At 67.5% G+C, this 113,639-nt stretch carries 107 protein-coding genes and 2 pseudogenes (2 of these 109 cut by a window edge); 54 read left to right on the top strand and 55 right to left on the bottom strand.

The window, feature by feature from the left end:
* The 6 genes in view from M3M54_RS11270 to drmC are tightly spaced (at most 37 nt apart) and all read left to right on the top strand, a layout consistent with a single transcriptional unit that may run on beyond the window.
* On the top strand, positions 1-289 hold the 3' end of the coding sequence (locus tag M3M54_RS11270) for an Eco57I restriction-modification methylase domain-containing protein (RefSeq protein ID WP_249019144.1). Its footprint begins 3,755 nt before the window's first position; only the last 289 of its 4,044 coding nucleotides appear in the window; its start codon lies beyond the left edge, outside the window; the stop codon is at positions 287-289.
* Between the two features lie 31 nt (positions 290-320).
* Positions 321-1,685 (top strand): AAA family ATPase, encoded by a 1,365-nt coding sequence (locus tag M3M54_RS11265; RefSeq protein WP_249019143.1) that lies wholly within the window; start codon positions 321-323, stop codon positions 1,683-1,685.
* Complete coding sequence (locus M3M54_RS11260; protein WP_249019142.1) at positions 1,682-2,317, top strand: DUF4276 family protein; 636 nt, start codon at positions 1,682-1,684, stop codon at positions 2,315-2,317. The genes M3M54_RS11265 and M3M54_RS11260 overlap by 4 nt, the downstream gene beginning before the upstream one ends.
* 37 nt (positions 2,318-2,354) lie before the next feature.
* A complete protein-coding gene (drmA, locus tag M3M54_RS11255) occupies positions 2,355-5,963 on the top strand; it encodes a DISARM system helicase DrmA (RefSeq protein ID WP_249019141.1) in 3,609 nt (1,202 codons plus the stop codon).
* Entirely contained in the window at positions 5,960-7,807 is a 1,848-nt protein-coding gene (gene drmB, locus M3M54_RS11250; protein ID WP_249019140.1) for a DUF1998 domain-containing protein, read from the top strand. Before drmA ends, drmB begins: the two co-directional genes overlap by 4 nt.
* Complete coding sequence (gene drmC, locus M3M54_RS11245) at positions 7,804-8,550, top strand: DISARM system phospholipase D-like protein DrmC (RefSeq protein ID WP_249019139.1); 747 nt, start codon at positions 7,804-7,806, stop codon at positions 8,548-8,550. Before drmB ends, drmC begins: the two co-directional genes overlap by 4 nt.
* Before the next feature lie 37 nt (positions 8,551-8,587).
* On the opposite strand, the gene M3M54_RS11240 is transcribed toward drmC, so the two are convergent.
* From M3M54_RS11240 to M3M54_RS11180, 14 genes and pseudogenes are all read right to left on the bottom strand, one after another.
* On the bottom strand, positions 8,588-9,070 hold the full coding sequence (locus tag M3M54_RS11240) for a hypothetical protein (protein ID WP_249019138.1): 483 nt from the start codon (positions 9,068-9,070) through the stop codon (positions 8,588-8,590).
* 304 nt (positions 9,071-9,374) lie between these two features.
* Positions 9,375-10,868: a PucR family transcriptional regulator gene (locus M3M54_RS11235; protein ID WP_249019137.1), complete on the bottom strand. Its 1,494-nt coding sequence runs from the start codon at positions 10,866-10,868 to the stop codon at positions 9,375-9,377.
* A 260-nt stretch (positions 10,869-11,128) separates the two neighbouring features.
* Positions 11,129-12,607, bottom strand: coding sequence for an aldehyde dehydrogenase (locus M3M54_RS11230; RefSeq protein WP_256465771.1), 1,479 nt, complete (start codon positions 12,605-12,607; stop codon positions 11,129-11,131).
* 2 nt (positions 12,608-12,609) lie between these two features.
* The gene (locus M3M54_RS11225) at positions 12,610-14,202 is read right to left on the bottom strand and encodes an FAD-binding oxidoreductase (protein ID WP_249019136.1); all 1,593 of its coding nucleotides are present in this window, start codon (positions 14,200-14,202) and stop codon (positions 12,610-12,612) included.
* A gap of 14 nt (positions 14,203-14,216) precedes the next feature.
* The gene (locus tag M3M54_RS11220) at positions 14,217-15,803 is read right to left on the bottom strand and encodes an APC family permease (RefSeq protein WP_249019135.1); all 1,587 of its coding nucleotides are present in this window, start codon (positions 15,801-15,803) and stop codon (positions 14,217-14,219) included.
* 609 nt (positions 15,804-16,412) lie between these two features.
* Positions 16,413-17,294 carry a hypothetical protein gene (locus M3M54_RS11215; RefSeq protein WP_249019134.1) on the bottom strand — a complete coding sequence of 294 codons (882 nt, stop codon included), beginning with the start codon at positions 17,292-17,294 and terminating at the stop codon, positions 16,413-16,415.
* A gap of 903 nt (positions 17,295-18,197) precedes the next feature.
* A pseudogene (locus tag M3M54_RS16985) lies at positions 18,198-18,953 on the bottom strand (lecithin retinol acyltransferase family protein).
* Positions 18,954-19,366: 413 nt separating this feature from the next.
* Complete coding sequence (locus M3M54_RS11210; protein WP_249019133.1) at positions 19,367-20,110, bottom strand: 2-oxo acid dehydrogenase subunit E2; 744 nt, start codon at positions 20,108-20,110, stop codon at positions 19,367-19,369.
* Positions 20,111-20,143: 33 nt separating this feature from the next.
* Positions 20,144-20,404, bottom strand: coding sequence for a biotin/lipoyl-containing protein (locus M3M54_RS11205; protein ID WP_249019132.1), 261 nt, complete (start codon positions 20,402-20,404; stop codon positions 20,144-20,146).
* A gap of 26 nt (positions 20,405-20,430) precedes the next feature.
* Complete coding sequence (locus tag M3M54_RS11200; RefSeq protein ID WP_249019131.1) at positions 20,431-22,416, bottom strand: thiamine pyrophosphate-dependent enzyme; 1,986 nt, start codon at positions 22,414-22,416, stop codon at positions 20,431-20,433.
* Positions 22,417-22,517: 101 nt separating this feature from the next.
* Entirely contained in the window at positions 22,518-23,417 is a 900-nt protein-coding gene (locus tag M3M54_RS11195; RefSeq protein WP_249019130.1) for a class II fructose-bisphosphate aldolase, read from the bottom strand.
* Positions 23,418-23,440: 23 nt separating this feature from the next.
* On the bottom strand, positions 23,441-25,132 hold the full coding sequence (locus tag M3M54_RS11190) for a glycerol-3-phosphate dehydrogenase/oxidase (protein WP_256465770.1): 1,692 nt from the start codon (positions 25,130-25,132) through the stop codon (positions 23,441-23,443).
* A gap of 19 nt (positions 25,133-25,151) precedes the next feature.
* Entirely contained in the window at positions 25,152-26,732 is a 1,581-nt protein-coding gene (locus M3M54_RS11185; protein ID WP_249019128.1) for an FGGY-family carbohydrate kinase, read from the bottom strand.
* A gap of 22 nt (positions 26,733-26,754) precedes the next feature.
* Entirely contained in the window at positions 26,755-27,522 is a 768-nt protein-coding gene (locus M3M54_RS11180) for an SDR family oxidoreductase (protein ID WP_249019127.1), read from the bottom strand.
* 208 nt (positions 27,523-27,730) lie between these two features.
* Here M3M54_RS11180 and M3M54_RS11175 point away from each other — a divergent pair, with 208 nt between their 5' ends.
* The 11 genes and pseudogenes from M3M54_RS11175 to M3M54_RS11130 all read left to right on the top strand — a co-directional run bounded on the left by M3M54_RS11175 (position 27,731) and on the right by M3M54_RS11130 (position 37,399).
* Positions 27,731-28,708, top strand: coding sequence for a sugar-binding transcriptional regulator (locus M3M54_RS11175; RefSeq protein WP_249019126.1), 978 nt, complete (start codon positions 27,731-27,733; stop codon positions 28,706-28,708).
* 732 nt (positions 28,709-29,440) lie between these two features.
* Positions 29,441-30,418 (top strand): substrate-binding domain-containing protein, encoded by a 978-nt coding sequence (locus M3M54_RS11170; RefSeq protein ID WP_249019125.1) that lies wholly within the window; start codon positions 29,441-29,443, stop codon positions 30,416-30,418.
* Positions 30,415-32,013 carry an ATP-binding cassette domain-containing protein gene (locus M3M54_RS11165; RefSeq protein ID WP_371878580.1) on the top strand — a complete coding sequence of 533 codons (1,599 nt, stop codon included), beginning with the start codon at positions 30,415-30,417 and terminating at the stop codon, positions 32,011-32,013. The genes M3M54_RS11170 and M3M54_RS11165 overlap by 4 nt, the downstream gene beginning before the upstream one ends.
* 10 nt (positions 32,014-32,023) lie before the next feature.
* A complete protein-coding gene (locus M3M54_RS11160; RefSeq protein ID WP_249019123.1) occupies positions 32,024-33,172 on the top strand; it encodes an ABC transporter permease in 1,149 nt (382 codons plus the stop codon).
* A gap of 561 nt (positions 33,173-33,733) precedes the next feature.
* The gene (locus M3M54_RS11155) at positions 33,734-34,837 is read left to right on the top strand and encodes a site-specific integrase (RefSeq protein WP_249019122.1); all 1,104 of its coding nucleotides are present in this window, start codon (positions 33,734-33,736) and stop codon (positions 34,835-34,837) included.
* A gap of 44 nt (positions 34,838-34,881) precedes the next feature.
* On the top strand, positions 34,882-35,121 hold the full coding sequence (locus M3M54_RS11150; protein ID WP_249019121.1) for a hypothetical protein: 240 nt from the start codon (positions 34,882-34,884) through the stop codon (positions 35,119-35,121).
* Position 35,122: 1 nt separating this feature from the next.
* Positions 35,123-35,356: a hypothetical protein gene (locus M3M54_RS11145; protein ID WP_249019120.1), complete on the top strand. Its 234-nt coding sequence runs from the start codon at positions 35,123-35,125 to the stop codon at positions 35,354-35,356.
* A gap of 230 nt (positions 35,357-35,586) precedes the next feature.
* Entirely contained in the window at positions 35,587-35,967 is a 381-nt protein-coding gene (locus M3M54_RS11140) for a hypothetical protein (protein ID WP_249019119.1), read from the top strand.
* A 290-nt stretch (positions 35,968-36,257) separates the two neighbouring features.
* Positions 36,258-36,482 (top strand): annotated as a pseudogene (locus tag M3M54_RS16980) (YdeI/OmpD-associated family protein); the annotation flags it as partial.
* Between the two features lie 96 nt (positions 36,483-36,578).
* Positions 36,579-36,731, top strand: coding sequence for a hypothetical protein (locus tag M3M54_RS11135; RefSeq protein ID WP_249019118.1), 153 nt, complete (start codon positions 36,579-36,581; stop codon positions 36,729-36,731).
* 98 nt (positions 36,732-36,829) lie between these two features.
* Complete coding sequence (locus M3M54_RS11130) at positions 36,830-37,399, top strand: helix-turn-helix domain-containing protein (protein ID WP_249019117.1); 570 nt, start codon at positions 36,830-36,832, stop codon at positions 37,397-37,399.
* A gap of 646 nt (positions 37,400-38,045) precedes the next feature.
* Here M3M54_RS11130 and M3M54_RS11125 read toward each other — a convergent pair.
* Positions 38,046-38,927 (bottom strand): alpha/beta fold hydrolase, encoded by an 882-nt coding sequence (locus M3M54_RS11125; protein WP_249019116.1) that lies wholly within the window; start codon positions 38,925-38,927, stop codon positions 38,046-38,048.
* Between the two features lie 108 nt (positions 38,928-39,035).
* Between M3M54_RS11125 and M3M54_RS11120 the strand changes: the two genes are divergently transcribed.
* Complete coding sequence (locus M3M54_RS11120) at positions 39,036-39,509, top strand: MarR family winged helix-turn-helix transcriptional regulator (RefSeq protein ID WP_249019115.1); 474 nt, start codon at positions 39,036-39,038, stop codon at positions 39,507-39,509.
* A 474-nt stretch (positions 39,510-39,983) separates the two neighbouring features.
* Here M3M54_RS11120 and M3M54_RS11115 read toward each other — a convergent pair whose 3' ends face one another.
* Positions 39,984-40,664: an alpha/beta fold hydrolase gene (locus tag M3M54_RS11115; protein ID WP_249019114.1), complete on the bottom strand. Its 681-nt coding sequence runs from the start codon at positions 40,662-40,664 to the stop codon at positions 39,984-39,986.
* Between M3M54_RS11115 and M3M54_RS11110 the strand changes: the two genes are divergently transcribed.
* Positions 40,663-41,082 (top strand): transposase, encoded by a 420-nt coding sequence (locus M3M54_RS11110; protein WP_249019113.1) that lies wholly within the window; start codon positions 40,663-40,665, stop codon positions 41,080-41,082. The two genes, M3M54_RS11115 and M3M54_RS11110, sit on opposite strands and share 2 nt — an antisense overlap.
* A gap of 265 nt (positions 41,083-41,347) precedes the next feature.
* On the opposite strand, the gene M3M54_RS11105 is transcribed toward M3M54_RS11110, so the two are convergent.
* Positions 41,348-41,545, bottom strand: a complete 198-nt coding sequence (locus M3M54_RS11105) for a hypothetical protein (RefSeq protein WP_249019112.1) — start codon at positions 41,543-41,545, stop codon at positions 41,348-41,350.
* Positions 41,546-41,605: 60 nt separating this feature from the next.
* Between M3M54_RS11105 and M3M54_RS11100 the strand changes: the two genes are divergently transcribed.
* Positions 41,606-41,953 (top strand): helix-turn-helix domain-containing protein, encoded by a 348-nt coding sequence (locus M3M54_RS11100; RefSeq protein ID WP_371878579.1) that lies wholly within the window; start codon positions 41,606-41,608, stop codon positions 41,951-41,953.
* Between the two features lie 10 nt (positions 41,954-41,963).
* Positions 41,964-42,479, top strand: coding sequence for a nucleotidyltransferase (locus M3M54_RS11095; RefSeq protein WP_249019111.1), 516 nt, complete (start codon positions 41,964-41,966; stop codon positions 42,477-42,479).
* Positions 42,480-42,588: 109 nt separating this feature from the next.
* Here the strand turns inward: M3M54_RS11095 and M3M54_RS11090 are convergent, their stop codons facing one another.
* The 3 genes from M3M54_RS11090 to M3M54_RS11080 form a co-directional block, all read right to left on the bottom strand.
* A complete protein-coding gene (locus tag M3M54_RS11090; protein ID WP_249019110.1) occupies positions 42,589-42,981 on the bottom strand; it encodes a PIN domain-containing protein in 393 nt (130 codons plus the stop codon).
* Entirely contained in the window at positions 42,978-43,199 is a 222-nt protein-coding gene (locus M3M54_RS11085; RefSeq protein WP_249019109.1) for an AbrB/MazE/SpoVT family DNA-binding domain-containing protein, read from the bottom strand. The genes M3M54_RS11090 and M3M54_RS11085 overlap by 4 nt, the downstream gene beginning before the upstream one ends.
* Positions 43,200-43,629: 430 nt before the next feature.
* Positions 43,630-44,865 carry an IS4 family transposase gene (locus M3M54_RS11080; protein WP_249019107.1) on the bottom strand — a complete coding sequence of 412 codons (1,236 nt, stop codon included), beginning with the start codon at positions 44,863-44,865 and terminating at the stop codon, positions 43,630-43,632.
* A 285-nt stretch (positions 44,866-45,150) separates the two neighbouring features.
* Here M3M54_RS11080 and M3M54_RS11075 point away from each other — a divergent pair, with 285 nt between their 5' ends.
* The 9 genes from M3M54_RS11075 to M3M54_RS11035 all read left to right on the top strand — a co-directional run bounded on the left by M3M54_RS11075 (position 45,151) and on the right by M3M54_RS11035 (position 55,285).
* A complete protein-coding gene (locus M3M54_RS11075; protein WP_249019108.1) occupies positions 45,151-46,923 on the top strand; it encodes an IS1634 family transposase in 1,773 nt (590 codons plus the stop codon).
* 66 nt (positions 46,924-46,989) lie between these two features.
* Positions 46,990-48,225 (top strand): IS4 family transposase, encoded by a 1,236-nt coding sequence (locus tag M3M54_RS11070; RefSeq protein WP_249019107.1) that lies wholly within the window; start codon positions 46,990-46,992, stop codon positions 48,223-48,225.
* Positions 48,226-48,835: 610 nt separating this feature from the next.
* Positions 48,836-49,198, top strand: coding sequence for a helix-turn-helix domain-containing protein (locus M3M54_RS11065; RefSeq protein ID WP_249019106.1), 363 nt, complete (start codon positions 48,836-48,838; stop codon positions 49,196-49,198).
* Positions 49,195-50,505, top strand: coding sequence for a type II toxin-antitoxin system HipA family toxin (locus M3M54_RS11060; RefSeq protein WP_249019105.1), 1,311 nt, complete (start codon positions 49,195-49,197; stop codon positions 50,503-50,505). Before M3M54_RS11065 ends, M3M54_RS11060 begins: the two co-directional genes overlap by 4 nt.
* A gap of 385 nt (positions 50,506-50,890) precedes the next feature.
* Positions 50,891-51,331, top strand: a complete 441-nt coding sequence (locus tag M3M54_RS11055) for a thiol-disulfide oxidoreductase DCC family protein (RefSeq protein ID WP_249019104.1) — start codon at positions 50,891-50,893, stop codon at positions 51,329-51,331.
* Positions 51,332-51,754: 423 nt separating this feature from the next.
* Positions 51,755-52,288 carry a hypothetical protein gene (locus tag M3M54_RS11050; protein WP_249019103.1) on the top strand — a complete coding sequence of 178 codons (534 nt, stop codon included), beginning with the start codon at positions 51,755-51,757 and terminating at the stop codon, positions 52,286-52,288.
* Entirely contained in the window at positions 52,285-53,343 is a 1,059-nt protein-coding gene (locus M3M54_RS11045) for a PspC domain-containing protein (RefSeq protein ID WP_249019102.1), read from the top strand. The genes M3M54_RS11050 and M3M54_RS11045 overlap by 4 nt, the downstream gene beginning before the upstream one ends.
* Positions 53,340-54,635 (top strand): sensor histidine kinase, encoded by a 1,296-nt coding sequence (locus M3M54_RS11040; RefSeq protein ID WP_249019101.1) that lies wholly within the window; start codon positions 53,340-53,342, stop codon positions 54,633-54,635. Before M3M54_RS11045 ends, M3M54_RS11040 begins: the two co-directional genes overlap by 4 nt.
* A complete protein-coding gene (locus M3M54_RS11035; protein WP_249019100.1) occupies positions 54,632-55,285 on the top strand; it encodes a response regulator transcription factor in 654 nt (217 codons plus the stop codon). The genes M3M54_RS11040 and M3M54_RS11035 overlap by 4 nt, the downstream gene beginning before the upstream one ends.
* A gap of 65 nt (positions 55,286-55,350) precedes the next feature.
* Here M3M54_RS11035 and M3M54_RS11030 read toward each other — a convergent pair whose 3' ends face one another.
* The 6 genes from M3M54_RS11030 to M3M54_RS11005 form a co-directional block, all read right to left on the bottom strand.
* Positions 55,351-56,349, bottom strand: a complete 999-nt coding sequence (locus M3M54_RS11030) for a hypothetical protein (protein WP_249019099.1) — start codon at positions 56,347-56,349, stop codon at positions 55,351-55,353.
* Positions 56,349-57,062 (bottom strand): cytochrome b N-terminal domain-containing protein, encoded by a 714-nt coding sequence (locus M3M54_RS11025; RefSeq protein ID WP_249019098.1) that lies wholly within the window; start codon positions 57,060-57,062, stop codon positions 56,349-56,351. The genes M3M54_RS11030 and M3M54_RS11025 overlap by 1 nt, the downstream gene beginning before the upstream one ends.
* The gene (locus M3M54_RS11020; protein WP_249019097.1) at positions 57,059-57,232 is read right to left on the bottom strand and encodes a hypothetical protein; all 174 of its coding nucleotides are present in this window, start codon (positions 57,230-57,232) and stop codon (positions 57,059-57,061) included. The genes M3M54_RS11025 and M3M54_RS11020 overlap by 4 nt, the downstream gene beginning before the upstream one ends.
* Before the next feature lie 114 nt (positions 57,233-57,346).
* Positions 57,347-57,766 carry a rhodanese-like domain-containing protein gene (locus M3M54_RS11015; protein WP_249019096.1) on the bottom strand — a complete coding sequence of 140 codons (420 nt, stop codon included), beginning with the start codon at positions 57,764-57,766 and terminating at the stop codon, positions 57,347-57,349.
* A gap of 91 nt (positions 57,767-57,857) precedes the next feature.
* Positions 57,858-59,030, bottom strand: a complete 1,173-nt coding sequence (locus tag M3M54_RS11010) for an FAD-dependent oxidoreductase (protein WP_249019095.1) — start codon at positions 59,028-59,030, stop codon at positions 57,858-57,860.
* A gap of 74 nt (positions 59,031-59,104) precedes the next feature.
* The gene (locus M3M54_RS11005) at positions 59,105-59,335 is read right to left on the bottom strand and encodes a hypothetical protein (protein WP_249019094.1); all 231 of its coding nucleotides are present in this window, start codon (positions 59,333-59,335) and stop codon (positions 59,105-59,107) included.
* 187 nt (positions 59,336-59,522) lie between these two features.
* On the opposite strand from M3M54_RS11005, the gene M3M54_RS11000 reads away from it, so the two are divergent.
* The 9 genes from M3M54_RS11000 to M3M54_RS10960 all read left to right on the top strand — a co-directional run bounded on the left by M3M54_RS11000 (position 59,523) and on the right by M3M54_RS10960 (position 76,020).
* Complete coding sequence (locus tag M3M54_RS11000; RefSeq protein ID WP_249019093.1) at positions 59,523-62,006, top strand: EAL domain-containing protein; 2,484 nt, start codon at positions 59,523-59,525, stop codon at positions 62,004-62,006.
* Between the two features lie 55 nt (positions 62,007-62,061).
* Complete coding sequence (locus M3M54_RS10995; RefSeq protein WP_249019092.1) at positions 62,062-64,605, top strand: protease pro-enzyme activation domain-containing protein; 2,544 nt, start codon at positions 62,062-62,064, stop codon at positions 64,603-64,605.
* A 34-nt stretch (positions 64,606-64,639) separates the two neighbouring features.
* Positions 64,640-65,902 (top strand): peptidase T, encoded by a 1,263-nt coding sequence (gene pepT / locus M3M54_RS10990; protein WP_249019091.1) that lies wholly within the window; start codon positions 64,640-64,642, stop codon positions 65,900-65,902.
* Complete coding sequence (gene wecB / locus M3M54_RS10985; RefSeq protein WP_249021771.1) at positions 65,899-66,981, top strand: non-hydrolyzing UDP-N-acetylglucosamine 2-epimerase; 1,083 nt, start codon at positions 65,899-65,901, stop codon at positions 66,979-66,981. The genes pepT and wecB overlap by 4 nt, the downstream gene beginning before the upstream one ends.
* 425 nt (positions 66,982-67,406) lie before the next feature.
* Complete coding sequence (locus tag M3M54_RS10980) at positions 67,407-68,411, top strand: Gfo/Idh/MocA family protein (protein WP_249019090.1); 1,005 nt, start codon at positions 67,407-67,409, stop codon at positions 68,409-68,411.
* Positions 68,404-69,162, top strand: a complete 759-nt coding sequence (locus M3M54_RS10975) for an N-acetyltransferase (protein ID WP_249019089.1) — start codon at positions 68,404-68,406, stop codon at positions 69,160-69,162. Before M3M54_RS10980 ends, M3M54_RS10975 begins: the two co-directional genes overlap by 8 nt.
* 24 nt (positions 69,163-69,186) lie before the next feature.
* Positions 69,187-69,819, top strand: coding sequence for a transcriptional regulator (locus M3M54_RS10970; RefSeq protein ID WP_249019088.1), 633 nt, complete (start codon positions 69,187-69,189; stop codon positions 69,817-69,819).
* Between the two features lie 231 nt (positions 69,820-70,050).
* The gene (locus M3M54_RS10965) at positions 70,051-71,400 is read left to right on the top strand and encodes a transposase (protein WP_249019087.1); all 1,350 of its coding nucleotides are present in this window, start codon (positions 70,051-70,053) and stop codon (positions 71,398-71,400) included.
* Between the two features lie 162 nt (positions 71,401-71,562).
* Positions 71,563-76,020, top strand: a complete 4,458-nt coding sequence (locus M3M54_RS10960; RefSeq protein WP_249019086.1) for a glycoside hydrolase family 15 protein — start codon at positions 71,563-71,565, stop codon at positions 76,018-76,020.
* Positions 76,021-76,022: 2 nt separating this feature from the next.
* On the opposite strand, the gene M3M54_RS10955 is transcribed toward M3M54_RS10960, so the two are convergent.
* From M3M54_RS10955 to rpsF, 7 genes are all read right to left on the bottom strand, one after another.
* On the bottom strand, positions 76,023-77,342 hold the full coding sequence (locus M3M54_RS10955; protein ID WP_249019085.1) for an adenylosuccinate synthase: 1,320 nt from the start codon (positions 77,340-77,342) through the stop codon (positions 76,023-76,025).
* Between the two features lie 30 nt (positions 77,343-77,372).
* Positions 77,373-78,053, bottom strand: a complete 681-nt coding sequence (locus M3M54_RS10950) for an ATP-binding protein (RefSeq protein WP_249019084.1) — start codon at positions 78,051-78,053, stop codon at positions 77,373-77,375.
* Between the two features lie 7 nt (positions 78,054-78,060).
* Complete coding sequence (dnaB, locus tag M3M54_RS10945) at positions 78,061-79,422, bottom strand: replicative DNA helicase (protein WP_249019083.1); 1,362 nt, start codon at positions 79,420-79,422, stop codon at positions 78,061-78,063.
* A 191-nt stretch (positions 79,423-79,613) separates the two neighbouring features.
* On the bottom strand, positions 79,614-80,063 hold the full coding sequence (gene rplI, locus M3M54_RS10940) for a 50S ribosomal protein L9 (RefSeq protein ID WP_249019082.1): 450 nt from the start codon (positions 80,061-80,063) through the stop codon (positions 79,614-79,616).
* 36 nt (positions 80,064-80,099) lie between these two features.
* On the bottom strand, positions 80,100-80,420 hold the full coding sequence (gene rpsR, locus M3M54_RS10935; protein ID WP_249019081.1) for a 30S ribosomal protein S18: 321 nt from the start codon (positions 80,418-80,420) through the stop codon (positions 80,100-80,102).
* Positions 80,421-80,466: 46 nt separating this feature from the next.
* The gene (locus M3M54_RS10930; RefSeq protein WP_249019080.1) at positions 80,467-80,934 is read right to left on the bottom strand and encodes a single-stranded DNA-binding protein; all 468 of its coding nucleotides are present in this window, start codon (positions 80,932-80,934) and stop codon (positions 80,467-80,469) included.
* A gap of 220 nt (positions 80,935-81,154) precedes the next feature.
* Complete coding sequence (rpsF, locus tag M3M54_RS10925) at positions 81,155-81,535, bottom strand: 30S ribosomal protein S6 (RefSeq protein ID WP_249019079.1); 381 nt, start codon at positions 81,533-81,535, stop codon at positions 81,155-81,157.
* Positions 81,536-81,781: 246 nt separating this feature from the next.
* Here rpsF and M3M54_RS10920 point away from each other — a divergent pair, with 246 nt between their 5' ends.
* Positions 81,782-82,942, top strand: a complete 1,161-nt coding sequence (locus tag M3M54_RS10920; protein ID WP_249019078.1) for an ABC transporter substrate-binding protein — start codon at positions 81,782-81,784, stop codon at positions 82,940-82,942.
* A gap of 57 nt (positions 82,943-82,999) precedes the next feature.
* Here the strand turns inward: M3M54_RS10920 and M3M54_RS10915 are convergent, their stop codons facing one another.
* From M3M54_RS10915 to M3M54_RS10895, 5 genes are read right to left on the bottom strand one after another with little or no spacing between them, the layout of a single operon-like run.
* Positions 83,000-83,692, bottom strand: coding sequence for an ABC transporter ATP-binding protein (locus M3M54_RS10915; RefSeq protein WP_249019077.1), 693 nt, complete (start codon positions 83,690-83,692; stop codon positions 83,000-83,002).
* 9 nt (positions 83,693-83,701) lie between these two features.
* The gene (locus M3M54_RS10910) at positions 83,702-84,472 is read right to left on the bottom strand and encodes an ABC transporter ATP-binding protein (protein WP_249019076.1); all 771 of its coding nucleotides are present in this window, start codon (positions 84,470-84,472) and stop codon (positions 83,702-83,704) included.
* The gene (locus M3M54_RS10905) at positions 84,469-85,383 is read right to left on the bottom strand and encodes a branched-chain amino acid ABC transporter permease (RefSeq protein WP_249019075.1); all 915 of its coding nucleotides are present in this window, start codon (positions 85,381-85,383) and stop codon (positions 84,469-84,471) included. Before M3M54_RS10905 ends, M3M54_RS10910 begins: the two co-directional genes overlap by 4 nt.
* The gene (locus M3M54_RS10900; protein WP_249019074.1) at positions 85,380-86,255 is read right to left on the bottom strand and encodes a branched-chain amino acid ABC transporter permease; all 876 of its coding nucleotides are present in this window, start codon (positions 86,253-86,255) and stop codon (positions 85,380-85,382) included. The genes M3M54_RS10905 and M3M54_RS10900 overlap by 4 nt, the downstream gene beginning before the upstream one ends.
* A gap of 40 nt (positions 86,256-86,295) precedes the next feature.
* Entirely contained in the window at positions 86,296-86,988 is a 693-nt protein-coding gene (locus M3M54_RS10895; protein WP_249019073.1) for a GntR family transcriptional regulator, read from the bottom strand.
* A 156-nt stretch (positions 86,989-87,144) separates the two neighbouring features.
* On the opposite strand from M3M54_RS10895, the gene M3M54_RS10890 reads away from it, so the two are divergent.
* The 6 genes from M3M54_RS10890 to M3M54_RS10865 all read left to right on the top strand — a co-directional run bounded on the left by M3M54_RS10890 (position 87,145) and on the right by M3M54_RS10865 (position 92,842).
* Positions 87,145-88,422 carry an ABC transporter substrate-binding protein gene (locus tag M3M54_RS10890; protein WP_249019072.1) on the top strand — a complete coding sequence of 426 codons (1,278 nt, stop codon included), beginning with the start codon at positions 87,145-87,147 and terminating at the stop codon, positions 88,420-88,422.
* A 27-nt stretch (positions 88,423-88,449) separates the two neighbouring features.
* Positions 88,450-89,325 (top strand): branched-chain amino acid ABC transporter permease, encoded by an 876-nt coding sequence (locus tag M3M54_RS10885; RefSeq protein ID WP_249019071.1) that lies wholly within the window; start codon positions 88,450-88,452, stop codon positions 89,323-89,325.
* Positions 89,318-90,310, top strand: coding sequence for a branched-chain amino acid ABC transporter permease (locus M3M54_RS10880; RefSeq protein ID WP_249019070.1), 993 nt, complete (start codon positions 89,318-89,320; stop codon positions 90,308-90,310). The genes M3M54_RS10885 and M3M54_RS10880 overlap by 8 nt, the downstream gene beginning before the upstream one ends.
* Entirely contained in the window at positions 90,300-91,043 is a 744-nt protein-coding gene (locus tag M3M54_RS10875) for an ABC transporter ATP-binding protein (RefSeq protein ID WP_249019069.1), read from the top strand. Before M3M54_RS10880 ends, M3M54_RS10875 begins: the two co-directional genes overlap by 11 nt.
* Positions 91,036-91,794, top strand: coding sequence for an ABC transporter ATP-binding protein (locus M3M54_RS10870; RefSeq protein ID WP_249019068.1), 759 nt, complete (start codon positions 91,036-91,038; stop codon positions 91,792-91,794). The genes M3M54_RS10875 and M3M54_RS10870 overlap by 8 nt, the downstream gene beginning before the upstream one ends.
* 91 nt (positions 91,795-91,885) lie before the next feature.
* Positions 91,886-92,842: a fatty acid desaturase gene (locus M3M54_RS10865; protein ID WP_249019067.1), complete on the top strand. Its 957-nt coding sequence runs from the start codon at positions 91,886-91,888 to the stop codon at positions 92,840-92,842.
* Positions 92,843-92,875: 33 nt separating this feature from the next.
* On the opposite strand, the gene M3M54_RS10860 is transcribed toward M3M54_RS10865, so the two are convergent.
* Together M3M54_RS10860 and M3M54_RS10855 are read right to left on the bottom strand one after the other, a co-directional pair.
* A complete protein-coding gene (locus tag M3M54_RS10860; RefSeq protein WP_249019066.1) occupies positions 92,876-94,333 on the bottom strand; it encodes a trehalose-6-phosphate synthase in 1,458 nt (485 codons plus the stop codon).
* 8 nt (positions 94,334-94,341) lie between these two features.
* Positions 94,342-95,292, bottom strand: a complete 951-nt coding sequence (locus M3M54_RS10855) for an inositol monophosphatase family protein (RefSeq protein WP_249019065.1) — start codon at positions 95,290-95,292, stop codon at positions 94,342-94,344.
* A gap of 70 nt (positions 95,293-95,362) precedes the next feature.
* On the opposite strand from M3M54_RS10855, the gene M3M54_RS10850 reads away from it, so the two are divergent.
* On the top strand, positions 95,363-95,845 hold the full coding sequence (locus M3M54_RS10850) for a cupin domain-containing protein (protein WP_249019064.1): 483 nt from the start codon (positions 95,363-95,365) through the stop codon (positions 95,843-95,845).
* Here the strand turns inward: M3M54_RS10850 and M3M54_RS10845 are convergent.
* A complete protein-coding gene (locus tag M3M54_RS10845; protein WP_249019063.1) occupies positions 95,815-96,741 on the bottom strand; it encodes a transketolase family protein in 927 nt (308 codons plus the stop codon). The genes M3M54_RS10850 and M3M54_RS10845 overlap by 31 nt on opposite strands.
* Complete coding sequence (locus M3M54_RS10840; protein WP_249019062.1) at positions 96,738-97,451, bottom strand: thiamine pyrophosphate-dependent enzyme; 714 nt, start codon at positions 97,449-97,451, stop codon at positions 96,738-96,740. The genes M3M54_RS10845 and M3M54_RS10840 overlap by 4 nt, the downstream gene beginning before the upstream one ends.
* Positions 97,452-97,504: 53 nt before the next feature.
* On the opposite strand from M3M54_RS10840, the gene soxR reads away from it, so the two are divergent.
* From soxR to M3M54_RS10825, 3 genes are all read left to right on the top strand, one after another.
* Positions 97,505-97,978: a redox-sensitive transcriptional activator SoxR gene (gene soxR / locus M3M54_RS10835; RefSeq protein WP_249019061.1), complete on the top strand. Its 474-nt coding sequence runs from the start codon at positions 97,505-97,507 to the stop codon at positions 97,976-97,978.
* Positions 97,979-98,041: 63 nt separating this feature from the next.
* Entirely contained in the window at positions 98,042-99,835 is a 1,794-nt protein-coding gene (locus M3M54_RS10830) for a hypothetical protein (protein ID WP_249019060.1), read from the top strand.
* A gap of 91 nt (positions 99,836-99,926) precedes the next feature.
* Complete coding sequence (locus tag M3M54_RS10825) at positions 99,927-100,094, top strand: flagellar biosynthesis anti-sigma factor FlgM (protein WP_249019059.1); 168 nt, start codon at positions 99,927-99,929, stop codon at positions 100,092-100,094.
* Here M3M54_RS10825 and thiL read toward each other — a convergent pair.
* The 5 genes from thiL to M3M54_RS10800 all read right to left on the bottom strand — a co-directional run bounded on the left by thiL (position 100,076) and on the right by M3M54_RS10800 (position 104,349).
* The gene (gene thiL / locus M3M54_RS10820) at positions 100,076-101,083 is read right to left on the bottom strand and encodes a thiamine-phosphate kinase (RefSeq protein WP_249019058.1); all 1,008 of its coding nucleotides are present in this window, start codon (positions 101,081-101,083) and stop codon (positions 100,076-100,078) included. The two genes, M3M54_RS10825 and thiL, sit on opposite strands and share 19 nt — an antisense overlap.
* Positions 101,084-101,117: 34 nt before the next feature.
* Positions 101,118-101,339 carry a translation initiation factor IF-1 gene (gene infA / locus M3M54_RS10815; protein ID WP_249019057.1) on the bottom strand — a complete coding sequence of 74 codons (222 nt, stop codon included), beginning with the start codon at positions 101,337-101,339 and terminating at the stop codon, positions 101,118-101,120.
* A 17-nt stretch (positions 101,340-101,356) separates the two neighbouring features.
* Positions 101,357-103,561, bottom strand: coding sequence for a transglycosylase domain-containing protein (locus M3M54_RS10810; protein ID WP_249019056.1), 2,205 nt, complete (start codon positions 103,559-103,561; stop codon positions 101,357-101,359).
* Between the two features lie 138 nt (positions 103,562-103,699).
* Positions 103,700-104,101, bottom strand: coding sequence for a PIN domain-containing protein (locus tag M3M54_RS10805; protein ID WP_249019055.1), 402 nt, complete (start codon positions 104,099-104,101; stop codon positions 103,700-103,702).
* Positions 104,098-104,349 (bottom strand): type II toxin-antitoxin system Phd/YefM family antitoxin, encoded by a 252-nt coding sequence (locus tag M3M54_RS10800; protein ID WP_249019054.1) that lies wholly within the window; start codon positions 104,347-104,349, stop codon positions 104,098-104,100. Before M3M54_RS10800 ends, M3M54_RS10805 begins: the two co-directional genes overlap by 4 nt.
* Between M3M54_RS10800 and M3M54_RS16975 the strand changes: the two genes are divergently transcribed.
* Complete coding sequence (locus M3M54_RS16975; RefSeq protein WP_371878664.1) at positions 104,348-104,962, top strand: GFA family protein; 615 nt, start codon at positions 104,348-104,350, stop codon at positions 104,960-104,962. The genes M3M54_RS10800 and M3M54_RS16975 overlap by 2 nt on opposite strands.
* A gap of 26 nt (positions 104,963-104,988) precedes the next feature.
* Here M3M54_RS16975 and M3M54_RS10795 read toward each other — a convergent pair whose 3' ends face one another.
* From M3M54_RS10795 to M3M54_RS16970, 5 genes are all read right to left on the bottom strand, one after another.
* On the bottom strand, positions 104,989-106,338 hold the full coding sequence (locus tag M3M54_RS10795) for a DUF2786 domain-containing protein (protein ID WP_249019053.1): 1,350 nt from the start codon (positions 106,336-106,338) through the stop codon (positions 104,989-104,991).
* Between the two features lie 70 nt (positions 106,339-106,408).
* Positions 106,409-107,716, bottom strand: coding sequence for a hypothetical protein (locus M3M54_RS10790; protein WP_249019052.1), 1,308 nt, complete (start codon positions 107,714-107,716; stop codon positions 106,409-106,411).
* A gap of 136 nt (positions 107,717-107,852) precedes the next feature.
* Entirely contained in the window at positions 107,853-108,200 is a 348-nt protein-coding gene (locus M3M54_RS10785; protein ID WP_249019051.1) for a GntR family transcriptional regulator, read from the bottom strand.
* Between the two features lie 21 nt (positions 108,201-108,221).
* Entirely contained in the window at positions 108,222-108,635 is a 414-nt protein-coding gene (locus tag M3M54_RS10780) for a hypothetical protein (protein ID WP_249019050.1), read from the bottom strand.
* Positions 108,632-108,925, bottom strand: a complete 294-nt coding sequence (locus M3M54_RS16970) for a hypothetical protein (RefSeq protein WP_371878578.1) — start codon at positions 108,923-108,925, stop codon at positions 108,632-108,634. Before M3M54_RS16970 ends, M3M54_RS10780 begins: the two co-directional genes overlap by 4 nt.
* 141 nt (positions 108,926-109,066) lie before the next feature.
* On the opposite strand from M3M54_RS16970, the gene M3M54_RS16965 reads away from it, so the two are divergent.
* Positions 109,067-109,270: a type II toxin-antitoxin system VapB family antitoxin gene (locus M3M54_RS16965; protein ID WP_371878577.1), complete on the top strand. Its 204-nt coding sequence runs from the start codon at positions 109,067-109,069 to the stop codon at positions 109,268-109,270.
* Between the two features lie 667 nt (positions 109,271-109,937).
* Here M3M54_RS16965 and M3M54_RS10770 read toward each other — a convergent pair.
* Both M3M54_RS10770 and M3M54_RS10765 read right to left on the bottom strand, forming a co-directional pair.
* Entirely contained in the window at positions 109,938-110,294 is a 357-nt protein-coding gene (locus M3M54_RS10770) for a type II toxin-antitoxin system PemK/MazF family toxin (protein WP_249019048.1), read from the bottom strand.
* Positions 110,287-110,511: a hypothetical protein gene (locus M3M54_RS10765; RefSeq protein WP_249019047.1), complete on the bottom strand. Its 225-nt coding sequence runs from the start codon at positions 110,509-110,511 to the stop codon at positions 110,287-110,289. Before M3M54_RS10765 ends, M3M54_RS10770 begins: the two co-directional genes overlap by 8 nt.
* 86 nt (positions 110,512-110,597) lie before the next feature.
* On the opposite strand from M3M54_RS10765, the gene M3M54_RS10760 reads away from it, so the two are divergent.
* Positions 110,598-111,833 (top strand): mannosyltransferase family protein, encoded by a 1,236-nt coding sequence (locus tag M3M54_RS10760; RefSeq protein ID WP_249019046.1) that lies wholly within the window; start codon positions 110,598-110,600, stop codon positions 111,831-111,833.
* Positions 111,830-112,594 (top strand): HAD family hydrolase, encoded by a 765-nt coding sequence (locus M3M54_RS10755; RefSeq protein ID WP_249019045.1) that lies wholly within the window; start codon positions 111,830-111,832, stop codon positions 112,592-112,594. The genes M3M54_RS10760 and M3M54_RS10755 overlap by 4 nt, the downstream gene beginning before the upstream one ends.
* Here the strand turns inward: M3M54_RS10755 and M3M54_RS10750 are convergent.
* On the bottom strand, positions 112,552-113,639 hold the 3' portion of the coding sequence (locus M3M54_RS10750; RefSeq protein ID WP_249019044.1) for a hypothetical protein. 187 nt of this gene lie beyond the right edge of the window; only the last 1,088 of its 1,275 coding nucleotides appear in the window; its start codon lies off the right edge, out of view; it ends in the stop codon at positions 112,552-112,554. The genes M3M54_RS10755 and M3M54_RS10750 overlap by 43 nt on opposite strands.

The following is a 113,639-nucleotide window of genomic DNA, read 5'->3' as shown; positions in this document are numbered from 1 at the left end:
CGCCGACGACATCGTGCGCCTGCGCGAGCTGCACGTTCAGCTTGACCGCGCCGTCCGCGACGCCTACGGCTGGAGTGACCTGGAGCTCGGCCACGGCTTCCACGAGACCAGGTTCGGCGTCCGCTACACGTTCGCGCCGGCGCCCCGCCAGGAGCTGCTTGACCGGTTGCTTGAGCTAAACCACGAGCGCTACGCCGAGGAGGTCCGGCGCGGGCTACACGCCAAGACAAAGCCGAAGCCCCGCGCGCGGGTGGCTCCCGCTGGGACGCTGTCGCTGCTCGATGATTGAGCGTCGCTTGCCGGGAGTACCGTTTTAGATCGTGCTGACCAGGATCGAGATCGACGGTTTCAAGACCTTTCGCGACTTCGCGCTTGACCTGCAGCCCTTCAACGTGATCGCCGGCACCAACGCCAGCGGCAAGTCCAACCTGCTCGACGCGATCCAGCTGCTCTCGAGGCTCGCGGATACTGATCTGCGGTCGGCCGTGGGTGGCCTGCGCGGCGAGCCGGGCGAGCTCTTTCACCGCGCCCCGTCGGGGTCCGTGGACGAGCGGATGCGGCTTGCCGTTGAGGTTCTGATCGAGCCTGACATCCGCGACCCCTGGGGGGTTGAGCGGGAGCTCATCCAAACCCGGCTGCGCTACGAGCTCGTGCTCGAGCGCCGGCGCACCGGTGGCTTTGAGCGGCTCTTCGTGGTGTACGAGGCGGCGCTGCGGATCGGTGCCGGTGATGACGCATGGGCCAAGCCGTTCAAGCGGATTGGGGCCGAAGCGATCACCTCCCGGCTTGGGTACGGTCGGCGCACCGACCTGCTGGTGACGCGCGCTGACAGCGGCGCGCCGCAGTTCTACATCAGCCAGGACGGTGTTCAGGGCCGCACGCGACCGGCCGCCGCGGCCGAGCGCACGGTGCTCTCGACCATGACCTCGGCCGAGTTCCCGCATCTCTTCGCGCTGCGCGCGGAGCTGCTCTCCTGGCGCTTTTTGCAGCTCGACCCAGCCAGCCTTCGCAGCCCTGCCGACCGCCACGCTCCCACACAGCTCGAGCCCAGTGGCGCCAACCTTGCCGCCGTGCTCGCGCGCCTGAAGGCCGCCACCGCGCAGCCGGACGACCCGGAGGGCGTGCTGACCGACATCTCCGCCGAGCTCTCAAGCCTCGTTCCTGGAGTGCTCGGCGTCCGCGTGCGCGAAGAGGAGGCAGAGAACCAATGGCAGATCGTCATCGCCACCAGGGATGCCGGCGAGTACTCAAGTCGCGTTGCCTCCGACGGTACGCTGCGCGTGCTCGCGCTGCTGACCGCGCTAAGTGACCCCGAGTTTGGTGGCCTGGTCTGCTTCGAGGAGCCCGAGAACGGTGTTCACCCCGCCCGCCTGGGCCCGCTGATCGAGCACCTCCGTGCGCTGGTCGACGTGTCGGCAACGGGCACCGAGGGCCGGCTGCCGCTGCTGCAGCTGATCCTCACCACCCACTCTCCCGTTGTCGTCAACGCGCTGCAGTCCGAGCGTGAGGGCATCTTCTTTGAGTCGGCCACGAGGATCGACGGCGCGGCCGGCACGGTCGACGTCGTCACCCATGCACGCCCGGTGCTTCGCTCCTACCAGCAGACACTGGACCCCGATGACATCGGCCGTTTCGCCAGCCATGGCGAGGTCGAGCAGTATCTGGCCACAGCGAGCGTCCGGTGACAGCAGCCTGGCTCGGTTTGGCGCTCTACGCCGAAGGGCCGACCGACCACCGCTTCCTGGACAGGCTGCTGCCGCGGGCCGTCTCGCACCTGCTGACGGGTGCCCGCTACATGGTTGAGGTCAGCGAGGTGCAACGGTTGCCGGTGGACCGCTCCCTGCCAGCGCGCGCCGAGCGCATCGCCACCGGTGCGCAACGGCTGCAGAGTGCCTTTCACATCCTGTTCGTGCACGCCGACGGTGGCGCCGATCCCGCCGCCGCACGCTCAAACAACGTCGCTCCCGGACTCCAGCGCGTACGCGAGCACCTGGGCGACGCCGGCCGCCGCGGTGTCGCCGTGGTGCCGGTCCGCGAGCTTGAAACCTGGGTGCTCGCCGACGGCGCGAGCCTCGCCAGCGTGCTGGGAACGACCCGCACGGCCACCGAGCTCGGGGTGCCCACGACCGCCGGTGAGCTCGAGGGGCTGCTCGATCCAAAGGCTGTGTTCGCCGCCGCGGTTAGAGCCGCGCGCCCCGGTCGTCGCCACCGCCGCCGGCCCGATCCGACATCGTTCCTTGAGCCGTTGGGCGCCCAGGCGAGGATCGCCGAGCTGCGCCGCCTGCCGGCGTTTGCCACGCTGCTCAAGGATCTGTAGGTTGCATTGGGCGAGCTTGGCTTCAGCGCTGCCGCCGATGCCTGAGCCGCTTTTGACCAGGGGCGCGCGAGAGCTGCGCTCCGAGCTTGAGCAGCTGATCCGTGAGGACCTGATCGGCCCCGCTGCCGGGCCGCAGGAGGAGCTTGACGAGGCGCCGGTCGACCGTTACCTGCTTGGCCTGCTCGCGCCCCGGTTCCGGCCCGGTTCCTCGCCGCCGGCACCGCCGGCCGGCGGCGAGGATGACCCCGACGGCGATCCGTTCGCGGCCGAGCTGCTGCCCGAGGATGACCTCGCCGACGGCGGTTCCACGGCCGATGAGGGGGAGGAGGGGCGTGCCGAGGACCGCCCGCCCGCGGTGGAGCAGCTGGTGCCCTCCTCCTTCGGCCTGACCTTTGCCGTCGACGCCGGCTGTGAGAAGGTCATCGCCGAGGCTTCCTGGGGCACCTACGAGCGGCAGTTGAGCGCCGAGGCGCTCGCCGGCGACGGCCGATCGGCACGACGCTGGCGCCGGCGCAGCTGCGGCGGCCAGGTGGACGTGCCGCTGAGCGGGGCCGGGCCGATCGAGCCGCTGGTCCCTGACCCGTCGGCGCCCGAGGTCGTGATCCGCGGTGTCGTCCGCCGACGTGGCGGTGAGCTGCTGGTCTCCCTGTTTCTGGTAAACGGACAGCAGAGCGCCACGGGACGCTCAGACAGCCAATGGCTCTGCCAAGCGTCACTGACCGTCGCGGGCCCGGGCGGGGAGGCGGTGTTCGTGCGCCGCTCGCTGCCCGCAGCAGAGCTTGCGCCCGAGGTCGACCGCGAGGAGCTCGCGGGCCTGGAGATGCTGTTTCGTGACCGCGTCGAGCTCGCGGTCGGCCACGGGGTGGGGGTGCGCGTGAGCGAGGCACCCGGCCGGCCGGGTCGCGCTGTCAGGATCGCGACCGAGCCGATGCCCGGCGAGGAGGTCCCGCGCACCGACGCACCGACACCACAGGACTTCACCGACGAAGCTATCCGCGTGCCGTTCACCGCCGCGCAGGCGGCGCTCGACATGAAGACGATCGCCGAGACCGACGACGCGCAGCTGCCCTTGCTGCTTGGGCCGTTGGCTGACGCCTACGCGGCCTGGATCGACTTGCAGGAGCGTCGCATCGACGATCCCGGCCAGGGCCTTGACTCCTTCCGCGACACCGCGCGCGACCACATCGCCGTAGCCCGCGCAGCGCTTGCCAGGATCCGCGCCGGCATCGAGGCGCTTGCCGATCCCGATGTGGCCGCCGCGTTTCGCTTCGCCAACCATGCGATGTGGCAGCAGCGTGTGCACACGCTCGCCGCGGAGGCGCGTCGCGGCAACCAGGCGCTGAAGCTACATGCCGCGGTCACCGCCGCCGACGTGCCCTCAAACCGCTCCTGGCGCCCGTTCCAGCTCGCCTTCGTGCTGCTCTCGCTGCCTTCGCTGGCTGACCCGTTGCACGCCGACCGCAGCGGCGCTGACGCCCTCGTCGAGCTGCTGTTCTTCCCGACCGGCGGCGGCAAGACCGAGGCCTACCTCGGTCTGACCGCCTTCGCGCTCGCGATCCGCCGGTTGCAGGGTGTCGTCGCCGGCCGCGACGGCTCACACGGTGTGGCGGTGCTGATGCGCTACACGCTGCGTCTGCTCACCCTCCAGCAGTTCCAGCGCGCGGCGGCGCTGCTCTGTGCCTGCGAGCTGCGCCGCCGCGCGCTCTACAGCCGTGGCGAGAGCGCTGAGCAACGGCGCTGGGGCAAGACACCGATGCGCATAGGTCTCTGGGTCGGGCAGGCGTCGACCCCCAACAGCACCGAGGATGCCGAACGGTGGGTCAGACAGGCCCGCCAGCGCGGCGGTGGCGTGCGCGGCTCCTCACCGCTGCAGCTGACCCGCTGTCCCTGGTGTGGCTCGGCGCTTGAGGGTGGCCGTGACGTCGAGGTTGACTCGCGGCGCGGCCGCACCCTGATCAGCTGCTCTGACATCGGCGGTGAGTGCGCCTTCACGCCACGCGCGAGCCCCGGTGAGGGGCTGCCGGTGGTGGTCGTCGACGAGGAGGTCTATCGGCTGCTGCCCGCGCTTGTGATCGCCACCGTCGACAAGCTCGCCCGCATGCCCTGGGAGGGCCGGGTTCAGGCACTGTTCGGGCAGGTGCGACGGCGCTGCGAGCGCCACGGCTACCTGAGTGCCGGTGAGGAGCACCCGGGCTCGCACCCCAGGCAGGGCCCGCTGCCCAGCGCCGCGGTGCTCGACTGCGAGCCGCTGCGCCCACCGGACCTCATCATCCAGGACGAGCTGCATCTCATCTCAGGGCCGCTCGGGAGTCTCGTCGGGCTCTATGAGACGGCTGTTGATGAGCTCTGCTGCTGGCCGCTTGACGGGCAGCAGGTGCGTCCCAAGGTGATCGCCTCGACCGCAACGATCCGCCGCGCCGGGGACCAGGTAGCGCGCCTGTTTGACCGCCATCTCGCGGTCTTCCCGCCGCCCGGCCTGGACGCGCGCGACTCGTTATTTGCGCTTCAGCGCGACCAGCCCAGCGACCGCGACGAGCGTCCGGGGCGTCTTTATCTCGGTGTCTGCGCCCCCGGTCGGCGCTTCAAGCAGGTTCTCATCCGCACCTATGTCGCGCAGCTGCGCGCCGCCTGGACGGTGCTCGGGCGCCAGCCCGGCAGCGAGGCCGACGCCTACATGACGCTGGTTGGTTACTTCAACTCGCTGCGTGAGCTCGGTGGCATGCGCCGCCTGGTTGAGGATGACATTCAGAGCCGGATGTTCGGCGACCGCGGCGGCGAGGGCCGTGGGCGTCTGATCGTTGAGGAGCTCACCTCCCGTAAGACCGCCTCCGACATCCCGGACGTGCTCGACCGGCTGGGGCTCGAGCGTCCCTCGCAGCAGGCGCGTAAGGAGCGCCGGGACGGTGAGCTGTACTCGATCGATGTGTTGCTCGCGACCAACATGATCTCTGTCGGTGTCGATGTTCCCCGCCTCGGCGCCATGGTTGTCGCCGGCCAGCCGAAGTCAACCAGCGAGTACATCCAGGCCACCAGCCGTGTCGGCCGCCGTCACCCCGGGCTTGTCCTGACCGTCTACAACTGGGCGCGCCCCCGCGATCTTTCCCACTACGAGACCTTCGCTCACTACCACCGCACGCTGTATCGCCAGGTCGAGGCGTTCTCGGTCACGCCGTTTGCGCCACGCGCGCTCGACCGTGGGCTGACCGGCGTGCTCGCCTCGCTGCTGCGGCTGGGTGGCCCGGACTGGAACGCCAACGCCGGCGCTGCGGCCGTCGACCCCGCCGCCGCTCGCGCTCGCGCGGTCAAGGCGGCGATCCGCCGTCGTGCCGAACGTCAGCTTGCCGCCAACGGCGCCGCCGCGCTTGCCGAGCGTCTGGATGTTCTGCTGGACGCCTGGCGCGCCGAGGCGTCGGTCGGTCAGCGCACGCTCGTCTATCAGGCGCGCGGCAAGAGCGACACCGATGTCTCGCTGCTGCACGAGCCCGGCATCGAGGGCTGGAGTCAGTGGACGGTCCCGACCTCGATGCGCAACGTCGAGCTGGCCGTCCCGCTGAAGCTCCGGCCGGAGGCGATCTCCGCGCCGCGTGAGGCGTGGGAGCCGCCGCTGCGCTCAGCGCCGCTACCGAAACCGGACGGCGGGCGGTGAGGGACCGAAGCCATGTCGGGGACCTGCGCCCCAGCCAGCTGATGCACACCTACGGTGTCGGTGCGACCGTTGAGCTGCCGGAGCTGACGACGCTCGTGCTGGGCCTCGATGACTGGCCGCGGGCGCTCGGTGAGCCGGTCTCTGAGCCGCGCCTGCTCGCGGCTGTGCGCGCGGCGCTCGGGCCGCAGGTCGAGCAGCTGCTCACCCCGCCGGTGGTGCCCGACGGTGACAGCTCCGGCGTGCCTGTCTCGCCTTTTCCGCGCTGGTTGCGCTGCCCGGTCTGTAGCCGGCTGGCCGCGATCGACAGCGGCGTCTTCACGCTCCGTGAGGACGCTTGGCGTCCGGAGCGCACCCGCTATGTGCACGACGGCTGCCCGCGCGCCCGGGCCGGCAGACCCCCGACGGCGTTTCCCGCCCGCTACCTGATGGCCTGCCAGAACGGCCACATCGACGACTTCCCGTGGGTTGAGTTCCTGCACGGCCCCATCGCCTGTGCAGGCACGCTCAAGCTGCGCGAGCTCGGGACCGGCGGGCGCCCCGGTGACGTGCAGCTCGAGTGCGATCAGTGCGGTCGCCGCCGCCGGCTCTCACAGGCGTTCGGTCAGGACGCTAAGACCTTTCTGCCGCCACGCTGTCGTGGACGCCACCCGCACCTCGGTGTCGCCGAGCGCTGCGATCAGGAGCCGGTCACGCTGCTGCTCGGCGCCAGCAACGCCTGGTTTCCGGTGCTCAGCTCGGCGCTTTCGATCCCGTCCGCCGCCGGTGAGCTGGCGCAGGCGGTCGACGACGCCTGGGCGATCGTCGGCCTGCTGCCCGACGGCGAGCAGTTCCTCGACGTGACCCTGACCACCAACCCGGAGCTTCGCCGCCTGCGCGGGCTGCGCGACCGACTCGGCATCGCCGCTGTCGGCGCGGCGGTGCGCGCACGCCGCGAGGGGGTTGAGGGTGCTGGTGATGCGGCTGATCTGCTCACACCGGAGTGGCGGGTGCTGACCGCCGCAGACGCCGTGCCCGAGCAGCCCGACTTCAAGCTGCGCCCCGTCGGCGCTCCCACGGCGCTTGCCGGGCTGATCAGCGACGTTGTGCTGGTTGAGCGGCTGCGCGAGGTCAGCGCGCTGCGCGGCTTCACGCGCATCAACGCCCCCGACGAGCTCGGCAGCGGCGGCGGCCGGATCGTCGCGCTGACGCGCGGGGCGCCACGTTGGCTGCCCTGCAGCGAGGTGCGCGGCGAAGGCATTTTCATCCGCTTTGCCGAGGACCGGGTGCTCGCCTGGGAGCAGCGCTACCGCTCCTCGGGGATCGCGGACGTGCTGCACGACGGCCACCGTGCCTGGCGTGCGCGCCGTGGCCTTGATCCTGAGGAGTCATGGCCCGGTGAGCGCTATGTGTTGCTGCACAGCTTCGCGCACGCGCTGCTGCGTGAGCTCGCGCTCGAATGCGGCTACACCGCATCCTCGATCCGCGAGCGCATCTACGCAACCAGCCCCGACAGCGAGGCTGCTGGCACCGAGGCGATGGCGGGCGTGCTGCTCTACACCTCCGCGCCTGACAGCGAGGGCACGCTCGGCGGCCTGGTCTCACTCGGCGAACCCGACCAGCTTGGACCCCTCGTGCGCCACGCGCTGGAGCGCGCCAAGCTCTGCTCCTCCGATCCGCTGTGCTCCGAGCACGACCCCCGCATCGACGGGTCCGTTCACGTGGCCGCCTGTCATGCCTGCCAGTTCGCCTCCGAGACATCGTGTGAGCGCGGCAACCGCTTCCTTGACCGCGGCACGCTCATTGAGACCCTCTCAGACCGTGACGTCGGGCGTGATAGCGCCTACTTCGGGGCACTTGATTTGTGAGCGTCGCCGCCGCGCTTGACACCGTGCTTTGCCGTTTGAGCGACGTCCAGCTCGCCACGCTCGCGGGCGCCTGCGAGCCGCTTGCGCGCCCCAGCCCCGTCTGCGCGACCGCCCTGGCCGGCGCCTCGCCCGCCGCGCTTGATGCAGTGCGTGAGCTCACCGCCGCCTGGGACGCTGACCCTGCGATCACCGGCGCCGGTGTCGCGCTCGCGCTGCGTGTCGGTGCCGGCGCCCGCCGCCAGTCCCAGCACAACCGCCCCCGGCCTGTCTGGACCGGACCGGGCGCGCTCGGCGAGCAGCGCCTGACCGCCGCGGTGCTCCACGAGCTGCTCGCCCGGGCCGAGGACCGCATCCTGCTGGTCAGCTTCGCCGCCCACACGCTCCCCACGGTCGCCGCTGACCTGCGCGCCGCCGTCGCACGCGGCTGCCAGGTCGATGTCGTGTTCGAGAACAGCCAGGACAGCGACGGTCGCTACCGCGGCTACGACCACGCCTTCGCCACGATCGATGGGATCACGCGCTGGCGCTGGCCCGCTGAGCAACGCGAAGGCGGCGGGGTCCTGCACGCCAAGCTGCTCGTGATCGACGGCCAGCGCGCCCTGATCGGCTCCGCCAACCTCACCCAGCAGGCCCTGAGCGCCAACCTTGAGGTCGGCCTCGCCGTCGCCGACCCCGGAGTCGCCGCCGCGCTTGAGTCCCACATCCGCGGACTGATGCGGTCAGGCGTTCTGGCGCCGGCCTGACAGGCTCGCCGAGTTGGCCGGCCAGACCCTCCGCTGGCTATGTGCCAATGCGCTGGGCGGCCGCCGACAGGTCAAGCTTCTCCACGTCTCGATGCTCCCGCAACGCTTGGGTGACGGTTATCACCCGTCCGTTGACGTGAGCCCGATGAGGGAAGAGTGCTTCAACCAGAGTTCTGCTCATCCGCAGGCCTTCGGTCACTACAAAGTCCTCGTCGAAGATGACGATCACGACCGCCGTGTAGTTGGAGTCGCGGATCGGGCTGAGAGTCCGGCGCTTCGCACCCGGCACCTGCCGCATCGCCTTGACCTGGAGGTACTCGTGCTCGGTCTTGACATCCCAGCCTGCCTGTGCGAACGAACCACGCTCGCCCCCGTAGTGCTCCGCGACAATCGCCTCGGCGATGTCGCCAACCGGATTGTTGTTGGTGCGGATAATGCCCTTGCTGCGAAGCTCCCGCATGATCGCCGCCCAATCCCGCAACAGCTCTGGCACAGACCTATCCGCCGGCTCGTAAGGCATCGGGCCAGACTACCTGCTCAGGACATCGCGTCGGCTCGCCTTGGGTGCCTGGCGATCACGCCAGCTGTGCAGTCCTCGCGGTCAGATGGTCCGGGCCGCGGCCGGAACCCTGCTCGGCGAGGATCCGCTACTGCGCGTCGCTGGGTCAGCTGCGGCGCGGGGCTCGGGCACGGTGGGTCGGTGCCGCGACGGGCGTCGGTTTCGCCAGAGCGGCGGAGTCGCTCAGTTCGATCGGCATCGAGCGGTACGGTGAGATCGATCGATGCCCAAGTGGGTGAGGACGGGGAGCCCTTCGCTCGGCTGATCAGGCAATCATCTTGAGAGCTTGGAGGGCAAGCCATAGCTGACTTACGTCCGCAGTGTTGTTGAGCTTGCGGCTGGTGAGCTGTTCGATCCTGTGCATCCTGTAGACAAGTGTCTGCTTGTGCACGTGCAGCTCAGTGGATGCGCGCTGCCATGCCCGGTTACAGTCCAAGAACACCTGTAGTGACTCGATCAGATTGCTGTCATGGCGAGTGTCCCATGCGAGCACAGCGCCCAGCACGGAATCCACCATCTCTTGCGCCTCTGTGACCGAGCGGGGGTAAAACAGGGCACTTCGATCCCCGTACCGGACTATGCGCCGCCCGTCCGCTTTGGCGCTGTCAAGCGCCCACCGCGCCTCGCGCGCTGCGCCCTGCACGGAGTCGAGATCCCTGAACGGTGCACTCACCCCAATAATGGCGTTCAGCGGAAACAACGAGGCGACGGTGTCGAAGATGGTGTCGGCGTCGCAGATCAGCGCGTGGAGGATATTGTCGCGTCGCAAAAGCAGATGCGCGACGTCGCGCTCCGCTAGCCGGTGGTGGAGGTGCTCGGCCCAATGCAGCTCTTCTTCGCGCAGCAGGGCCACCAGTAATCGGTAGGGACCGTCGGCAAGCCCGTGTGTGTCCAGCCGCGCCACTGCCACAGATCGCGCGATGCGGTTATCGAGGATGTGGGCTAGCAGCTCGCTACCGCGACGACGGGCCTGCTCCCGCTGTGCCCACAGCCGCTGCAGCTCAAGCGCGGTGAGCGTCGCAACGTGCTGGAGCATTGCGAACGCGGGCAGCTGGCTTCCGCGTGAGACGGCCACCAACGATACGCTGCGCTGCGCAGGAATCGGGATTATGCACGCTTCTCGCCCGCCAACCTGGACCCGGCGCAGTCCGGGCTGCTGCTCGCCGCTGGCACGGACCGCTTCACTGATGTCCGCGACTGTCGCTGGACTCGGATCTGGTGAACCGGAAGCCAGTAACCCGCCGTCCTCATTCGCGAATGCGAACAGATCGCATTGCAACTCGGATTCAAGCTCGTTGAGCAGGCCCGCCGTGGTCGCGTTACGGGCAGCCGCCATCCGCGCCTGCTCGTAGATCCTGGTCACACCCAGAATCCGGGCGTAGTCTTCGCGGCCAGCAGCGGCGATCGTGCGACTGATCTGAACGAAGGGAACCGCGTATGCCGTGAAGCAAATTGGAAACGCAAGTTGTTCCGCTGCCTCGATCATCTCATCGCTGAGCGGCGGCGCCTGCATCTCGTGGCCGATTGTCACACCACTGACGCCAATCCCCGCCAGCTTACGTATGTAGTCCACCTGTGCCGCTGGGTCGCTCGGGATCCCGAGGCCAACCGTCATTAGCAGATCGCCCCGCTCAAGCCACTCCCAAGGGCGTGGCAACTCAATGCTGTGGGCCCACTCGATAACGTTCTCAGCACCAGATGCACCTGCGTGGATCCACGTCTGCAGGTACGGGATACGCGTCAGCTGCTCGATCGTCAACGGCACTGGGATATCTTCCGCGACGATACCAGCCAATTATCGGCAGAACTGCGTAGCTCCTCGGGCCCAGATCTTCCTGAAGGCTGGCTTAGTCGATAACAGACTATTGCCGTCCAGCCGGTTGAACGTCTGATTCGCCGTTCGGTGCCCGCTCGCGTCGCCGCCGTCCATCCAGTCAGCACCGGTACCGAAAGTGCCGCGGTCACTGCTCACCGTACTGCCCAATCGGCTAGACGCTCTCAGCCGTTATGCGAGACGCGTCAGGCCTGTCGCATAACGCGTCGGTCCCCGCGCGGTTGATCGTTGAGGTCGAAGTTCAAGAGCTTGGTCTCCGTGAACGTGCCGAAGAACCATTGTGAGAGCTCGCGGGCGTTCCCGCTCTTGCCAGTTCCGCCAAAGGGGGCTAGCTGATCCCAGTAGTTGGTGCTCTCGTTGATGTTGACGGTTCCGTGCTGCAAAGCTTCGCCGACGCGCCAGGCAGTCGCGAGGTCGCGCGTGTAGACCGAAGCGGTCAGGCCCAGCTCCGAGCTGTTGGCGATCGCGACAGCTTCCTCAGTGCTCGCTACCTTGATGACTGGTGCCACCGGCCCAAAGGTCTCGGCGCGCGCGATCTCCATGTCCGGGGTCACACCGACTAGTAGCGTGGGCGGATAGAAGAGGCCGTCCTCCTCGCCGAACTGCCTGACCTCCGCACCACGATCACGCGCATCTTGTACGTGCGCTCGCACACGGGCCAGCGTGCCCTCATTGCACAGCGGACCCATCTCCGTCGCCTCATCAGTGGGGTCGCCCACCCTAAGTGTCGCCATACGGGCCGAGAGCAACGAGACGAACTCATCGTGGACGCTTTCATGTACGAGAATCCGCTCGGCAGAGGTGCAGACTTGGCCGGCAAGGTAGAAGCAGCCGAGCATGGCACCATCAACGGCGGCTTCGACGTCCGCGTCCGCAAGGACTATTTGTGGGCCGTCGCCACCGAGTTCAAGGAGCGTCTTCTTCAGTCCAGCCTCGCGGGCGATGCGCTCGCCAGTAGCGGTCGACCCAGTGAAGAAGATCGCGTCTACACCTGGATCACGCACCAGCGCGGCTCCGGTCTCACCTTTCCCCTGAATGAGGTTCAGAACACCGTCGGGAACTCCCGCTTCAGCGAACAGGGCAGCCACCATGGCGCAGCTTACGGGCGTCCACTCCGAAGGCTTCCAGACGACGGTGTTACCGACTGCAAGTGCATGGGCAATGCCGATCGACGCGATGTCCGTAGGGAAGTTATAGGGGCTGATCACCGCGACCACGCCGACCGGCCGGTGGGTCAGCACCAAGCGCTTGTTGTTGGAGCGCTCCTGCGTTGATGGCAACGAGAGCCCGCGATGGCGAAGCGCTTCCTCGGCAGCTTTCTGGTAGGCGGGCGCGCTGTACTCGAGGATCTCTTCGCGTGTCTCAGAGATCGTCTTGCCGGTCTCGAGTGTGATCATCTGGGCGATCTCCTCGGTGTTGGCGGCGATCACGCGGTTCAACTCACGCAATATCTCAACCCGATCTACCAACGCTAATGCCGCCCACGCGGGCTGCGCTGCCTCGGCTACCTGGACTGCGTGCCGGACGTCTGCCTCGGTGCAGGTCGCTATATCTGTAATCGGTGTACCTGACCACCCAGATCGCACGTGCATCATCTCGCCGTGGCCATCAGTCCAGCTGCCCCCGATTAGCGATCGAGAGAGCGTGCCTTGTACTGTGGTCATAACTATTCCTTTCTGGCGTTGACAGTTGGTAACTGCCGCGCCGAGCCATCGAGTGTGCCGCTTGCGTCGACGCCTCGCCCGTTGGGGTGGCTGGGCGAGTTAGGGTGAAGGCTGACTTGGCCGTCACCGTCGTTTCGGGCCGGGTTGGGGAGATCAATCTCGCCGCGATCGACGAAGCTAGTCGGATCCAGCGACGCCAGGTAGCTCGTGAGCGGCCCGGCGTGCCCTCCGAGGTCTTCGCGGGCTTCCTTGCGCGCTAGTGATGCCCGCACGAGCCGCGCGCCGAGATAGCGGATCGGCTCCGGTGGCAACCCCGGTGCTGGCGCTTGGGTTAGCGCGTGCGGCAGGCCCGCGTCATCACCCGCGATAGCCATCTGTGCAAGGAGCTCACCGGCCAATTTCGCGGGCCCCACGCCGTTGCCGGAGAAGCCGGCCGCCGCTATTACGTTGGGTTGCCCGTCCAGTCTGCAGAAGAACGGTAGGCCTGTTACGGAGTAGTCGATGGGGCCGCGCCAAGCGCTCACAACTGGTGCCTGCCAGAGCATCGGGTACACGTAACGCATCTGCGCGGTTACCTCGCTCTGCCGCGGTGACGATATGTGAAAGTGACGTCCTAGCCGGCCGCTCGGAGCGACTGCGCCTCCACCCTTCCCGAAGACAATCCGCCCGTCACGCGCGGTCCGATAGTAATTTACCAAGCGTCGTGAGTCCGAGACCGCTGGTCCGTCACGCCAACCGATGGCGTCAAGGTCGTCCGGAACTGGGGCGGTCGCAACGACATCGCTTGAGACCACCACAAGTGCGCGACCAACCTCAGGAATCGTCGAGGCCCACGCGTTCATGGCGAGGACCGCCGTCGCAGCGCGTACGACGGCGCTGCTCGTGACGACCTCCGCTGCTTCACCGGATCGGATCTCCTTGACTGCTGTGTGCTCATGAATCTCGACACCCAGCGCACGTGCAACGTCGGTGAGGCCTCGGGCGAGCTTCGCTGGGTGCACGGTGGCGACCGCGCGTTCGAACACTCCAGCTAGGTGCACCGGGGAGCCGCTGAGTGCTGCTACTTCGTGTCTCGAGAGCGGCTCGAACGGCGCGAGCCCGGCCGCAGCTAATGCCTTGACTGTCGCTGACCAAGCGTCCACCTGCTCGGTGTTAGTTGCTGCCCATAGCCAGCCGCACGGACGGAATTCCGCGTCGATCTGGTGCTGTTCGCAAAAGGCACCGATCTCACGTACCGCGGCTTCTGCACGTTGCGCCAGGCTGACTGCGGCTTCGAAGCCGCAGAGCTTCACTAGCGAGGTGAATTTGGACCACCATGTCATCACGAAGCCACCGTTACGTCCGCTGGCGCCGCCACCGCAGACGTCAGCCTCCAGCAGCACCACCCGTAGATTTGGTCGACGCTGTTTGAGCTCGATGGCCGTCCACAGCCCGACGAACCCGCCTCCGACGATGCAGACATCTGCGGTTGTCGAGGCGGCCAGTGGTCCGCCGACCGCCGACCGTTCAACGGTCTCGCGGACCTCGTCAAACCAAAAGCCACGTACGGCGTCGGCAGGCGTAAGCGACCGGTGTGGAAAGGTTACGCTCGGCATTGACGCGCTTGCCATCAGGCGCCCGTGGATTCAAGCGGTGCGGGGATAGCGGCGGCGGCGGCCGCCACCGTCCGGGTCGCTTCACTGGCACTGTGCTCGTCGAGGATAGTGATGCCACGTTTCGACGCGCGGATGTAGTAAAGGCTGCCGCCGATGAGCAAGATCCCGATGGCCAGCAACGGTCCAAATCTGAGATACCAGTGAAATGGCGCCGTCGCGTTGTAGATCGAGCCGCGCGGCCAGATCAAGTCTACGGTGAGACCCACGCCCCAAACTACGGCGGCGATGTTCAGCGGCAGGCCAAACCGGCCCAACGTGAAGCGTTTGGCTGCCCCCGCCGGTTGCTGCCGTGGCCAACGTCCCTGGAGGCGTGCGATCAGCAGCGGTACGGTCACGCAGAGATACGCCACCGAATTCGTAATGATCGCGATCGACGTGACGATGTAGATGATCTGCGAAGACTTGATGTTGATCAGCAGCAGTGCAACGGCAATCACTCCCGTGATGACGGTTGGGATCACAACTGCCTTAGAGGTTTCGTTGACGTGTGCAAGCCGGCGGCTGAACGGCAGCTGGCCGTCACGGGCCATCGCGAACATGATTCGCGTGGCGGCCGCTTGAATCGCCAACGCACAACCGAACACGGCCACCATCACACCAACGAGCATCACGTCACCCAAGGTAGTGCCCAGCACCTTATCTACGACGTAGGCGAGGCCGCCGGTGCCAATCCCCGAGGCGGAGACGTTGGGCACGGCCATATAAGCGACGAGGATTAGCAGAAAGCCGAGCACGAACGTCGCCGTCAGGGCTTGCAGGATGCTGCGAGGCGCGCGCTTGTGTGGATCGGGTGCCTCCTCCGCCAACGAGGCAGCGGTGTCGAACCCGTACCACTGATAGCCGCCGAACAGCATGGCGGCGAGAAACGCGCCGAAGAACCCCCATGAGTACCCCTTGCCTGCGCCCAGGCTGCGGAAGATAACGTCTGGGCTACGGTGCACATGCACCAGCAGCAAGACGATCAGGAGCACACAGATGCCCAGCTCGGCAAGGACGGTGAGGTTATTGACGAAGCCGACGACCTTAACCCGCAGGCTGTTGATGATCGTCGTCAGTACGATCATTATCCCACCCAGCAGCACCGCGTTTTCCGCGTAGTTGGATGGGTTCGACCCTGAGCCGATGAACTGGAAGAACGGCGAGACGGTGGGAAGGACGATCTGTGCCGCCAGGGCTACGGCAGCCACGGTGGTGATTGCGGTGAAGAGAACCATCCATCCTGCCATCCACGCCGACCAGCCATGGCCTAGTTTCTTTGACCAGTTGTAAACGGAGCCAGCCACCGGCCACTCGGCTCCGAGCTCGCAGAACAGCAGCGCCACCATCAGCTGGCCGCCAAACACGAATGTCCAAGCCCAGATCGACGCTGGTCCTGCGAACAAGTAGCCGAAGCCGAACAGCTCGAAGATGCCTGTCAACACCGACAGGTAGCTGTACTGCAACGCAAACAGCGCAAAGTGGCCAAGCGAACGATCCAAGCGCTGCACGTATCCCATCTCGCGCACCGCGGCGTCGTCACCGTGGCGTAGTTGATCTTGCATGGGGCCTCCCTCGAGCCGCCGAACGTCGGTACCACCACATACGCGAATTGCATGGCCCACGGGACCTCGGTCCTCCTGAGCCACGGGCGGCAGTATGCCGAGCGAGCTTACAGGCCACTATTAGACTATGGACCTAAATGGCGCCGGACACTCATACGATCGTCTGAGCCTTGTTGATGAAGTTGAGGGCCGTGGTGATGGCTTGCGATTTCGGCATGCGCGTATCTTGTAGGACAAGCCCGGGGGGGGCAATTGGCGGCCGCCGAGTTGGTGACTCGGAGCCCCCGGCTCTGCTTGGCTCTTGGTGGCGACACCTGCGGCGACGCTAGAACGCTCGGGCGACCTTCACGGTCGCCCGAGCGAAGACACGTCGCGCCGGACCGCCGACGTGGGGGCCCTCGAATCTGCGGCTGGAACGCAGCGCGGATTGGGGGTCACAGAAGCGACGGCGAGCGTCTCGCGACTTGAAACAATCCGGAGGGCACGAGGGTTCCCCAGATCGGCGCCGCGAGTCTCGTCGAGCGGCCACGGGCGGCATCGGCGCGCGGTCAGGCGGATGCTCGACGACTGCAGCGGCTAGTCGCTGCGTTGGCGGAAGCGGCTCTTGGCTTACAAGCGAAGCCAGCGCTCGATTCTTGGCGGCAGGAGTTCGGGATGCTCGCTCATAAATGCTGTCAGCGACCTGGTCGTGATCTTTGTGATCCCGTCCTGCTTGCCTTCGTACCGGTTGTGCGTTGAGTACGCGAACGCCTTTGCGGAGCCTGCTGCATCTCTTAGAGCTCTCATGTCGACGTGGTTATCCGGACCGCTTTTCACAGACACGACAGCGACCTTCCCGGAGCCCGGTCGTCTGAGTGCGGCCTCATATACCGGCGTGTCGTGCAGCCGGCTGGAGGGAATCAACACCCAGCCCGCGGCCTGGAGGCTCAGGAGCACGAGATCTTCGATATCCGTGGGATCGAAGATCTCGCGAATCGCTTCCTCGGGGGTGAACGACGCGACCACGTTGCCTCCGCGTGTCTCCGCCTCCCACAGCATTTCAGTGATCCTGATCGCGGCGGGGTGATCACCGATGCGACGGAGACTCTGGCCTGGACCTGTGAAGCTGCGGACGACTGCGCCGGGAACTTCGAAATCCCTCCACGACGTCTTCAACCAGCAGGCGGGGCGGACGTTGTAGAGGTCGTACTTGACTGAGAGCGGTGACTTGTCGTAGCGCCATGGCCCGTTGATCTGAGCTAGCCAGTAGCGTCCTAACCCATCCCGGGTCCACATTAGGTCGCCGTCCTCAACGTCTTCCGCGAGCCGGCGTATCGTGGCCGCGCCTTGCGACCATCCCTTCCGGCCATTGCACGCGCTGATGACCGTTGCCAGTCGTGCGTTGTCGCGTAGTCGCGAAAATCCCCAACCGACTCCAACTAAGCCGGCCTTCCGGCAGTACTCTTTCGCTTCGTCCCAGTCAGGCGACCCGCCGTCCTCGTCGGAACGCATGCTGTTCAGCTTGACCCGCCAAACCGTCGACACTTCGGTCGCCTCCTCGGTAGCTGATTGTGAAGGGCGTGCCCGCCCGGGGATTCCTGGTCAGCGTCCTGTTGCCTGCACTGCCTAGACGGTCCACTCTCCATTTGGTTCGCGCCTGACGGCTCGCGACTGTTCGAGCTCTGTGATCGCGCTCGCTACGTCAGCGGTGCTACGACCTGTCTGACTGACGAAATGCTCGTACCCTCGAGTGGCTCGGCATCCACCGCTTGTGGCGGCCTCTGCCTGGTAAAGAATCGCCAGGATCTGATCCTTCAACTCCTGGTCGGCCATCGGTGCAGCCTAATTGGCGCCGGAGAGGAAGGCAAGGGATCGCCAAATCCGAGGCGGATGCTGCGAACCGGCTGGAGCGAGGACCTCGACGCCGCAGACTCGGAACCGGTGGCTGTTGACGTCAAGTAAGCCGGTTGTCAAACTCGTGGCCGCGCTAGATCAACGTGGTGGCCTGCCGGCGTAGCCTAGCGCTATCGCGGTGAACAGCGTCAGGTCCGCGCCCGTGCAAGTCTGGGTCTGTGCGACCTTATGGGCGTAATCCCGGAGTGGTTCGGCGTCGCGAGGTTCAAGGTCTCAGCCAGAAACCCCGGTTGCGTGCTTCGACTCGTCTTCACGGCTCGCTAGCGACGCACCTGGGCGTAGAGTCCGGCCCGCTGGCACGCGGCGCGGAGGCGCGGTAGGTCGGTATCGGTCCCTACGGTCCGTTCGGTCCTGTGCCTCAATGCAGGTGTGCTATCGGCTCTTATGGGTTCAGCCGGCGGAAGAGCCCGTAGGCCAAGAAGGCGAGCGCCACAGCAAGGAAGAAAGGCAGCGCAGTGACGATCGCTATACCGGCCGCCATGTCGCCGCCGACGGACCCGCCTAATGTCGCGAGTCCTGACGACAAGCCTGCGGCGCTGTAGCCGCTGACCCCCGAGGGCGCCGACGGGCATGTAAGACGACCCCTGTGCCGATCGCTGCCGCCCCAATCCCTGCGACTCGGCCGACGCGACGCGCTTGCCTCTCCTCATCTGTGAGGTAGGGCTTGTCGCGCAGGGCGACGGTGACCGTGCCCGCGCCAACCGCGGCACCGAATCCTGCGACCAGCGTGGCTCCGTCCGTTGCATTGCCGCCGGCCCTGGCGAGCCCCGACATCAGGTTCGGCCCGCTGCGAGCCGTGCGTCCACCCAGTCGCATAACCAGGTTCGCACCGACTTCTGGGACGATCCGGCCAGCGCCCAACACCAATGCCGCAGACAATGCGGCCTCAACCTGGGCACCGCTATGGTCGCCCACCGCGCACCAGCTGGCGAAATGCTCGCAGTTGTTCGCGAACAGGTTGTAACCGGATCGCCCGACCATGTACTCTGCGCGCGCGACGACCATATCCGGCGGGAAGCGGCGCCCGTACTCACGTCGCTCGATGGGGTCACCCTACGAGAACTCGGCAAGCGTGACGATCCGAATCGCCGCTGAGGTCTTCCGTCCATCGGTGACCCCAAGATGGACCACCGTTCCGTCCCCACGGTCAACACCATGATGCGAGTACGGCCCGCGCACAGCGGATATATGCGCACCCCGAGTCGGGGCATAGTCCGCGCGGCCAGGCGAATGACCGACGGCGTTGCTGGTCAACACAACCCTTCTACGCCACCGACGTTGCCCGGGCACGCGCGAGAGCCGATGAGGCCGGCGAGCTGTCCGCTGACGAGGACGTGTCCCAGGAAATGTCCCGAACTCTGCGTTTTTGACCTTACGGAACCGCACGGAGCTGCGCGAAATCGCCCATAACTAAGCAATTAGCTTGCAAAGACGCATCTCGTGGTCCGTCTTGATTACCCGGGGCGGCTGCAGAAACAACTCTTGCTAGCCGTGGCGGCGCCTCCTAGCGGTCGCCTCAGCGATGGTGCCGATCTGGTGGCCGTTGGTGCGGGCGAGGCCCGTCTCCGAGGCTCCCGCATGACCGACTCAGCATGATGCGCAGCAGCGCGTTGTTTGTCGGCGGCCGGCGAAGCGTGCAAGCATGAGCCGGTCGACGCAGGTCTGAGCGATCAGAAGGCTGCTTCGCCGTCGTTGGGTAGCCAGCTTGACAGCAGCTCTGCCACTCGTGCACTGAAGCGCGCCGCTGCGGCGCCGTCAATGACCCGGTGATCATATGAGAGCGAGAGCGGCAACAGTAGCCGCGGCGCGAATTCCGACCCTGTCCACACCGGCCAGATCGCGGCTCGCGTCACCCCGAGGACGGCAACCTCTGGGGCATTGATGATTGGAGTGAAGCCCGTACCACCGATGCCGCCCAGGCTTGAGATGGTGAACGTTCCGCCAGCCATCTCTGCTGGTGTCAACGCACGGTTCCGCGCCGCCTCGGTCAAAGTCATGATCTCGGCAGCGACTGTATACAAGTCCTTATTGTTAACGTCCCGCAGCACCGGCACAAGGAGGCCGGAGCGCGTTTCAGTGGCTATACCGATGTTGTAGTAATGCCGCAAGACCAACTCGTTTGCGTCAAGCGAAGCGTTGAACTGCGGAAATTCTTGCAGCGCTCGGGCGAGCGCCACCACCATGAATGGCAGTAGCGTCAGCTTGACGGGAGCATCGGCGTTGCTCTCGTTAAGTGATCGGCGAAGGTTGTCGAGTTCTGTTATGTCAGCTTGTTCGTGGTGTGTGACGTGAGGGATCAACATTGCGTTCCGAGTGAGCCGTCTGCTGATCTGCTGACGTATTCGGGAAAGTGCCGTCCGCTCAACGGGACCAAACCGCTCAAAGTCAACCTGCGGCCATGGTTCAACGGTCACAGTCTGCAGGTCGTGTGGTGACGAAGACATCTCTCAGGCCGGTGGCAGTTCGTCGCCAGGCGCGCCGATATACGCGATCACGCTAAGCGCGCTAACAGTCTCGCCGGCTGGGGCGACGATTCGCAGCAGAGTGCCCGCGGCGACACTTTCAACCTCTAACTCGGCCTTATCGGTCTCCACGACGAGCAGCGGCTGCCCTAGCTCTACCTCGCTCCCTTCATCGATCAACCACTCGATGATGTGGAGCTCGTCGGAGGTCTCTCCTAGCGCGGGCATGACAATTTCCTCTGCCATTCTGCAGTCTCCTTCAGTGTCGGGGGTCAGTTAGCGAGCACGGTTTGGACGGCTGCGCGAATCTCCTCGCGAGAGGGGAGAACGGCAGCCTCGAGCGTCGGAGCAAACGGCATGGGAACGTCTTTGCTGGCAAGTCGCACCACCGGTGCGAGGAGGTGGCCGTGGAACTCGGCGGATACACGTGCTGCGACTTCTGCTCCCCAGCCGCCCGTGAGTGGAGCCTCGTGGACGATGATCAGCCGCCGCGTGCGCCCGACGCTAGCCATGATCCCCTCCCAATCGAATGGGGCCAGCCAGATTGGGTCGATGACCTCGCAGCTAACTCCATCGCCGGCAAGTTCGTCGGCAACATCGAGGGACGCGTACAGCTGCGTGAACGTCGCGAGGATGCTGAGGTCATCGCCACGGCGCCGGACTCGAGCCTGCCCAACCGGCAGGACGTATTCCGTCTCGGGAACAAATGCGCGCGTGTCGATCGATCCGGATTCCTTCCGGCGTTTGGCGCCGTACAAGAGCTTGTGCTCGAACACGAGCACTGGATCCGGGTCTTGCAGAGCTGCGCGCATGGCGCCCTTAGCGGTGTAAGGATCGGAGATGCACAGAACCTTGAGCCCGGGAATGTGCATGAAGATGCTCTCGGGGTTCTGTGAATGCTGAGCCCCCCGCTGGCTTGCCCCGACCGGGCAGCGCAGAACTATAGGCACGGTGAGAGCCCCGTTGGACATAGCCCTCAGCTTCGCTGCTTCGTTGGCCACCTCGTCCATCGCTTCAAAGACGAAGTCTGCGTATTGGAGGTCCGGCAGCGCCGGGCAGCCGGTAACTGCAGCGCCGATCGCAGCCCCGAGCAAAGCCTTCTCGCTGATCGGTGTATCAATAACGCGTTCGCGACCAAAGTGCTCAGCCAGCCCGCCATAGACGCCGAACGCTCCGCCCCAACCGCCGGGCACACCGATGTCCTCGCCCAGCAGAAGAAGCCGCTCGTTGGCCGTCATCTCCTCGGCGATTGCCTCACGTAGCGCCTCGGCGATTGAGAGCAGCCGTTCTTCCGGCCCATCAGCCAACGGTCCGGCGGTCTCGACTGGCTGCGGAGGTGCCCCATAGACAACGGCTAGGTCAGCCGCGGTTGCGCTATCTGGTAGCGGCGCTTGCTGCGCGAATGACAGTGCTTCCGCGACCGCTGCTTTCGCTCGCGCGATTGAGTCTTCGACTTCCGCGGCCGATGCTATTTCATGTGCGACGAGCCAGTCTGGGAAACGCTTGACCGGATCGCGGGCTCGCCACTGCGCTTCTTCGTCCTTCTGGCGGTATCCGCGAGCGTCCGACCGGCTGTGCCCGACGAAGCGGTAGGTAAGGCACTCGATGAGCGTCGGTCCCTCTCCTCGGCGAGCGCGCTCGACGGCGCGAGTGGCAGCACCGCGGACCGCGAGCACGTCCATCCCGTCGATTCGCTCGGACGGGATACCGTACGCCGCGCCACGCGAAGAGACATCAGCGTTGCGGGTGGTCTCCGCGAACGGTGTCGAGGCGCTGTAAAGGTTGTTCTCGCAAACGAACACGACCGGGAGGTTCATGGCGGCAGCGATGTTCACGCCCTCGTGAAACGCTCCCTCGTTGACCGCTCCATCCCCGAAGAAGCAGGCCACTACGGAGTCGGTGCCTTGGCGAACCAAGCCGAGAGCCAGCCCCGGGGCGAGAGTGATGCCACCCCCGACGATGGCGATCGAGGGCAGCATCCCGATCTGAGGGTCGCCAAGATGCATCGAGCCGCCGCGCGCACCCAGGCAGCCGCTGGCCTTGCCGTAGATCTCGGCCATTGCCAGCTTCGGATCCATGCCCTTAGCCAGAGCATGGCCATGGGGGCGGTGTGTTGAGGTGATCCAGTCGTCGGCGCGTAGTGTCGAGCACACGCCGACGGCTACCGCCTCCTGGCCCTGGTACTGGTGAAGGGTCCCAGGGATCTCGCCTTGCAGGTATCTCAGATAGGCGGTCTGCTCGAACTCTCGGATGAGCACGAGCTGCTCAAGGAGGGCGAGCGCCTGCTGCCTGGAGACTGTCGACCCTAACTCCGTCTTGTCGTCAGGGACCGTGGCAGGGTCGATGCTTGATATGTCGGTCACTTGTTGGCCGCCTTTCCTGAGGACCCGAGGGTCTGCATGTATCGCCTAATCTCTTGAGTGAGCGCCAGCGCTGCCGCGGTCATCGCATCGCCAGGGAGACGCGAGCCATAGGTCAAGTTCGGGTCTGCGCTAGCGCGTTGCAGACCCAGAGCGAGCCCCTCGCCGAAAACCTGCTTGAGCCTGGTTCCCACGTTTACCTTGGATATCCCGGCTTGGACTGCCGCTTGGAGCTGCTCGGGGGGTACGCCCGAGCCTCCGTGCAGTACCAAGGGAACTGTGAGCGCGTCTGCGAGCTCTCTGATTCTGCTCGTATGGAGTGTCGGGGTGTAGCCGCCGGTCACGAAGTGCACGCTGCCAACTGATACCGCAAGGCAGTCCACGTTGGTGCGTCGTACGAACTCCACTGCCGCGTCGACGTCGGTGAGTCGCGCCTCTTCGTCGTGCAAGACACCGTCACGCATCTCGCCGAGCTCGTCAAACTCCCCTTCGACCGCAACACGTGCGGCGTGCGCTTCCGCCACGAGCGCTGCCGTAGTCTCGATCAATCGCTCCATCGTCATGCCTTGGCCGACCATCATGACCGTGTTGAAGCCACATCCGAGCGCGCTACGGGCCTCGTCTAGGCTGTCTGCTTCGTTGTACATGACAGCCGTAGGCGTCTTGGCCCGCTCTGCCAGCATCGCTGCGACGGCTCCGTAGACGGCGATACCTTGCTCACGTAGCCAGGCATGGTTCGCTGTCAAGCCGCCGATGCCGATTATTACCGGTGACTGCTCGGCCTCGGCCGCCGCCACCACGGCCTCAAGGCTGTAAACGTCCCACGCTTCGAAGTACCCGACGGCATAGCGGTGCTCACGGGCATCGGTAAGGAGATCAGATAGGGCAGCGATTGTCATGAGCGAGTGTCGACAGCTTTCAGTTAATGGTGGTTGTGCGAAACATCCGACGCGTTCTGGCAGTTGGGGCGAAGCCGTGCGGACCATGAGCGGTATGCGACTAACTCCTGTTCGGTCTGGCGCGCGTCCCAGCCCAGGAGCTCTGCGCAGACAGCGGCCACTGCTGTGGCAGCACCGAGACCGGCGTCGGCGGTCCTGGCGAGCATGAGCCTGCGCGCCACAACGTCCACTAGCGTCCGAGCGAACTCTTCCTTGACCGCAACCCACACTTCGGCGGTCGTGACGTCATTCGTCGCTCTAATGAGTGCCGGGAGTCCCGGCCTGTCTCTCATCGCGTCGTACACGCTCAGGGCACGGACCCCGTACACGGCGAGGAGGCGATCTCGCACCGCTGCCGGCATCGTGGATACGTGCTCACACTGGGCCGCGAAGGCATGCCAATCGGCGACTCGCGCTCCTGGCAAAGGCATCGTTCGCGTCGGACTGCAGCTAGCCCGCCGGAGTGCTGCATGACGGCGTGGGCCTTGCGGCCTGGACCGCCGGCGGGGCTGCAGAGCGAGGTGATCGACGACTCGGTTGATCGCCATCTCGCCCAGGGCACGATGTGTTGTGAGCTTGCCGCCCGTGAGACTGAACAGACCAGGCACGGTCGGGTGGCTGACGACATGATGGTCACGACTGATGTCAGCTGGACGCTCGGCACTAGCCGCGTACGGCAATGGACGGGCGCCGGCAAACGCGTGCAAGACGTCGCCCTGAGTGAAGTGCGCTGACGGAAGCAAGCGGTTTGCCTCCGTCAGGAGATACGCGATCTCCGCATCGCTACACGACAACGCGCCGGGGTCGGCTTCGTCAACGAGTTCCGTGCTGCCCACGAGGATCGTGCCGTCGGATTGCGGGAGCACCAACACCGGCCGGCCATCGGTCATGGCCTCGAAGTGGATCCCTGTACTCGGTGCGTCTGGATAGGTCGCCAGCACCAGGTGGCTACCCTTCACCGCGCGAATGAGACGGTGGCCGCGCCAGCCTTGCACGGAGCCGAGCACCGAATCCACCCATGGTCCGCTGGCGTTCACCACGCTGCGCGCGCGGACCGTAGTGGTGTTTCCCGTCAGCTCATCTCGGAGCGCAACCTCGATCAGCGACGCGCCAGGACATAGCTCCGTAGCCGCTGTGTGCGTGAGCACACTGCTTCCTGCGGCACGCACGTCAAGCGCCTGCTCGACGGCGAGTCGCTCAGCGAAGCATGCGTAGGCATCTACGTAGACAATGCCTCCGGTGAGGCCACGGTGCTCAATGCCTGGATAGGCTGCGATCGCTTCGCGCCGCGAGAGCCTCCGGTGCCTGGGTGTGCTCTTTCCGCGTGAAAGGGCGTCGTAGAGCAGCATGCCGGTCTCTAACGTCCAGGGCCGTCGGCGGTTGTGTGTGTAAAAAGGGATCAGCAGCTGGTATGGCTTGACTAGATGTGCCGCGGTCCACAACAGCAGCTCTCGCTCGTGCAGCGACTCGCGCACAAGTCGAAACTCGCCATGTTCGAGATATCTGGGGCCTCCATGCACGAGCCGGCTCGACGCTGAGCTTGTGCCGCTGGCTATGTCGGTTTTATCTATCAGTAGAGTGTTTAGTCCGCGCATGGCCGCTTCTCTGGCCACCGCCGCGCCATTTACACCCGCGCCGATGACGAGAACATCGGTGTGTTCACTGACCCTGGTCATTGCCTCATGCGCAGACGTGTCAGGTCCGGCCGGCCGCTAGGGGTGCTGTCTGGGTTTGCGCGAGGGCGATGAGCCGTGAACTTGGTGAGCGCAGCGCCTCGTAGGTCTCTTTGAATATCGGGAGGACCTCCCGGTACACGGCCACCGCTGCAGGGTTTGGTTCAAGATGGTCACCCGGTGTCGCCAGCTGCAGAGCGGCGTCGAAGCCCGTCAGCACGCCGCAGCTCACGCCGGCGAGAATCGCGTCGCCAAGCGCAGCGCCGCCGCCTCTCACCAGAACCGCGGTACGGACTTCAAGGACATCGGTGATGATGCGGCGCCAAAGAGCGCTACGGGCACCGCCCTCGTTGAGGATGAGTGGCTCGGTGATCGGGAGTTGGCCTTCGCGCAGGACATCCAAGGCCCATCGCAGAGCGTATGCGACTCCTTCGAGCATCGCTCGGACGAGATGCTCGCGCCTGTGGTGTAGGGAGAGGCCCACATAGGCAGCCCGCGCGCGGCTGTCCCAGAGCGGAACCCGCTCTCCCATAAAGTAGGGAAGCGCAAGCAGTCCCTCGCTGCCCGCCGGAATCGCTTCGGCACCTTGCGTGAGAAGGTCGTACGCGGAGATCCCGCGGCTGCTGGCAGCAGCCCTCAGGACTTCTGGCCCTGCCAAGTCGCGTAGGTAGCGAAGCGCCTGGCCTCCCGTCATGGTCACAGCAACCGCCGAGTAGCTGCCGTGAACATCGGTCGTGTAGGGGATGTTGACGACCTCGCGGCCTGCTTGGCTGTGGAGGAAGGTCCTTCGGTCGTGAACCACACCGATGACGCCGGCTGTGCCCAAGTTCAGCTGGAACGCGCCCGGCGCCACGGCACCGCCACCAATCCATGCCGCGTTGCAGTCGACTTGGCCTCCGGCTACCAAGCATCCGGGGTTCAGGCCAACTCCGGACGCGACCGCGTCACGTACGGTGCCTATCAGCTCGTCGCAGTCGACTAGCTCTGGAAGCTTGTCCGACGGAATGGCGAGCATGTCCAGAACGCTGTGGTCGAATCGACAGGCGGCGATGTCGTAGGCGACACCGAAGAAGGCGGCGCAGCTGCGGTTGAGCGTCGCTCTGCCTGTCAGGCGCATCGCGATGAAGCCGTCAATGGTGAGGGCCTTTGCCGTCTTCGCGAAGCGCTCAGGCTCGTTTGCGGCGACCCACATCAGACTGACCAGCGACGGATAGTCCTCTACGCGGTTTCCAGTCAGCTCTTGGAGCCGGTCCGCTCCGACTTTCTCGATCGTCTCTGCAACCTGACGTGAGGCCCGTCGGTCCATGAGGTTGAAGGCACGCCCCAGCGGCTCGCCATCGTGCCCCACCAGAACAAGGCTCGGAAGGGCCGACGACACCGCGATGGCGACCACGTTGCCGCCGACGTTGGCGACAGCGCCACGCATCAGCCGCTGACACGCCGCCCAGTACAGCTTGGGGTCGTGTTCGGAATAGCCGGGGTGGTCGTGAAACTGCGGATATTCTTCGTACTCTTGGAACAGGACGACGCCATCGGCGGAAAGTGCGCAGATCTTGGCGCCGCCCGTGCCGAAGTCGAGTCCGATCAGTACTGGCTTTGTCACGGTCGTCGTCTCCCCAACCGGTCTACCAGCTGGTGAAGCCACCCTCGACCAGCAGGTCGGTGCCTGTCATGTAGGCGGAGGCCGCGCTGGCAAGGAAGATCACCGGACCCACCAGATCGTCCGGCGTGCCCAGGCGGTGCATCGGCGTTTGCTCTTCGAAGCCGCGGATCTTCTCGGCCCAGTCCGGGCCGCTGATCATGGGAGTCATGATGTAGCCGGGGCTGAGCGAGTTGACCCGTACCTTCCGGGTCACCCACTCCATCGCAAGCGTTGAGGTCAGGTGCTTCACGCCAGCCTTTGACGCGTTGTAGTGAGCCTGCAGAAGGCCGCGATTGACAATCGTCGCCGACATTGACGCTACGTTGATGATCGAGCCGCCACCGCTCGAGAACATCGAGCTTGCTTCGCTCTGGCAGCAGTAGAACACGCCCGAGAGGTTTACGTCTAGGACGCGCTTCCAGTCGCTCGGGGCGAGATCCTCGGCCGAGCAAGAGTGGTTGACGCCGGCGCAGTTGACGGCGATGTCCAGACGCCCGAACCTGCTGACATGGTGTCCGATCGCCTCGCGGACGGACACCGGGTCGGTGACATCCGCATCGACGACTAGAGCTTCGCGCCCGATCGCCTTCACCTGCTCGGCGGTCGTGTCGCTGCCCTGCCGCTGCCCTGCGAGGTCGAGAATGGTGACGTTGGCACCGTATTCGGCCAAGCCGACCGCGAGTCGCTGACCGATGCCGCTACCCGCTCCCGTGACGAGTGCGTTGCGGCCTTCTAGATCGAACAGGCTCATGATTACCCTCGCTTGATAGACGCGTTGGATCCGCGGGCCGGAGCGAGCACTAGTCCGCAGAGCATCGGGTCCAGCTGGCCGACAAGGCTGCACGTCCGCTGCTCAAAAGACTCACATGTGTGAGCATCATCTCTCCAAGCCCTCACGCTGCGCACGTTAGCGCTGGCTCAGTTCGCAGGTCAAGTCACAAGTGTGATAGTGTTTGCTCATGTCGACGCCACGGTCACGCAGCGTGCTGGCCGCAGCCGCGCGGCTCTACTACGTGGACGGACTGAGCCAAGCGGAGGCTGCGGCCAAGCTGGGGATGACGCGCTCCAATCTGTCGAGGGTGCTTACGGCGGCGAGAGAACAGGGGGTTATTGAGTTCCGCGTCCACGACGAAGCGGACCGTGATTTCGAATCTGAGGCAGAGTTGGTGGCAGCGTTCGATCTGCGCGGAGCGCGTGTGATCAGCAGTCCGGCTGACCGTCCCGCGCTTCCCGCGGTTGCGCAATGCGCCGCGAGGATGCTTGAGGAAGCGCTCGTCGGGGCACGAGTTGTCGCCGTTTCGTGGGGGGCCACGGTACGGGCCGTGGTTGAGGCACTCACGGAGACCACCAGCCCAGACTTGCGTGTCGTGCAGCTGGTTGGTGGCCTGACGTCGTTCGAGCCACACGTGAGCGCCCACGATCTCGTGCGAGAACTCGGTCGGCGACTGGGAGCCTCTTACCTCTACCTGAACGCTCCTGGCGTCTTCGATTCGATCGAGGCGCTCAACGTGCTCAGCGCCGAGCAGTCGATCAGCTCTACGCTAGAACTCGCTCGACAGGCGGACGTCGCACTCGTCGGTATCGGCAACCCTGCTCACGGATCGTCGCAGGCACTCCTGAGACAGCTTGCAAGCGGCAGTGGCGAACTTGCCAAGTTCCGGAGCGCTGGGCCTGTCGGAGACGTCTGCGGTCGCTATTACGACGCGATTGGCCAGCCACTCGAGATTCCCGGCATCAGCGACCGCGTGCTTGCCATTGACATCCCTGCTCTGCGGCAGGTGCCTGTGTCGATTGGCGTAGCAGTTGGAAGGGCGAAGTCCGGCGCGGTGTTGGGGGCGTTGCGTGGCGGCTTGATCAACACGCTTGTCTGCGATGAAGCGCTGGCCCGTGAACTGTTTGCGCACCCAGGCAGCGGAGCTGCCGACAGCCGACCCTAAGGGCCCAAGCCTCCGTTTCCGTCCCCCGCCGGAAAGCGGAACTCGCTGGCAGCAGCGCCGCTGACGCCAGAGAACTTCACGGCGCACGGGATCGAGCTGTAGACGGGCACCCCTCGCGCACTCTCACAAATGTGCCTTGACATTAGTTGGGAGAGGGTGTTTGTTTTTCCGCGAGAGGGAACGTGAGTCGCCGCCAATGGCGTCGAATCGCGGCCAATGAGCAGCAAGGTGGAGGCGAGAGGTGATTGGACAGAGGAATCTTTGCGACCGGCCAACGCACAAATGTGAGGCTGCACGGGCCGGTCTAGATCATTGCTCAGCGTTCGACGCCGGGCCCTCTCAGGCGGGGCCTACAGGCTCATGGCGTGCGTCTGAAGGGGCGCTACGACTCTCCACTCGATGCATGCAGCACCCGGGCCGGGCGCGCTCGCGTGGGGAACGACGCAGGTTGCCGGTACACATGGTCGGCAGCCAGCCTCAGTCCCCGATGCCTGCGACGAAATCGCCGCAGGGCAGCTCGCTAGGTCGGTGCCGCGATGCGCGGCTGCCGGACGGTCACATTGCAAACACGAGGGAAAGGTGCAGTGCAAATTGAGACATCGTCTCCTCAGATCACCCCTAGCCATAGCTGGAGTCCTCGCGGTCTTGGTCGCCGCTGCGGTCGCAGCAGGCTCGTCTCTTGGCAGCACGACGCGGGCAGTCAAGGCTCTGCGGAGCCATTCAATCAAGGGAATGACCGTTGCGGTGTCGGTTCCACAAGAGGTCGACCCGTACTTCATCGCGATCACGAACTACTTCAAGAAGGCCGCTCAAGCGCAGGGGCTGAAGGTTCTGACCGCTAACGCAAACGGCTCGGTGGCTACACAGGTACAGCAGGTCGAGTCGTTCGTGAGCGAAGGTGTGAAAGCCATCGCGATCGACTCCATCAACGATCAGACGATCGTGCCGGCGATCAAGGACGCCAACGCGCACGGGATCCCTGTGTTCACGATCGACACCCAGCCGTACGCTTCGGCGATGAAGGCAGAAGGTGCCCACATCGTTCAAACGGTAGAAAGCAACAATCCTGAGTGCGGGCGCGTGTCCACGGACGAGATGCTCGCATGGCTACACGGCAAATCTGCAGTCATAGGCAAAGTCATCCTGCCCCTGGCGCAGTCAACGGTGGACCGCAACAACTCGTTCCAGACGATCATGAAGAGCCATCGAAACGACAAGGTGGTTGCGACCGTGAACGGCGAGGCGCAGTACGCGGTGGCTCTTACGGTCACCCAGCAGATGCTTTCCGGCCATCCGAACATCAACACCGTGTGGACAACGGACGGGCCAGCCGCAACCGGGGCGATTCGAGCGATCATTGGCAAGCACCTGGTCGGCAAGGTCCATGTGTTTGGCAATGCGACGGTCGTACCTGCCGATCAGGCGATCGAAAGCGGCAAGGTCATGGTCGCGGGAGCGACGCAGTTCCCGTCTGTCGAGGGTGCGACCATCGGCTACGACCTGGGCCAGTACCTCAGTGGAAAGCACAACCAGACCTACCTGGAGTTCACGCCCTGCAACCCTGTGACGCACGCGAACTCGCGAGTCGTGACCGCATACAACACGGCGGTGTTCGCGGGCAGCGGCAAGGAGCCCGTTCAGGTGCTTTTGCACGGTAAGTTCTACCAGTTCGAGGCCCACGGCAAGCTAAAGCAGGTCACCCTGCCGTGATCAACTCGGTGGCAGATCCGGCTCGCGTCGGAGCCCCTGGGCTGCAGTGCGCTGACGTTTGGCTGCGCTACGGCCCAGGGCTGCCACCGGTGCTGAGAGGCGTCTCATTGACTGTGATGCCTGGCGAAGTAGTGGGGTTGGTCGGACACAATGGCGCCGGTAAATCATCACTCGTGAAGGTTCTCGCCGGTGCGGCTCACCCCGAGCGTGGGTCGATCGCCCTAGACGGCGAGCGGATGGAAGGGCGATCTCTGCGGCAGGCCATGGCCGCAGGGATCAGCTGCGTGTGGCAGGAGCTTTCGGTCATTCCAACGATGTCTGTGTCGGACAATCTTGTGCTCGGCATGCCAGATCGCGCACGTCTTGTTGCGTCACGGAGACTGACCCGCACACGGGTGGCGGAGGTCGTCGCCCGCTGCCATCTCGAGAACATCGATCTTGGAGCAACGGTCGGGAGCCTCCCATTCGTCGACAGGCAGCGAATCGAGATCGCGAGAGCGATGGCGCTGGACGCGCGCTACGTGCTGCTGGACGAGCCCACGGCCGGTCAGCGCGGCCGAGGTCGCGACGAGCTGTTCGCGCTCATCCGTTCGGCGGCGAGCCACGGCGTCGGCGTGTTGCTCGTCGACCACCACCTGGACGAGGTCGTTGATCTGGCCCACCGCGCGGTGGTTCTCCGTGACGGTATGGTGGTCGGGGAAGTCGCCGGAGTCGAGCTGACTGTGGCGCGGATGACGGCGTTGATGACAGGCTTTGCCGACGCGAACGACGGGCTAGGCGGCGGTGGCGGCACCGCGCACTCAGTTCACGGCCGAGTGACGGACCACAGCGCAGGAAGCCGCTCGGGAGCCTGCCGGTTGCGCTGCTCGAAGCTGTGGAGCTCAACTTTGACTGCGACCAGCCTCGAGTTGCACGGGGGGACCGTTTACGGCTTCTACGGGCTCGAGGGCGCTGGTCAGTCAGAGCTCTTGAGCATCTTCGCTGGAGCCACCGTGCCGGCCGGCGGGTCGATCGAGGTCGACGGGGAGCAGGTCGCTTTCAGGACGCCCGCTGATGCGGTCCGCAGGGGCATCGTGTATCTGTCGGGTGACCGCGCACAGATGCTCGTGAGGACACTGAGCGGCAGCGACAACCTACTGCTTGGGCAGATTGCGTCGAAGCCGTTGTGGAGCCTCGCCCCGACTCGCAGGCAGCGGCAGCGGATCGCCGCGGGTCTAGTGACGCAGCTTGACGTGAGAGGTGATTGGCGTGGCTCGATCACTGGCCTCAGCGGCGGGAATCAGCAGAAGCTCGTCATTGGCAGGGCGCTACAGAGGTCGCCGGCTGTGGCTCTGCTTGAGGGCCCTACGCTGGGCGTCGACGTAGCCGCCCGGGCGCAGATATTGGAGATGATCAAGGGGCTCGCCGTAGATAACGACGCGGCGGTTTGCTTGGCAAGCACCGATGAGGATGAGGTGCTTGACGCGTGCGACGAGGTTTTCGTCATGGTCGGCGGCCGCTTGGTCGATCGGCTACGTGTGACGCCGAGCCTCGGCAAGGAGCGACTGCGGGCTTCGGCTGTTGCGGTCAGCGTGTCGGCGATAAAACGAGGATGAGGGAGGCAAGATGACCGAAGGAGCAGAGGCTCAGAAGCGCACTGAGCACACGCCGGCAGTTAGTCAGCCAGCACCGGGTCCACGCCGCGGGCGCACGCTGATCGCGGAGGCGTTGAGCAAGCCAGAGGCGGGGACGATCGTGCTCATCATCCTCGTCGGCCTTGGTTTCGCTCTACTTAATAGTCACTTCTTTACGAGCGGCAACCTTGCCACTCTCACGCTGGACGCTACGGTCGTCATGGCGCTGGCGATCGGCCAAGCGTTCGTCCTACTTACGGGGAACATTGACCTCTCGTGCGGATCTCTCGCAGCGTTCGGCGGGGTGTTGGTCGCGATTATTGCCAACGCAGGTGTCCCCTGGCCGCTGGCCTTGCTGCTCGCATGCCTGACCACCGGTGCGGCCGGTGTGATCAACGGCGTCATCACCTATTACGCGCGGATCCCCTCCTTCCTTGCGACCTTTGGGATGCTAGGTGTGGGAGAGTCGCTTGCTCTTCTGCTCTCTAACGCGACCAGTGTGCAGGTCAACAACGTGTCGTTCGCCTACCTTGGCGTGAGCAGCGTTGGCGGGGTGCCGGTTGCTTTCGTGATCGTCTTAGGGATTGTGCTGGTCGCTGAGATGCTGCTGCGCCGCACCGTGTTCGGCTTTGACTTGTACGCTATCGGTGGAAACCAGCGTGGCGCTGAGCTCGCTGGCATCCGCGTCGGGCGGGTGCAGATAGGCGCTTTCGCATTCAGCGGTCTGCTGGCTGGCTTTGGCGGCTGCATCACGACGTCTCAGCTGATGGCTGGATATCCATCGAGTGGGACTGGCGACACACTATTCGATGCCATTGCAGGCGCGGTAGTAGGCGGTGTCAGTTTGTTCGGTGGCGTAGGGACTGCGCTCGGAGCATTCCTCGGGGCGCTGCTAATCGGGACCATTCAGGATGGATTGAACGTCGTTGCAATCTCGTATTCTTGGCAGCCACTGATCATCGGCGTCGTCATCGTGATCGGCGTGACCTACGATGTGACGGCCCGCAGAACGCACATAGCGAAGCGCCTCAAGGCGATCAGCGGGCTGCGAGACCGAATCGTTTCAACGCCAGGCTTGGATCCGGAAGCAGGCTCGTCGGTGGACCCGATCGGCGAGGTGCCGTCTGCGACGCAGCCATAGGACTGTCCGGCAGTCGCGTAGGCGTTGACGCAGATCGATCGATCGAGCTTGCGGCGCCATCGAGCCGCGCGTTCGCCGAACGATGCTCCAGTGTTGCGCGGCGGAAACGCTTTCGGTTGGAGCGTGGGTAGATGCCGGCGGCCATAAGCGGATGGCCGATGATGGTCGTGGGTGCCGGCGTCGGTCGCGTTCTGTTTCAACGACCGGGGGTTGTCTGCGCGATTCTGTCGGAAGCGCTGCGCCCGGAGGTGTTTCAGCGCGGTTGAGCTGCTGGTGCTCACGGCACGTGTCCCAGGAAATGTCCCGAACTCTGCGTTTTTGACCTTACGGAACCGCACAGAGCTGCGCGAAATCGCCCGTAACTACAGCAATTGTCCTGCAAATAGGCATCTTTTAATCCGAAGCGCCTGGGTTCGAGTCCCAGCGCCGGCACTGCAAAAGCCCAGCAAACAGGCTTTTTTAGGTTTTAGCTGAAGCCGCAGTTTGCCAAATATGTCCCGAATATGTGGTTGAAAAGCACGTACGGGAGCGCTTTCAGAGCCGTCGGGACACGTGTTTTGCGTGGACCGCGCCAGGGGTCCGGTCTGGTCTGCGCGTGGACGGCCACCGGAGGGCTACTTCACCAAGCGTGCGGCTGAGGCCTGGCTTGGCGAGGTTCTCGATCAGGCGCGGCGGGGCACGTTGGCTGGCATGCGGTCAAGCCACGCGACGTTTGCCGATGCTGCCGAGGAGTGGTTGCGTTTCATCGCGCAGGATCGCGAGCGCAAGCCGTCGACGCTGCGTGATTACCGTTCGGCGCTGAACGCGCACCTGCTGCCGGCGTTCGGTGAGCGCGAGCTTGAGTCGATCACGGTCGAGGAGATCGAGGCATGGCGGGGCACGCTTGACGGTCTCTCAAACCGGACGAAGAACAAGCTGCTGATCCAGTTGCACGGCATCTTCCGGCGTGCGCAGCGGATGTATGGGCTTGATGGGAACCCGCTGGCCAGGGTCGAGAAGCACCCGCAACGCTCCAGCGGTGACATTGAGGTGCTAGCGCCCGAGGAGGTGTGGGCGTTGGTGCGCGCCGCTTCCTCGGAGCTTGATGGCGCGATCTACCTGACGGCTGCGTTCACGGGTCTGCGGATGGGTGAGCTGCTGGCTTTGCGCTGGCGGGATGTCGACTTCTCTGGTTCGGTGATCCGTGTGCGGTCCAGTTGGGCTGGCGGGCAGCTGACGACCCCGAAGTCAGGCAAGGTGCGCTCGGTGCCGATGGCGCCGGATGTGGCGTCTGCCCTGGCGAAGCTTTCCGCCCGCGAGCACTGGATCGGTGACGATGACCTGGTTTTCGCCAGCGAGACCGGCCAGTACCTGTCGGACTCGGCGCTGAGGATCCGCTACAAGACCGCGCTTAGGCGTGCCAACCTTCGGACCCTGCGTTTCCATGACCTGCGTCACACCTTCGGTACGCGGATGATCGCCAAGGCTGATGTTCGCCGTGTGCAGGAGTGGATGGGCCACTCAGACATCCAGACGACGATGAAGTACCTGCACTACGCCCCGCACGCCGATGACGCGCGGCTTGTTGCCGCGGCCTTCGCGATCGAGGGGCCGGCCGGGCGTGCTGGCATTGAGGGCGGTCGACGGGAGAGCGGCGGGCACGCTCCGGGACGCTTCGGGCAGTAAGGCCTGTCCTTGCAAGCACAGTCCTTCTCCGGAGCACGGTTTCGATGAGAGCTCACGGTCCGCTGGCCGTGCTGTGGACCGACCATGCTCTGGTCAAGGCGCAGCTGCTGGCCGTCACCAGGCTGGATGTCGAGGACGCGATCCTCGACGGTCACGGCCGGCGTACGCGGAACGCGCGTGCTGCGGACTGGCGGGTGCAAGTGGGGCGCCTGGTTGTTGCCTACAACTATCCGGAAGGGGACGAGTTGACCGCGCTTGTGGTCACGCTGTGGCGGCGGGGCTAGCATGAAGACCGTGAAGATCGACGGCCACTATGACGCCAAGGCCGACATCGCCTGGTTTCGTTTCGAGGACTACGACCCCAACGTCGTTATCTCCGAGGAGACCGACTTTGGTCTGCGCGAGCTTGACCCCACCGACCGTCACCTGGTCGGCCTTGAGTACTGGCAAGCCAGCGAGCGGCTGCCTGGCGATCTGCTCGAGCTGCTGCCCTCACCGCCGGTTGGTGTCACCGGCTGACCCGGGCTGGGTGTTGCAGCGATCAGGCCGGCTGGACTTTGGCGCTGCGGCCGTGTAGCGCGGATCGAGCGAAGCGAGATTCCCGGCAAGCGCCGAGCGGTCTCGTTTGTATGAGTGCTGAGCCAGGTGATCCTCAGAGCTTGTCGATGCGAGCCGTGCAGACGGCCATGTTGGGTTCGGGTTTGGCGAGGAGCACGTCTGCGACGGCTTGAGCTTGTGGGGGCGTGACCTTGTTCCCGAGCAATCAGAGTGGCCGCTATGAGGATCCTGGTCTACCCATCGTCGTTGCGGTCAACCTCCTGTCGAGGCTCGCGGACGAACTGGCGGTCGAGCAGGCGCTCTTCGGCAGTCTCGCAGTCCACTCCCTGCGTGACGGCCCGTCTGCGCCCGCCACCACGGTCCATCAGCAGGACGGCTTCTGGATGCGTCAGGGCGAGCCGCTCGGTACCCGGGTGTCCGTTGCATTGGATGGTCCCAATATTGACCCGGGGAGCTTCGCGTCACGCTGGGTCAAGCTGTGGTTGCACCCGTGGGCGACGCACCCGCTCGAGCCGAGCGTCCCTTCCTCTCGCGGAATCGGGGGGCGAGCAGGGCCCGGTGACATACGCTGAGGCGGGTGTAGCGCCGGCTCGGCTTTTCGGGCTTGGCGAGCACCAGCCCGGCCCAAGGCCCGCCTGAGCACGCCCGGCGCCCAGACCCCGGAACGAAACGCCGGTTATCCCGTCCATGGCACAGCGTTTGTTCAGCAGCCGCGCTCCGGCGCCGCTGCCTCGTCGCCGTAGCGCTAGCCCAGAGCCCGGACAGGACAGACCGCAATCACCAGCGGACGAGGCTGGCTTGTCTCCCTGACTCGTAGCATTGATCAGATGAGTCAGACGTCCCCGGTGGAGTGGTTCACGCATTGCCAGCTGATCTGCGTGACGCGCTCCTGTCCAATGCGGTTGCGTTGAACGCCTGGTCCGACATTACGCCATAGGCACGCAACGAGTTCATCTGTTGGGTTGAAGAGGCAAAGCAAGCGCAGACTCGTGAGCGCCGCATTCGCCGCACCCAAGAAGAGCTGGAAGAAGGTAAGCGCCGACCCTGCTGCTGGCCGGGATGCAAGCACCGCGAACGCACCGGCAGGTTAAATAGTCGGCTTCACGAATCCCTGTTGAGCGACACGCTGGGTGGTGACGGTTGGGCCCTCAAACGTCGTTGAGCGTGGTGATGTGATCGGCTGTTGATCGCGGTCAACGCCAGGATGGTGGTGATGACCGGCCGGGTCGCGGTAGTCGTCCGCAATTTGCGGGTGCTGGCGGCTGCCGTGCCGTCAGCGGTGATGCTGCTTATCACCATGCTGGTGGCGGCGTTTGCCGGTGCGGCCGGGGTCTGATATGCCTTCCAACACGAGTCGCCCCGGGGGTCTCGTGGGAGGGGCCGTTGGGAGCGTTGGCCTGGTGAGGAGCGTGGTGTTGTGTGGGTGTGATGGCGATGAGCGCAGAGCAGGTGGTGGTGGAGGCTGATCTGGTGACTGGGCGTTTGTGCTGCCCGGTTTGTGACGGGCCGCTTGCGCCGTGGGGGTTTGCGCGCGAGCGCACCGTGCGCCTGCTTGATGAGACACGCTTGCTGCGGCCACGGCGAGCGTGCTGTCGGCGCTGCGAGCGAACACACGTGCTGCTTCCAGCCTGGGCGCTCGCCAGGCGGCGTGACGGAACGGAAGTGATCGGCCGGGCGCTTTTGGCCAAAGCCAACGGTCAGGGGCATCGCACGATCGCAGCGGCGCTCGGGCGCCCACCAGGGACGGTGCGTGGCTGGTTGCGGACCTTCACGCGCCGCGCCGGGGCGATCACCACGACCGCTCGCCTGTGGGAGCGTGTGCTTGACCCGTCAGCCGACCAGCAGCTCGTGTGCGGCCCGCCGCTGGTTGGGGCCGTTGACGCGCTCGGCCGTGCGACCAGGGCATGCCGGTCACGGCTGAAGCTCACGGCGTCACCGTGGGAGCTTGCTGTGGTGTTGACGGGCCTGTTGCACGGGCCGGGACGCGACCCACCAGGGTTCTGACACCCACGGGGCGGGCACCAACGCGCGGTGGGTCGCATCGCTCGGATCGCACACGCCCGCACCCCGACAACATCCCGCGTCCTGGCGCTACGCCCCTGCCGAGCGATCAACAGCGAAAGCGAAGCGGTCACAGACGCGCAACGCACCACCACACGCCCCCGTGCCCCCTGTTTCTCTTCCTTGCCGCCGTTCCGAGGGCCACAGGAGCACGCTGCAAGGGGCTTTGGTCGTTCGGTCGTTCATGACCCAGATCATCACCCCCGATGACGCGATCATCACCATCCAATGTGTCCGTCAACAATCCCCGGCGTAGCGTCTCCATTCCAAAGGTGATGGTCGCCCCGATTGTCCGGCGAAAGCAGTAGTCAGCGAGTTGCGCGCTTGCCGCGCGAAGCGCGTCTCTTGTTGGTCACGACGAGATAGCGGTGTTGAAACGAATGCGGGGCCCGACGGAGGTCCGGCGGTGGTGCCGCGGGGCCGCTTGGCGCCTGACGCGGAAGTCTGGGATCGGTGGCCACGGCGGCGAGACTGGCGGCGTGAGGTCGATGGACTCGCTAGGCGCGGCCATTGGCAACGAGCCCGGCCGGGTTCCTCTGTAGGTTGTCCCGGTGGGGCGGACCGAGTCAGCTGTCGTGCTTTCGGTGGCTTAGCCGTCGATGGTTGCGTAGTAGTCGAGGAGTGTTTGCGCGAGGGCCTCTGGGGCTTCCATTGCCGCGTAGTGCCCGACGCCGTCCAGGGTGGCGGCGCTGACGTGTTTGGCGACTTGGGTCATGGTGTGGTGGGTGAAGTTTCCGCCGCCTGCGCCGATGGCTAGCACTGGCATCTGCAGCATGTGTTGGGTGGCTAGTTCTCGAATTTCGTCGCCTTCGTGGAGCATGGCGCGGTAAAGGCCGGTTGCCCCGCGGAAGCCATCCGGGCGCGCGAACGCACGGGTGAACTCGTCGATGTCCTGGTCGGTGATGGCGCCGTCGGTCGCGCACATGGCGGGATAGGCGTAGCCGGCCAGGAACTCTCGCTCACGGCCGGCGAGCAACATCTCTGGAATCCCGGGTGCGGCCAGCACGCCGATGTGCCAAGCGCCGCCGTGGGCCACATCGGCGAGCCTCTCCAATCCGAACCCGGGCAGGCCGGTCTCAATCGCAGTGAAGCTACGGATCAGCTCCGGATGGACCGCGGCCAGGCGGAACGCGGTGACTCCGCTGATGTCCTGGCCGGTCAGATGAACCGCACCGAGGTCGAGCTGCTGGATCAATCGTCGCAGGGTCTCCGCGGCGGTGGCGCTAGTGCTGTCCTGCGGCGCGCTGCCGGAGTCGCCGAACCCGGGCAGATCGACGGCGATCACGCGGTGCTCGGCCGCGAGGAGCGGGATGACTTTGTGAAACGCCCACCATGTCTCTGGGAACCCGTGCACGAGCAGAACTGGTGTGCCGTCAGACCCGGCGCTGACGTAGTGCAGGTCGATGTCGTTGAGGAGCGTGTGGTGGTGGCTGACCTCGGGAATCGAGGCGCCGGTGGTGGTGTCTGGCATGCGTACTCCTCCAGGTAGACAACTAAGTGGCCTCACACGCTAGCAACTAGGTTGTCGCTATGGCAACCTGGTTGTCGCTGATGCAACCTCGTTGTCTATGCTCAGGGTATGTCTCGCTCCGGGGCCGACCTCGCGCTGTTGTTGCTCGGGGGATTTCGTTCCCTGGCGGATGCCGCCAGTGTTGAGCTTGCCGAACGTGGGCACGAGAAGATCCGGCCGGTCCACGACTTCGCGATTCGTTCAATCGACGCCGGCGCCGACACCGCCTCAGATCTCGCCCGCCATCTCGGCGTCTCAAAACAAGCCGCCGCCAAAACAATCGGCTTTCTGGAGGAGCGCGGCTACATCACCGGCGAGGCCGACCGGCGAGACCCACGCCGGCGCAGGTTCACCGTCACCGCCGAGGGCCACGCCCTGCTCGCCACCGGCGAGCAAGTCTTCGACGAGCTCCGAGACCGCTGGGCACAACGCATCGGCATCAAAGAGCTCGAACGCCTCGAAGAAGCACTCGCCGACCTCGGGATCAAAGCCCCGTCTCGTCTCGACACTCCCGGATGGCTCGCTGGGTCATCTCCGGACTGAGCTTCAAACGGCAAACGCTCCGGCGCCGCCCCACGGCTTCTGCTCTCGCACAAGCGCGCCCTCTGGCAGCCGAACGTCGATACCTCCGGGAAGACGGATGCGCGTCTCTCGGGTAAAACTTCAATAGACGCGCTCGTCGCCAAAACAGGATCGACTCGACTCGCGCTTGGTCGCCAAAGGCATAGCGTCGCTCTCCCGCCCGCGGTCCCGGAAGGGATAGTCTGCGAGTCGTGCTTCCGTGCCAAGCGCGACCAAGGCCGGACCCTCGGAGACACATGTCTGCAAGCAAGAGCACGTCGTTCCTGCTGCAGGTCGTCCCGCCGAAACACATGCCGCCTGCGCGTCGGGAATCGTCTTCTCGACCTACCACTGTCCCGTGCTCGGATGCACGGGCTCGTGCTCTGCAAGGACGCTGGCCGGGAAACAGCGTCGGCGACCTCGAGTTGAGATTCGTAGCGTGTTGCTCGCGGTTTGTCAGACGCCGGTCAGCGCTGACAGGATCTGTCCGAGTTCGGTCGGGCGCGTCAACATCGGCCAGTGTCCGGAGTCGATGTTGACGTAGCTGATCTCGTTGACCGGTTTGAGCTCCGGTACGCCTTCGGCCAGCCACTCGCGAGCCTGCTCGACACTGAACTCCGGGCACACGATCACAACCGGGATCTCATAGCGGCTCTGGTCGCTGAGGTGGATGATGCCTTTGGCAACGCCCTCGGGCACCGAGACGAAGCTACCGGCCATCCGATCCTTGGTCGGCTCGTCGAGGTCGCGCGAGTCGGGTCCCTCGAAGTGCTGCCAGCCCGGGAATGGCATGACCCCATTCGAGCAAGGGAAGAAATCAGCGTAGGTCTCACCGTCGCCCGACGGGAAGCCGCCGACCATCACCACCTTCGCGACCTTCTCAGGACGAGCGTCCGCGGCAATCCACGCAAGGCTGCACGCAGCGGAGTGCCCGACGACAAGCACAGGACCGCTGCAACGATCGATTGCCCCGGTCACCGCCGAGACCTGATCCGCAAGAGTCGCAGTCGCAAGACCATCATCCTGGCCGGGCAGCATCACCGATATCGGACTGTGACCAGCCGCTTCTAGCACCGGAACGACAGCGTCCCACACAGCGGCAGTGAGCCAAAGCCCCGCAACGAGCACGATGTCCATGCCGAGACGCTACACCAAATCCAGAACCATTCACTCCCCGCTCACAGCCGCCGGCGGGCAGGTGTGGCGCGCCTACAACTTCAAAGAAACCGTCCGCGGGATCTTCCAGGCAGGACTGGACCTCGACGACGACACCGTGCCGATCGACCGGCTCCTCTCACGGCTGTCCCGCAGCCGGCTTACGCGGTTCATCAAGCTCGGCAAAACGATCCGCAAACACCGCGACGGGATCCTCGCCGCGATCCGCCTCGGGATCAACCAAGGCCGCACCGAAGCGCTCAACAACAAGGTCCAGCTCATCACCAGACGCGCCTACGGATTCCACAACGCCAAAGCCGTGCTCGCGCTCGTGCTGCTCACCCGCGGCCCGATCACCCTTCACCTACCACACGAACTACACGAGCACGAGAGCGGGTGACACCTCACCGCATCGATGCCGAGAGAGCCCTTTTTGCCGATACCGCGCATCTCGGAAAGGCGACGGATCGTCGCCAAAGCTCAAGCGGTGGCGAACGGGTCCTGATCGTGAAAGCGCTCGTCTCGGATTCCGCGCGAAGCACGTCTCTCGACGCCCGGCGCGAGATACCTGTGCCGCGACGGATGCGGGTCTCGGCGACGCTAGCGACGTAGCGTCAGGTGGAGGGAGCCACCTGAACAAGCGGGGCGACCTCGACGTCGCTGGCTCACGCGAGGCGGTTGATGCCGCGACCCTTCGGGCCGAGTTGCATCAGGGAGGCGTAGTAGGACTCGACGATGTTGCGCTGGCGCAGGAACCGCCGGCGCATCGAGGCCTGTTTGCACTCACCGGCGTGGGGCAGGTGCGTAGAGACGTGGGGATCGTCGAGCGGCTTTGTCGTCTTGTTCTTGCACGCGGTTCTCAACGGTCGAGCTCTCGAATAAATTTCGATGCCCATAGACTCATTTGGGTCTATCCTGGTCGCATGGCTGACATTGGAGGAATGCTTCGAGCGGCTCGCGTTGAGTTGGGACTGGGCCAAGCTGAGCTTGCTGCTCGGGCCGCCACGACGCAAACGTACGTGAGCCGCGTCGAGCGTGGAGTTACGGAACCGTCCCTCTCGACGCTTGAGCGGTTGTTTCACGCGATGGGGCTGCGGCTGCAGATCACACCCGAGCCGATACCGCTCGGGAACGTCTCCGCAGAAGAGCTCCGACGAGACTTCCTTGAGTCCACGCCGCAGGAACGCATCAGTCAGGTGATGACGCTCTCAGCGTTCGTTACTGGCGTTGCCGCTCAGGCGCAGGAGAGACGGGCGCGTGGCACGAGCTAAGAATCCAAACGTGGGTGATGGGCCCGGGCCGCGCGGTGTCTCGAAGCTCGACCCGGAGAAGCTGCTGAGCGCGCTCAAGGACCACAGCGTCGAGTTCGTAATTATCGGCGGGTTCTCATTGGCGGCCCATGGAGTTGTGCGAGCTACAAAGGATGTGGACATCGTGCCTGAGCCGTCGCCGGCGAATCTGAAGCGCCTCGCTCGTGCGCTCCGCTCAATGGGAGCCGAGCCTGATATCGGAGAGCTTGACCAGGAGGAATTTGGCATCGAGCTCGACGCGCACGGCCTGACGAAGGGAGGCAACTGGGTTCTCAGAACCAAGCACGGGCGATTGGACGTGATGCAGAACATCCCCGGCTTACGCTCCTGGCACCAGCTTCGAGCAGGAGCGGTTGATTTCGACGGCGCGCTGTACGCGGGGTACAACGAGCTCATCAGCATGAAGAGCGCGTCCGCGCGCGACGAAGACCTGACCGACATCGCCAGGCTCAAAGCCGCGCGCGGCGAGGGCGAGCACCCAAACTGAGTAGAGCGCTCCCGCTCACCTAGAAGGGCCCGCATTGGTGACCGCTGAGGTGTATGGTGCCGGGCGCCGAGATGCCAGCATCGCGAGCCTGGCGACGCTGGTCTAGTCTTCAGAGAACGGCGATGCCTTCGCGCTGGGCGGCATTCAGGGCCTTCTGATCGAATGAGGCGATTGTGGACCCAGTGTGCTTCGCTGTCGCCAGGCAGTAGCCGTCCGGGAGGCTGACCGGGTGACGTTGCCGCAGCCGTGCGGCCTCGACCGCAATGGCCTCGTTTGGCTGGTGGACGGTGACGCCGAGGATGCCGATCGCGCGTCGAGCGGCGGCGAGCTTCGCGGCGTCTGCGGACGGGGCAATCAGCACCTCGGTGAGATTCACAGCACTGATCGCTACCGCATCCTGGCCGTGATGCCAGCGGGTGAACAGCGCCCGGGCGTGAGCGTGATGGGCGTCGTGTTCGTCGAGCGCCCCGATCAGAACGTGGGCGTCAATTAGCAGCTTCACCGTTGCTCGTCCTCGGCGTCGAGCCGAACGAGGTAGGCAGGCGGGTAGATACCCGTCAGCGCGCCAAACGCCTCCTCGAAAGATCCGGTCGAGCGACGAATCCGCAGCTCACCGTCGCCGCTTGGCTCGATCGTGACCTGCTCGCCTGCGCGTAGACGGACCTCCTCGAGAGCGGCAACCGGGATCGTGATCTGATTTTTCGCGGAGATTCGTGCCATGCCTTTACTTTACAGGTAAAGGCAGCAAGTGGCGTTGGCCCACCAGCCCCGCGTCGCCGCCGGGACGCGCACCTTCAAAGCGCCGACGGCTTCCCTGCCTTGCGCCGAAAGCAGAGCTGTTGGGTGCTTCGGCATCGGCGAGGACCGTTGACCACCCTAACTCGTGCCCTACGTGACTGTGATGATGCGCGAGACCGGCGTATACCTCGCCGATGAACAGGCCCAGCGTCTCGCTAGCCTAGCCCCAATACCGTTAAGTTAGGCGGCTAGTACGGTGATGGCGTCTTCGGGACGTTTGGTCGGCTTGGGTGTGTTGCGGTGTTCGGCGCGTTTGACTGGCCAGTTGCTCATCTTGCGTTTGATGACGCGCGGGTTGCGACGGAGGCGACGGGCGGGGAGTGGCTGGGCGAGGATCTCGGCGACCGCCCGCTCATGAGCGGTCGCGAGGCTGTGGGGGGGAAAATCCCGGTCTGGTGCGGGCTGAGCGCTGGGCGGCACGCAGGCCGCTGGTGAACGACAATCGGTCGGGATCGACATCGGCGGCGAGAGCGGCATCGTGCATCAGCCGGCGGATCGCGTAGTGGGCGCACAGGTACCCGTAGGCTTCCTGGTAGACGCCGTCGGGGGTCTTTGAGCGCAGCACCACGCGCGGACCGCGCTGGTGGGTTTTCAGCTCATCCAGCGCGTTCTCGAGCTCCCAGCGTTGGTGGTAGAGCGCGCCGAGCTCGCCGGCGGGGCCGTGCTCGGGGTCGAGGATCGTGCAGATCAGCCGGTAGCGCTGCTCGGGATCTGAGCGGGCGCCGTCGTCGAGCTGGTACTCGATCACGCGGACCTGCTCGCCGTCGCGCTTGGCGCGCTGGTCTTTCTGGTCTTTGTAGATGCGGGTCAGATACGAGCCGTCGGTGAGCTGCCGCTCGCGTGGGAGGACCATGTTCGCCTTCACCCGCCACAGCAACTGTGCCCCGGTTTCACGGGCGTTCAGCCAGCGCTTGAAGCTGTAGAAGCCACGGTCGGCCAGGCACAACTGACCCGCCTCAAGCGTACCGATAAGCTCATCAGCGAGTGCGTTCTCCCCGGTCGTGTACGGCCCCAGCGCCGCCTCGCAGATCGCGTGCGTGCCCGTCTCTGAGAGCGCGACCAGCCGTAGCTGCGGAAACGCGCCGACCCCTTGCCCGCGGCCCGTCCCCGGCCGCCCGAACAACGTCTCGTTCTCAGGCGTGTCAGCCACATCCAGGCACGTCCCGTCCAAGCTCATCAACCGCCACTCTCGGTAGAACGCGCCCCTGGTCGCCTCCACCGCCAACGGACGCGCAGCCGCGTGAAACAGCAGCGCAAGCGGCTCTGACCCCAGACGCTTACGCGCCAAAAAGATCGCGACCTTGCTCGGCACCTCCCACGAGGACTGCCAGCCCGACTCCCATGAGAGCCCCTCCACCAACCGGCGCATCACCTCCTCATAGGACGCATCGGCAAACAACGCCATCGCCAGCACGTAATACACCACCACCCGCGCCGGCAAAAGCCGCTGGCGCCGCTCCCGCCGCCCCGCCTGCGCCACCACCCGATCCACCAGCTCCGGCGGAAACACCCGCGTCAGAACACCAACCGAGATGTGATCCGAAACACGCTGATCAGACTGCGGCTTGACCCAACCAGACCGAGGCACGCCACAACAATAACCCCACCACCAGACACTAACTTAACGGTATTGAGCCTAGCCCCATTTTCCGCGTGATGGCGCGGTAAGCCGGATTGCTGCTGGTGGCTTGGCGGCTCGCGTTGGCCGGTGTTTGTTGGCATCGTGGGCGTGATGGTGGTCAGCGGTGGTGTCCAAGGAACCGTTCGTGTAGGGCCAAACTGTGGGATCATGCTGGTTCCGGTGTGGCGGCCTGGAGTGCCCATGGGAGCTGGCGATAGTTCCGTCCGGCGCGGCCGTTAGTGTAGGGCCAACATGTATGTGAAGCGTCACGCGGTCTCTCGGGGCTCGAAGCGCTACGTGTATCTGCGGCTGGTGCAGGCGTATCGCGATGAGCACGGACGGGTACGTCATCGGGTGCTCAGGACGCTGGGGCGTGAGGACGAGCTCAAGGCGTCGGGCCAACTTGAGCAGCTGATGGGCTCCTTTGCGCGACTGGACCCGCCGATGACGGGCGTGCGCCGCGAGGTTGGGCCGCTGCTGTTGGCGTGGCATTTCATCAACAAGCTGGATTTGATCGGGACGGTCGATCGGGCGTTGCCGCAGCGCGGGCGCCAGCAGCTGTCGGTCGGGGAGAGCGTCGCAGCGCTGATCTGCAGCCGCTTGTGCTCTCCCTCGCCGTTGTATGACATCGCCGGCTGGGCGTCGGGAGCGGCGTTGCAGGAGCTGCTCGGGATCCCGCCGGCGCTGCTCAACGACGACCGGTTGGGGCGGGCGCTGGAGATCCTTGCGGTGTACGCCGAGACGTTGCGCGGCACTCTGGCCGCCCGGGCGATCGAGACCTTCGGTGTCGACGCCGGCCGGCTGCACGTCGATCTGACCGCGCTGCGGGTCTGTGGCGCGTATGAGGACTCGGCGCTGATCGCCAACGGCTGGGCGCAAGGGCAGGGCGTCGCCCGCCAGGTGCGGGTGTTGCAGGCCGCGACCACGGACGGGGTTTCGTTGTACCTGCGCCCGGAGCCGGGCAACGCGGCCGAGGTGTCGCTGGTCGCCCAGAGCCTGCAGCGGCTGCGGGACCTGTCAGGGCCGGGTGGCCTGTTGATCCTTGACTCCGCGTGCGGGCATCCCAAGACGCTGTGTGAGATCGCCCGCGCCGGCCTTCAGTTCATCGTGCCGTTACGCGCGCAAACCGGGTTTCGGGAGCGGTTCATCACCGATGTCGGGGCGGGCGGGCTGCGAGCGCTGCGGTATGTCTCAGCCCGCGAGCAGAACCTCCCGGCCAAGCTTCGCACCCAGTACCGCGGCGCGCTGCGCGACTGGGAACTGACCGACCCCGAGACCGGCCAGACACGCCGCTTCCGGGTCGCCTACATCCACTCCTCAGAGGAACACCGCGAGGTCGCCGCCGCGCGTGAGCGCGCCCTGCAGAAGGCCGAAGAGCAGCTGCAGCGCGTCCGCAACGGGCTGGGTGGCCGCTACTACAAAACCCGCCAGCAGGTCGACGCCCGCGTCACGCGGATCCTCACCAGCCCGGTCGAGAACCTGATCGCGGTCAAGACCGCCACCCGCAACGGCAAACCGACGCTCACCTGGACACGCGACCAGGACGCGATCAACACCGCCGCGCAGACCGACGGGATCTACGCGCTGGCGACCAACCTCCCCACCAAACACCTGACCGCCGGGCAGGTCCTCCGCGACTACAAGGGCCAGCAGATCGTCGAGCGCCGACACCGCGACTACAAACAGACACTCAAAGTCCGGCCGATCTTCCTACACAACGACGACCACATCTATGCGCTGACCAGCATCATCGGGATCGCGCTGCTGATCTTCGGACTGATCGAAACCGAAACCCGCAGAGCGCTCGGCGACACCGAGCAGATCCCCGGGCTGCTGCCCGAGAACCGCTCAGCCAAACCCACCGGGCGCAACATCCTCAGCGCCTTCCAAGGACTCGGCCTCACCTACACCCGCGCCGGGATCGAACTCGACCAACTCACCCACACCCAACGGCGTGTCCTCGAACTCCTCCAGATCACACCACCCTGGCCCGAGCAAACACGAGCAGCCCTTACCCACGCATAGCGCGGAAAATGGGCCTAGCCCCAATACCGTTAAGTTAGTGTCTGGTGGTGGGGTTATTGTTGTGGCGTGCCTCGGTCTGGTTGGGTCAAGCCGCAGTCTGATCAGCGTGTTTCGGATCACATCTCGGTTGGTGTTCTGACGCGGGTGTTTCCGCCGGAGCTGGTGGATCGGGTGGTGGCGCAGGCGGGGCGGCGGGAGCGGCGCCAGCGGCTTTTGCCGGCGCGGGTGGTGGTGTATTACGTGCTGGCGATGGCGTTGTTTGCCGATGCGTCCTATGAGGAGGTGATGCGCCGGTTGGTGGAGGGGCTCTCATGGGAGTCGGGCTGGCAGTCCTCGTGGGAGGTGCCGAGCAAGGTCGCGATCTTTTTGGCGCGTAAGCGTCTGGGGTCAGAGCCGCTTGCGCTGCTGTTTCACGCGGCTGCGCGTCCGTTGGCGGTGGAGGCGACCAGGGGCGCGTTCTACCGAGAGTGGCGGTTGATGAGCTTGGACGGGACGTGCCTGGATGTGGCTGACACGCCTGAGAACGAGACGTTGTTCGGGCGGCCGGGGACGGGCCGCGGGCAAGGGGTCGGCGCGTTTCCGCAGCTACGGCTGGTCGCGCTCTCAGAGACGGGCACGCACGCGATCTGCGAGGCGGCGCTGGGGCCGTACACGACCGGGGAGAACGCACTCGCTGATGAGCTTATCGGTACGCTTGAGGCGGGTCAGTTGTGCCTGGCCGACCGTGGCTTCTACAGCTTCAAGCGCTGGCTGAACGCCCGTGAAACCGGGGCACAGTTGCTGTGGCGGGTGAAGGCGAACATGGTCCTCCCACGCGAGCGGCAGCTCACCGACGGCTCGTATCTGACCCGCATCTACAAAGACCAGAAAGACCAGCGCGCCAAGCGCGACGGCGAGCAGGTCCGCGTGATCGAGTACCAGCTCGACGACGGCGCCCGCTCAGATCCCGAGCAGCGCTACCGGCTGATCTGCACGATCCTCGACCCCGAGCACGGCCCCGCCGGCGAGCTCGGCGCGCTCTACCACCAACGCTGGGAGCTCGAGAACGCGCTGGATGAGCTGAAAACCCACCAGCGCGGTCCGCGCGTGGTGCTGCGCTCAAAGACCCCCGACGGCGTCTACCAGGAAGCCTACGGGTACCTGTGCGCCCACTACGCGATCCGCCGGCTGATGCACGATGCCGCTCTCGCCGCCGATGTCGATCCCGACCGATTGTCGTTCACCAGCGGCCTGCGTGCCGCCCAGCGCTCAGCCCGCACCAGACCGGGATTTTCCCCCCCACAGCCTCGCGACCGCTCATGAGCGGGCGGTCGCCGAGATCCTCGCCCAGCCACTCCCCGCCCGTCGCCTCCGTCGCAACCCGCGCGTCATCAAACGCAAGATGAGCAACTGGCCAGTCAAACGCGCCGAACACCGCAACACACCCAAGCCGACCAAACGTCCCGAAGACGCCATCACCGTACTAGCCGCCTAACTTAACGGTATTGGGCCTAGCCCGTCAGGAGGGCCGCTCACGGGCAGAGATCTTGCGCGCAGCGATCGTCGCCTATCAGCCGACCGGGCGAAATGACCGCAGCTTTGCTCTGGCGGACGGATTCGCGCGTGTTGACCGCGTCCACAGCCGATCTCTGAGATCCCCGAGCCGGAGCTGCGGCGGGGTTTCGGCGCTTGACCTGATCGTCGACGCCGCGCCGCTGGTCGCGCTTGGCGACACAGCCGAGCCTCAGCGCGACCGGATAGCGGAGATCCTCACCAGCGGGCCCCGGGACTGCCGCTTGCTATCGCAAGCATTAAGTGGGTCAGCGATAGTTAGTGCTTGCATATGCAAGCGAAGTGTCTTGACCTTAGTGCTAAGGTCAAGCTTGTAATGACAAGCGTTATGGCACAAACCTGGCTTTAGGCTTGCGAGTCCATGCTCAGTTTCGTGGAACTCACTGATGCAGCCATCCTGCGGGAGCTGGGGCGGCGGCTGGAGGCGCATCGGTTGGAACGAAATCTGACGCAGATCGAACTCGGCGATCTCGCCGGCCTCGGACGCTCCACGATCCAGAAGATCGAAGGTGGCGGCAGCGTGCAGACGGCGTCGCTCGTGAAGGTCCTGCGCGCACTTGATCTGCTGACTGCGGTTGACGCCGCCATCCCCGATCGGGTCGTGCTGCCGGTGATGGAGCTTGACCGGATCCGCCGGACCCGCCGACGTGCCCGTCACCGCTCAACGGAAGGGGGCGCCCAGCAACCGTCCGAAGAGACTTGGACGTGGGGTGATGAGTCGTGACCACTGCGGCAGTGACCCTGTGGGGTCGTGAGATCGGCGCGGTTTCGGTCGCCGCTGCGGGTGCTGTGCCAGTTTTCCAGTACAGGCCCGAGTTCGTGCGCAGCGGGGTTGAGCTCTCCCCGGTTCACATGCCCCTACGCACGACCCCGTACAGCTTCGCGGCTCTGAATCGCGATGAGGCGTTTCACGGGCTGCCGGGCCTGTTGGCAGACGCGCTGCCGGATCGCTGGGGGCAGACGCTGATCAACGTGTGGCTAGACGCGCAGGGTCGCTCGCCTGACTCGTTCGACGTTGTCGAACGGCTCTGCTACATCGGGACACGAGGCATCGGTGCTCTGGAGTTCCAGCCGGCGATCAGCACACAGGCGCCGCACGGTACCGATCTGGAGGTCGGCAAGCTGGTGGAGCTGGCCACAGCGGTGCTTGAGCAGCGCGCAGCGTTCGTGGCGTCGCTGGCTTCCGATCCTGACGAGCAGGAGCTGAGCGCCATCCTGACACTCGGCACGAGCGCCGGCGGAGCACGTCCCAAAGCGATCATCGCGTTCAACGAGCAAACCGGACAGGTCCGCTCCGGCCAGCTCGACGTGGGGCCAGGCTTCCAGCATTGGCTGCTGAAGTTCGACGGCGTGGGCCGGGCGGGAGACCACGGACTCCACGACCCGCAAGGTTGGGGGGCGATCGAGTTCGCCTACTGGCGGATGGCACGGGCCGCAGGCATCGAGACGCCCGAGAGCCGCCTCCTTCCGGAGAACGGTCGCCGGCACTTCATGACACGCCGGTTTGACCGGCCTGACGCTGGCGGCAAGCTGCATGTGCAGACCGTCGGCGCCCTGGAACACGTCAGCTACAACATCCCCGGAATCTATAGCTACGAGCGCGCGTTCCTGCTTGTGCGCAAGCTCGGACTGGGCGTACCCGAGGCTGAGGCCCTGTTCCGGCGCATGGTGTTCAACATCGTCGCCCGAAACCAGGATGATCACGTCAAGAACATCTCGTTCATCATGGGCCGCGACGGTTTCTGGCAGCTCGCACCCGCCTACGATCTCACCTTTGCCTTCGCGCCTGGCAACCAGTGGCTTCAAGCCCACCAGATGACCGCCAACGGAAAGCGCGACGGATTCACCGTCGCCGACCTGAACGCGGTAGGAAAGGCCGCCGGGCTGAAGCGAGGCCGTCCGCAACACATCCTCGCCGAGGTGACAGATGTCGTCGCCGAGTGGCCGCGCATCGCCGATGAACTCCGCATCAGCGAAAGCATGCGAGATCACATTCGCGGTGCCCATAGACTGAAGCTCCCGCAGAACTGATGACCGACCCCACACAAGCGGATCGCGCAGTCGCACGACTGGCACCGGCGCCTGGAGCGCTCCGGCGACTCAGCCAGAGTGCCGATCTGAGCGCGGTTCTCATCACGAGAGCATGAGCCAGGAGTCGCGGCTCGCGCCCGACCGCGAGTTGCGGTGGCAGGGGAATTCCTTGGGACAGATCTCGGGTGGGAACCACAGTCGTGGCGACGAAAGAACGCGACGGCGACATCTCGATCAGCGCGTCGAGTAGGCCTCGCATCTCAAGACAGGCATCCTGAGCGAGGCGGTGAGATGCGGGCTTCGCGCGGGGGCGATCACGGCACCGAGCGTGTGCGGCTTGGTGCTCGGCCGTGGCGTTGTGCGGCCTATGATCGTCGAGAGCCTGATGTCTGCCTCTGATCGTGTGCCCACGGTGTTCGCGGAGCCGTGTTGGTTGGTGCTTTACGACGCTGACTGTGGTTTCTGCAAGTGGGCACTCGCTGGCGTGCTGCGATGGGACCGCGCGGAGCGACTGCGCCCGGTCGCACTCCAACGTTCTGAAGCGGATGAGCTGCTGGCCGAGCTGTCCCGTGAAGAGCGCATGCGCTCCTGGCATCTGGTCTCCCCGGCTGGGGTGCGCCACTCCGCGGGCGAGGCTCTGCCGCCGCTGTTGCGGTTGCTTCCCGGCGGCGTGCTGCCCGCCAGGGCCCTGGCGCTGGTCCCGGGGCGCACCAATCGCGGCTACCGCTGGGTTGCCGAGCATCGCTCCCGGCTCTCGCGGTCAATACCCACCAGCGCCAAGCGCCGCGCCAGCGAGTATGTGGCCCGCCGCGAGGCTGGCCGATAGCTGCGCGCCAGCGGCGGACGGCCCTCAGGTCAGTCGCCTCCCCGGGGCTTCAAGATCCGCCCAGGGACTGACCAGCGTGTCCAGCGCGAGCGTAACGTGGCGCCCAACCAGGCCAGGGTGGCAACTGCGGCGTGGACTGGCGGATCCAGTGCTTCTACGTCGACCGGCGCCACCGCGGGCAGGGGGTCGCCCGGGCTGCGCTCGAGGGCGCAGTCGAGCAGATCGCGGGGCTTGGCGGTGGCCCCGTTGAGACGATCTCCGGGTTCAGTACCGGCCGTCGGGCACACGGCAGGTTCCTCTTCAGCGCGACCGTGGAGCCGTCGCTCCACGCTGCGGCATCAGGGGAATCCCTGAGCGGGCCGGGAAAGCTCGGATTGCCTCCGGCGCCGAGTTCGGACACGATGTCCGGCTGTGGAGAGCATCTTGAGCAGACGAAAGGGAAGCGGGCCGCGAGGTCTGCTGGCTGTCGGCATCGCGCTGGTCGCGTTCCTTCCCTGGGGCCTGATCGGACAGCTTGGCCGCTCGAGCGGCTCCATGAGCTTCGGGCCCGGGTACGGATGGAACGTCAGCTACCACCCGGTGTCGCATCGATCCGCGCTCGTGCTGGCCGCGTTGGCCACCGCACTGTGGCTCGGGGCGGCCGTCCTGTGGGTTGGCCGGTCCCGGCGCACGACCATGGTGGCCGTCGCGCTCGTGCTCGCTACCGCCGTGGCTGGGGCCGGGTACCTGGCAGGTCGTCCCGCGGTGAGCTCTGGACCGTTACCGGCGGCGCTCGCAGGGCTGCGCCGGGGCGAGCGTGAGGCCAGCGTGATCGCGGCCCTCGGACCCGCGCCCGACCTCGGTACAGCCACAACGCTCGCGTCGGGCGAGTCACTGCCGTGTTTGGTCTACCCGCTCTCGAGCTTGGCGCTCTGCTTCCGGGAGGGGCGCCTCGCAATCAACTCTCAGGTGCAATGAGCGCGTTTGCGGGCATCGGTGACGAGGCGGCCGCTGCAAGTGGACGCTGGGTGCTCGCCGGCGTCGCGGCCGAGCTCGCGGCGCGCCTGCGGGCCAGCCCGACCTTCATCCGGGTGCTGATTCTGATCGCCGCGTACCTCCAGTTCTGGCCGGCTTTTGGCATCTACTGTGTAGCAGCGCTGGTCCTGCCGCACGACGGGCGCCGGCTCCCCGACTGGTCGAACCTGGTGGGTCTGCTGCGCGCGCTCGCGCTGATGGGCGTGGCGGTTGTTGGCCTGGGAACGCTGAGCCTCGACGACAGCGTCTTCAACCAGTCACCGCCGGTATGGATCGCCTTTGGCGGCGTGGAGCTGCTTCTCTGGCTCGTGGTGCTTGACAGCCGCCGCCCCGCTCAAGCCGTGCCGGCGCACGAGGATCGCCGCGTGGTGCTGTCCGCTGCACCACCGGTGGCGGCCGCGCTCGCGCTGGCGGCGGTCATGGAGCTCTTTCCGCAGGCTCCCGTCGGCCGCCTTCTAGACCTGGTGTTGATCGTTCTGGGTCTCCTGGGCTGGGTACAGGGGCAGCGGCTCAACACCCGGGTCTATACGGCCGCCTGTCTGCCGCTCGGCCTTGTGGCACTCCTGCTCGCGGGCGGCGGCGCGAGGCTCGCGGGCGGCGTCGGCAAGTTGATCGCGACGCCCACAAGCGTCCGCGCCGGGCACGACTACACACGCGCGGTCGGGTTCGTGCAGCTGGATCTTGGCCGGTTGCGGCCGGGATCCGGTCAACGGACATCCCACTGGTCAGCCAACGCCGGCATCGGTACGGTGCAGATCGTCGTTCCCGCTGATGCGCTCACCACCGTGCACGTGGCGATCGGCTCGGGCAACCTCAGCTGGGCGCAGCTGCGGTTTGGTCACGCGCAGGCCTTCATGCTGACGCGAACCATCCAGATCACGCCCTCCCAGGCGAGCGGCGGCGCGGCGCTGCGAGCACGCCAGCGCCTGACGGTCGACGCCACCGTCGGCAGGGGCTGCGTGGAGATCGAATCCGTCTCCAGTCAGGCGTTCTGTTGAGACGCCCGCGCGCACAGATGAAGGCGAACCCCGCCAGCGCGGCCCTGGTCATGGTAGGGGTCGGCGGCCTGGCTCTGAGCGCGCCCGGCGTCGGTGGCGAGGTCTACTGGCCACTCGCGCTGCTCTGTGCGCTGATGGGAGCAGCGCTCCTGACTTGGGCCGGCGCCGGGGCGAGCGAATCCGGATGCTACGGCGGCGTCATCACTCGTTCGGTCCGCTCCAGGCCGCTGCGCTGGCTGCTGCGCATCCTGGTGCTCGCAACCGCGCCGCTCGCCGGGTTCGGAGCGCTCGCCTATGCCGCCGCGTCGCTGCGCGAGACGGTGCTCGCGAACGGGTCGGTGCCCGCGGTTGACTGGCGCCGCGCGGCCGGCACCGGCCTGCTGGGACTGGCGGTGGTGCTCACGGCGTTTGCCGCTCACCTCACCTACTCACCGCCGGTCTACCTGTGGTCGGTCCTGCTGACGGCCTCGGGCCTCGCGCTCTTCTGGAGCGCCGCAGGTAACCGCGCCCACGCGGACGCGTATGCCAACTTCGACCACGCGACGGTCCGCGCGGCGCTCGGCGGACTGCTCGCCTGCGCTGGCGCCGCGCTGTTCGCCGAACACGTCCTGCGCCTGCGTGATTCAGGCCACGTCGCACTTGCCAGCGCCGCCGTGATCGCCGTGCTGGTGTTCGTGTGGGAGCCCTGGGCGCTACGCAACCGCCGGCTGCTCGAGCGCGAGCGCCTTCAGCGGGCGCTGGCGGTCGAGCGGGCTGAGCTCGCCGACCAGCTGCACGACTCGGTGCTACAGACCCTGGCGCTGATTCAGCGGCGGGCGGACGAACCGGCCACGGTCGAGGCGCTCGCCCGCAGACAGGAGCGCGAGCTGCGTGACTGGCTGCTTGGGCGCAGCGCGGGCCGCGAGGGGACACGGCTCGAGCCCGCGCTGCGCGCGCTTGTCGCCGAGCTCGAGGACAGCTTCGGTATCAGGGTGGATCTCGTCACGGTCGGCGACGCCCCGCTTGACCAGCGAGCCGCTGCGTTGCTCGCGGCCGCGCGGGAGGCACTGGTCAACGCCGCGCGCCACGCTCCCGGAGCGCCCCTCGCGGTGTTCCTGAGCGCAGGTGAAGATCAGCTCCAGATCTACGTTCACGATCGTGGGCCGGGCTTCGACGTCGGTGCCATCCCGGCTGACCGCCACGGGATCTCCGACTCGATCATCGCCCGCATGGAGCGCAACGGCGGCCGGGCGGAGATCTCGAGCAGGTTTGGCGAGGGCTGCGAGATAACGCTCACAATGCAACGACAGTGAGCGACCCAAGCCCGCCAACGGTGGTGATCGTGGACGACCACGAGCTGTTCAGGGCGGGCGTCAAGGCGGAGATCGCCGCTCGCGTCGCCGTGCTCGGCGAGGCTGGAAGCGTGGCCGACGCGATCACGCTGATTCGCCAGCGGCAACCCGACGTGGTGCTGCTGGACGTGCACGTGCCAGACGGCGGTGGTCTCGAGATCATCCGCACGATCGGCGCCGAGCTTCCCGGTGTGCGCTTCCTGGCGCTGTCTGTCTCGGACGCGCCCGAGGATGTGATCGACCTGATCCGCGCCGGCGCCCGCGGGTATGTCACAAAGACGATCACGGCGGCCGAGCTCGTCGCGGCGATCGAGCGTGTGGCCGGCGGCGAGGTGGTGCTCTCCCCGACGCTGGCCGGGTTCGTGCTGGACGCATTTGCCGGGCGTGAGCGAGGGTCGAGCGCGGGGCGCGAGGTGGAGGGCCTAACCCGGCGAGAGGTCGAGGTGCTCGAGCTGATCGCCCGCGGCTACCTGTACAAGGAGATCGCCCACAGGCTGGGCATATCGGCTAAGACGGTTGAGTCACACGTCTCCTCCGTCCTGCGCAAGCTGAACCTCTCAAACCGCCACCAGCTGGCCCGCTGGGCGGCGCAGCGCAGGATCGGTGAGTGAGGCACCCGATGGCGAGACTGGCGGGGTGGCGGGGACACTGGAGATCCCCGCCGCCCCGCCGCGTATCAGGACAGCGAGTTGTAGTGGTTGCGCCAGATCACGCGGTAGAGCGGGACCCGACGCGGGATGTCGCGGATGCCGGGAATGAATGGGATCAGAACCAGCCCGAGACTGAGGACCGTCATGATCGCCATCACATCGATGTCGGCGTTTGTGGAGGTCGAGAACGGGCTGATCTGGTACCAGAACGTGTACAGCCACAACCACACCTGGCCGGGGTAGCTGCCGGTCTCGTTCATCATCCCCCACTGGTTACCCAGCAGGTGCTCCTGCTGGGCCTTGGCCGTGAGGGCGTTGCCGTCGGCGAGGAACATCAGCGCCTTGGTGTAGTCGGCCTGGTAGAGCTGCCCGCTGTTCAGGATCGCGCCGTCGAGCCCGCCCGCCCGCGCGAAGGCGAGCAACTCGCCCATCATCTCGGAGATCGGACCGTAGGACCCCGCCGGTACCGACACGGCGCCTGACCCGGCCACACTGGCCTTGTTGAGCGCCTTTGTGTAGGCGGCGGCCCACGCCTCCTGTTGGCTGACGGAGGCGCTCTCGTAGCGGTTGATCGCAGCCTGCAGCGCGGGTTGCTGCGGCATCGTCCGCAGTGGGTCGATCACGAAGTCCTTGGCGGCGTTGATCGGATGGGCGACGCCAAACCACTGCTGCAGGTGGATGAACCACAGGTGCTGGGTGTAGTCGTCCAAGCCGTCGGGGGCTCCGGTGTCCGTGCTGCTGTCGCTGACGTAGGGGTTGTAGGGCGGACCGTAGGTGGCGGTTTCGCTGGTGCCGTCAAGCTCGCTGGTGGCGGTCTGCAGGAAGTTGACGGGCATCGTGCGCGCCCACTGCCTGGTTGTCACCGCGCGGTCATCAGGCGAGGAGAAGAGGATCGCCAGCACCACCACCAGGATGGCGATCGCCGTGATCGCGATCGTGCCCTCCTTGATGATGTCGTAGGGCCGGTAGGGCCCTTTCCACGTGCGGTAGCGCTCGTCTTCGGCGGCGCGCTGGGCTCTGGTCATCATGCGGTCTGCTCCCCCTCGGTCTGGCCGGCTGGTGATGACCCCGCAGTGGTGGCGACGCTCGAGCCGGCGGCGACCGCCGCCAGCAACTGATCTTCAAACGGCGGCACGACGCCGTGCTTGCGCACGAGCAGCAGGTGCACGCTGATGATGGCGACCACCGCCAGCGGCAGCAGGAACACGTGGTAGCTGTACATCTGGCCGAAGTTCATGAGGTTGAAGAAGGCGCCGATGCCGGTTGCGTTCATCGCATCCTTGGCCTGTGTGGAGATCCACTGCGAGTCGAAGTTCTGCTGTGAGACGTAGCCGGTGAGCGCGGTCGGGACCGCGACCAGGAAGGTGACCGCACCGGTCATCCACACGCGCCTGCGCCCGCCGCGCCAGGCGGCGGTCCAGTAGCTGCTCCACAGGTGCACGACCATGAAGAAGAAGAACAGCTCAACAGCCCACAGGTGCATGCTGTTGAAAAAGTGTCCGAGGCCCGTGTCGTGCCACCAGGCGGGTCCCTTCAGGGCGAGGATGACGCCTGTAGTGATGATCAGTACCAGCGAGCTCAGGCTGAGCACGCCGAGCACATAGATCCAGGAGGAGACGTAGGAGGGCTGGCCGTCAGGCAGAAGCTTCTCGGGGGGCAGCTCCGCGAGCCAGCGCTCGCGCAGGCGCGTCGTCCAAGCGCGCGGCGCGGGGCGCGGCGGCTCTGAGGTGGCGCTCATTGATCGTCGTCCTTTGTTGAATGCGAATGGCCGTGCGGGAACGGCAGCAGAATCGCCGCCGCGAACACGGCGAACATCACTACGACCACCAGCACGTTCGAGACGGACACGTCGATGAATTGCCAGTGGATGTAGGAGGCGGGGTGGTTGAGGTTGAAGATGGCAGCCATGCCCACACACTAAGCCCAGTGGTGGACGGTTCGGATCGCGTCAGCACCGTGCGAAGCCTGCGGAAAACTACGGTCAGACCGACGCGCGCCTGAGTCAGGGCTCGGTGCGAGTGCTCAGCGCGAGGGCTGCGTGAGCGGCAGGCCCAGCGTCACCCAGTCGTGCACGCCGCCCCGGTAATACAGCAGCGCCTGTGCAGGATGCCCCAGCTCGAGCAGCAGCCGGATGGCGTGGGGTGTGGCGGCACACTGGGGACCGTTGCAGAAGAGGATCGCCGGTAGCTCCGGATCGATTTCGCCCTGCCGGTCCGCGACCTCGGTGTGGGGCAGCGAGCGCGCACCCGGGATCGTGCCGGCGGCGCAGGACTCAGACCGACGCGTGTCGATCAGTGGCAGGCCGGCCTCGAGGTGGGCGATCAGCTCGAGCTCACCCACGGTCTGTACGCCGGGGTGCAGCTGGATCGGCTGGATTGTGCCCCAGGTGGTGTCCACGATCGCACGATCGGGCGTGCCGGGCAGCAGGGCGGCGGTCCGCATCGGCTCGCCGCGAGCCGCGGTGCGCCGCAGTGCCTCGGTAACCGGAGCATCTGTATGGGGGGGCTGTGTCTCGGTCGGCACGGCTGACCTGTCAGGACGGGTTGCGCGCGGGCGCTGCCTCGCCGGTCAGCGCGCGATCGCGGATCGTCTCCAGGTGGGCGCTCAGGAGCCTCGCGTTGATCTTGCCCGCCGGCTCCCAGAGCGGCGTCCAACCAGCCCGTGAGCTCGACCCGCGGGTCCCGGTCGCGCGAGCCCGCATGTACAGCGTCCGCTCGCCGTCCCAGAGTGCGCCGTAGAGCATCGGCACGACACCCTTGGGTTTGATCTCGGCGCCAGCCAGCGCCGCGATCGACTCCGCAGCGGCGTCGGCCTGCTGCGCCGCGAGGCCGCCCTGCTTGATCGGGAAGTCTACGGTGTCACCGGCGGCGTAGACGCGCTCGAGGTCGGTCACGCGCCCGTAACGGTCGACACGCAGGAAGCCGTGGTCGCCATGGTGAGGGATCCCGGGGATTGCAGGACCCGAGAGCTCGGGCATCGTCACGATCCGTTGCGCCTGCAGCTCCTCGCCGCTGGGATGGAGCGTGATCGTGCCCGACTTGTGGACCGCGCATTGAGTGGAGGTGATGGTCTGCACTCCGTGCGCGGCGAGCAGCTTGCTCACGGCGTCGCTTGCGGCCTGGCCGAAGACGGCCAGTGGACTCTCCTCGGGCGTGATCAACGTGACCGTGGCGTCGGCGTAGGACTCGTAGGCGCGGCCCGCGCTCATCAGCGCAAGCTCATACAGCGGCAGTGGCCACGCCGCGCCGGTTGGTGCAATGAATGCGAGACTCCGCACCCAGCCACCCTCCAGATCCTGGACGATCCCGTGCAGCTGCTCGTCCATCAGCTCCGGCTCGAGCGTCAGTGCGTGCTCGGTCCAGGCGTGCCGCCGGGCGCCGAGCGCGAGCAGCAGGGCGTCGTAATCCAGCTGCTGTCCGCCCTCGGTGTGGACCTGGCGGGCTTCGCTATCGACCCATTTCAGGCGGTCGGTCACATGGTCCACTGCCAGACCGTCGAGCACCGCTTCCATCGGGAAGCTTTGCGCCCGGGCGTGGCCGAACGGCTCGCCGACCGATGTCGGCCGGTATATGAAGGTGTCGTCGGGCGCGAGCAGCGATACCCGCACGCGCCCCTGCCCGTAGTCGCGCAGCGCGAGCACGGCCTCAAGCGCGGCAACGCCGGCGCCTGCGATCACCACCCGGGCTGGCTCGAAGCTCGACGACATGAGGATCAGCTTAGGGGCCTGCCGCGGTGCGGTCAGCAGGAACTAGCCGCGGCCTGCTCCGTGATCTTCCGCAGTCAGGCAGAGGGTAGGCCACGCTCGCGCTCGTAACAGGCCGCGTGCAGCAGCATCGCGCCGGTTCGGTTGGCTCGCTCAAGCAGCCCGGGATCCGCTGCCAGCGACGTTCGCACCACGTGATCGCCGCTTGCGTAGTAGATCGGCTCGTAGACGCCCAGCCGTTCGCCACAGCTGGCGCAGCGGCGCTCGCCAGATGCGGCGTGCCGTCCTTCGCGAGCGATTGTGAGCATAGGCGGTGATGCTGGCGGCTCCGGAATGCCACCGGATCGGCAGCTGCCCGCGGATGGGCTGCAGGAAACTACGGAGCCGCCTGGGCGTTGCCAGTCGCGAGGTGCTCGAACTCGGGCAGCGTGGAGGGCGTCGAGCATCGGCCGAAGATACCCCGCGCGGTGCGCCAGCCTCAATATTCTCGGCCGTATGGCCGATCAACCAGCTGTGGCCACATCGACGAAGCGCGGCGTGATCGGTGCAGGCGAGCTCATCGAGCAGCTCGGTGACGCGGTGCTGGCGTTCGATCGGGATGGCCGCATCGCGGCCTTCAACCGCGCCGCCGAGGAGCTCTACGGCTACTCCGCTGATGAAGCCATCGGCCAGCACTATCGGATGCTGGCGCCCCCTGCCGTCACACGAGCCGCCGAGGAGGTGATGCAACGGGCTCTGGCAGGGGTGGTCCAGAGGGTCGACGGGCACTTCATGACGCGCTCCGGACAGGTCCGCGGCGCGCTGTTGACGCTCTCACCGCTGCGCGACGCTGCAGGCGAGATCCATGCGGTGGCCTGCATCGTGCGCGACGCGGCCGAACGGCAGCTGCGCGAGCGCCAGCACGAGCTGATCGCGCAGCTGGCCAGCGAGACCGAGACGGTGGCGGTGATCGGCACCGACCGTGACGGGGTGATCACGGTCTTTAACCGCGGCGCCGAGGAGCTGCTCGGCTACAGCGCCACGGAGACCGTCGGCGTCCTCAACGGCCTGGTGCTGTTTGACGCGCAGGAGCTCGGGCGCCGTGCTGATGACAACGGTGGCGCGAGCGCGTTCCTGCAGGCGCACCACGGCGAGCGGCACGAGGATGTCTGGACCTTCGTGCGCAACGATGGCTCGCGCGTGGAGGTGCTGCTCACAATCAGGGCGGTGCTCAGCGGGATCGGCGAGATCGACGGCTTTGTCGCCTTCGCCCGCGATCTGTCGGCCCTGCGCAGCGCCGAGCTCGCCCGCATGCACGCCGAGGAACGCTTCCGGATCGCCTTCGAGCACGCGCCGATCGGCCTGGCGATCACCTCCCTCGAGGGTGAAACGGCTGGTCGCTGGACGCAGGCCAACCCCTCCCTTGCGCGCATGCTCGGCTACGAGCCGGGCCAGCTGGACGGTGCCGCGATCGACGACATGACGCACCCCGAGGATCGCGGCCCGACACCCGAGCTGCTCGCGCGCCTCAGGCGCCACGAGGCGATCGCCGTTGAGAAGCGTTTCATTCGCAGGGACGGCAGCGAGCTGTGGGTGTGGGTCAGCTCAACGCCGGTGCCGGGCCCGCACGGGTCACCGGCGACCTACTCGGTGACCCAGGTGCTGGACATCGGCGAGCGGCGGCGCTTCGAGGAGAAGCTGCGCTTCATGGCCGAGCACGACCTGCTGAGCGGTCTCTACAACCGCAGGCGCTTTGAGCAGGAGCTCGACGCGGTGGTCGCGGAGCTGGGCGCGACTGATCGGCCCGCGGCGCTGCTTGTGCTCGACCTCGACGGCTTCAAGACCGTCAACGACCGCTTCGGGCATGCGGTCGGGGATGACCTCGTCACCCACATCGGCGGTCTGTTGCGCCAGTGCGTCAGGCGCAGCGACTTTGTCGCGCGGCTCGGCGGCGACGAGTTCGCGGTGATCCTGCGCGACTGCCAGCCTGCCGATGCCGTGGTTGCGGCCGAGAAGGTGCTCCAGACGGTCCGCGAGCGCGGTCGGATTGTCACCGCCAAGGGCACCGCGCGAGTCACCACGTCGGTTGGCATAGCCCTCCACCGACCAGGAGCCGGGATCGACGCTGCGCAGTGGACGCTCGCCGCCGACAGCGCCATGTACCAGGCCAAGAACGAGGGGCGAAACTGCTATGTCGTGCACAGCACCGGCGGTCAGAACGCGCCGCTTGGCGCTGAGCGCGACTCCTGGTATGCGCGGTTGCGCCGCGCGCTCGACGACGAGCGTCTGGTGTTGCACGCACAGCCGATCGTGCCGCTGCACGCCGGTGCGCCTTCGCACTACGAGCTGCTGGTGCGGATGGTCGGTGAGGATGGCCAGCTGGTCCCGCCGGGTGCCTTCCTGCACAACGCCGAGCGCTTCGAGCTGATCGGCGAGATCGACCGCTGGGTGCTGCGCAGCGCGATCGCGCTGCTCGGCGCTCACACCGCCGCCGGCAACGACATCAGCCTGTCGGTCAACCTGTCCGGCAAGACGATGAGCGACCTGGAGTTGGCCGCAGACCTCGGCTGGATGCTGTCGCGCACCGAGATCCCGGCCGGCAGTCTGGTGGTCGAGGTCACCGAGACGGCCGCGATCGTGAGCCTCGAGCGCGCCCGTGAGCTCGCCGCGCAGCTGCGAGCGATGGGCTGCCTTTTCGCCCTGGACGATTTCGGCTCCGGGTTCTCCTCCTTTCACTACCTCAAGCACCTGCGTTTCGACTACCTCAAGATCGACGGCGAGTTCATCAACGGCCTGGTCGGAAGCTCAAGCGACCAGCTGCTGGTCAGCGCCCTGGTCTCCGTCGCGCGGGGGCTGGACACAAGGACGGTGGCGGAGTTCGTCGGCGACGAGGAGACCGTCAAGCTGCTGCGTGAGCTCGGCGTCGATTACGGCCAGGGATTCCATCTCGGGCGTCCGGCGCCGGTGGCGGAGGTGTTGCCGCCGTTGCCGGAGGGCTGAAAAATAGGAAGCTCTTACGAGCGCTCGCTAACTTCGCACTGGTTTGCGTGGCTCGGTGAGGATAAGGGTGGTTGGCTCGATCGCAGCCAGCGTCGCGGCGCTTGCGTTGCTCGCCGCCCCCGCCTGGGCCTCGCCGGCCTTCGTGCGCATTGGTGCCGCGCCGCTGCTGCCGCTTGGCACGAGGCCGCTGGCGGGTGTCGCCGCGGTCACGAGCATGCAGCTGACCGTCGCCCTGGAGCCGCGCGACCCCGCTGCGCTGACCGCCTACGCGACCGCGGTCAGCACCGCCGGCTCACCCGTCTACCGCCACTACCTCACGCCCAGCGAGTTCCGCGCACGCTTTGCGCCGCGCCGCACGACGCTGGTCAGGGTGCAGGCGCAGCTGCGCCGGCAGGGCCTCGAGCCCACCGGCGTGACCGCCAACGGCCTGGCGATCCACGTGCACGGCTCGAGCGCCGCGATCGAGCACGCCTTTCGCCTGTCGCTCGAGCGCGTGCGCCTGGCCGACGGTCGTGACGCCGTCTACAACTCAAACGCCCCTGCGGTGCCAGCCAGCGTGGCGCCTGACATCCAGGCGGTGATCGGCCTGAGCAGCCTGGCTGTCATGCAGCGCCTGGACATCACCCACCGCCAGGCGCTCGCGGCCGGCCGTGCTGGCGTCGCGCCCGTGCGCCTGAGACCGGCCACCGCAGGACGGGCGGCCCAGGCCGCGACCAGCGGCCCGCAGGCGTGCACCAGGGCGGCTGAGATCGCCCCTGGGCAGGGCGCTTACACCGCCAACGAGATCGCCAGCGCATACGGGTTCTCCGGCGTCTACGCCACGGGGGACCTCGGACAGGGCGTGACCGTCGGGGTGTATGAGCTCGAGCCCAACTCTCCCAGCGACATAGCCGCCTACCAGCGCTGCTACGGCACTCACACCCAGATCAGCTATGTGAAGGTCGACGGTGGCGCCGGCCACGGCGTCGGGCAGGGTGAGGCGGCACTGGACATCGAGCAGCTGATCGGGCTGGCACCCGATGCCAAGCTGATCGTCTACCAGGGACCCAACAACAACTCGGACAACCCCGGCACCGGGCCCTACGACACGCTCGCGGCGATGATCACCCAGGACAAGGTGCAGGTGATCTCCAACAGCTGGGGCGAGTGCGAGGCGCTCGAGGGCGCCACCGACGCGCAGGCCGAGAACACGCTGCTTGAGGAGGCGGCGGTGCAGGGACAGACGTTCGTCTCGGCGGCCGGCGACTCCGGCTCGGAGGACTGCTGGACGACCCCGCCAGGTGGCGACCCCAACAACTCGCTGGCGGTCGACGACCCCGCAAGCCAGCCGTTTGCTACCGCCGTCGGCGGGACCACGCTCAGCACGATCGGCCCGCCGCCCACCGAGACCGTCTGGAACGACGACAACCCCGACGTCAACTACGCCGCCTTTGGGGTGCAGCAGGGCGCGGGCGGCGGCGGCATCTCGTCGCTGTGGCAGATGCCGGCATTCCAGTCCGGTGCGCCGGCGGCCCTGAACGTGATCAACGCCAACTCCTCTGGACAGCCGTGCGGGGCCGCGACCGGGAGCTACTGTCGAGAGGTGCCGGACGTGTCTGCCAACGCGGACCCGATGACCGCCTACCTGGACTACTGGAACGGCAGCGGCAGCGCCCACGGCGAGTCCGGCTGGCAGGGCACCGGAGGCACCAGTGGCGCGGCTCCGCTGTGGGCGGCGCTGTTTGCGCTGGCGGACGCGAGCAGCGCCTGTCGTGGTACACAGGTCGGCTTTGCCGACCCCTCGCTCTACGCGCTGGCCGGCCAGTCGCAGGCGACCTACTTCAACGACATCACCACCGGCAACAACGACTTCACCCCGAGCGGGAACACCGCCGGCCTCTACCCGGCTGGGCCCGGCTACGACATGGCCAGCGGCCTGGGCTCGCCCAAGGCGGCGGCGTTGGTGCCGGCGCTCTGCCAGCAGGCCGTCAGCGTCAGCGACCCGGGTGCCGTCTACACCTTTGACCACCAGCAGGTGCGCCTGCGCCTGCGCGCCGCGCTTGCGGCTGGGCAGACCGGCACGCTGAGCTTCCGCTCCGCGCGGTTGCCGGTCGGCCTGCACCTGGACCGTGCCACCGGCGTGATCAGTGGCCGTGTGCGCCAGCCCGGCGTGCGCACCGTCACGATCACCGCACTGAGCTCGACGGGCCAGTCCGGCACGATTCGCTTCCAGTGGGCGGTCGCGCGTCTGCCGCAGGTCTCGGCGGCACTCGCCGGCACGGGCCAGACACCGGCGCTGACCATCCACGCCAGGGCGGGTGCCTACGAGCCGGGGCTGCGTGAGCTGGTGATCGCGCTGCCGCGCGCGCTGCGCCTCATCGGCACGCGCGCCGTGCGGGTGCTCACGCCCGGCGGGCGCCGGCTCGCCCACCGCACCCACCTGAGCGGACAGATCCTGACTATCAAGCTGGACGTCGTGCACTCCCCACTCGAGGTGCTCTTCCCCGCCGGCTCGCTGCGCCGTGCGGCCGCCGCGCGCGGGCCAGTCCACGTCGCCGTCCGGACGATCGACCGTGTCGGCGGTCACGTGACGCTGCGGCGCAGTGTCGGCGCGGACTGACGCCGCCCACCGGCCTTCTGCTTTCATCCGGTTCGTGGCGGCTACCTACAGCTCATCCCTGGCGCAGGCCCTGGCGGAGGATCTGCTGGCGCGCTTCCTGCGCTACGTGCGGATCGACACGCAGTCAAAGGTCGACCGCGAGCGCTCGCCCAGCACACCGGGGCAGCTCGAGCTCGCCCGGCTGCTTGCCGGCGAGCTCGAGGCGATCGGCCTCGCCGACGCCGAGCTCGACGAGCACGGCTACGTGTACGCGACGCTGCCCGCGACGCTGCCCGGCGCACCCGCCATCGGCCTGATCGCGCACATGGACACGAGCCCCGACGCGCCCGGCACGGGCGTTGAGCCGATCGTCCACCGCGACTACGAGGGTGGCGTGCTCGAGCTTCCTCGACAGGGCACGCGGCTTGACCCGGCCAGCATGCCCAGCCTGCACCGTCTGATCGGCCACGACCTGATCACCGCAAGCGGCGACACGCTGCTCGGCGCCGACGACAAGGCCGGCGTGGCGGTGATCATGGCGGCGGTTGCCCACCTGGCGGCGCACCCGGAGCTCCCGCGAGCGACGCTGCGGATCGCCTTCACGCCCGACGAGGAGATCGGACAGGGTGCCACCCTGTTCGACATCCCGCGGTTCGGTGCCCGCTGCGCCTACACCCTTGACGGCTCCGGCAGGGGTGGCCTGGAGGATGAGAGCTTCAGCGCGATTGAGGCTCGCATCGACGTGACCGGTGTGGGTGCGCACCCCGGGACGGCCACCGGCAAGCTCGTCAGTGCGCTGGTGGTGGCGGCGGAGATCGTCGCCGCCCTGCCCAAGGACCGGCTCACACCGGCCACAACCTCGGGACGCGAGGGTTTCATCCATCCCACAGGTCTGCAGGGCGGCACCGAGCGGGCCCAGGTGAGGCTGATCGTGCGCGACTTTGACGAGGGCCTGCTCGCCTCGCATGTCGCCCTGCTGCGCCAGATCACAGACCGGGTTGCGGCCGCCAACCCGCGCGCGCGCATCGAGTTTCAGGAGATCCGGCAGTACCGCAACATGCGCGAGTACATAGAGCGCGACCCGGACGTGGTCGCGGCGGCGCTCGACGCGTTCGAGGTCGAGGGGGTCAAGCCGATCCGCGAGCCGATCCGTGGCGGCACCGACGGCTCCAGGCTGTCGGAGATGGGGCTGCCAACCCCCAACATCTTCGACGGCGGCTATGAGTACCACTCGCTGCGTGAGTTCGCCTCGCTGCAGGACATGGCCTGCGCGGCAGCTGTGCTCGTGCACCTGGCCGAGGCCTGGACACGGCGCTGAGGGTCCTCACCGTACTGGGTAACCGCCCGCAGTTCATCAAGGCGGCCGCGGTCTCGCCACTCTTGCGCGAGCAAGGGGAGGAGCTATTGGTCCACACCGGCCAGCATCACGACGACACGCTGTCGGCGATCTTCTTCCGCGAGCTGGGTCTGCCCGCCCCGGACGTGGAGCTGGGCGTCGCCGGGGGCTCCAACACGTCGCAGACCGCACGCATGCTGAGCGCGCTCGAGCCGGTGATCGCGGAGGCCGAGCCCGACTGGGTGCTCGTCTATGGCGACACGAACTCGACGCTCGCCGGGGCGCTCGCGGCCGCCGGCCACGGCGTGCCGGTCGCGCACGTGGAGGCGGGCATGCGCTCCTACGACCGCTCGATGCCGGAGGAGCGAAACCGCGTGCTCACCGACCATCTGAGCACGCTGCTCTTCTGCTCGTCGCAGACGGCGGCCGCGAACCTCGCCAGGGAGGGCGTCGGCCAGCGGGCCGACGCCGACGTCACGGTGTCGGTGGTCGGTGACGTGATGGTGGATGTTGCGCTGCGCGTCCAGCCGCTGGCGCGTGGGCGTGAGGATCTGGTGTGCGCGCAGGGGGTTGAGCCCGGCGGCTATCTGCTCGCCACAGCGCACCGGGCGGGCAACGTCGATGACCGTGGGCGGCTTGGCGCGCTGGTCGATCTGCTCATCGGTGTGCCGGGCCCGGTGGTGCTGGCACTGCACCCGCGCACGCGCGCGCGGCTTCACGCGGCGGGGCTGCTCGCGCGGCTCGAGCGTGGTGGCGTGCACGTCAGCCAGCCGCTCGGCTACCTGGAGCTGACCGCGCTTCTGTGCAACGCCCGCGCGGTCCTGACCGACTCCGGCGGGCTGCAGAAGGAGGCCTATCTGGCGGGTGTCCCGTGTGTGACGCTGCGCCCCAGCACCGAGTGGACCGAGACGGTGCAGGTGGGCTGGAACACGCTCGTGGATCTCGATCTGGAGGCGGCTCGGGCGGCGCTGGCAAGGCCTGTGCCGGCGGAGCGGCCCGAGCTCTACGGCGATGGCGAGGCGGGCCGGCGGGTGCTGGCGGCGCTCCAGCGGGCCATGTGAGCGCCGGCAGCGGGTGGCTCCCGTAGGCGCGGGCCGTGTGCCGCCGCGGGCCGTGTGGAGCCATGACCGCCTTTGGTCGTGGCCTTGCTGGGGCCGCGACCGCCTTTAGCCCCCAAATCGCGCCTGACGGTCGAGCTTTGTGCATCTGGCGCGCTACAGACGCGCGGATTGCACAAAGTGCGCCGTCGGCAGCAGGTTTGGGGCGTAGAGTCGGTCCCGGCGTCGCCTGGGGGCGTGCCTGGGCGGGGTGCGGCTGGCAGACGCCGGCCGCAGCGGGCAACAGGCCGCGACGTTCGCCATTGCATGCCGAGATGAGGTAGGAAGCGGATCGGGAGCGCCGCTGGCCTGATGAGCACGCCCCGGGCACCGCAAGAATCCCTGCCACTCATGGCCGGGTCGGTCAATGGCCTAGACTGGCCGGTCGCATGGCGCAGCAGAAGATCACCGTCGGCGTGGCGGGCCTGGGCTACTGGGGACCGAACCTGGCACGGAACTTCGCCGGGCTTGAGGATTGTGAGCTGCGCTGGGTCGCTGACCGCTCGCCGCAGGCGCGCGAGCGCGCGGCGCGGCAGTTCCCGGGGGTGCGTGTCGGCGAAGACCTGGACGCGCTGCTGGCCGACCCCGAGCTCGACGCGGTCGTGCTCGCCACCCCGGTCCCCGACCACGCCGCCCACGCGGTGGCGGTGCTCGAGGCCGGCAAGCACTGCTTCGTCGAGAAACCGCTGGCGCAGTCGGTGGCTGATGCGGAGCGTGCGGTGGCCGCGGCGCAGCGGTCCGGGCGCCAGCTGATGGTCGGCCACCTGCTCGAGTACCACCCGGGGGTGCGCAAGCTCAAGGAGCTCACGGACGGCGGCGAGCTCGGCAGGATCTACTACATCTACGGCAATCGCCTGAACCTCGGCAAGCTGCGCGCCGACGAGAACGCGCTGTGGTCGCTTGGTGCGCACGACGTCTCGGTGGTGCTGGCGTTGGCCGGGGAGGAGCCCAGCGAGGCCGTGGCGCACGGTGAGGCCTACGTGCGAGCGGGCGTTGAGGATGTCGTCTTCTGCTACCTGCGCTTCCCGTCCGGGCTGGCCGCACACCTGCACCTCAGCTGGCTTGACCCGCACAAGGAGAGGCGTTTCACCGTGGTCGGCGCGCAGCGGATGGCCACCTTCGACGACATGGCGGTCGAAGGCAAGATCACCGTCTACGACAAGGGCTTTGATGAGGCGCCGGCGGGCTACGGTGAGTGGGTCACGCGCAGCGGCGGCACCTACTCGCCGCGGTTGGACAGCGTCGAGCCGCTGCGCCTCGAGTGCCAGGAGTTCATCGACAGCATCCGCGAGGACCGCCCCGCCCGCTCCGACGGGGCCAGCGGCCTGCGGGTGGTGCGCGTGCTGGAGCGGCTCGAGAATTCTCTGAAGTCGTCTGCGCGAGCCGATGGCTGAGGTCTCGCCGGCCGCCCACGTCGACCCCAGCGCCGAGTTGGGCGAGGGTGTCGCGGTGGGGCCGGGGGCGGTGGTCGGTGTCGGCGCGGTGCTCGGCGACGGTGTGAGCGTCGGCGCGGGCAGCGTCGTGCACGCCGGCGTGGTGCTCGGTCCCGGCTGCCTGGTTGAGGAGCTGGTGGTGCTCGGCAAGCGTCCGCGCCTGCGACGCGGCTCGAGTGCGGCGGCCGTGGAGCTGGCGGCGCTCGAGCTGGGGGCCGAGGTGACGGTCTGCTGCGGCGCGGTCGTCTACGCGGGCGCGGTGGTCGGCGCCGGGGCGATCATCGGCGACCAGGCGCAGGTGCGCGAGGGCTCGCGGGTGGGTGCGCACTCGGTGGTCGGTCGCGGGTCGTGTGTTGACTTCAATGCTGTGGTCGGCGAGCGGGTCTCGATCCAGACCGGCGTCTACGTGACCAGCTGGGCGCTTGTCGAGGATGACGTGTTTCTCGGCCCGGGCGTGCTGATGACCAACGACGACACGATGGGCCGGCACCCGCGCGGCGAGCGGTTGGACGCGCCGGTCGTGCGGCGGGCGGCACGCGTCGGCGGGGGTGTCGTGCTGGTGCCGGGGGTGGAGGTCGGGGAGGAGGCGTTCGTGGCTGCGGGGGCGGTGGTGACCCGGGACGTCGCGCCGCGCGCGGTGGTGCTCGGGACGCCTGCGCGTCTGCACCGCCTTGTGCAGGACGCCGAGCTGCTTGAGCACTGGCGGCACTGAGCCGGGGTCCTACCATCGAGAGGGATGGTCAAACAGGAGCCCGTCACCGACGTCGCTGATCCGCGCTGGCTGCGCGCGATCTCCCACCCGATCCGCGTGCGGCTGCTGGCGATGCTGGAGGAGGAGGCGGCAAGCCCGGTCGTTCTGGCAGCCAAGCTCGAGCAGCCGCTTGGGACGATCGCCTACCACGTCCGCACCCTCTACGAGCTCGGGCTGCTGAAGCTGGTGAGCACCCGTCAGCGCCGCGGCGCGACCGAGCACTACTACCGGACGGTCGCGCGCCCGGCGCCGTCGCCGGAGTCCTGGCAGGGGCTCGACGCGATCTCCAAGCAGCGCGTGCTGACGGCGCTGATCAACACGGCCACAGACCACGCCAACCGGTCGGCTGCCGCCGGCGGTTTTGACCCCGTCGAAGCGCAGCTCGAGACCCAGGCGCTGACGCTCGACCGTGAGGGCTGGGAGGAGCTTGCCCGGGAGGCCCGGAGCTGGATCGCCAGGGCGCAGGAGATCGAGCGTGCTGCCGCCAGCCGGCTGGAGGAAGGCGCAGCATCCAGCGGCGCAGAGGCGCGCGAGCCGGCGCTGCGGATCGGGCTCACGCTGATGCTGTTTGAGGCGCTGGCGTTCAGCGCCGAGCGCGCGCCGCAGGCCTCCCGTTAATTGTTCGTCAACAACCGGCTCGGGTTTCGCACTTTTGCGGCGCGGGGCGGCTTAGCGCGTAGCTGGCGGGGGTGATCACGGGCCGGCTGTAGCGGGGGTGGTGGCGGTCGTTGGCGAGAGGGTGGAGAAGGAGCATCGGCGGCTTGCGCGAAAGCGGTTGCTGTCAACATAACCCGTCCGTCGCGGCCAAGGGGAGGCACGCTGCGCGGCTTCTCTTGGAGGCTGCCGCCGATGCTCTGCGTCCCATCTTCGCTGAACGAGCTGCTTGTCCTGTTTGAGTCGTGTTTCACCCGTCCGACGTTTGAGACGTTCTGTGCGCTGGTGGTGGGGCAGGTCTCCCAGACCCGGTTGCGGTGCGTGACCGGGATGCTGGTCGGCGCGCGCTTGTCCGGGGTGTGGCATCACGCCCGCTGCCATCGGTTCTTCGCAAACGCCCGTTGGTCAGCGGATGAGCTCGGGTTGCGGTTGGCGGTGCTGATCGTTGAGCGCTTCACAGAACCGGGTGCGAGCGTGCTGGTCGCGGTCGATGACACGCTGCTGAAACGCAGGGGACGCCGGATCCACGGCACCTTTTGGCATCATGACGCGACCGCCAACAGCCGCTCAGGCTCGGTCGCCTGGGGGAACAACTGGGTGTGCGCCGGGATCTGTGTCAAGCTGCCGTTTCTGGAGCGCACGGTCTGTTTGCCGGTTCTGTTCCGGTTGTGGCAGCCGCGGCGCAAACAGTTTGTCCAGCAGCACAAGCCCGATCCTGAGCGGCCCGGGAAGGTCACGCTGGCCAGGGAGCTTGTCTGCCTGCTTGCCACCCGGCTACCCGGCCGGATGATCGACGTGGTCGGTGACAGCGCCTACATCAGCCAGGCGTGGCGTGGCGTTGGGGATCATGTGAGGATCACCAGCCGCCTGCGTGTGAACGCCACGCTCTATGCCCCCGCGCCGCCACGCACCGGCAAACGCGGCCGGCCACGCGAATGGGGAGAGCGGCTCGCAACGCTCAAGCAGCTCGCAACCAGCCCGGCCACCAAGTGGGCTCAAGCGACCGTCCGGCGCTACAACAAAACCGAGACCCTCCAGCTGGCCGAGATCAACTGCCTATGGGAGCCGCTGGGTTCTGAGACCCCCGTCCGGGTGATCCTCGTCAAAGACCCCGCCAAGCCCTCCGGCTACCAGATCGCGTTGATCACCACCGACCCGAGCGCCACGCCCGCGCAGATCGTTGAGCGCTACGCAGACCGCTGGCCGATCGAAGTCGCCTTCCAGGACGGCAAAGAGATCTTCGGGATCGGCGATGCCCGCAACCGGACCGAGAAAGCCGTGCAACGGACCGTCCCATTCCAGTTCCTGGCGATGGACCTCACGACCATCTGGTACGCCATTTACGGACATCACCCCGACATCGTCACAGAGCACCGCGCCCGCGCCCCCTGGTATGTCTCCAAGACCACCCCATCATTCCAGGACATGCTCGCCAAGCTACGACGAGTGATCATCGCCACCCAATTTCAGCCACAACAGGCCCGAACGCCCACAACCCGAGAAATCAGCGCAGTCCAGCAAGCATGGGCAGCCGCCGGCCTATGAACTGCGAAACCCGAGAACCGGACGTGTCCTATTCATACCTCGTTTATGCCCGGTGCCGTAGGCTCGGGTGCGGAAGCGAACGAGAGGGGCCCCGCCGGCGTCGGAACCGCAGCCGGCTGCGGTTGCGACGCGAGCCGTGAGCGCCGCGGATAGGAGAGACAGATGCGGATGCGTGCGAGGATGCGTGTGCTGGCCATGTTCGGGCTGGCGGTGTCAGCGCTGCTGGGTTGTGCTCTGGCTGGCTGGCCGGGCTCGGCTATCGCCTCGGGCGCGACGCCGACGCCGCTCGTCGCCGCGTTCGACAACGTCGGGATCAGCGCCCCGGGTGGCCCTGCCGCCAACTTCGACGGCAACGGCGATGGCTACGTCGCCTCCGGCCTTGCTGCAGACGGCCTGGTGCCCGGGCGCACGCTGCTGCACGACGGCCTGCGGATCACCTGGCCGCAGGCCAGCGCCTCAGGGGCCGACAACGTGGTCTCAGACGGTCAGAAGATCGCATTGTCAGGGACCGGCAACACGCTGGGTGTCGTCGCCGCCGTCTCCTATGCGGGCGCCAACAGCTATGGCGGCAGCTTCACCGTCACCTACACCGACGGCAGCACCACGACCGGGACGCTGGACTTCGGCGACTGGGCCGACAACAGCCCCGTGGCGGGCACCGACCTGCTCGCGACGGCGTCGGGCACCGGCAGCGGTTTGAGTGCGCCGGTCGCGCTCTACTACGGGTCGATCGCGCTTGACCCGGCCAAGACGGTGGCGTCGGTGACGCTGCCCAGTGTGAGCGCCAAGGCGGCGCCCAACGTTCCGGCATTGCACATCTTCGACCTCACGGTCGGCACCGTCGCCGGCACGGTGGCCGGTGCGCCAGGCTCGCTCTCCTATTACGACCTTGGCCGCAAGGACTGCGTCGGCACGGCCGCCGACACGGAGTCGAAGGTCTGGTACACGGTGGCCGACGGAACCCTCTCGGATGTTTACAGCCCGACGATCGACAACACCAACGTCAAGAGCCTTGACCCGATCATCACCGGTAGCGCCGCCGGCAACGCCTTCACCGATCTGCAGCCCAGGGATATGACATACACGGTCAGCCAGCTCGGCAGCACCGGCATGGCCTGTCGCGTGATCGCCCTGCCCAAGGCCTCCGACCAGCACTTCGCGATCGTCACAGACTTCGTCACGAGCCCTGCGACCGATGCCGTGGTCATGCACGTGAGCCTCGTCCGGCTGCCGGGCGCGGCGAGCAACCTGCATGTGTATCTGCGCTTCAACCCGCTGCTGAACGGTCATGGCGGCGGCGGCAGCCAGAACGTCGGCGGCGAGTCGGCAACGATCGTCAACGGCGGCCGCTTCGGGCAGATCCCGCTGGCCTACTCCACCAACTCCTTCACCGATGCGCTGAACCGCACCTATGCCCAGCCGATCTACTCGGCGCTGGCTGCCAGCTCGCCGTTTGCCGCCGTCGAAAATGGCTTTGTCGGCTCGCAGACAGATGGACTGACGGAACTGGACAACGGTCAGCAGCTGACGAGCACGGGCGCCAACGCCAACAACGGCAACGTCGCGCAGACCGTCGAGCTGAGCTTTGCGGGTCGCTCGGGCGGCGCCGGCTTCCAACCCGACCAAGGGGCGTTGGGAAGCTATCGGGCCGGCGGAACCAGGAATGGGCGTGGCGCGATGATGACGGCCGGCTATGCCCAGGTGACGCCCGCGGGCATCGCCGCCGCGGTGGCCGCCAAGTCGGGTGACGCGGTCACGGCAGCAGACGTCGCGAGCGCCACCGTGGCGCTCGGTTTTGGCGCCAACGAGGGTGGCGCCGTGCAGGCTGCCGAACGCAGCGCCACCACGCCGTTCCCGGCCACGTTCAATCAGTATCAGCACCAGTGGCTCGTCTACGACGCAGAGTTGCACGGCCCACCAACGAGCGTAGCCGGCGACAGCGCTGGCGAGAGCCCGAACACGCTGGCGCAGGCCTACTGGCTGAGCGCGAACGTGATCAAGGCCAGCGAGGACAAGACGTTCATCGGCGACACCGCCGCGTCGCTCGCCAGCCCCTGGGGGCAGGCTGTGCCAGCCGGGAACGGCAACGGCAGTGACCATCTGGCCACGTACTTCGGCTCTTACCGGGAGGTCTTCCCGCGCGACGCGTACGAGACCTTCACTGGCTTTCTGGCCGACGGCGACCTGCGTACGGCGCGTGCGATGGTCAGGTTCTGGTTTGACAACCTGCAGCTTCCCAACGGCGCATTTCCCCGCAATGGCCTTGTCAACGGCAAGGCGGCGCCCGACACGGGTGGCCTGCAATTCGACGAAACCGCTGATCCGATCCTCGCCGCCTGGCAGGCCGGTCTGGCCCCAGACCGCTCGCTGTACCTGAACCACATTCGTCCGGCCGCGGACTTCCTGGTGGCCAACGGCCCGGAGACGACCGGCAGCGTCGAGCGCTGGGAGGAGCAGACCGGCTACTCGCCCTCGACGATGGCAGACGAGGTGGCGGGGCTCGTGGCGGCTTCAAAGATCGCCGCCGTGCAGGGTGACATGGCCTCGGCAAGGGTCTTTGCGGCCACCGCGGACAACTTCCGCAACCTTGTGATGGCAACGACGATCACGAGCGGCGGCTCCAGCGTCACCGGCCAGGCTCTGGCCGGCCCGTACTTCATCCGGGTCAGCAAGAACGGCAACCCGAACAGCGCCTACGACTACACGCTCGGCAACGGCAACGCACAGAGCTATGACCAGCGCAGCGTGATCGACCAGGGGTTCCTGGAGCTCGTGCGCCAGGGCGAGCTGGGCGCCGCCTCACCGGCTGTGCAGAACACGCTCGCGATCGCCTCCCAGCCTGCAAACGGGGCGGGTATAGACGTGAGCATCCCGTCGGTGGGGACCGGGGTGCTGCGCTACACCGGTGACGGTTACGGCGACTGCTACCCGGCCAGCAACGACGTGAACGGTCTGGCTCCCGACCTGTCGCCCGCCAACCAGAACTGTCCAGGGACAGGCGTGCCCTGGGCGTTCCAGGACACGGGTACCGGGCACCCATGGCCGGTGCTGTCGGGTGAGAACGGCGAATATCAGATCGCGGCGGGCAACACTCCGGCTGCCGTAGGCGACCTGAACTTCATGCTGAAGACGGCATCGGGCGTCGGGCTCGTGCCCGAGCAGGTCTGGGATGACCCGAGCGTACCGGCCGGTCCTTACCCGGTCGATACCGGTGCGAGCGTCGTGAAGAACGGCGCCGGCACCGACCCGGCGTCGATCGCCGACCCGCAGAGCGCGTCGATCGGGTTCGTCACCGGCCAGGCCGACGGGTCGGCGGCGCCGTTGACCTGGGCACAGGCGCAGGAGCTGCGGCTGATCGTGGACCTCGGCTCGGGGTCGCTCGTCGACCAGCCGTCGATCGTCGCCCAGCGCTACGCGGGCGCCGGTGACACGTCTACCTCCCAGACACCACTGTCTGTGACGGCCCCGCTGGCGGTGAGCGGTGGCAACGTCCCGGCCAACATGGTGCGGCCTTCGGCTCCCGTCGATGGCACCAGCACGACCATCACCGGCACCACCACCCCTGGAGCCACGGTCGATGTGGCCGTAACCCCCGATCCGGATGGCTCGAGCACCACCACGGCCAGCACCGTAGGCGCGACGACGATCACGACCGTCACTGCGGACCCCGTCAGCGGAGCGTTCTCCGTGCCGGTGACGCTCGCGGCCGGCGCCAACTCCGTCGCGGTCACGACGACCGCCAGCGACTCCCCCGCGGGCACCAATGAGGCACTGTTCACGTTGGTTGACGTGCTGCCCCCCGGAACGGTGGTGCTGAACGCTTCCGCCGGGGTCGGTGGCGGCAGCGGTCCGGGTACCTACGCTTACCCCACCAGCACGCCTTTCCCGCCGGACACCTTCAAGCTCGACGGCATGCTGGTGGTCAACGGCCCCAACGCAACCAGCACCATCCAGGTTGAGATCGCGAACATGCAGTCGATCTACGGTTCGCTGCTCGGCGGCCAGCTGCTTGACCTCTACATCCATGCCCCCGCCTCAGCGGTCCCGGCCGGCGAGCTGCAGTCAACGGCCGGAGCCACGGCGGACAACACGACCGGCGGGCCGTTTGATAACTACGGCATCGCGCCAGCGGCGGCCTGGAACCAGCTTGTGCAGGTGGACGGGTTCGGCAACGACCTCTGGGTAACACCGGGGTCAAGCAGCGGCGGGATCGCGGGCGCGACCAGCCTGGGGGCTCCGCAGGTCAGCTTCACGCAGCTCGCTCCGGGATCAAACGGCGAGACCCCGGGCCTGGTTGACATCACGCTGCCCGACTCGGTGCTCGGAACCCCCGGCCCCGGATGGACCTTCACGCTCACCATCGCCGGGCAGAACGGCTTTGCGGGCACAGACCTGCGCGGTTTCACCGCCACGCCGGGCGGCTACACCTTCGGTGTGTGCTCGGTCCAGACTGCCGCACAGGCCAACCCGCCCGCCATTTGCGCCGAGAACCCGAACAACGTGCCCGACGTGATGGACACGATTCCGCCGCTTGCGACCGACTCGGTGCCAGCGGAGCTCTCGCCCGGACCGGGGGGCAGCGACCCGGTCCTGGCCGGGCCGACGATCAGCGCCGGATAGCTCTACGCGGCGGCGCGGGCGCCGTAGCCCTGCATGCTGCGGCCGGCCTGCGTCCAGATGACCTGCTCGCGAGCGGGTCCGACGCTGACCAGTGCGATCGGTACACGCACGAACTCCGAGACGTAGCGCAGGTAGTCACGCGCGGCCGCCGGTAGATCCTGCTCGCTGCGACAGTCGCTGATGTCCTCGCTCCAGCCGGGAAGCTCCTCGTACTCGCCGACCGAGTGGTGCAGCACGGTCTGGTGGTAGGGGAAGTGGTCGGTCTCAAGGCCCTCGTCGGCTCGGTAGCGGGTGGCGACGCGCAGCGTCGGCTGGCCCGAGAGCACATCGAGCTTGGTGATCACCAGGGCGCTCAGCGAGTTCAGCCGGGCGGCGTAGCGCAACGCCACCAGGTCCAGCCAGCCGACTCTGCGTGGGCGCCCGGTGGTGGTGCCGAACTCGGCGCCGCGCTCGCGCAGCTCCTCGCCGAGGGCGTCGTCGAGCTCGGTCGGGAACGGGCCTGCGCCGACGCGCGTGCTGTATGCCTTGGTGATACCCCAGACCTCGGTGATGTCGCGGGGTCCGACACCCGCGCCGATCGTGGCCGAGCCGGCGATCGGGTTCGAGGAGGTGACGAACGGGTAGGTGCCGTGGTCGATGTCGAGCAGGGTCCCCTGCGCGCCCTCGAAGACCACCAGCTCGCCATCGTCCAGACGCTCGAGCACCAGCCTGCTGGTGTCGGCGATGTACTGCTTGATGCGGTGCCCGTAGGTCAGGTACTCCTCGGTCATCGCCTGCAGGTCGAGCCTGGGATCGCGCGCGAACTCGCGCAGCGACAGGCGCTTGGGCTCCATCGCCGCGACGATCTTCTTCTTGAGGATCTTCTCGTCGAGCAGATCCTGTACGCGGATGCCGAGTCGCGCCGCCTTGTCGGAGTAGCAGGGGCCGATGCCGCGGCGGGTGGTGCCGATCTGCAGCTTGCCCAGCTTGATCTCGCCGGCGTGGTCAAGCAGCATGTGGTAGGGCATGATCAGGTGCGCGTTGGCCGAGATGCGCAACGCGCTGGTGTCGATGTCGCGCCTGCGCAGGTCGTCCAGCTCGTCGGTGAGGATCTTCGGGTCGATCACGACCCCGTTGCCGATCACACAGAGCTTCCCGGGGTGCAGGATGCCCGACGGCATCAGGTGAAGCTTGTAGGTGACGCCCTCGTGGACGATCGTGTGGCCGGCGTTGTTGCCGCCCTGAAAGCGGACCACGGCATCTGCGCGCTCGGCGAGCAGGTCGGTGATCTTGCCCTTCCCTTCGTCTCCCCACTGGGCGCCGACGACCACGATTCCAGGCATTTCTTCTTCAGTGTACGCGCTGGCGGCCCGTCAGGCGATGCGCAGGTCCAGCCGGTGGTCGTGGCCCAGGAGCGGCAGTTCGTCGCACATCTCGGTCAGGCGCGAGACGGTGCGTTCGGTGATCTGCTGACAGAGCGTGTCGCGGTCCATGATGTTTGTGGTGATCACCACGGCGCGCTGCTCCTCGTAGCGCGCGTTGATGATCGAGTAGAGCTCCTCGAGCACCCAGGGCGTTGTCTGTTCGGCGCCGATGTCGTCGATGTGCAGCAGGTCCACGGCGACCAGGCGCTCCAGCAGGTCGTTGTGAGAGCCGGTGTCGAAGGTCTTGCGGATCTGACTGAGCAGCCCCGGCAGCGAATAGCGCGCGGCGGAGCGCCCGGCATCGAGCGCGGCCTTGGTGACGATCATCGCAAGCGTCGTCTTGCCGGTGCCGACCGGGCCCATGAACCAGAGGCCGCGACCGGCATCCAGGTTGGCGTCGATGCGGCTCACGTAGCGGCGCGTGGCGGCGACGACCTTCGCGTCGATCTCGGTCACGGGGAAACGGTCAAAGTCCACGTCGCGGTAGCGCTCAGGGATCACCGCGGCCAGCCCGCGCGCGCGGTTGCGGGCGATCATCTGCGGCCGGCAGGCGCAGTCGCGGGCGGTGTTGGTGGCCTCGTCGTAGAGGAAGCCGGAGCCGTCACAGATGCCGAGCGCGCAGGTTGCCATCGTCTGCTCAACCAGCGAAGTGCGGTGGCGCGTAGTTTGAGAACTTCGGGTACTGGCTCTGGAAGGTCAGTGTGACCTCGCCGACCGGGCCGTTGCGGTGCTTGGCGACGATGATGTCCGCCTCACCGGGCCGGGTAGACTCGCGGTTGTAGTACTCCTCGCGGTAGATGAACATCACCAGGTCGGCGTCCTGCTCCACCTGGCCGGACTCGCGCAGGTCCGAGAGGATCGGCTTCTTGTCGCCGGCGCGCTGCTCGACGTTACGGCTCAGCTGCGACAGCGCGATCACCGGAACCTTGAGCTCGCGGGCAAGGCTCTTCAAGCCGCGGCTGACCTGGCCGACCTGCTCGACGCGGCTCTCGACGCGGCCCTCGTGGCGCAGCAGCTGCAGGTAGTCGATCACGATCAGCCCAAGCCCGCCACGCTCCTCGAGCTGATGGTGCAGGCGCCGAGACTTCGCGCGGATCTCGAGCACGCTTGTGTCGCTCGAGTCGTCAACGTAGAGCGGCGCCTCGGAGAGGCGCCCGGATGCCTCGAGGATCTTTGGCCAGCGTGTCTCCGCGACCCGTCCGCGGCGCAGATCATCGCCCGGGACCTTCGCCTGTGAGGCGACGAAGCGCTGGGCCAGCTCGGACTCCGACATCTCCAGTGAGAACAGCGCGACCGGGAAGCCCGCCAGTGCGGCGTTCTCGGCGATGTTGCAGACCAGCGCCGACTTGCCCATGGAAGGGCGCGCGGCGAGCACGATCAGGTTGCCGGCCTGGAAGCCGCCGGTCAGGTCGTCGATGTCGCGGAACCCGGAGGGGGTGCCCGTGAGCGGGCTCTTCTGGTTGGAGCGGTGGTGCAGACGGTCGGTCTCCTCGTGCAGCAGCTCGGAGATCGGGCGGATCGCGCGGCGTCGCTCGTCGTGGGCGACCTCCAGCATCGCTCGCTCCGCCCGCTCGACCAGCTCGCGCGGCGACGCGGCCCTGCCCATCACGTCGGCCTGGATCTCGCGCGTGGCCTCGAGCAGCGCCCGCAGCTGCGCCTGTTCGCGCACGATGCGGCCGTAGTCGCGCGCGTGGCCCGAGGCCGGCACCCAGGCGACCAGCTCCTCGACCACGTCGGCTCCGCCGATCTCCTCGAGCCGGTTGTTCTGGCGCAGTTGCTCGGCGACCGTCAGGTGGTCGATCTTCTGGTCGTGGTTGTAGAGCTCCAGCATCGCCTGGAACACGGCCGCGTGCGCCCTGCCGTAGAAGTGTTCGGGGCGCAGCTGCTCGTCCACCAGCAGCGCATGCAGGTGTTGCTCGTCGAGCAGCACGGCACCGAGCACCGACTTCTCGGCGGTCGGGCTGTGCAGGGTGGGGCTGGCGGGTGCGGTTGCGCTCATGTCGCGGTGGGGGTACTCACGGGCCGGCGGTCAGCCAGCGCGCTCACCGGTCGCCCGGCGGGTCGCGGTCGCTGGAGCGCCGCGCAACAACGATAGGCTGCGCGCAGGCGTCACGCCTGCCGAGAAGCCGCATTCAGCGATGGATTGTGTGCCGGCTCGGCGGCGGCGGCGAGTATGCGCGGCCGCCGCCCTCAGGCGGCTACGACCATTGTCTTGATCGTGGCCGTGACGCCCTCGGCGACCTCGACCTTGACCATGTGCGTGCCGACCGTCTTGATCGGATCGTCGAGCTGAACCTTGCGCTTGTCGATGCGGATGCCACGTGCGTCGCGGATGGCGTCGACGATGTCCTGACTGGTGACTGAGCCGAACAGGCGCCCGTCGTCGCCGGCCTGCTGCGGGATCGTGAGCACGGTCCTGCCGAGCAGGTCAGCGTTCTCACGCGCGCGGCCGACGGCCTCGCGTGCAGCTCGCTCCGCCGCCTCATGACGTTGCCTGGCCGCTTCCAGTGATCCCTGGGTGGCGGTCTCAGCGAGCTTGCGCGGAACCAGATAGTTGCGCAGATAACCGCTCGAAACCTCGACGACCTCGCCCTTCTCGCCCAGCGATTCGACGTCGGCGAGCAGAATTGCCTGTGGCATCAGTACCTCCAGAAGGTCCGCGCGAGCGACCCGCTGCTAGCGCTCACGGTCGCGGTCACGTCCACCGCGACCCTCGCGATGGTCGCTACCACCCTCGGCCACGTATGGCAAGAGGGCTAACTCGCGCGCGCGTTTGACCGCGCGCGCGACCTGGCTCTGATGCCGGCGGCAGGCGCCCGTGATGCGCCGAGAGCGGATCTTGCCTCGATCTGAGATGAAGCGCCGCAGCAGCGACACGTCCTTGTAGTCGACCTGTTCGACCTTGTCGCGGCAGTACGGGCAGGGCTTGCGCCGGCCCGATGAAGGACCGCCCTTCCTGTCACGCCGGCGAACCGGCCGTCTACGCTGCTTTGCCACTGGGCATCACCTATCGAAGTCTTTATTGCTGATCGGTCGCCAGCGATCAGAACGGGATATCGTCCTCGGCGACACCGCCGCCCATCGGTGTGGTGACGAAGTCCGCGGTATCGACGGGAATATCGCTCGCAACAGCGCTTGCGCTGCTTGCAAAGCCGTTCCCGTTACCGTTCGGAGCTTCGTTACCGCCACCGAGGAACTGCACGGTCTCAGCGATGATATCGACAGCTTGACGCTTTTGCCCCTCGGTCTCCCATTCACGCCAGCGTAGGCGTCCGTCGATCGCGACGCCACGCCCCTTGGAGAGGTAGCGCTTGCAGTTCTCGCCCTGCTGCCCCCACACCGAGACGTTGAAGTAATTGGGGTCGTCCTCCCAGTTGCCTTCGGCGCTCCGCCTGCGGCCGTTGCAGGCCACACGCAGCTCGCAGACGCTCGTGCCGCTCGGCAAAGTGCGGAGCTCGGGATCTCTCGTGAGGTTCCCGGTGATGATCACTCTGTTGATGTTGCCCGCCATGTCGGGCCTCCTTTCGACGGTTTCGCCAGGTCTTTCAGGCGAGTCTAAGCGCGGTACGGACGGCGGCCTGGCCCAAGCCGCAAACTGGCACAGATTCGTGACAGTCTCGCTGCAGACGACCAGAAGCGAAGGGGCCCGCGAGCGTCATCCACCGTAAAGCGGCGCCCACGAAACGGTTGAGCCGAGTCCGTGCGACTCGGGTCCAGGGTCAGCGTCGCGCTCAGGCCGCTTCGTCTTCGCTTGCTGCGACCGCGGTCGCCCCGGCGAGGATCGGCGGCGGGCTCTCCGGCGCGGGCGGCGTGCCCGGCAGCACCTTGATGATGCGGAAGCGCAGCACCTGGTCGGCGATCCGCAGCGTGTGCGACAGCGCCTCAAGCAGTGCTGGCGGGCCGGTGAACTGAATCAGGTAGTAGTCCGCGTCGCTCTGATGGTTGATGCGGTAGGTGGTCGGGCGCTGACCCCAGCTCTGCTTGAGAGCCACGGTGCCGCCGCCGGAGGCGATCATCGCCTCGACCTCTTCGACGAGGGTTCCGCGCGCCTGCTCGTCAGCCTGTGCCGAGAGCAGCAGCACGAGGTCGTAAAGGATGGGATCTTTGGACATGGTGAAAGGCCCGCGCTCGCCGTCAGATCGGCTCCGGCCACCGGGCGAGCTGCGAATATAGCAACGCGCCGCGCACGGGAGCGTGCGGCACTTAGTCTAGAGGAGGAAGCTGAGGTGTTTTCAGAGCGCCCGCTGAGAACCTGGCGAAGCGGGCGTCGCCCTGGGTCGCGATGGCTTGCCGCACTGGCGCTGGCCGTCGCGCTGGCGTCTGCCACGTCCGGCTGTGGCGCGACAGCGGGTGGCGCGGTGAGCGGCGCGGGTGAGCTGACGGTCGGAACTCTGTATGCCGGCAGCGGCCCATTCGCATCATCGTCGCTGCCTGAGTTCGCCGGGCTGCGGCTCTGGGTTCGTCGGGTCAACGCGGCCGGGGGTGTCTGGGTGCGCGCGCTGCACCGGCGCCAGCACGTACGGCTGATCGCCTACAACGACCGCAGCTCCGCCGCACGCGCCGGCCCGCTCTACGCGCGGCTCCTGAGCCGTGATCACGTCGGCATCTTCGTCGCTGACTTCGGCTCGGTGTTGACCGCGCCGGCGATCAGCACCGCGCAGCATGACGGCGTGCTGCTGTTCGACCAGTCAGGCACGGGCGCGAGCTTCTTCACGGCCGGTAACCCCTACATCGTGCTCTGTGACCTGCCAACCTCCACCGTCTGGCCCGACGGTCTCGCGCGCCTGCTCGTGGCCCGGCGCATAGGCCGCGTCGCCCTGGTCTACGGCCGCAACTACTTCGATGCCTCTCAGGACCAGACGATCGCCGCGGCGCTCACGCTGCATGGCGACGAGCCCGTTGTCAACCAGGGCGTCGCCACCGGAAACAGCGACTACAGGGACTTCATGGCTGCGGCCGCCGCGCGCCACGCCAGCGCGGTCATCGAACTCGGCTACACGAGCAACGACATCGCCTTCCTGCGGCAGCTGAAGGCCTCCGGTCACCGTTTCAGGTTCGTGTTCACCGTCTTCGCCGGGCAGCTCCCCGGCGTGCTCCGGCACGCCGTGGGCACCGGCGCCCTGGCGGGGACCTATAGCTACGGCTTCCCGCCCTTCGTGCAACGCCTGCCGCCGAGTGTCGGGCTGACCGACCACGGACTGGCGCAGGCACTCGACCCGCACTTCGCGGACGTGGTCGGCCAAGCCGGCGCCACGGGTCCGCTCAACTTCCTCAACATCGCCGGTTACAACACCGGGCTGGTGATCGGCGCGGCGCTGAGCCAGGCGACCACGGCCACACAGCTCGGCCTGCGGGCGGCGCTGACACGGCTCTCGGGCCACCTGCGCACGCTTGACGGCACCTTCAGGCTGAGCGCGAACGGTGCGCAGGTGGGTGAGATCCCAGCCGTCGCGCGACTGCTTGTCGGCCGCGGCGGTGAACTCGTGTTCCGACAGGTCGAGCATGCCGGCGGACGCTGAGCCTGTCGGCCGCGGTCGCGTCGCCGCGCGCTTTACGGCAAGCGCTCGTGGCCCCTGTCAGCCGCCCAGCTCGAAGCCACGAAAGGCGTGGTGAACCAGTAGCTCGCCCGGCGCTCCGGCGGCCACGATACGGCCTCGGTCGAGCGCGTAGACGCGGTCGGCGACCGACAGCGCACGCCCCACGTCCTGCTCCACGAACAGGATCGCCATTCCGGTGGAGACCAGCTCCGGCAGCAGCGAGAAGAGCCGACTGGCGGCCGCCGGCGACAGGCCGAGCGAGATCTCGTCGATCAGCAGCACGACTGGGTTGGCCGCGATCGCGCGTGCCACCGCGCAGAGCTGCGCCTCAGCAGTGCTCAGGCTGCCGGCCGGCCGCTCGAGCAAGGGCACAAGCTCCGGCAGCAGGTCCAGCACGTGCCCCAGATCACGCTCGCCGTGGCACCAGCAGCCGAGCTCGAGATTCTCCGCAACCGTGAGCGCCCCGAACAGCCGCCGTCCCTCGGGCACGTGCACGAGGCCGCGCTTGACGCGCGCCTCCGGTGTGAGGCCGGTGATCTCGGTACCAAGCAGGGTGATGCTGCCTTGGTGGGGCGCCATCAGGCCCGCCAGCGTCCGCAGCAGGGTTGTCTTGCCGGCACCGTTTGGGCCGACCAGCGCGACCAGCTCTGCTCCGTCGATCTGCATGTCCACGCTGTCGATGGCCGCTGCCTGCCGGCGCATGACCGTGAGGTTGTCAACCTGCAGGCGCACAGCCCGGTCTCAGCCGGCAATCGCGCCCGGCGGCACGCCCAGATACATGGCGACCACGCGCCGGTCGGCGAGGACTTCCGCCGGGGGACCGCTGCGCAGCACGCTGCCCTGATGCAGGAAGTAGACGCTGTCGGCCATCGCCAGAACGGCCCGCATCACGTGCTCGACCGCGAGGATCGCCATGCCCTGAGCCCGCAGCTCAGTCAGCAGCCCGACCGTGTCGTCAATCTCCTCCGCGCTGAGGCCGGCCATCGGCTCGTCCAGCAGCAGCAGGCGCGGGGCCAGCGCCAGCGCCCGTGCGAGCTCCAGCTTGCGCAGCTCCGCCAGCGACAGGCAGTCCGGCAGCGAGTCTCGCCGGTGAAGCAGCCCCACTCTGGCCAGCGCCTGCTCGGCCCTTAGCCGGGCGGACGGGGGATGCTGTGCGCTTGGCTCACGCACGCGGCCAGCGGCGCCGTAAACGTTCTCCCAGACCGTGCAGCTGCGCAGCGGCCGTGGTATCTGAAACGTGCGGGCCACACCGTGGCAGACAAGTCGCCAGCCTGGGCTGTGCGTGAGATCGCGCCCGCCGATCAGCACGCGCCCTGCACTGGCGCGCAGCTCTCCGCAGACAACGTTCACGAACACCGACTTGCCGGCGCCGTTGGGGCCCAGCAGCACGGCTATCTGGCCGTCAGCGACGCACACCGACACCTGGCTCAGTGCGCGCACGCCACCAAAGTGGCAGCTCAGCCCGACTGTCTCCAAGCGTGGCGGGGTTGTGCTCAAAACGCGGTCACTCATCGCAGCAGGGTCGTGTGTCCCGGCGGGCGTGACCCTCTGAGGTGGGCGGGGAGTCTGATGCCCTGGCCCCCACGCCCGATCCCGCGCGGGACGAACAGGACCGCCGCGAGGATTACGAGTGCAAGGATCAGGTCGCGTGAAGCGGGGAGCACGGCGTCCACGGCGGTTGTCAGCGCCGTCAGCACGATCGCTCCGACCACGGGGCCGAGCACCGTCCCGGCGCCGCCGAGCACGACCATCGCGATTGTCAGCACGGTGATCGTCGGGTCGAACATCTGGCCGGGTGTGACCGTGACCAGCCGGAAGGCGCTGGCGCCGCCCGCCAGCCCGGCCAGCGCGGCCGAGACCGCAAACGCGGTCAGCTTCGTTGCTCCGGCGCGTACGCCCACGGCCCGCGCCAGGCGCTCGTCGTCGCGCACCACGCGCAGCGCGTAGCCAAGCCGCGTGTGTGTCAGGGCCGCCACCAGGCACACGGAGAAGAGCGCGAGGCCGGCGAACAGCAGCGTGAAGCCGCCTGCGCCCAGGTAGGGGGTCGTCTGGTGGGTCCCGACGGTGGTGATCGTGAGTCCCGCACCCTGGCTCGTGAACGCGGGCTGCCAGGACGCCAGGGCCTGGGTGGCGGCCGCCGCGACGAGTGTCGCCACGGCGAAGTACTCGCCGCGCAGGCGCAGCAGCGGCAGACCGAGCAGCAGGCCATAGGCGCCCGCAATGACGGCTGCGAGCGGCAGCGCCACCCAGAAGCTGAGTGACGCGTCGAGCATCAGCAGCGCCACGGCGTAGCCGCCCACGCCGTAAAAGGCGACCTGTCCGAAGCTGGCGTAGCCCGCCATGCCGCCGATCAGGTTCCAGGATTGCGCTACCACGATGTACAGGAAGAGCGCGGTCAGCGTGCTGTCAAGGAAGCTGCTCACGAGAGCCCGCCGAGGCCGGTGACGTCGCCGCTCGCGGCGCGCGCTTCCAGTGCCCGCGGCGCGAGCGCCACGAGCAGGATCACGATCGCTGCCGCGTCGGCCAGCCCGGCGGGGGCGAGGTAGCCCACGGTCGCCTGAATCGCGCCCAACAAGACTCCGGCGGCAAACGCGCGCCACAGTCGCCCGGCACCACCGATCATCGCGGCGGCGGCGATCAGGACCAACAGCTGATTCCCGTCGGTGGCTGTGAATGGTCCCGTCAGCGACAGCAGCCCGCCGGCGAACGTCGCGGCGGCCGCGCTCAGCGCCGCCGCCACGCCGAACAGCACCGGCACTGGTAGTCCCGTCAGCCGGCCCGCGTCCCGGTCGATGCTCGCTGCTCGCAGCGCAAGCCCAAAGTGGGTGTGACCGAGCAGGTAGCCGAGCGCACCGGTGCCGAGCGCCGCGCAGCAGAACGCCACCAGGCTGGCAGCGAGCAGGTGCAGCGGACCGAGCGTGATCACAGTCGTGGTGATCACTGAAGGCACCACGCGATAGTCGTTGGCGAACAACAGTGCGGCCAGGGAGTCGAGCGCCAAACCGACACTGAACGTTCCGGCCAGCGCGAGGTAGCCAGGCTGGCCGAGCAGCAGGTTGAGCAGCCCGCGCTGTAGCACGTAGCCAAGCAGCGCACCGATGAGCAGCGCGACCAGAAGTCCTGCCGGGGCATCGAGTGCGGCGGCCACCACCCAGGTCGCGTAGGCTCCGGCGACCATGAGCGCGCCCTGCGCGAGGTTGAGCACGCCGGTGAGTCGCCACAGCGCGGTGAAGCCGGCGGCGGCCAAGCCGATCAACCCGCCGCTCAGTGCACCGTTGGCCAGGGCGCTGCTCAAGGCGCGTACCGCTACACGGGTCGCTCGGCGGGGTGCCCGGTCATCGCTTGAGGTCGAGCAGCATCGCGGCCAGCGGATCCTCGTCGGCGGGCTGGTCCTGGATCAGCCCGGTGAGTCGTGTGCGCGAGGCTTCGATCATTGCGGCGCCCCGCTCGCGTGTGGCTTCGCGGTCGCCGGCCTCGATCGCATCAAGGAGGGCCTGGTGGTCACAGCGACTACGCGCCCCGTCGGCGGCCAGCGACGCGTCCACACGCGCGTAGGGTTCCATCAGGTTCACAACCTGCATCACGAGGCGTAGCGAGTGCCGCCGCCCCGCCAGCTCGAGCAGCCGGCGGTGGAAGGCGTAGTGCTCTGAGCACCAGCTGTCAACGTCGCCTTCCAGCGCCAGTTCGCTCAGCCGCTGCGCGTGTGCGCGCAGTTCAGCGAGCTGTTCGGCGCTGACCTTGCCGACGACAGAGGCCAGCAGCGGTGGCTCCAGTGCCATGCGCAGTTCGAGCAGCTCCTCCAGCTCGTCGGGCCGCAGCTCGGCAACCACCGCGCCGATGCCCGGGCGCATCACGATCAGGCCCTCGCCGGCGAGTGTGCGCAGAGCCTCGCGCAGCGGTATCCGGCTGACCCCGAAGCGCGAAGCGAGCTCGTCCTGATTGAGCGTCTGGCCCGGAAGCAGCATGCGCTCCCGCACCGCCCGCCGCAAAAGGCTCGCAAGCTGATCGGGTCGCAGGTTGGGGGCCACCGAACGAGTGTACTCAAGTGTAGACGGGATCTCACTTGCACACGCCGTATTGGCATGTTACGGTGTATACAGGCGCCATGCCGGAGGCCTCGGGCGATAACGCCCGCTTGCACGGCCGGTGAGCTGGCGCTATAAGGTAAACGTAAGGAGAGGGACATGAAGGTACATCGAAGGCTTCTCGGCCTCGCTGGCGTCTGCGCGGCGACCGGCGGTGCGGTTGCTGTCCTCGCCACCGGGGCCCAGGCAGGTCACACGCGCGCCTCGGCTGCCGCTGCGCCCAAGCAGATCGTGGTCGGCACGCTCTACGCGTCCTCCGGCGCCTACGCCGCCGACTCGCTGCCGCAGTACGACGGCGTCAAGTTCTGGGTCAATCAGATGAACAAGTCAGGCGGCGTCTATGTCGCGGCCTATCACAAGAAGATCCACGTCAAGCTGGTCGCCTACAACGACCAGAGTTCGCCGACCACCGCGGCGACCCTGTACAGCCAGCTGATCACCCAGAATCACGTCAACATCATGATTCCGGACTTCGGCTCGGTGCTGACCGCGCCCGCCGTCTCGATCGCACAGGACCATCACCAGCTGCTGTTTGACGCGACTGCCAGTGGCACGGTTTTCTTCACGCCCAACAACCCCTACATCGTCGGCTCCGGCATCCGCAACTCCGCCTTCTGGCCGCAGCCGCTGGTGCAGTTCCTGGTCGCCAAGCACATCAAGAAGATCGCCATCCTCTACGACGCCAACGACTTTGACGCGGCGCAGGCGGCGACGCTTGACCACGGACTCAAGGCGCACGGGATCAGGCCGGTCTACTACCAGTCGACGGCCACCACCACAACGACCTACGGCACGCTGATCGACTCGATCGCCGCCACCAACCCACAGGCCGTGATCGAGTTCGGCTACAACACCAACGACGTACCGTTCCTGAACACGATCCCCACCTCGGGGCACCGCTTCAACATGGTGTTCACCGTGTTTCCGGGACAGCTGCCGCAGCTCTTCCAGCAGGAGGTCGGCACCAAGAACCTCGGCTACACCTACACGTACGCGACACCACCGCTGGTGCCGTACTCGAAGGTCAACCTCGGCCTCAACACCGCACAGTTCTCGCGGGCCTTCAAGCACAGCTTCCCGAGCGTCCCGGTCACCTATCCGGCGATGGCCGGATACGGCACGGCGCTGATCGCCCAGGAGGCGCTGGCCAAGGCGTCCAGCTTCACGCAGCTGGCGATGCGCCGGGCGATCGGCAACGAGTCCGGCAAGCTGACCACGGCGATCGGGCAGTTCAAGATCACCAAGGATGGCGCGCAGGAAGGCGAGTTCCTGCCGGTCGGCCAGGTCTTCCCCAGCCATGGGGGCACCACGATCAAGGTGGTCTATCCGACGAGCATGGCCACCACCAAGGCAAAGTACCCGGCCCCGAAGGGCTGAGCTGAAGCCCGCCGCGGAGCCGTTTGAATGGTCCTCTACGCACTCATTGCAGGCGTCCTGATCGGACTGTTCTACGGCTTCGCGGCGCTTGGCCTGAGCCTCGCCTTCGGCGTGCTGCGAGTCGTGAACATCGCTCACGGTGATGTGATCGTGCTCGGCTCCTACCTGGCGTACGAGCTGAGCACCCAGGCGCACATCAATCCGCTGTTTGCGATTCCGATCGCGGTGCCGCTGGCGGTCGCCATTGGCATGGTCTTCTACCGTTTCGTCGCTCCGAGCCTGGGTCGCTCCAAGGATCCGGAGATGCTCTCGCTGATCCTCTTCTTCGGCGTCTCGCAGGTGATCGAGGCGCTGGCCACGATCGGCTTCAGTGTCAACCAGGACACGCTGCTGACCGGACCTGTTGGAAACGCCTCCGTACAGATATTCGGACAGAGCTTCCCCAACTACTACCCGGTGGCGGCCGCGGTTGCGGTGCCGGGGGCGCTGCTCGTGATGTTCTACCTCTACCGCAGCCGCCTGGGTCTTGCGACCCGCGCGCTCATGAGCAGCAGGGCCGATGCGATGCTCTCGGGCATCGACGTTGGCCGCACCTCAGCCCTCTCCTTCGGCATCGCCCTGGCGCTGGCAGCGTCGGCGGGGGCACTCAGCATCTATGTCAACGGCGGTGTCTCCCCCAGCCAGGGGACTGACCTGACGACCACCGCCTTTGCGGTTGTCGTGATCGGCGGGCTCGGCAACCCCGCCGGAGCGCTTGCTGGCGGCCTTGTCTTCGGCCTGGCCGAGCAGTTCGCGCAGAGCTATGAGCCCAACTGGGCTGGGATGGTCCCCTACGTGCTGCTGCTCGCGGTGATGCTGGTCAAGCCAGAGGGCCTGCTCAGCAGGCGGGTGCGCTATGCCTGAGCGCGACGCCGACGCGAGTGGCCAGCGGGCCACTCGCGCGCGGCAATGGCGAAGGCGCGGCGCCGATCTGGCCGCCGTGCTCGTGCCGACGGTGCTTTTTGCGCTGGCGCGCACGGTCGACTCAAACCTGTTGTTGCTGGTCACCATCATGGTCTACGTAGTCCTCGCGCAGGGTGTGAACGTCATCTACGGCTTCACCGGCTACCTGCCGTTCGGCTACGTCGGCTTCTTCGGGGCCGGCGCCTACGGCACCTACATTGCGGTCGCCCACCTCGGTGCGAACGCCGTCGAGGCGACGGTGCTCGGCGGTGTGGCCGCGGTGCTTGTCGCGGTCGTGCTGATCCCGCTGCTGCGCCTGCGCGGCGCCTACTTCGCAATTGCCAGCCTGGCGGCAGCGCTGGCGCTGTCCTCGCTTGTCTCAAACCCGGCGCTCACGTCCGTCACCAACGGGCCCTACGGGGCTGATCTCTCGAAGGTCTTCAGCGCCGGTGGCAGCTACTGGATGGCTGTGGTGATCGTCGCCGTCGCGATGCTCGCGGTTGTCGTCCTGCGCCGCTCGCGACTGGGCCTGCAGCTGCGGGCCGTTCGCGCCGATCAGGTCAGCGCCGGCTACGCCGGTGTCAACGTGGTCGCGGCCCGCACCGGGGCATGGCTGCTCAGCGCGCTGCTCGCCGGACTGGCCGGCGGCGTCTACGCATGGTCGATCTCGGTGTTCTATCCGACCGCGGTGTTCGACACGACGATCTCACTGTTCGCGATCGTCTTTGCCCTGTTCGGCGGAGTTGGGACTGTGCTCGGCCCGGTGGTGGGCGCCGTGGTGCTGTACTACGTCTACAACGCCATCGGTGTCAGCGACCCTCAGTACTTCCAGCTCATATTTGGTGTGGTGATCGTGATCATCGCTCTCTTCCTCCCGGGAGGCCTGGCCGCCGTGCTGGTCGGCGCGCGACGGCGGCTGGCGCTGCGAGGCGGCGATGTTCGCTGAGTCGGCGTCGGCGGCGCCGAGCAACGAGGCGCCGCGGGCGAACGCGTTGCTCGAGGTTGAAGGCGTCACGAAGCTGTTCGGGCCGCTGCGGGCGCTCGACGACGTCAGCCTGGGCGTCAAGCAGGGCGAGGTCCTGGGGCTCGTCGGTCCCAACGGATCGGGCAAGACGACCGTCATAAACGTGATCTCAGGTCTGCTTGCGCCCACCAGTGGCCGCGTCCTGCTGGACGGCCATGACGTCTCGGGAAAGGCCCCATTTCGCCTTGCGCGGCGCGGGATCAACCGGACCTTCCAGATCCCCAAGCCGTTCCCGGCTCTGACCGCGCGCGAGAACCTCGAGGTCGCTCACCACGGCGGCACGCTCTCGGATGGTGAGATCCTCGAGCTGGTCGGGCTCGGCGGCCGCGCCGAGCGGCTGGCCGGCGAGCTCACCGCCTCAGACCAGAAGCGCCTGGACCTGGCCCGTGCGCTGGTCACCGGACCACGAGTGCTGCTGGTCGACGAGCTCGGAGCCGGGCTCTCCAAGACAGAGCTTGACGAGCTCGCGGTCATTCTGCGCAGGCTCGTTGCCGAGCTGGGGATGACGATGGTCGTCGTCGAGCACCTGATGGGCTTTCTTGAGCAGGTGGCCGACAGGGTCACGGTGCTGAACGCCGGGGCCGTTATCTTCTCCGGCGGGCTCTCGGAGGCGCTCGCGGACCCGGCGGTGATCAAGGTGTTCATCGGTGGCTGATCCGGAGCAGACCATGGCTGCGGCCGGTGCGCCCGAGGCTGCGGCTGGGGTGCTGCTTGAGCTGCGCGGGATTGGCGCCGGCTACGGGTCGATGCAGGTCCTGTGGGACATCGACCTGTCGGTTGGGGAGGGCGAGCACGTCGTCATTCTCGGCGCCAACGGCGCCGGCAAGAGCACGCTTCTGCGTGTGGCGCTCGGCCTGCTGCCGCTGATGCGCGGCACGATCAGGCTGCGGGGGGAGGATGTCAGCGGTCTGCGCACCGACCGCCGCGTGGCGCAGGGCATCGGCTTCATGACGGAGGTCGGCGTGTTCCCCGAGCTGAGCGTGCGCGAGAACCTGCTGCTTGGCGCCTATCGGCTCGGCCGCAGGCAGGCGCAGGCAAACCTCGAGCGCACCTATGAAGGCTTTCCACTGCTTGCCAAGTTCAGGTCACGGTCTGCTGGGAGCCTGTCGGGCGGCCAGCGCAAGCTCGTGGGCGTAGCGAAGGTGCTGATGGGCGATCCCAGTCTGATCGTGATGGACGAACCCTCCTCGGGCCTCTCGCCGGTTGCGGTGCAGGAGGTGCTTGACGTGCTGCGCAGGATCGAGCGCAGCGACGCAGCGCTCCTGATCGCCGAGCAGAACACCGCCTTTCTGGACCTAGCGCAGCGGGCGGTGGTGATCGAGGGTGGCAGGAACCGCTTTGACGGCACGGTTGCGCAGCTGCGAGACGACGCGGCGCTGACGCGGGCGTACTTCGGCATCGAGTAGTCGCAATTCATACACAATGTATGAAAAGTCACGGGCTCAGTGCTCTTGGCTAGACAAGATTTGATCTCATAAGTATGTAATGCTCAAGACCATGAGCACCACAGCGCGACAGCCAGCCAAGCCCCGCACCGCCCCCACGCGGTCCGCGGAGGACTTCATTCCGCCACCCATCACCCAGCGCGAGCGGCTGGCAAATCTCGCCGGTGTCATGGTCCCGTTCGCCGGCGTGGTGGCGGCGATCGTGCTGCTGTGGAACAACTGGGTCGACTGGGCCGACATCGCGATCATGGTCGCCATGTATCTGCTGACCGCGATGGGCGTGACCGTGGGTTTCCATCGCCTGCTCACACACCGAGCCTTCCAGACGTACCCGTGGCTTGAGCGCACCTTCGCGGTTCTTGGTTCGCTGTCGGTCGAGGGCTCGGTGCTCGACTGGGTGGCAGATCACCGCAAGCACCACGCGTTCACCGACGTCGAGGGCGACCCGCACAGCCCCCACGTCGGCCACGGTCAGGGCCTGGCCGGGTTCTGGCACGCGCACGCCGGCTGGCTGATGGAGACCCAGGGGCAGGCTGACTGGAAGAAGTACGCCGCCGACCTCTACGACGACCGGGCGATGCGCCGCATCGGACGCATGTTCCCGCTGATGGTTGCGCTCACGCTGCTGATCCCCACACTGGCCGGCTTTGCGCTCGCGGGCTTCACCGCCAAGGGGGCGCTTGAGGGCTTCATCTGGGGTGGTCTGGTGCGCATCTTCTTCGTGCACCACGTCACCTGGTCGGTCAACTCGGTCTGTCACATCTTCGGCCGCCGCCGCTTTGACATCGAGGACCGCTCCACCAACGTCTGGTGGCTTGCGCCATTCTCGCTGGGCGAGTCCTGGCATCACAACCACCACGCCTTCCCGCGCTCGGCCGTGCACGGGCTGAAGTGGTGGGAGCTCGACATCTCCGCCGCGATCATCGCCGTCATGGAGAAGCTCGGCCTGGCCTGGAACGTGATCCGGATCGCACCCGAGCGCCAGCGCGCAAAGCTCGCCGCACACTGACACGTCGGCGCTGGCCCGCTGGCCCGCGCCCCTCTACTCGCCGCTGGCGCCGCGCTCCTTGGCACGGATGTCGCGCAGCTGCTCGTCGATCCAGTCCCCCGGGTTGCGGGCCGTGATCCGCTCCCTGAGCCCCGCGATCCGGCGCTCGCGCTCCGCCGCCGGCATCGTCAGCGCCGCGTGAATCGAGTCGGCCAGCTCCTGCACGTCAAACGGGTTGACCGACAGCGCGTAGTCACCGAGCTCCTCGTGCGCGCCGGTGTTCTCCGACAGGATCGACACGCCGGCGCGCTCGTTGACCATCGGACCCTCCTTGGCAACCAGGTTCATGCCGTCGAACATCGCGTTGACCATCAGCACGTCGTAGTGCTTGTAGGCGGCGACCGCCTCCTCCAAATCGTCGCGCAGCTTGAGCTGGATCGGCATCCAGTCCGGCGAGCCGTGGCGGTGGTTGACCAGCGCCACCACCGCCTCGATGCGCTCGAGGTACTCCTGGTACTCCGCCACATCGGTGCGCGAGGGCATCAGCTGGGCGATGAAGGTGACGCGCTCACGGAACTCAGGGTGCTGCTCGAGAAACAGGTCAAAGCCGGTGAAGCCGCGCAGCACGTTCTTTGAGAGGTCCGCGCGGTCCACGCGCAGGATCACGTGGTCGCGGCGGCGGCGCAGGAGCTCCTGCTCGAACTCGCCCACGCGTGGGCGCGCCGCGACGCGGCGCACGGCCCCCACATCGATCGGCAGCGGGTAGGCGCGCACCCAGACGCGGCGACCGTCGAGCGCGACCACGCCGGCGCTGTGGTCGACCTCGAGCCCGAGCAGGTCTTCGCAGCACTGCAGGAAGTTACGCCGGTAGGAGGTTGTGTGGAAGCCGACTATGTCGTTGGCGAGAATGCCCCGGTAGAGCTCCTCGCGCATGACCGTCGGCAGCACCCGCCAGGAGTCTGACTGGCTCCAGGGGATGTGGACGAAATGGGTCATGAACGCGTCGGGGCGGGCACGGCGGATGAGCGCCGGCAGCGTGTAGAGGTGGTAGTCGTGGATCATCACGACCGGCTGCCGGATGCCCTCGATCTCCTCGACCACGGCGCGGGCGAGGTCCTCGTTGACGATGTTGTAGCCGAATTCAAAGGCCTCGGTCTCGTTGCGGCGGATGTCAGGGGCGTTTGACTGGTCCCAGAGGTAGTGCTGGATGAACCACAGCATCGGGTTGGCGATGATGTTGTAGAAGCGGTCGTAGGCCTCGGGGTCGGAGGCGACGAGCTTGACGCGGTACTGGCTGCCCTCGGCACCGGTAACGGGGAACGCGCGGCCACCGTGGCGGGCTGCCATGGCGACGTCACCGTCGCTCATCGCCGAGGCCACCCAGGTCACCTCGCGGTGGCGCGCCAGGCCCATCAGCGCGGTGACCAGGCCGCCGGTGCCGCGCCGCGAGCTGCCGTCCGGCTGGAAGGTGACCGGGCCGCGGTTCGAGACAAGGATCAGCGGGTCTTGCATCCGAGCGCTCAGCTTGCCAGTGCCCGCAGGCGGCCGATCCCGTCGTCCACGGCGTCCACCAGTTGCGCGTGAAGCTTCGGGTTGGCGGCGCAGATCGAGGAGATCTGGAAGTCGTGGCCGGCACCGAGCAGCAGCCGGTCGTCGAGCGGGCGCCCCCAGCCGTCGCTCGCCACGCCCCCGGCTTCCACCAGGCACAGCCACGGGGCCGCCAGGTCGTAGGGTGAGTTGTTGAGGATCTGTCCGCGGCCGACTCGCCGGAACTCCTGCTCCATGCCGGGGACCTCGTCGATCATGCGCGAGCCGACCTCGATCACGGCGTCCAGCTGGCCGGTTGCCAGGCGTGTCATCGCGAAGGCCTGTGAGCCGAGCTCGAAGGTGCCGCCGGTCACCGAGGAGGCGTCGATCAGCTCAGCGAGCAGCTCGGTGGTGGCGCGCGCGGGCCGTCCGCGGAAGCCGTAGGCCCAGAACATGGTGTCGATCTCGGTGTTGGCCGAGAGGCTGATCGCGCGACTGGAGCGCACGCCCTCGCCGCGGCGGGCCAAAAACCAGTCGCCTGTCTTGATCTCGAGCACACAGGCGCAGGTGATGTCGGACATGCGCACGGCGCCCTCGAGCGGTGCCAGCGCGATCGCCACGCACGCCGACTCGAGGCCCGCCATCGCCGGGCGGGTGCCGTCGATCGGGTCCACCACCAGCACATGCGTCTCGCCGCCGCCGGGCGCGACCAGCCCGCGGTCCTCGGAGTAGAACGCCGCCCACGGCGCGTGTTCGGCGACGAACTCGGCGAGCGCCGCCTCGGCGGTCGCGTCGATCGCAAAGGTGAGGTCGCCGCCGGCGCCTCCGGGCCTGTCCGGGTCGATCGCCCGGCCCGCGTGGGAGCCGAGCTCGGGCAGCACTACCTCACGCAGGCGGCGGGCCAGCGCCAGCACAAGCTCGGGGTGGGAGGGCTCGTCGGTCATGGTTGTCCTGCGTCCCGTCTGTAGAGAGATTGTCATGGCCGCGACGTGCCGATGGTGCGATGATCCCGTAATGACCAGACCGAACGCATTTCAGGCCGACTTCTCCGGCGCCTATGAGGATGGCGACCCCGACGGCTACCACTGCGCCGCGGTGCCCTTCGGCAAGGCGGCCGGTGGCAAGGAGCTAGCCGTGAACCTCTTCGAGCTGCCCCCCGGCCAGACGCTCTGCCCCTACCACTACGAGTACGTCGAGGAGTGGCTCTTGGTGATGGTTGGCGAGGTGCAGGTGCGCACGCCGGCGGGTGTGGAGCCGGCGCGGGCCGGTGAGCTGGTGCGCTTCCCCTCGGGTCCCGACGGCGCCCACAACATCTGGAACGACGGCCAGCAGGCCGCGCGCGTGGTGATGTTCTCGTCAGCCGCCGAGCCCTCGGTGTGCGTCTACCCGGACGGCGGCAAGGTCGGGGTCTTCGCCAGTGAGTCAGACCACTGGCGCTTCCGCGCCGCGGACGGTCAGGTTCCCTACTACGACGGTGAGGTCCCGCCGACGCACTGAGCGTTCAGAAACGCCTCCAGGCTGGCCCGCAGGCCGGCAGGGTCCAGCCCGTGGGCGCGGTCGTGGTTGGCAGGGGTCCCGTAGCGGCGCAGCTCGCGCCGCGCCACACCCAGGCAGAGCAGCCGGTGCGGGCGATGGGCGAGCGCGCCTGACACGCAGCGGGCCGAGGTGCCCTCGAGGTAGGGCTCGACGAGGACGACATCTGGGGTCTGGAGCGTGGCGAGCAGGGTCGCGGCGTCGAAGGGCCTGACGGTGGCGGCGTAGAGCACGCTCACATCCATGCCGCTGGTCGCGGCGAGCACCGCGTCAAGCAGCGGGCCGACCGCCACGACGGTTCCGTGCGAGCCTGCTCGCAGGAGTGTCATGCGGCCGCGTTCGTCGATCGGTTGCGGTTGGGCGTTCTGCTGGGTGGAGGTGCGAACGTAGGCTGGGCGCTCACCGCCCACCGCCGCGCGCAACAGCGTGTCGAGCTCGCTCGGGTGGCCGGGCACGTGCACGACCCAGTCCGGCAGCGTGTCGATCAGCGCCACGTCACCCGGCGCCTGGTGGGTGCGCCCGGCCTGCGCCATGTCATAGGAGGCGCCCGCGCTCACCAGGACCCCGGGCACGCCCTGGTGGCCGAAACCGAGCTTGATCTGTTCAAAGGCCCGCTCGACCAGGAAGCTTGCGAACGTGTGGAGGATCGGGCGCATGCCGGATAGGGCCAGACCCGCGCCGGCGTCCACCAGCAGCTGCTCGCGGATGCCGAGGTTGATCACCCGCTGCGGGTGCCTGCGGGCGGCCTCGGCAAACAGGCCCGCCGAGATGTCGGCCAGCAGCACCGCGACCGATCCGTCTTCGTCCAGCAGGGCTGTGGCCGTGTGGGCGAACTGCTCGCGCATGGACAGGTCGCTCATGCCGCACGCTCCGCGCCGACGTCCGCGACAACGACGTTCGGCTCGGCTGCGGCCTCGCGGCGGCGCAGCGCCCGCGCCAGCGCGGCGTGGTCGCGCCCGTTGACGGTGGCGGTATGCCAGCCGGCCACCGCGAAGCGGGTCTGCACACCACCACGCCACGGCCAGGTGGTCGAATGGTTGTCGACCACGACCACGGTCAACGCAGCCAGCCCGGCGGCGCCTGCGAACTCGATCGCCTCGGCGTTGCTGCCCTCGTCAAGCTCGGCGTCGCCGACCAGCACCACCAGACGCGCACCGTTGCCCTGGGCACGGAGCCCGAGTGCGGTCCCGGCCGCCAACGGCAGGCCGTGTCCGAGCGAGCCGGAGGAGATCTCCACGCCGGGGATCAGGTTGCGATCGGGGTGGTAGCCGAGCGGCGATTCCACGTCGCCGAAACCGCTCAGCCAGGCGACCGGGATGAAGCCCTTGGCGGCGAGCACCGCGTAGTAGGCGCTCGGCCCGTGGCCCTTGCTGAGGTAGAAACGGTCGCGCTCCGGATCCTTCGCGCGCTCGGGGGCGACGTCCAGGATCTGCTCGTAGAGCACCCAGAGCACATCCAGGGTCGAGGTGGAGGCGCCGTCGTGCTTCTCGTCGCCGGTCTGGAGTGCCATCAGGAGGCGCAGGTCCGGGTAGCCGTAGCGACGCTTGGCGTCGGTGATCGTGTTGGTCATGCGCCGATGCTAAAACTTCAAGTTAGGTTGAAGTCAAGTGTGAAGGGGAAAAGTTGACCAAGCTGCCTGCGACCTTGACCGTCGGCGAACTGTCGGCCCGCTCCGGGGTGTCCGCTTCGGCGCTGCGCTTCTACGAGCAGAAGCAACTGATCTGCGCCGAACGGACCACCGGCAACCAGCGGCGCTACCCACGCCACACGCTGCGGCGTGTGGCCTTCATCCGCGCCGCCCAGCGGGTCGGCTTGAGCCTCGAGGAGATCGCCGCGGCGCTGCGGAGCCTGCCCGATAACCGAACTCCGACCAAGGCCGATTGGGCCAGGGTCTCACGCGACTGGACGGCCCGGATCGATCGGCAGATCTCAGACCTCGAGCGCCTCAGGGCCAAGCTGACCGGCTGCGTCGGCTGCGGCTGCCTGTCGCTGCGTAACTGTGCGCTGCGCAACCCCGGCGACGAGCAGGCCGCTCACGGCCCCGGCCCTGCCTGGCTGTCAACCCCGGAAAACCAGGCGCGCAGCACGCTCGCCTGAGTCTCGTCCGCCGGAGGCGCGGCCGTGGCAGTCAACCCGGCAGCCGGGTAACCTGGGACGAGCATGGTCGATCCCCGCATCTACCGCGCCCTGATGGTGGTGGTCGCGTTTGCCGTGATCGTCTTCGGCTTCTCGCTGCAGCGTCGGCCCGCCCCGCTCAGCGCCAGGCTCGCACCGGGCCAGTTCTTCGCCAGCCTGCAGTCGAACGAGAGCACGATGGCGGCCCGCTACCCACAGCGCAGCCCCGGCTCGGCCGGCGACGCCGGTCTGGCGGCGTACCTCGCGCGGGCGCTGGCCGGCGGCGGCTCGGGGATCAGCGGCTTCAGCGTGCAGACCCAGCGCTTCACGTCATCGACGCCCTCCGGTCCTCGGACGCTCGAGAACGTGATCGCCACCAAGCCGGGGCTCGGCAGCGGCACGATCGTCGTCGTCAGCGACCGCGACGCGCCGACCGTCCCCGGCAGGACCGAGCTCTACAGCACCGCGGTGATGCTGGGGCTCGCACAGGCGCTGTCAGCTGAGACGCTGAGTCGCTCGGTGACTCTGGTCTCGACCAGTGGGCAGGTCGGCGTCGCCGGCGCGACGCACCTCGCCCAGACGCTCGCCGGCCAGCCCGTGGACGCGGTGATCGAGCTTGGCAACCTCGCCGGTGAGGTCGTGCATGGGCCGGTGGTGGTCCCCTGGTCAAACACCGACCGTCTGGCGCCGCCGCTGTTGGTCGGCACGCTCGCACACGCGATCAGCTCGCAGGCGGGGATCGCGAACGTCGCGACCGGCCTGGCGGGACAGGTGGCGCGCATGGCCTTCCCGTTTGCGGTCACGGAGCAGGCGCCGTTTGCGGCCAGCGGTCTGCCCGCCGTGCTGGTGTCGCTGTCCGGTGACCGTACCGTTGTGGGGCCCGTCGCGCTCGGGCCAGCCGGCCGCCCGGCGGCGCTCGGGACCGCGCTGCTCAACGCGGTGAACGCTCTGGACCGCGGCCGCGCTGTCGGCTCGCCCGGTTCCTACCTGAGCTTGAGCGGCCAGTTGGTGCCGCTGTGGGCGGTGCGGCTCTTGGTGTTGGCGCTGATCCTGCCGGTGGCGGCGGTGACGCTGGACGCCGCCGCGCGCGTGCGCCGCCGCGGGCACATGTTGACGCGCTGGCTGGCCTGGGTGCTTGCCGGGGTGGCGCCGTTCGTCATCGGTCTGTTGACCCTGCTGCTCGCGCGCGCGTCCGGCGTTTTGTCATTCGCGCCGGCTGGAGCCGTGGCCGCGACCGCGCTGAGCGGCGGCGATCTGACGGCGCTGGTCCTGGTGCTGGTGGCCGTCGCGGTCTCGTTTTTGATCCTGCGTCCGGTCTTCCTGCGGTTGCTCGCGCGACGCCTGCCAGAGAGCCGTCGCCGCCCCGAGTCGCCGGCGGCCGATGCTGCGGCGGTGGCGCTCAGCGCGGTCCTGTGCGTGCTGACCGTGGTCGTCTGGAGTGCGAATCCCTTTGCCGCGCTGCTGCTGATACCGGCGCTGCATCTATGGGTCTGGCTCGCTCAAGCCGAGGTGCGAAGCCGCCGCTGGGCGGTCGCGTTGCTGCTCGCGCTCGGCAGCCTGCCAGCCCTTTTGATCCTCTTCTACTACGCCAACGCTTACGGCCTGTCCCCGTTTGCGCTGATCGCAAGCCTGGTGCTGCTGCCGGGTGGTGCGATGTCTCTCGGCGCCGCGCTCTACTGGTCGGTGGCGGTCGGCTGCCTGGCCAGCGCGGGCATCCTGTCGGTGCGGGCGTTGCGCGCGGGTGCAGCGCTGGCCGCGGCGCCGGTCAGCGTGCGTGGCCCCGCCACCTACGCCGGCCCGGGCTCGCTGGGCGGGACCGGTTCGGCGCTGCGGCGCTGAGCGCAGCGTGGACGCGGCCATGGGTCGTCCGTTGATGCGCGTCCACGTAGGTTCAAGGCGGGGGCGGATCCATGCCGATCAGGTTGTCAGGATGACCACGGATGCGGAGTCCAGACTAATGACGCTGAAGGATCGGCTGGAGCGGGGCGAGTACCGCGTGGACGCGACCAAGGTTGCGGATGCGATCGTGCGCAGGCCTCTTATGTGGCTGTTGCTCGCGGGCGGCCAGAGCCGCCCGGATCAGAAGCTGTGCTCGTAGCCGGTGAACGGTTCTGAGCGCTCGCCGGCGTCCCGGAAGTGCAACCCGGGCGGGTCGCCGGCGAGCACCTCACCGATCCAGGTGACGGCGACACTCGCCCCGGGGCAGGCGGCGAGTGCCGTCTCGATCGCCTCACGGCTGCTGGGTCCTGCGGTGAAGCAGAGCTCGTAGTCCTCACCGCCGCAGGCTGCGAAGCGCCCCGCGTGCTCGCCGAGCCTGCCGGCGAGCTCGGCGACGCCGGCGGCGAGCGGCAGGCGGGCGAGATCGAGCTCGATCCTCACCCCACTTGCGCGCGCGAGCGTGGCGGCGTCGCTGGCGATCCCGTCGGAGAGGTCGAGCATCGCGCTCGCGCCGGCGTGCGCGAGTGCCCGGCCGGCGGCAAGCAGCGGCCACGGCCGTGCGTGGCGCTCGCGCAGGGTGCCGGCCAACGACAGGTCAAGCGCCGAATCGGGGACACGGCCCTCGTACAGGGCAAGGCCCGCGGCGGCGCCGCCGAGCACGCCCGTAACCCCGACCAGGTCGCCGGGTCGGGCGCCGTCGCGCCGGACCAGTTCGCCCGGATCGTCGGACCAGCCGACGACGGTGAAGCTCACGGTCAGCGCCGGGGCGCTCGTCAGGTCGCCGCCCACGATGCTCACGCCGTACTCGTCGGCCAGTCCGGCGGCCCCCGTAACCAGCCTGAGCCCGAGCTCACCACCGCCGGCGGGCAGGCCCAGCGCCAGGTAGGCCTGCACGTCGCCGCGGCGCTCACAGCGCACACCCATCGCTGCGAGGTCAGAGAGCGCGCCGGCCAGCGCCCGGTGGCCGATCGCCTCGGGGGGCAGCTGCGCCGAGCGAAAGTGAACACCGTCAACCATCGTGTCCACCGAGGTCACCGCGTAGCCACGCCCGCGCACCACGGCCACGTCGTCGCCGATCCCGAGCACCAGGCGCGGGTCCTGATGGCTCAGCAGCGAGTGCAGCTCGCCGATCAGCTCGAGCTCTGACATCCCGCGCTCAGCCTGGTCAGCCGCAGGGCCAGCGCTAGCGGTGGCGGTAGACGATCCGCGCGCGGTCCAGGTCGTAGGGCGAGAGTTCGACCCGCACGCGGTCGCCCGGCAGGATCCTGATACGGAAGCGCCGCATCTTGCCGGCCACGTGGCCAAGCACAACCCGATCCATGTTGTCGAGCTTCACCCGGAACATGGCGTTGGGCAGCGCCTCAACGACCTCGCCTTCGAACTCGACCTTCTCTTCCTTTGGCATCTTCAGCCGATTCTATGTCAGAAGCCGCTTGCGCCGCCGGTTGCGGTTGAGTTCGCGCCTTTTTTGGGCGGCGTGCCCGGCGGATTGGGGGCCGCGGGCGTGCTCGGCGCGGCCGGTGGGCTGGTGGGGGTGGCGCCGGTGCTGGTCGGCGTGAGCAGGGTGGCACCACCGGTGGTGCTGGTCGCCGCGCCGGTTGTGCTCGTGCTGGCGGTGCTCGTCCTGGTGGTGGTCGTGGGCGGCGGCGGTACGTAGGGCCGGACGGCGTGTGCGCCCAGGTACTCGACGCCGTGCCAGTACTGGGCTGGCGGTGTGAAGTCACCGCAGTAGCCGTCCGATGCGGACTGCATGAACTGCTTCCAGATCGGCGCCGCGAGCGTCGCACCGTAGCCGGGACCGAGCCCGTTGACGTCGTTCATGTAGACGTCGGAGTTCGGGTAGCCGACCCAGACAGCGGTTGACAGGCGCGGTGTGTAGCCCACGAACCAGGCGTCGGTGTAGTTGTTGGTGGTGCCGGTCTTGCCTGCCGCCGGGCAGCCATAGTTGGCGTCCGTGGCGGTGCCGTACTGGAGCACCGTCTCGAGCGTCTGCGTGCCCGCATAGGCCTGACCGGGGCTGAAGACCTGGGTCTTGTGCGGGTTGCCGAAATAGACGGTTTTGCCGCTTGGCAGCACGACCTTGGAGATGATCGTCGGCGCGATGTGGTCGCCGCCGTTGGCGATGGTCGCATAGGCGTCTGCCATCTGCAGCGGCGACACGCCGATCCGCAGCCCGCCGATCGCCTCCGATGGGTTGCCGTAGAGCGGTGCGGTGATCCCCATCGCGTGGGCCATGTTGTCGACGTTCTGCATACCGACGTCCACGCCCAGCTGGGCGTAGACGGTGTTATCGGAGACCGCTGTTGCCTGGGTGACGCTGATCGTGCCCGCATAGGTCTTCTCGGCCGTCTGCACGGAGTAGGTCGGGTAGCCGGGCAGCCATCCCGCCTTGAGGTACTTGGAGACGTAGTAGGTGCTGTTGGGGTCGCCGTTGTGATCGTGGATCAAGGTCATCAGCACGAAGGCCTTGAACGCCGAGCCGGTCTGGCGCTCAGCCTCGGTGGCGTAGTCGAAGGTGGTCTGCCCCTTGCCGACCCCGTAGGTGGTTGAGTTCTGCAGCGCGACGATGTTGCCGTTGGCGGGGTTGATTGACACCAGCGAGGCGGCGGGGTCGCCGGGCTGGCCCTCGTGCTGTTTGATCGCAAGCGCCGCGGCGCGCTGGTCGGCGAGGTTGATCGTCGTGTAGATCTTCAGGCCACCACGGTCCACCACCTTCTGGCCCAGGTCCTGCACGAGCTGCTGCTCGGCGTAGTTGACCACGTAGGGTTGGCGCATGCCCTGGTAGGAGTCGTTGGGCTTTACCTGCAGCGGCAGTGCCTGCGTGGCGTCGGCGGTCGCCTGAGAGATGTAGTGGGAGCGGACCATCGCCTGCAGCACCAGGCCGCGGCGCCAGCGCGCGAGGCTCGGATCCTCAAACGGGTTGTATTGGCTGGGGGCCTGCGGCAGCCCCGCCAGCAGCGCCATCTGCGCCAGATCCAGCTTGTCGACGGGCTTGTCAAAGAACATCTGCGAAGCGGCCGCTACGCCGATCGCGGTCTCCCCGTACATCGAGCCGTAGGGAACGTCGTTGAGGTACTGGGTGAGGATCTGCGCGTGGCTTTCGCGGTTGGCGAGCTCGGTGGCGAGCTTCAGCTGGATGACCTTGTAGCGGAGGTTGTGGACAGCCTTGATGTTGGTCGGCAGGTAGACGTTTGTGACCAGCTGCATCGTCAGCGTCGAACCGCCCTGCAGGCCACCGCCCACGAAGACGTCCTTGAGGGCAGCGCGCAACAGGCCCAGATAGTCAACCCCACCATGCTGGTAGAAGCGGCGGTCCTCGATCGCGACCGTCGCCTCGCGCAGCAGTCGGGGCTCCTGCGCCTGGGTGAGCGCGGTGCGCAGCACGTCCGAGGCGACGTACCCGAGCGGCTGCCCGTTGGCGGCGAAGAACTCCGAGGTCTGGCCGGGCACGCGCGGGTGCAGCTGATTGATGTTGGGGGCGGCGTTGGCGGTGGTGACGACCCAGGCGGCGAACCCTGCGACCGCGGCCAGGCCGATCGTCACGATCAGGCCCGTGGCGATCAGGAACGCCAGCCGTACAGGGCTCACGTGTTTGCGGGCGCGTCGCTTGCGTTCACGTCGGGTCATCGGGCGGTGACTTTGAAAGGAGCCTCGTGGGCGTTGCCTGGTGGCCGGTGGCGGCGCACGGGGCGCCATCCCCGGAGCGCTCGCCGTCAACGGGAGTTTAGGACGGCGTAAAGCGTGAGCCTGACGGAGGCGTTGCGGTCACCCGCCTGCGACCGGGTCGAGCACCGGGTAGCCGAGCAGCTGCGCAACGTGTGCCATCGTCGCATCGTGGGTGGCGACGGTGGCGTCGATCCCCGTGTGGATCAGCGATGCGAGGTGGATCGCGTCAAGCGACTTGATGTGTGGCACGATCGCCTCGGCCTGGGCCAGCACCGCGTCGGAGATCGGGATGAGCTGCACGTAGTCGAGCAGCTCATCCCGCATTGAGACGGGGAGACCCTCCCGACGCAGCACGCGCGTTATCTCCGTCTTCAGGAGCCGTGAGGCGATGAGCCCCTGGTCTGGGTCGCCGTTGACCGAGTCAATCCAGGTGGCCGCGGCGGGCGAGCGCCCGAGCACGACGCGCAGCGCAACGGACGCGTCGAGCAGAAACCATCTCACCGCTCGCCGCGCTCCTCATCGATCAGTTCATCGATGGTCGCGGCGGTCAGCGGCTCGTGCCGCGGAAGGGCGGCAAGCGACGAGGCGCCAACTCGCTTGGCGGGGAGCAGTCTGGGCTCCTCGTCTGCCGGCACCACCCGCGCGATGATGCGGTGGTGGCGCGTTATGAGGTAGCTGGCGCCGGCCTCGACGTCGGCGAGCATCGCCGTTGGGTTCTGTCGCAGCTGGCCCACGGTGATCGTCTTCATGGGTTCAGGCTATCGGGCCTGCGCCGGATTATCTACTGATATCTACGCCAGCGAACAGGCACCCACCGGTCGCGGCGGTCACGCGTTCCGGTGCCGGCGCCAGCCGCGGGCGCCCACGCTCCAGGCGCCACTGTGCGTCCGCGGCTCATGGTATGTATCTCTGATGGCCGCTGCATCGCGTGCTTCCGGGCGGTGTCTCTGTGGATCAGTGCGGTATGAGATACGCGGTCCAATGCGGGAGGTGTTTGTTTGCCACTGCGAAGAGTGCCGGCGCTGGCACGGGCACGTAGCCGCGTGCACTGCGGTGGCGCGTGATGATCTGCGGCTATTGACTGATGCCACGCTGAGCTGGATCGACAGCCCGAAGAGTGATTCCGAGGCTCGGCGCGGGTTCTGTCGCAACTGCGGGTCGAGTTTGTTTTGGGACGGCCCCCACCGGAGCACGATTAGCATCGCCGCAGGAACCCTTGACCAACCAACTGGACTCCACATTGGGGCGCACTGGTACGTCGGGAGCGCGGGTGACTACTACGACATTCCCGATGATCACCTGCCGCACCATGAACGGGGTGGAGACACATCGTGGGACCCGCTCCGGAGGCCGACCCCCTGAACGGATAGTGCGGACGGCACTCTGGCTCAGGCGGCCCGTTCGGATTCGATGGCATCGATGCCCAGATCGGCGAGGTCACCGAACAGTGTTCCGGCGTACCAGCCTTCCCCGTCGGTGGCCGCCGGCGAGAATTGGCCGGCCTCCGGAAATGCGGCCGACGCCGCTTGCTTGGCGGCTGCATCACGCTCGGCGAGGATCGGGACCAGAGCCAGCGCCGTCTCGGCGTCCGCGGCGGTGACCGTGGCCGCGACGGTTGCGCGCAGCCGCCGGCCGATCCGCACGCCGAACGCCACCAGAAACGAGCGCCGAAAGCGGGTGGTGCGGCTACGCCCGTGACGGTCAACCTTGGAGCCTTCACGGCGTAACGCCACCGTGGCCTGGACGAGCAGGGAGGTGAAGAGCTCCTCGACCGCGTCTAGCTCGTCGGCAAAGCCGAACACGGTCGTGAACCCAAGGCTCTTCGACCAGACGGCGTGGCAGCCGTTGGCGGTTGCGATCTCGCCGAGCATCAGCGCCTTCGCCTCGGCGTAGGGGTCATCGACGCCGATCCTGCGCCCGACGGGGCGGATCCGCGAGCCTTGCAGGTCGTGCTCAAGCAGGGCACGGTCGATGCGATGGCGAGCCATCAGCTCCTGGGCCTTCGCGGTCAGCGCCTCGGCCTCGGCGTCAAAGGTCGTTGACTCGGCTTTGGCGAGGAGCGCGCGGACCTTGCCGAAGATCGCCGGCGGCACCGTTGGCGCTTCCGCCACCCATCCCTGGCGCCAGTGGCCGGGCGGGTCGACGAGGTGCGGCAGGCGAGGTAGCGACATCAGCAGCGCCATGAGAGTCACCGCGGTGGTCAGGGCATCGGGCCAGCTGTCGCCGAGCTGGCGAAGGAAGAGCTCGTCGCCAGGCCAATCGCGCCGCGCTCCGATCCGCTCGAGCTGGGCCATCCAGCCCGGCTGGACCTGTCGTCCGAGCGCCTCATAGTGCCGCGACTGTGACGCGATCGCCAAGCGAACCAGGCGAGTCTCATCCGCGCCCAGACGCTGCAGCACGATCCGGTCGACATCGGCTGGCTGCCAGCCGTGCTCCCACAGGTCAGCTATATGGCTCTCCATGGACTCGGCAACCTCCTTGCCGACCCGGTCAGGCGGGGCGCTCGCAAGTCTGGTGACAGCGTGTGTGACGCGCTCGGCGCTGCCCGACTGCCGCTCCCAGACCGCGAACAGGAACAGCTCTCGGGGCGTGAACGACAGATCTGCGGGCGCAGAGTCCCAGCTATGAAACCCGGAGTGCGTCCGACTGTCATGGCCGCGCGGCTCACCGGATGAGCGCCGCGCTTGAGCGCGCTTACGCACCTTGGCGGCCCGTCGCTGCCGGTTGTTCTTGCCCATCGGGAAACTTGTATCCCAGCCGTCGGACGGTGGCGCCGCTGCCGGCCGGCGCTCCTGGGTACCCCGCTTGCTAACGGCCGTTCATGCTGGTCCAGTGGCGGCCGCCGTCGGTGGTGTAGTCAAACACCGGACCGATCCCGTACCAGCCGTAGCTCGCGTTGGCGAACGCAAGCTCTCCTTCGGAGCCGGGCACGCCGGGTACGACCAGGCTGGTGGCGGCGTGGCGCGACCAGGCTGCGCCGCCGTCGGTGCTCGTGTAGAGGTAGGGGCTCACCCAGGCAAAGAGGTCTTCTGGGTTGGGCGCCGAGAACGGGATGTAGGTGGGCTGGTTGCTCAGCGCGGGGGTGTGGGGCAGGATGTGCCGGTGCCAGCTGACGCCGTAGTTGCGGGTTGTGTAAACCTCGACGCTGCCTGCGCCCGCCTGCTCGTAGTGGGCTACGACCGCCACCACGCCGCGCCCGGATGCAAAGAGATACGGAGCCTCGCAGGCGTAGACGCTTGCCGGACGGCACAGAGGAGTCCTGACCCAGGAGCGTCCGCCGTCACTCGTGCGGTAGATCGCGCCGCTGTCAACCATGCCGCCGCCGAGCGTGAAGGCGCCGCCGAGGCCGTCGCGGGCGTTCGCAAAGCTCAGCGACCCCTGGAAAGGCGGGACGCTGACGCGCGACCACGTGCGGGCGCCGTCACGGGTTGCGTAGAGGCTCGGCCGCGGGTCTCGGTGGGCCGTGGGCCGGTAGGCGATCGCAAACCCGTCCTGAGCGGTCGGGAAGCTGATCGCGGCGGGCACCGCGCGGGTCGGGAAGGGGTCAGAGCTCCAGGATCGCCCGGCGTCGTTGGTGAGCACCACCTGGCCGCGCTGCGAGGTTGAGCTCCCCACGGCCGCGGTCGTCTCGCTCGCGCAGTTCTGGCCACAGCTGTGCTGGGACTGGGCGCCGTCGGCCAGGGCGAAGATCACCTGGCCGGGGCCGGAGGAGCTTGCGCTGGCGAGCTCCGCGCCCGCGCCGATCGCCTTGACCCGGCTCCAGTCGCGCCCACCGTTGCGCGTGAGGTAGGTCGCCTGGCCGTCATCGACCCACCCGACACCGGGGGCCAGCAGCCCGAGCCGATCGACTCCCGCCGGGCGTGTGATCGCTGTCTGGGCGTGCTCTCGCAGGCCAGCCGCTGGACGTGCCTGGCGGCCACCGGCGCCCGGGTGCGCGACCGGCCTGCCGCCACCGCCGGCTACGCCGACCAGCCCGCCCGCCACCACCAGCGCGCCGGCGATGAGTGCGGAGCCGCCGAGGCGGTGCCGGCGCTGGCGTCTGCGCGCGTCCTCGATCACGCCGCCCTCAAGCGGGTCAGCGGATTCGGGGCCGGGTGGGGGAGCGGTGACAGTCACGCTTTGTGACACGCTAGCTATCACATTCAGCGCTGTCAAGCACCACGATCAGCAGCAGCCTGCCCGGGGAAGATGTGGCCGCGCTTGACGAGTGCTCGCGTGCCTGTGACCAGCAAAACCGCCCGCGTCCTGGCGGTCAGGGCGCCTGTGAGATCATCGCCAACAGCTCGGCGCGCGTGTGGCCGCTGCTGCGTGCGAGCTCGACGAGCTCGGCGACTCGGGCGCGCAGCTCGCTCTGCTCGGGCGTGCCGGTGACGTGGATGCCGCGGCGGGGGCGCATCTCGAGCAGGCCCTCGTCGCGCAGCTGACGCAGCGCCCGCAGCACAGTGTTGGTGTTGACGCCCATCACCGCGGCCAGGTGGCGGGCCGGCGGCAGGCGCTCGCCCGGCTTGGCTTCGCCGTCGGCGATCGCCTGGCGGATCTGGGCGGCCACCTGGCTGTGCAGCGCGGCACCGTCTTCGGGGTCGAGCCTGACGCTCAGCATTATGCTAGCCAGCATAGCGAATTACAGAGGGGAAACTCCGCGGAGTTGTGCTTGAGCACGCAACCACAACTCCGCGGAGTTCTCGCCAGCTGCCATCCGCGGTTCGTTGTTGCCGCCGGCGGGGATCGCCGGCCCCCCGAAAGTGGCTCCCCCGCCACGCGTGGGGCGTGCGCGGCGAGCATGGGTTCCGATATAGGGTGCCAGTCGCTGATCGGTCGCCGTCACGGCGATATCGCCGTGGGCCCTGAGCGTGGCGTCGATCGCTTGTTGTTGTGGGCCTCCCCAGTAGAGCTCAGCCAGAACGGCCGCCGGAACGACAACGTCCCAGTTGTTTTCACGGGTCGCTGTGAGCGCCGCCAGAGCGCCCTTTGGGTTCACGCCGGGCCAGCGGGTCAGCGACCACATCGCCTCGGAATCGAGGACGACGACGCTCATCGCATATGCCGAGCGAAGCGCTCCACCTCGGCGCGGTCAGCCGGTCCGTATTCAGTCTCCAGCTCGGCAATTCTTGCCGCCAACGCATCCTGCCGCTCCATCCGAGCGAGGTGCTCGCGCAGCGCGGCGTTGACGGCGGCGGAGAGTCCACCTTCGGCATCGCCAAAAGCCATGACCAGCTCAGGGTCGAGGGTGAGGGTCTTGCGAACCTTGGTCCTACCTTTAGCCCGGCTCACGGCGGTCCGGGCGATCTTCGTTGTCGAAGTACTGGGTCGACGTGCATGTGTCATACCGTGATCATGCCTTGCGCGGTCGGCTGACCGGTTCAACGTGGGCTGGCGGACGTACGTAACCACCCCGCAGCCAACGACGCCTTGACACCGCGACGCCTTCACACCGCTCGACACAGCGGGTGGTGGATACTCAGGCGCATGAGAACGAACACCGAGATCGACGACGCTCTCCTGGACGAGGCGAGACGGCTGACCGGGATGGCCACCAAGCGCCAGACAGTCGATCACGCCCCTCGCGAGCTCGTCGCGCGCCATCGGCGGCTCGGCGTGCTCGACCTGCGGGGTAAGGTGCACTGGCAGGGTGACCTTGGCCAGTCTCGCCGCGGCCGCGGGCCCCGGTGATCGTCGTCGATACCAGTTGTCTGGGTCGACGTTCTCAACGACGCAGACAGCCGTCCCGCGCGAACGTGCATTGAGCTGATCGAGAGCGGCGAGCCGGTCGCCCACACCGACGTGATCTTCGCGCAGTTGCTGCAGGGTCTGAGGAGCGACGCGGAGGCCACCGAGCTTGAGCGGCACCTGCAAGCGTTCCCGGTCCGTTGCCTCTCATCAGCTGCACGCCGCTGCGGATCTACGAGCCCAGACCCCGCTGATCGGGGCCGGTACAGTTGGACGAGGTCGTGGGCCGTTGCGCTCCGCCGCCGCCTGGTCTGCGCCCGCTATGAGCAGGGCATGAGTGCCCGCTTGCTGATGCCCGTCGCGGTTGACTCTGTGTTCCGCGGAAATTCGTCTGGCACGACCATCGACGCTGAGGTGTAGTACGAGCGCGGACCGGTCCCCCAGGAGCGCAACTGGTCGATCCATGGGCCCTTGGTGCCGGCGAAGGCTGCGACTGCGAATCGGGCTTCCGTAGCGCCGGCTTGCGAAGCCTGGCGGAGAACTCCGCGGAGTGGTGCTTGAGCACGCAACCACAACTCCGCGGAGTGCCCACCATCAGCCATGGCGCGCGCCATCGCCATCGCTACCGTCACGGGCGGCCCGGGCGTCGCAGGGGGAAGCGCTCATCGGCTCAGAGCTCGAGGAAGTCAGCCAGCCAGCTGCGCACCGCGGCCAGCGTCACGTCATTGGCACGTCCCGCGCGACCCACCAGTCGCCCGCGTGAGATGGTTCTGACCTGCTCGGACATCGCCCAGGAGCGCTGCTGCAGCTCACTCCCCAGCACCTCTATGTGGTTCGGCCAGCCCCGATCCACCGTGGTGATGGGCACCACCAGCACGAGCGTGTCAACGGTCTGCAGATAGCCGGCGCCGGCAACGACCAGGGCCGGTCGTCGTCCTGCCTGCTCGCGCCCGACGACGATCTCCGGCTGCACCCAGACCACGTCACCGGGCGCCAGCGTGGCGGCCGGCGCTTCGGCTTCAGTCATTCGTGATGCGATCCCAGGCCCGCAGCTCCTCGCGATAGGACGCAAGCTCCTCGGGAGATGTTGCCTTGAGCGCTGCACGCAGGCTGGCCATCCGTGCCTCGCGCGCTCCAAGGCTCGCCAGATACTCCAGGTGCTGGCCCAACGTGCGGTGCGCCAGCGCGGCTTGGCCTTTCAGCTGATCACGTACCTCGTTGGACACCTTGATCGTCGTTGTCATACTCTGAGTATACCGACGCACCCTGTCCGCGGTAGCCCTTCAGCCCCGCGTTGGCCGGGGTCCACCGGCCGTGGGACACTGAGCGCGTGCAGTCATCGCCTCCCGCCCCGGCCCCAAGCGCCGGCCGCGTCGTCTGGCGCGCCCTGTGGACATCGCGCCTGGTCGTGATCTTCGCCGGCATGGCGGGCGTCGTCCAGATCGGACTGGCCCCCGGGGCCGCGTCCGTGTACGACCCGAGCGGGCTGACGACTCCGTTCGGTTATCTGGCGAACGCGTTCGTCGCGCCCATGGCGCGCTGGGACTCCGTCTGGTATCTGACGATCGCCGGCCACGGCTACCAGCACGTCTACGAGCGCATGGCCTTCTTCCCGCTCTACCCGCTGCTGATCCACGTGCTCGGCTGGGTCGTGCGCTCGGACCTGGTGGCGGGCATCCTGATATCGCTGGCCTGCACTGCCGCGGCGCTCAACCTCCTGCACCGGCTCGTGAGCCTCGATCAGAGCCGTGAGGTGGCCGACACGACCGTGCTTCTGGTCGCCTTCTTCCCGGTCTCATTCTTCCTCTCGGCCGTATACACCGAGGGCCTGCTTCTGGCGCTGACGCTGGGCTGCGTCTACGCCGCCAGGCGTGAGCGCTGGCTTACCTGCGGGCTGGCGGGCGCGCTGGCGTCGGCGACGGCCGTGACCAGCCTTGCGCTGATCATCCCCGCCGTGGTGATCTACCTCTACGGGCCGCGGGCGGCCAGCGGGCCGCGCTACCGCCTGCGCCCCAACGTGCTGGCGCTGGCGCTGATCCCGCTGGGCACGGTCACCTACCTGGCCTACCTCGGGCTGCGCTACGGGCAGCCGTTTGCACCGCTCAACGTGCAGTCGGTGTGGTACCGACACACGACGCTGCCGCCGGTGACGGTCTGGGAGGGCGCCAAACAGGCCTGGGACGGGCTGCGCCAGCTGCTGCAGGGACCGGTCGCGCCCTACCGTGTGCCCGCCTACGCCCAGGCGCCGATCAGCGCCGCCTTTCAGGACATCTACCTCTTCCTGTTCCTGTTCGCGGGGCTGGTGGGCCTGGTGTATGTCGCCTTCACGCTGGCGCCCGCCTACTCGCTCTACACGCTGGCGCTGTTCGTGCTCGTCCTCTCCGCCCCGGTCAGCCCGCAGCCTCTGGCCTCACTGCCACGCTTTGAGCTCGTGATGTTCCCGCTGTTCATCAGCGCCGCCCGCCGCCTGACAAAGAGCCGCCTTGCGCCCTACGTGATACCGGCGCTGGCGGTCGCGCTCGGGCTGTTCACCGTCGAGTTCGCCACGTGGCACTGGGTGGCATGACGCCGCCGGTGGGCGTGAAGGCACCCCCGCGACCGCGCCCCCGGGCGGTGCTGCTCGACGCCTTCGGCACCCTGATCTCGCTCGACGCGCCCGCGCCGCTGCTGCGGGCGCTGCTTGAACGCCGGCTCGGGCTCGTGCTCAGCGAGCGACAGGCCGCCACAGCGGTGGCTGCCGAGGTCGCCTACTACCGCACCCACATGCACCAGGGCGCCGATGCGCGGTCGCTGGCTGCCCTGCACGACCGCTGTGCCGCGGTGCTGCGCGACGCCCTGCCGCCGTCGGCTGAGCTCGCCGCCGCAACGCCCGAGATGATGCGCTCGATCCTGCTCGACATGCTGCGCTTCCGCGTCTTTGCGGAGGTCCCGGGGGTGCTCGCCCGTCTGCGCGACGCCGGTCTGCGGCTGGTTGTGGCAAGCAACTGGGATGTGTCGCTGAGCGAGGTGCTCGACCGTCTGGGCCTGTCGGAGCTCGTCGACGGCGTGGTCAGCTCGGCCGCCGTCGGTGCCGCCAAGCCCGACCCGCGGCTGCTTGAGGCGGCGCTTGCGCTGGCCGGTGTCGGCGCCGCGCAGGCCGTTCATGTCGGTGACAGCCTCGAGGAGGACGTGGGAGCTGCGCAGGCGGCCGGGGTGGCGGCGGTGCTTGTGGTGCGCGACGCAGGCGGGCGGGAAACGGGTGGGCGCGAGGCTGTGCCGGCCGGCGTGCCCGTGATCGGCTCGCTTCAGGAGCTGCCGGCGCTGATCGGTGTCAGCGAGACCGAGTAGACGCGCACCCGCACGCGGCCGCCGGGGGACCAGACACGCACCTCGAGCTCGTCGCCGGGCGGCGGGTCCGGGCGCGTGCTCCAGGGACCCCAGCCGCTGTAGAGCTGCTGGGTGCTGGCGCGCTCCAGACGCGCGGTCAAGGCCACGGGCGCCGGTCCGCGCACAGCGTCCGGGCTCACGCGCGCGAGCAGCCTGTCGGTGGTCGCGTTCCAGAGCTCCACGTGGACGGGCCCTGAGCTCTGCATCCAGACGCGCGCGCGGTAGCGCCCTGAGCCGAAGCGCCAGTAGGCTTGGTCAACGACGTAGCCGGCCAGACCGTTGCCGGCCACCGACCAGTGCGAGCTGCTCCCGCTCAGCAGCGCCTGCCCGGCCGTGCCCGCGATCGCCCAGGCCGGCATCCGCCTGGCCACGGGCGCGCCGATTGTGAGCCTGCGTGCGCCGTGGGCGGCTGCTGTCCAGCGGAACACCCAGACGCCGTTTTGGTGTGCGAGCAGGCGCACACCGGGCAGAGCGGAGATCCTCTGGATGTCCTGGTTTGCTTCGGCAACGCTCTGCGGCTGAATGCCCTCGTAGGGGGCCAGCACGAACCAGACCTGCCGGGTGCGCACCGGCACGGTGGACCTGCCGCCACTGACCCAGTAGACGTAGCGTCGCGAGGCGAAGTCCTCGAGGATGCCGTTCTGGGTCACGACCTCATCGCCGGATGGGATCTCGGCCGCCAGCTGCCGCAGCGTCGTGGCGGTCGCGGGGGCGACCCGCAGCCAGCGCACCGGCACAGCCCACAGCCACACCGCCGACCAGGCGACCGCGTTGAGGGCGAGCACGGCGAGGAGCGCCGACAGCGCCCGCGGATGCCTTGCCGCCACGGTGCGCGCCAGCCAGGCGAGCAGGCCGATCGTGCCCACGGCCACGAACACGTAGAGCGCCACCTGCTGGAAGCCGGGCAGCGAGAAGTTTGCGGAGGGCGCGAGCTGCCCCTCGGCCAGCACCATCAGCGCGGGAACGGTGACCGGCAGCCAGGCGATCCCGATCAGGCCGCTCGCCG

Source organism: Conexibacter sp. S30A1, from assembly GCF_023330665.1.
Lineage (GTDB): Bacteria > Actinomycetota > Thermoleophilia > Solirubrobacterales > Solirubrobacteraceae > Palsa-465.
Note: the sequence above shows the minus strand (reverse complement) of the source record. Positions and strands in the feature narration are given on the sequence as shown.

Excerpts from the sequence above, each read along its gene's own strand:
- drmA (WP_249019141.1), top strand. The coding sequence starts at position 2,355 with ATGCCTGAGCCGCTTTTGACCAGGGGCGCGCGAGAGCTGCGCTCCGAG.
- M3M54_RS11240 (WP_249019138.1), bottom strand. The coding sequence starts at position 9,070 with ATGCCTTACGAGCCGGCGGATAGGTCTGTGCCAGAGCTGTTGCGGGAT.
- M3M54_RS11230 (WP_256465771.1), bottom strand. The coding sequence starts at position 12,607 with ATGACCACAGTACAAGGCACGCTCTCTCGATCGCTAATCGGGGGCAGC.
- M3M54_RS11225 (WP_249019136.1), bottom strand. The coding sequence starts at position 14,202 with ATGCCGAGCGTAACCTTTCCACACCGGTCGCTTACGCCTGCCGACGCC.
- M3M54_RS11220 (WP_249019135.1), bottom strand. The coding sequence starts at position 15,803 with ATGCAAGATCAACTACGCCACGGTGACGACGCCGCGGTGCGCGAGATG.
- M3M54_RS11215 (WP_249019134.1), bottom strand. The coding sequence starts at position 17,294 with ATGCGTTCCGACGAGGACGGCGGGTCGCCTGACTGGGACGAAGCGAAA.
- M3M54_RS11205 (WP_249019132.1), bottom strand. The coding sequence starts at position 20,404 with ATGGCAGAGGAAATTGTCATGCCCGCGCTAGGAGAGACCTCCGACGAG.
- M3M54_RS11195 (WP_249019130.1), bottom strand. The coding sequence starts at position 23,417 with ATGACAATCGCTGCCCTATCTGATCTCCTTACCGATGCCCGTGAGCAC.
- M3M54_RS11190 (WP_256465770.1), bottom strand. The coding sequence starts at position 25,132 with ATGACCAGGGTCAGTGAACACACCGATGTTCTCGTCATCGGCGCGGGT.
- M3M54_RS11180 (WP_249019127.1), bottom strand. The coding sequence starts at position 27,522 with ATGAGCCTGTTCGATCTAGAAGGCCGCAACGCACTCGTCACGGGAGCG.
- M3M54_RS11175 (WP_249019126.1), top strand. The coding sequence starts at position 27,731 with ATGTCGACGCCACGGTCACGCAGCGTGCTGGCCGCAGCCGCGCGGCTC.
- M3M54_RS11170 (WP_249019125.1), top strand. The coding sequence starts at position 29,441 with ATGACCGTTGCGGTGTCGGTTCCACAAGAGGTCGACCCGTACTTCATC.
- M3M54_RS11160 (WP_249019123.1), top strand. The coding sequence starts at position 32,024 with ATGACCGAAGGAGCAGAGGCTCAGAAGCGCACTGAGCACACGCCGGCA.
- M3M54_RS11150 (WP_249019121.1), top strand. The coding sequence starts at position 34,882 with ATGAGAGCTCACGGTCCGCTGGCCGTGCTGTGGACCGACCATGCTCTG.
- M3M54_RS11145 (WP_249019120.1), top strand. The coding sequence starts at position 35,123 with ATGAAGACCGTGAAGATCGACGGCCACTATGACGCCAAGGCCGACATC.
- M3M54_RS11130 (WP_249019117.1), top strand. The coding sequence starts at position 36,830 with ATGAGCGCAGAGCAGGTGGTGGTGGAGGCTGATCTGGTGACTGGGCGT.
- M3M54_RS11125 (WP_249019116.1), bottom strand. The coding sequence starts at position 38,927 with ATGCCAGACACCACCACCGGCGCCTCGATTCCCGAGGTCAGCCACCAC.
- M3M54_RS11120 (WP_249019115.1), top strand. The coding sequence starts at position 39,036 with ATGTCTCGCTCCGGGGCCGACCTCGCGCTGTTGTTGCTCGGGGGATTT.
- M3M54_RS11110 (WP_249019113.1), top strand. The coding sequence starts at position 40,663 with ATGCCGAGACGCTACACCAAATCCAGAACCATTCACTCCCCGCTCACA.
- M3M54_RS11115 (WP_249019114.1), bottom strand. The coding sequence starts at position 40,664 with ATGGACATCGTGCTCGTTGCGGGGCTTTGGCTCACTGCCGCTGTGTGG.
- M3M54_RS11100 (WP_371878579.1), top strand. The coding sequence starts at position 41,606 with ATGGCTGACATTGGAGGAATGCTTCGAGCGGCTCGCGTTGAGTTGGGA.
- M3M54_RS11085 (WP_249019109.1), bottom strand. The coding sequence starts at position 43,199 with ATGGCACGAATCTCCGCGAAAAATCAGATCACGATCCCGGTTGCCGCT.
- M3M54_RS11075 (WP_249019108.1), top strand. The coding sequence starts at position 45,151 with ATGTATGTGAAGCGTCACGCGGTCTCTCGGGGCTCGAAGCGCTACGTG.
- M3M54_RS11065 (WP_249019106.1), top strand. The coding sequence starts at position 48,836 with ATGCTCAGTTTCGTGGAACTCACTGATGCAGCCATCCTGCGGGAGCTG.
- M3M54_RS11055 (WP_249019104.1), top strand. The coding sequence starts at position 50,891 with ATGTCTGCCTCTGATCGTGTGCCCACGGTGTTCGCGGAGCCGTGTTGG.
- M3M54_RS11045 (WP_249019102.1), top strand. The coding sequence starts at position 52,285 with ATGAGCGCGTTTGCGGGCATCGGTGACGAGGCGGCCGCTGCAAGTGGA.
- M3M54_RS11030 (WP_249019099.1), bottom strand. The coding sequence starts at position 56,349 with ATGACCAGAGCCCAGCGCGCCGCCGAAGACGAGCGCTACCGCACGTGG.
- M3M54_RS11025 (WP_249019098.1), bottom strand. The coding sequence starts at position 57,062 with ATGAGCGCCACCTCAGAGCCGCCGCGCCCCGCGCCGCGCGCTTGGACG.
- M3M54_RS11020 (WP_249019097.1), bottom strand. The coding sequence starts at position 57,232 with ATGGCTGCCATCTTCAACCTCAACCACCCCGCCTCCTACATCCACTGG.
- M3M54_RS11015 (WP_249019096.1), bottom strand. The coding sequence starts at position 57,766 with ATGCGGACCGCCGCCCTGCTGCCCGGCACGCCCGATCGTGCGATCGTG.
- M3M54_RS11010 (WP_249019095.1), bottom strand. The coding sequence starts at position 59,030 with ATGTCGTCGAGCTTCGAGCCAGCCCGGGTGGTGATCGCAGGCGCCGGC.
- M3M54_RS11005 (WP_249019094.1), bottom strand. The coding sequence starts at position 59,335 with ATGCTCACAATCGCTCGCGAAGGACGGCACGCCGCATCTGGCGAGCGC.
- M3M54_RS11000 (WP_249019093.1), top strand. The coding sequence starts at position 59,523 with ATGGCCGATCAACCAGCTGTGGCCACATCGACGAAGCGCGGCGTGATC.
- M3M54_RS10980 (WP_249019090.1), top strand. The coding sequence starts at position 67,407 with ATGGCGCAGCAGAAGATCACCGTCGGCGTGGCGGGCCTGGGCTACTGG.
- M3M54_RS10975 (WP_249019089.1), top strand. The coding sequence starts at position 68,404 with ATGGCTGAGGTCTCGCCGGCCGCCCACGTCGACCCCAGCGCCGAGTTG.
- M3M54_RS10970 (WP_249019088.1), top strand. The coding sequence starts at position 69,187 with ATGGTCAAACAGGAGCCCGTCACCGACGTCGCTGATCCGCGCTGGCTG.
- M3M54_RS10965 (WP_249019087.1), top strand. The coding sequence starts at position 70,051 with ATGCTCTGCGTCCCATCTTCGCTGAACGAGCTGCTTGTCCTGTTTGAG.
- M3M54_RS10960 (WP_249019086.1), top strand. The coding sequence starts at position 71,563 with ATGCGGATGCGTGCGAGGATGCGTGTGCTGGCCATGTTCGGGCTGGCG.
- M3M54_RS10955 (WP_249019085.1), bottom strand. The coding sequence starts at position 77,342 with ATGCCTGGAATCGTGGTCGTCGGCGCCCAGTGGGGAGACGAAGGGAAG.
- M3M54_RS10950 (WP_249019084.1), bottom strand. The coding sequence starts at position 78,053 with ATGGCAACCTGCGCGCTCGGCATCTGTGACGGCTCCGGCTTCCTCTAC.
- dnaB (WP_249019083.1), bottom strand. The coding sequence starts at position 79,422 with ATGAGCGCAACCGCACCCGCCAGCCCCACCCTGCACAGCCCGACCGCC.
- rplI (WP_249019082.1), bottom strand. The coding sequence starts at position 80,063 with ATGCCACAGGCAATTCTGCTCGCCGACGTCGAATCGCTGGGCGAGAAG.
- M3M54_RS10930 (WP_249019080.1), bottom strand. The coding sequence starts at position 80,934 with ATGGCGGGCAACATCAACAGAGTGATCATCACCGGGAACCTCACGAGA.
- rpsF (WP_249019079.1), bottom strand. The coding sequence starts at position 81,535 with ATGTCCAAAGATCCCATCCTTTACGACCTCGTGCTGCTGCTCTCGGCA.
- M3M54_RS10910 (WP_249019076.1), bottom strand. The coding sequence starts at position 84,472 with ATGAGTGACCGCGTTTTGAGCACAACCCCGCCACGCTTGGAGACAGTC.
- M3M54_RS10890 (WP_249019072.1), top strand. The coding sequence starts at position 87,145 with ATGAAGGTACATCGAAGGCTTCTCGGCCTCGCTGGCGTCTGCGCGGCG.
- M3M54_RS10885 (WP_249019071.1), top strand. The coding sequence starts at position 88,450 with ATGGTCCTCTACGCACTCATTGCAGGCGTCCTGATCGGACTGTTCTAC.
- M3M54_RS10880 (WP_249019070.1), top strand. The coding sequence starts at position 89,318 with ATGCCTGAGCGCGACGCCGACGCGAGTGGCCAGCGGGCCACTCGCGCG.
- M3M54_RS10875 (WP_249019069.1), top strand. The coding sequence starts at position 90,300 with ATGTTCGCTGAGTCGGCGTCGGCGGCGCCGAGCAACGAGGCGCCGCGG.
- M3M54_RS10865 (WP_249019067.1), top strand. The coding sequence starts at position 91,886 with ATGAGCACCACAGCGCGACAGCCAGCCAAGCCCCGCACCGCCCCCACG.
- M3M54_RS10860 (WP_249019066.1), bottom strand. The coding sequence starts at position 94,333 with ATGCAAGACCCGCTGATCCTTGTCTCGAACCGCGGCCCGGTCACCTTC.
- M3M54_RS10855 (WP_249019065.1), bottom strand. The coding sequence starts at position 95,292 with ATGACCGACGAGCCCTCCCACCCCGAGCTTGTGCTGGCGCTGGCCCGC.
- M3M54_RS10850 (WP_249019064.1), top strand. The coding sequence starts at position 95,363 with ATGACCAGACCGAACGCATTTCAGGCCGACTTCTCCGGCGCCTATGAG.
- M3M54_RS10845 (WP_249019063.1), bottom strand. The coding sequence starts at position 96,741 with ATGAGCGACCTGTCCATGCGCGAGCAGTTCGCCCACACGGCCACAGCC.
- M3M54_RS10840 (WP_249019062.1), bottom strand. The coding sequence starts at position 97,451 with ATGACCAACACGATCACCGACGCCAAGCGTCGCTACGGCTACCCGGAC.
- M3M54_RS10830 (WP_249019060.1), top strand. The coding sequence starts at position 98,042 with ATGGTCGATCCCCGCATCTACCGCGCCCTGATGGTGGTGGTCGCGTTT.
- M3M54_RS10825 (WP_249019059.1), top strand. The coding sequence starts at position 99,927 with ATGACCACGGATGCGGAGTCCAGACTAATGACGCTGAAGGATCGGCTG.
- thiL (WP_249019058.1), bottom strand. The coding sequence starts at position 101,083 with ATGTCAGAGCTCGAGCTGATCGGCGAGCTGCACTCGCTGCTGAGCCAT.
- infA (WP_249019057.1), bottom strand. The coding sequence starts at position 101,339 with ATGCCAAAGGAAGAGAAGGTCGAGTTCGAAGGCGAGGTCGTTGAGGCG.
- M3M54_RS10810 (WP_249019056.1), bottom strand. The coding sequence starts at position 103,561 with ATGACCCGACGTGAACGCAAGCGACGCGCCCGCAAACACGTGAGCCCT.
- M3M54_RS16975 (WP_371878664.1), top strand. The coding sequence starts at position 104,348 with ATGGGTTCAGGCTATCGGGCCTGCGCCGGATTATCTACTGATATCTAC.
- M3M54_RS10800 (WP_249019054.1), bottom strand. The coding sequence starts at position 104,349 with ATGAAGACGATCACCGTGGGCCAGCTGCGACAGAACCCAACGGCGATG.
- M3M54_RS10795 (WP_249019053.1), bottom strand. The coding sequence starts at position 106,338 with ATGGGCAAGAACAACCGGCAGCGACGGGCCGCCAAGGTGCGTAAGCGC.
- M3M54_RS10785 (WP_249019051.1), bottom strand. The coding sequence starts at position 108,200 with ATGCTGAGCGTCAGGCTCGACCCCGAAGACGGTGCCGCGCTGCACAGC.
- M3M54_RS10780 (WP_249019050.1), bottom strand. The coding sequence starts at position 108,635 with ATGAGCGTCGTCGTCCTCGATTCCGAGGCGATGTGGTCGCTGACCCGC.
- M3M54_RS16970 (WP_371878578.1), bottom strand. The coding sequence starts at position 108,925 with ATGACACATGCACGTCGACCCAGTACTTCGACAACGAAGATCGCCCGG.
- M3M54_RS16965 (WP_371878577.1), top strand. The coding sequence starts at position 109,067 with ATGAGAACGAACACCGAGATCGACGACGCTCTCCTGGACGAGGCGAGA.
- M3M54_RS10770 (WP_249019048.1), bottom strand. The coding sequence starts at position 110,294 with ATGACTGAAGCCGAAGCGCCGGCCGCCACGCTGGCGCCCGGTGACGTG.
- M3M54_RS10765 (WP_249019047.1), bottom strand. The coding sequence starts at position 110,511 with ATGACAACGACGATCAAGGTGTCCAACGAGGTACGTGATCAGCTGAAA.
- M3M54_RS10755 (WP_249019045.1), top strand. The coding sequence starts at position 111,830 with ATGACGCCGCCGGTGGGCGTGAAGGCACCCCCGCGACCGCGCCCCCGG.